The 112,225-nt window shown below is 59.7% G+C and carries 115 protein-coding genes and 2 pseudogenes (2 of these 117 running past the window's edge); 56 read left to right on the top strand and 61 right to left on the bottom strand.

Annotation, left to right across the window (positions count from 1 at the left end; genetic code table 11):
- Positions 1 to 984 carry the 5' portion of a sensor histidine kinase gene (locus P1L40_RS15270; RefSeq protein ID WP_284008255.1) on the bottom strand. 654 nt of this gene lie to the left of the window's left edge, so only the first 984 of its 1,638 coding nucleotides appear in the window; the start codon lies at positions 982 to 984; the stop codon falls past the left edge of the window.
- A gap of 150 nt (positions 985 to 1,134) precedes the next feature.
- Between P1L40_RS15270 and P1L40_RS15265 the strand changes: the two genes are divergently transcribed.
- The 4 genes from P1L40_RS15265 (at position 1,135) to P1L40_RS15250 (ending at position 4,508) form a co-directional block, all read left to right on the top strand.
- Positions 1,135 to 1,773 (top strand): 50S ribosomal protein L1, encoded by a 639-nt coding sequence (locus P1L40_RS15265; protein ID WP_284008253.1) that lies wholly within the window; start codon positions 1,135 to 1,137, stop codon positions 1,771 to 1,773.
- Between the two features lies 1 nt (position 1,774).
- Complete coding sequence (locus P1L40_RS15260; RefSeq protein WP_284008251.1) at positions 1,775 to 2,818, top strand: 50S ribosomal protein L10; 1,044 nt, start codon at positions 1,775 to 1,777, stop codon at positions 2,816 to 2,818.
- Positions 2,819 to 2,833: 15 nt separating this feature from the next.
- Positions 2,834 to 3,178: a 50S ribosomal protein P1 gene (gene rpl12p, locus P1L40_RS15255; RefSeq protein ID WP_284008249.1), complete on the top strand. Its 345-nt coding sequence runs from the start codon at positions 2,834 to 2,836 to the stop codon at positions 3,176 to 3,178.
- 106 nt (positions 3,179 to 3,284) lie between these two features.
- The gene (locus P1L40_RS15250; RefSeq protein WP_419181184.1) at positions 3,285 to 4,508 is read left to right on the top strand and encodes a tripartite tricarboxylate transporter permease; all 1,224 of its coding nucleotides are present in this window, start codon (positions 3,285 to 3,287) and stop codon (positions 4,506 to 4,508) included.
- On the opposite strand, the gene corA is transcribed toward P1L40_RS15250, so the two are convergent.
- The 4 genes from corA to cysS form a co-directional block, all read right to left on the bottom strand.
- Positions 4,503 to 5,480, bottom strand: coding sequence for a magnesium/cobalt transporter CorA (corA, locus tag P1L40_RS15245; protein ID WP_284008248.1), 978 nt, complete (start codon positions 5,478 to 5,480; stop codon positions 4,503 to 4,505). The genes P1L40_RS15250 and corA overlap by 6 nt on opposite strands.
- Positions 5,477 to 5,644 carry a hypothetical protein gene (locus P1L40_RS15240; protein ID WP_284008247.1) on the bottom strand — a complete coding sequence of 56 codons (168 nt, stop codon included), beginning with the start codon at positions 5,642 to 5,644 and terminating at the stop codon, positions 5,477 to 5,479. Before P1L40_RS15240 ends, corA begins: the two co-directional genes overlap by 4 nt.
- A gap of 46 nt (positions 5,645 to 5,690) precedes the next feature.
- Positions 5,691 to 6,188, bottom strand: coding sequence for a hypothetical protein (locus P1L40_RS15235; protein ID WP_284008246.1), 498 nt, complete (start codon positions 6,186 to 6,188; stop codon positions 5,691 to 5,693).
- 83 nt (positions 6,189 to 6,271) lie between these two features.
- Complete coding sequence (gene cysS, locus P1L40_RS15230; protein ID WP_284008243.1) at positions 6,272 to 7,750, bottom strand: cysteine--tRNA ligase; 1,479 nt, start codon at positions 7,748 to 7,750, stop codon at positions 6,272 to 6,274.
- 90 nt (positions 7,751 to 7,840) lie between these two features.
- Here cysS and P1L40_RS15225 point away from each other — a divergent pair, with 90 nt between their 5' ends.
- Positions 7,841 to 8,281 (top strand): type IV pilin domain-containing protein, encoded by a 441-nt coding sequence (locus tag P1L40_RS15225; protein ID WP_284008242.1) that lies wholly within the window; start codon positions 7,841 to 7,843, stop codon positions 8,279 to 8,281.
- Here P1L40_RS15225 and P1L40_RS15220 read toward each other — a convergent pair.
- Positions 8,278 to 8,748 (bottom strand): DUF7523 family protein, encoded by a 471-nt coding sequence (locus P1L40_RS15220; protein WP_284008241.1) that lies wholly within the window; start codon positions 8,746 to 8,748, stop codon positions 8,278 to 8,280. The two genes, P1L40_RS15225 and P1L40_RS15220, sit on opposite strands and share 4 nt — an antisense overlap.
- Positions 8,749 to 8,833: 85 nt before the next feature.
- Between P1L40_RS15220 and P1L40_RS15215 the strand changes: the two genes are divergently transcribed.
- A complete protein-coding gene (locus tag P1L40_RS15215) occupies positions 8,834 to 9,715 on the top strand; it encodes a CbiX/SirB N-terminal domain-containing protein (RefSeq protein ID WP_284008240.1) in 882 nt (293 codons plus the stop codon).
- Between the two features lie 63 nt (positions 9,716 to 9,778).
- The gene (locus P1L40_RS15210) at positions 9,779 to 10,867 is read left to right on the top strand and encodes a DR2241 family protein (protein ID WP_284008239.1); all 1,089 of its coding nucleotides are present in this window, start codon (positions 9,779 to 9,781) and stop codon (positions 10,865 to 10,867) included.
- Here the strand turns inward: P1L40_RS15210 and P1L40_RS15205 are convergent, their stop codons facing one another.
- Both P1L40_RS15205 and P1L40_RS15200 read right to left on the bottom strand, forming a co-directional pair.
- Positions 10,868 to 11,425 (bottom strand): DUF7524 family protein, encoded by a 558-nt coding sequence (locus P1L40_RS15205; protein WP_284008238.1) that lies wholly within the window; start codon positions 11,423 to 11,425, stop codon positions 10,868 to 10,870.
- Between the two features lie 33 nt (positions 11,426 to 11,458).
- On the bottom strand, positions 11,459 to 11,653 hold the full coding sequence (locus tag P1L40_RS15200; protein ID WP_284008237.1) for a methytransferase partner Trm112: 195 nt from the start codon (positions 11,651 to 11,653) through the stop codon (positions 11,459 to 11,461).
- 86 nt (positions 11,654 to 11,739) lie between these two features.
- Here P1L40_RS15200 and P1L40_RS15195 point away from each other — a divergent pair, with 86 nt between their 5' ends.
- A complete protein-coding gene (locus P1L40_RS15195) occupies positions 11,740 to 12,099 on the top strand; it encodes a group I truncated hemoglobin (protein ID WP_284008236.1) in 360 nt (119 codons plus the stop codon).
- Positions 12,100 to 12,124: 25 nt separating this feature from the next.
- Here P1L40_RS15195 and P1L40_RS15190 read toward each other — a convergent pair.
- Positions 12,125 to 13,503, bottom strand: a pseudogene (locus tag P1L40_RS15190) (adenylosuccinate synthase).
- Between the two features lie 197 nt (positions 13,504 to 13,700).
- Here P1L40_RS15190 and P1L40_RS15185 point away from each other — a divergent pair.
- Positions 13,701 to 14,006 carry a hypothetical protein gene (locus P1L40_RS15185; protein WP_135304560.1) on the top strand — a complete coding sequence of 102 codons (306 nt, stop codon included), beginning with the start codon at positions 13,701 to 13,703 and terminating at the stop codon, positions 14,004 to 14,006.
- A gap of 28 nt (positions 14,007 to 14,034) precedes the next feature.
- Here the strand turns inward: P1L40_RS15185 and P1L40_RS15180 are convergent, their stop codons facing one another.
- Positions 14,035 to 16,776, bottom strand: a complete 2,742-nt coding sequence (locus P1L40_RS15180) for a DUF7527 domain-containing protein (protein ID WP_284008234.1) — start codon at positions 16,774 to 16,776, stop codon at positions 14,035 to 14,037.
- A gap of 138 nt (positions 16,777 to 16,914) precedes the next feature.
- Between P1L40_RS15180 and P1L40_RS15175 the strand changes: the two genes are divergently transcribed.
- The 6 genes from P1L40_RS15175 to P1L40_RS15150 all read left to right on the top strand — a co-directional run bounded on the left by P1L40_RS15175 (position 16,915) and on the right by P1L40_RS15150 (position 21,839).
- The gene (locus P1L40_RS15175; RefSeq protein ID WP_284008233.1) at positions 16,915 to 17,310 is read left to right on the top strand and encodes a DUF7541 family protein; all 396 of its coding nucleotides are present in this window, start codon (positions 16,915 to 16,917) and stop codon (positions 17,308 to 17,310) included.
- Positions 17,311 to 17,358: 48 nt separating this feature from the next.
- Entirely contained in the window at positions 17,359 to 17,604 is a 246-nt protein-coding gene (locus P1L40_RS15170) for a DUF6684 family protein (protein WP_284008232.1), read from the top strand.
- A gap of 138 nt (positions 17,605 to 17,742) precedes the next feature.
- Positions 17,743 to 19,536, top strand: a complete 1,794-nt coding sequence (gene ctaD / locus P1L40_RS15165) for a cytochrome c oxidase subunit I (protein WP_284008231.1) — start codon at positions 17,743 to 17,745, stop codon at positions 19,534 to 19,536.
- A 213-nt stretch (positions 19,537 to 19,749) separates the two neighbouring features.
- Positions 19,750 to 20,034: a DUF7520 family protein gene (locus P1L40_RS15160; protein WP_284008230.1), complete on the top strand. Its 285-nt coding sequence runs from the start codon at positions 19,750 to 19,752 to the stop codon at positions 20,032 to 20,034.
- A gap of 45 nt (positions 20,035 to 20,079) precedes the next feature.
- A complete protein-coding gene (locus P1L40_RS15155; protein WP_284008228.1) occupies positions 20,080 to 20,994 on the top strand; it encodes an ABC transporter ATP-binding protein in 915 nt (304 codons plus the stop codon).
- The gene (locus tag P1L40_RS15150; RefSeq protein WP_284008226.1) at positions 20,991 to 21,839 is read left to right on the top strand and encodes an ABC transporter permease subunit; all 849 of its coding nucleotides are present in this window, start codon (positions 20,991 to 20,993) and stop codon (positions 21,837 to 21,839) included. The genes P1L40_RS15155 and P1L40_RS15150 overlap by 4 nt, the downstream gene beginning before the upstream one ends.
- A gap of 13 nt (positions 21,840 to 21,852) precedes the next feature.
- Here the strand turns inward: P1L40_RS15150 and P1L40_RS15145 are convergent, their stop codons facing one another.
- The 9 genes and pseudogenes from P1L40_RS15145 to P1L40_RS15105 all read right to left on the bottom strand — a co-directional run bounded on the left by P1L40_RS15145 (position 21,853) and on the right by P1L40_RS15105 (position 33,183).
- Entirely contained in the window at positions 21,853 to 22,647 is a 795-nt protein-coding gene (locus tag P1L40_RS15145) for a CBS domain-containing protein (RefSeq protein WP_284008225.1), read from the bottom strand.
- Positions 22,648 to 22,685: 38 nt separating this feature from the next.
- Positions 22,686 to 24,230 carry a DHH family phosphoesterase gene (locus tag P1L40_RS15140; RefSeq protein ID WP_284008223.1) on the bottom strand — a complete coding sequence of 515 codons (1,545 nt, stop codon included), beginning with the start codon at positions 24,228 to 24,230 and terminating at the stop codon, positions 22,686 to 22,688.
- Between the two features lie 44 nt (positions 24,231 to 24,274).
- Positions 24,275 to 24,703 (bottom strand): HTH-type transcriptional regulator LrpA1, encoded by a 429-nt coding sequence (gene lrpA1 / locus P1L40_RS15135; RefSeq protein WP_284008221.1) that lies wholly within the window; start codon positions 24,701 to 24,703, stop codon positions 24,275 to 24,277.
- A 72-nt stretch (positions 24,704 to 24,775) separates the two neighbouring features.
- Entirely contained in the window at positions 24,776 to 25,714 is a 939-nt protein-coding gene (locus tag P1L40_RS15130; protein WP_284008220.1) for a thiamine pyrophosphate-dependent enzyme, read from the bottom strand.
- Positions 25,715 to 25,716: 2 nt separating this feature from the next.
- Positions 25,717 to 27,615, bottom strand: coding sequence for a 2-oxoacid:acceptor oxidoreductase subunit alpha (locus P1L40_RS15125; protein WP_284008218.1), 1,899 nt, complete (start codon positions 27,613 to 27,615; stop codon positions 25,717 to 25,719).
- A gap of 191 nt (positions 27,616 to 27,806) precedes the next feature.
- Positions 27,807 to 29,342: a hydantoinase B/oxoprolinase family protein gene (locus P1L40_RS15120; protein ID WP_284008216.1), complete on the bottom strand. Its 1,536-nt coding sequence runs from the start codon at positions 29,340 to 29,342 to the stop codon at positions 27,807 to 27,809.
- Positions 29,339 to 31,320, bottom strand: a pseudogene (locus tag P1L40_RS15115) (hydantoinase/oxoprolinase family protein). The gene P1L40_RS15120 and the pseudogene P1L40_RS15115 overlap by 4 nt, the downstream one beginning before the upstream one ends.
- A gap of 39 nt (positions 31,321 to 31,359) precedes the next feature.
- Complete coding sequence (locus tag P1L40_RS15110; RefSeq protein WP_284008215.1) at positions 31,360 to 31,770, bottom strand: GtrA family protein; 411 nt, start codon at positions 31,768 to 31,770, stop codon at positions 31,360 to 31,362.
- Positions 31,771 to 31,776: 6 nt separating this feature from the next.
- Complete coding sequence (locus P1L40_RS15105; protein WP_284008213.1) at positions 31,777 to 33,183, bottom strand: sulfatase; 1,407 nt, start codon at positions 33,181 to 33,183, stop codon at positions 31,777 to 31,779.
- A gap of 169 nt (positions 33,184 to 33,352) precedes the next feature.
- Between P1L40_RS15105 and P1L40_RS15100 the strand changes: the two genes are divergently transcribed.
- Positions 33,353 to 34,312, top strand: a complete 960-nt coding sequence (locus P1L40_RS15100) for a hypothetical protein (protein WP_284008211.1) — start codon at positions 33,353 to 33,355, stop codon at positions 34,310 to 34,312.
- Between the two features lie 2 nt (positions 34,313 to 34,314).
- Here P1L40_RS15100 and P1L40_RS15095 read toward each other — a convergent pair whose 3' ends face one another.
- A complete protein-coding gene (locus P1L40_RS15095; RefSeq protein WP_284008209.1) occupies positions 34,315 to 34,839 on the bottom strand; it encodes a hypothetical protein in 525 nt (174 codons plus the stop codon).
- Between the two features lie 97 nt (positions 34,840 to 34,936).
- On the opposite strand from P1L40_RS15095, the gene P1L40_RS15090 reads away from it, so the two are divergent.
- The 3 genes from P1L40_RS15090 to P1L40_RS15080 all read left to right on the top strand — a co-directional run bounded on the left by P1L40_RS15090 (position 34,937) and on the right by P1L40_RS15080 (position 36,866).
- Positions 34,937 to 35,734: a hypothetical protein gene (locus P1L40_RS15090; protein ID WP_284008208.1), complete on the top strand. Its 798-nt coding sequence runs from the start codon at positions 34,937 to 34,939 to the stop codon at positions 35,732 to 35,734.
- Between the two features lies 1 nt (position 35,735).
- Positions 35,736 to 36,239, top strand: coding sequence for a PH domain-containing protein (locus P1L40_RS15085; RefSeq protein ID WP_284008207.1), 504 nt, complete (start codon positions 35,736 to 35,738; stop codon positions 36,237 to 36,239).
- A 78-nt stretch (positions 36,240 to 36,317) separates the two neighbouring features.
- Complete coding sequence (locus P1L40_RS15080; protein WP_284008206.1) at positions 36,318 to 36,866, top strand: GNAT family N-acetyltransferase; 549 nt, start codon at positions 36,318 to 36,320, stop codon at positions 36,864 to 36,866.
- Here P1L40_RS15080 and trpB read toward each other — a convergent pair whose 3' ends face one another.
- From trpB to P1L40_RS15065, 3 genes are read right to left on the bottom strand one after another with little or no spacing between them, the layout of a single operon-like run.
- Entirely contained in the window at positions 36,867 to 38,033 is a 1,167-nt protein-coding gene (gene trpB / locus P1L40_RS15075; RefSeq protein WP_284008204.1) for a tryptophan synthase subunit beta, read from the bottom strand.
- 37 nt (positions 38,034 to 38,070) lie between these two features.
- Positions 38,071 to 38,712 (bottom strand): hypothetical protein, encoded by a 642-nt coding sequence (locus P1L40_RS15070; RefSeq protein WP_284008202.1) that lies wholly within the window; start codon positions 38,710 to 38,712, stop codon positions 38,071 to 38,073.
- Positions 38,713 to 38,737: 25 nt separating this feature from the next.
- Positions 38,738 to 39,514 (bottom strand): sensor domain-containing protein, encoded by a 777-nt coding sequence (locus P1L40_RS15065; RefSeq protein ID WP_284008201.1) that lies wholly within the window; start codon positions 39,512 to 39,514, stop codon positions 38,738 to 38,740.
- A gap of 106 nt (positions 39,515 to 39,620) precedes the next feature.
- Here P1L40_RS15065 and P1L40_RS15060 point away from each other — a divergent pair, with 106 nt between their 5' ends.
- The 5 genes from P1L40_RS15060 (at position 39,621) to P1L40_RS15040 (ending at position 41,713) form a co-directional block, all read left to right on the top strand.
- Positions 39,621 to 39,983, top strand: coding sequence for a helix-turn-helix domain-containing protein (locus P1L40_RS15060; RefSeq protein WP_284008200.1), 363 nt, complete (start codon positions 39,621 to 39,623; stop codon positions 39,981 to 39,983).
- Entirely contained in the window at positions 39,980 to 40,330 is a 351-nt protein-coding gene (locus P1L40_RS15055; RefSeq protein WP_284008198.1) for a hypothetical protein, read from the top strand. The genes P1L40_RS15060 and P1L40_RS15055 overlap by 4 nt, the downstream gene beginning before the upstream one ends.
- On the top strand, positions 40,327 to 40,605 hold the full coding sequence (locus P1L40_RS15050; protein WP_284008197.1) for a DUF7521 family protein: 279 nt from the start codon (positions 40,327 to 40,329) through the stop codon (positions 40,603 to 40,605). Before P1L40_RS15055 ends, P1L40_RS15050 begins: the two co-directional genes overlap by 4 nt.
- Positions 40,606 to 40,685: 80 nt before the next feature.
- On the top strand, positions 40,686 to 41,354 hold the full coding sequence (locus P1L40_RS15045; protein ID WP_284008194.1) for a sensor domain-containing protein: 669 nt from the start codon (positions 40,686 to 40,688) through the stop codon (positions 41,352 to 41,354).
- A 5-nt stretch (positions 41,355 to 41,359) separates the two neighbouring features.
- Entirely contained in the window at positions 41,360 to 41,713 is a 354-nt protein-coding gene (locus P1L40_RS15040; RefSeq protein ID WP_284008193.1) for an ArsR/SmtB family transcription factor, read from the top strand.
- A gap of 45 nt (positions 41,714 to 41,758) precedes the next feature.
- On the opposite strand, the gene P1L40_RS15035 is transcribed toward P1L40_RS15040, so the two are convergent.
- From P1L40_RS15035 to P1L40_RS15000, 8 genes are all read right to left on the bottom strand, one after another.
- On the bottom strand, positions 41,759 to 42,580 hold the full coding sequence (locus P1L40_RS15035) for a DUF7847 domain-containing protein (protein ID WP_284008191.1): 822 nt from the start codon (positions 42,578 to 42,580) through the stop codon (positions 41,759 to 41,761).
- Between the two features lie 353 nt (positions 42,581 to 42,933).
- Positions 42,934 to 48,420 carry a DEAD/DEAH box helicase gene (locus tag P1L40_RS15030; RefSeq protein ID WP_284008189.1) on the bottom strand — a complete coding sequence of 1,829 codons (5,487 nt, stop codon included), beginning with the start codon at positions 48,418 to 48,420 and terminating at the stop codon, positions 42,934 to 42,936.
- A 1-nt stretch (position 48,421) separates the two neighbouring features.
- Positions 48,422 to 49,186: a hypothetical protein gene (locus P1L40_RS15025; RefSeq protein WP_284008187.1), complete on the bottom strand. Its 765-nt coding sequence runs from the start codon at positions 49,184 to 49,186 to the stop codon at positions 48,422 to 48,424.
- Positions 49,187 to 49,188: 2 nt separating this feature from the next.
- Positions 49,189 to 52,545, bottom strand: a complete 3,357-nt coding sequence (locus tag P1L40_RS15020; protein ID WP_284008186.1) for an immunoglobulin domain-containing protein — start codon at positions 52,543 to 52,545, stop codon at positions 49,189 to 49,191.
- Positions 52,542 to 53,411: a hypothetical protein gene (locus P1L40_RS15015; RefSeq protein WP_284008184.1), complete on the bottom strand. Its 870-nt coding sequence runs from the start codon at positions 53,409 to 53,411 to the stop codon at positions 52,542 to 52,544. The genes P1L40_RS15020 and P1L40_RS15015 overlap by 4 nt, the downstream gene beginning before the upstream one ends.
- On the bottom strand, positions 53,408 to 54,277 hold the full coding sequence (locus tag P1L40_RS15010) for a hypothetical protein (protein ID WP_284008183.1): 870 nt from the start codon (positions 54,275 to 54,277) through the stop codon (positions 53,408 to 53,410). The genes P1L40_RS15015 and P1L40_RS15010 overlap by 4 nt, the downstream gene beginning before the upstream one ends.
- Positions 54,278 to 54,530: 253 nt before the next feature.
- Positions 54,531 to 55,511 (bottom strand): transcription initiation factor IIB family protein, encoded by a 981-nt coding sequence (locus P1L40_RS15005; RefSeq protein ID WP_284008180.1) that lies wholly within the window; start codon positions 55,509 to 55,511, stop codon positions 54,531 to 54,533.
- Positions 55,512 to 55,754: 243 nt separating this feature from the next.
- Complete coding sequence (locus tag P1L40_RS15000) at positions 55,755 to 56,060, bottom strand: hypothetical protein (RefSeq protein ID WP_284008178.1); 306 nt, start codon at positions 56,058 to 56,060, stop codon at positions 55,755 to 55,757.
- A gap of 122 nt (positions 56,061 to 56,182) precedes the next feature.
- Between P1L40_RS15000 and P1L40_RS14995 the strand changes: the two genes are divergently transcribed.
- From P1L40_RS14995 to P1L40_RS14955, 9 genes are all read left to right on the top strand, one after another.
- Complete coding sequence (locus P1L40_RS14995) at positions 56,183 to 57,643, top strand: hypothetical protein (protein WP_284008176.1); 1,461 nt, start codon at positions 56,183 to 56,185, stop codon at positions 57,641 to 57,643.
- Positions 57,644 to 58,064: 421 nt separating this feature from the next.
- Positions 58,065 to 59,180 carry a hypothetical protein gene (locus P1L40_RS14990; RefSeq protein ID WP_284008174.1) on the top strand — a complete coding sequence of 372 codons (1,116 nt, stop codon included), beginning with the start codon at positions 58,065 to 58,067 and terminating at the stop codon, positions 59,178 to 59,180.
- The gene (locus P1L40_RS14985) at positions 59,180 to 61,897 is read left to right on the top strand and encodes a DEAD/DEAH box helicase (protein WP_284008173.1); all 2,718 of its coding nucleotides are present in this window, start codon (positions 59,180 to 59,182) and stop codon (positions 61,895 to 61,897) included. The genes P1L40_RS14990 and P1L40_RS14985 overlap by 1 nt, the downstream gene beginning before the upstream one ends.
- Positions 61,894 to 63,954, top strand: coding sequence for a hypothetical protein (locus P1L40_RS14980; RefSeq protein WP_284008172.1), 2,061 nt, complete (start codon positions 61,894 to 61,896; stop codon positions 63,952 to 63,954). The genes P1L40_RS14985 and P1L40_RS14980 overlap by 4 nt, the downstream gene beginning before the upstream one ends.
- Before the next feature lie 86 nt (positions 63,955 to 64,040).
- Positions 64,041 to 67,202, top strand: coding sequence for a PD-(D/E)XK nuclease family protein (locus P1L40_RS14975; protein ID WP_284008170.1), 3,162 nt, complete (start codon positions 64,041 to 64,043; stop codon positions 67,200 to 67,202).
- 321 nt (positions 67,203 to 67,523) lie between these two features.
- Positions 67,524 to 68,759, top strand: coding sequence for a hypothetical protein (locus P1L40_RS14970; RefSeq protein WP_284008168.1), 1,236 nt, complete (start codon positions 67,524 to 67,526; stop codon positions 68,757 to 68,759).
- Between the two features lie 134 nt (positions 68,760 to 68,893).
- The gene (locus P1L40_RS14965) at positions 68,894 to 69,520 is read left to right on the top strand and encodes a vWA domain-containing protein (protein ID WP_284008167.1); all 627 of its coding nucleotides are present in this window, start codon (positions 68,894 to 68,896) and stop codon (positions 69,518 to 69,520) included.
- A gap of 272 nt (positions 69,521 to 69,792) precedes the next feature.
- Positions 69,793 to 70,296, top strand: coding sequence for a hypothetical protein (locus tag P1L40_RS14960; RefSeq protein WP_284008166.1), 504 nt, complete (start codon positions 69,793 to 69,795; stop codon positions 70,294 to 70,296).
- A gap of 72 nt (positions 70,297 to 70,368) precedes the next feature.
- The gene (locus tag P1L40_RS14955; protein WP_284008164.1) at positions 70,369 to 73,506 is read left to right on the top strand and encodes a UvrD-helicase domain-containing protein; all 3,138 of its coding nucleotides are present in this window, start codon (positions 70,369 to 70,371) and stop codon (positions 73,504 to 73,506) included.
- 143 nt (positions 73,507 to 73,649) lie between these two features.
- Here the strand turns inward: P1L40_RS14955 and P1L40_RS14950 are convergent, their stop codons facing one another.
- From P1L40_RS14950 to P1L40_RS14930, 5 genes are all read right to left on the bottom strand, one after another.
- Positions 73,650 to 73,856, bottom strand: a complete 207-nt coding sequence (locus P1L40_RS14950; protein WP_284008162.1) for a hypothetical protein — start codon at positions 73,854 to 73,856, stop codon at positions 73,650 to 73,652.
- A gap of 225 nt (positions 73,857 to 74,081) precedes the next feature.
- Positions 74,082 to 74,777: a 7-cyano-7-deazaguanine synthase QueC gene (gene queC / locus P1L40_RS14945; protein WP_284008161.1), complete on the bottom strand. Its 696-nt coding sequence runs from the start codon at positions 74,775 to 74,777 to the stop codon at positions 74,082 to 74,084.
- 1 nt (position 74,778) lies between these two features.
- On the bottom strand, positions 74,779 to 75,387 hold the full coding sequence (gene folE / locus P1L40_RS14940) for a GTP cyclohydrolase I (protein ID WP_284008159.1): 609 nt from the start codon (positions 75,385 to 75,387) through the stop codon (positions 74,779 to 74,781).
- 2 nt (positions 75,388 to 75,389) lie between these two features.
- Positions 75,390 to 76,157: a 7-carboxy-7-deazaguanine synthase QueE gene (locus P1L40_RS14935; protein ID WP_284008157.1), complete on the bottom strand. Its 768-nt coding sequence runs from the start codon at positions 76,155 to 76,157 to the stop codon at positions 75,390 to 75,392.
- Positions 76,158 to 76,163: 6 nt separating this feature from the next.
- The gene (locus tag P1L40_RS14930; RefSeq protein ID WP_284008155.1) at positions 76,164 to 76,625 is read right to left on the bottom strand and encodes a 6-pyruvoyl trahydropterin synthase family protein; all 462 of its coding nucleotides are present in this window, start codon (positions 76,623 to 76,625) and stop codon (positions 76,164 to 76,166) included.
- A 206-nt stretch (positions 76,626 to 76,831) separates the two neighbouring features.
- On the opposite strand from P1L40_RS14930, the gene P1L40_RS14925 reads away from it, so the two are divergent.
- Together P1L40_RS14925 and P1L40_RS14920 are read left to right on the top strand one after the other, a co-directional pair.
- Positions 76,832 to 78,088 (top strand): hypothetical protein, encoded by a 1,257-nt coding sequence (locus P1L40_RS14925; RefSeq protein ID WP_284008153.1) that lies wholly within the window; start codon positions 76,832 to 76,834, stop codon positions 78,086 to 78,088.
- Between the two features lie 235 nt (positions 78,089 to 78,323).
- Entirely contained in the window at positions 78,324 to 81,239 is a 2,916-nt protein-coding gene (locus P1L40_RS14920; RefSeq protein WP_284008152.1) for a queuine tRNA-ribosyltransferase tRNA-guanine transglycosylase, read from the top strand.
- Positions 81,240 to 81,245: 6 nt separating this feature from the next.
- Here P1L40_RS14920 and P1L40_RS23580 read toward each other — a convergent pair whose 3' ends face one another.
- Positions 81,246 to 81,527: a winged helix-turn-helix transcriptional regulator gene (locus tag P1L40_RS23580; RefSeq protein ID WP_379775069.1), complete on the bottom strand. Its 282-nt coding sequence runs from the start codon at positions 81,525 to 81,527 to the stop codon at positions 81,246 to 81,248.
- A gap of 161 nt (positions 81,528 to 81,688) precedes the next feature.
- Between P1L40_RS23580 and P1L40_RS14915 the strand changes: the two genes are divergently transcribed.
- Genes P1L40_RS14915 through P1L40_RS14905 form a run of 3 tightly spaced genes read left to right on the top strand, consistent with a single transcriptional unit; the run spans position 81,689 to position 84,722 of the window.
- The gene (locus tag P1L40_RS14915) at positions 81,689 to 82,669 is read left to right on the top strand and encodes a tRNA-guanine transglycosylase (protein ID WP_284008151.1); all 981 of its coding nucleotides are present in this window, start codon (positions 81,689 to 81,691) and stop codon (positions 82,667 to 82,669) included.
- Entirely contained in the window at positions 82,666 to 83,559 is an 894-nt protein-coding gene (locus tag P1L40_RS14910) for a hypothetical protein (protein ID WP_284008150.1), read from the top strand. The genes P1L40_RS14915 and P1L40_RS14910 overlap by 4 nt, the downstream gene beginning before the upstream one ends.
- Positions 83,556 to 84,722: a BREX system ATP-binding domain-containing protein gene (locus P1L40_RS14905; protein ID WP_284008149.1), complete on the top strand. Its 1,167-nt coding sequence runs from the start codon at positions 83,556 to 83,558 to the stop codon at positions 84,720 to 84,722. The genes P1L40_RS14910 and P1L40_RS14905 overlap by 4 nt, the downstream gene beginning before the upstream one ends.
- Positions 84,723 to 84,872: 150 nt before the next feature.
- On the opposite strand, the gene P1L40_RS14900 is transcribed toward P1L40_RS14905, so the two are convergent.
- From P1L40_RS14900 to P1L40_RS14890, 3 genes are all read right to left on the bottom strand, one after another.
- Positions 84,873 to 85,145: a hypothetical protein gene (locus P1L40_RS14900; RefSeq protein ID WP_284008148.1), complete on the bottom strand. Its 273-nt coding sequence runs from the start codon at positions 85,143 to 85,145 to the stop codon at positions 84,873 to 84,875.
- Positions 85,146 to 85,973: 828 nt separating this feature from the next.
- The gene (locus tag P1L40_RS14895) at positions 85,974 to 88,202 is read right to left on the bottom strand and encodes an AAA domain-containing protein (protein ID WP_284008147.1); all 2,229 of its coding nucleotides are present in this window, start codon (positions 88,200 to 88,202) and stop codon (positions 85,974 to 85,976) included.
- A gap of 99 nt (positions 88,203 to 88,301) precedes the next feature.
- The gene (locus tag P1L40_RS14890; RefSeq protein ID WP_284008145.1) at positions 88,302 to 88,667 is read right to left on the bottom strand and encodes a hypothetical protein; all 366 of its coding nucleotides are present in this window, start codon (positions 88,665 to 88,667) and stop codon (positions 88,302 to 88,304) included.
- 155 nt (positions 88,668 to 88,822) lie between these two features.
- Here P1L40_RS14890 and P1L40_RS14885 point away from each other — a divergent pair, with 155 nt between their 5' ends.
- From P1L40_RS14885 to P1L40_RS14855, 6 genes are all read left to right on the top strand, one after another.
- Positions 88,823 to 89,209, top strand: coding sequence for a hypothetical protein (locus P1L40_RS14885; protein ID WP_284008143.1), 387 nt, complete (start codon positions 88,823 to 88,825; stop codon positions 89,207 to 89,209).
- A gap of 886 nt (positions 89,210 to 90,095) precedes the next feature.
- Positions 90,096 to 91,064 carry a hypothetical protein gene (locus tag P1L40_RS14875; protein ID WP_284008141.1) on the top strand — a complete coding sequence of 323 codons (969 nt, stop codon included), beginning with the start codon at positions 90,096 to 90,098 and terminating at the stop codon, positions 91,062 to 91,064.
- 5 nt (positions 91,065 to 91,069) lie between these two features.
- On the top strand, positions 91,070 to 91,894 hold the full coding sequence (locus P1L40_RS14870) for a DUF8168 family protein (RefSeq protein ID WP_284011076.1): 825 nt from the start codon (positions 91,070 to 91,072) through the stop codon (positions 91,892 to 91,894).
- Between the two features lie 40 nt (positions 91,895 to 91,934).
- Positions 91,935 to 92,861, top strand: coding sequence for a hypothetical protein (locus P1L40_RS14865; RefSeq protein WP_284008139.1), 927 nt, complete (start codon positions 91,935 to 91,937; stop codon positions 92,859 to 92,861).
- Positions 92,861 to 93,529, top strand: coding sequence for a hypothetical protein (locus P1L40_RS14860; RefSeq protein WP_284008137.1), 669 nt, complete (start codon positions 92,861 to 92,863; stop codon positions 93,527 to 93,529). The genes P1L40_RS14865 and P1L40_RS14860 overlap by 1 nt, the downstream gene beginning before the upstream one ends.
- Positions 93,530 to 93,662: 133 nt before the next feature.
- The gene (locus P1L40_RS14855) at positions 93,663 to 94,718 is read left to right on the top strand and encodes an HNH endonuclease (RefSeq protein ID WP_284008135.1); all 1,056 of its coding nucleotides are present in this window, start codon (positions 93,663 to 93,665) and stop codon (positions 94,716 to 94,718) included.
- 312 nt (positions 94,719 to 95,030) lie between these two features.
- Here the strand turns inward: P1L40_RS14855 and P1L40_RS14850 are convergent, their stop codons facing one another.
- The 3 genes from P1L40_RS14850 to P1L40_RS14840 form a co-directional block, all read right to left on the bottom strand.
- The gene (locus P1L40_RS14850; RefSeq protein WP_379775051.1) at positions 95,031 to 96,398 is read right to left on the bottom strand and encodes a site-specific integrase; all 1,368 of its coding nucleotides are present in this window, start codon (positions 96,396 to 96,398) and stop codon (positions 95,031 to 95,033) included.
- Between the two features lie 336 nt (positions 96,399 to 96,734).
- Entirely contained in the window at positions 96,735 to 97,412 is a 678-nt protein-coding gene (locus tag P1L40_RS14845; protein ID WP_284008132.1) for a hypothetical protein, read from the bottom strand.
- Entirely contained in the window at positions 97,409 to 98,032 is a 624-nt protein-coding gene (locus tag P1L40_RS14840; RefSeq protein WP_284008130.1) for a YlcI/YnfO family protein, read from the bottom strand. The genes P1L40_RS14845 and P1L40_RS14840 overlap by 4 nt, the downstream gene beginning before the upstream one ends.
- Positions 98,033 to 98,152: 120 nt before the next feature.
- Here P1L40_RS14840 and P1L40_RS14835 point away from each other — a divergent pair, with 120 nt between their 5' ends.
- A complete protein-coding gene (locus tag P1L40_RS14835; protein ID WP_284008128.1) occupies positions 98,153 to 99,436 on the top strand; it encodes a tyrosine-type recombinase/integrase in 1,284 nt (427 codons plus the stop codon).
- Positions 99,437 to 99,441: 5 nt separating this feature from the next.
- On the opposite strand, the gene P1L40_RS14830 is transcribed toward P1L40_RS14835, so the two are convergent.
- From P1L40_RS14830 to P1L40_RS14780, 11 genes are all read right to left on the bottom strand, one after another.
- The gene (locus P1L40_RS14830; RefSeq protein ID WP_284008126.1) at positions 99,442 to 99,603 is read right to left on the bottom strand and encodes a hypothetical protein; all 162 of its coding nucleotides are present in this window, start codon (positions 99,601 to 99,603) and stop codon (positions 99,442 to 99,444) included.
- A 73-nt stretch (positions 99,604 to 99,676) separates the two neighbouring features.
- Entirely contained in the window at positions 99,677 to 101,080 is a 1,404-nt protein-coding gene (locus P1L40_RS14825; RefSeq protein ID WP_284008125.1) for a ParB N-terminal domain-containing protein, read from the bottom strand.
- Positions 101,044 to 101,292, bottom strand: coding sequence for a hypothetical protein (locus P1L40_RS14820; RefSeq protein ID WP_284008123.1), 249 nt, complete (start codon positions 101,290 to 101,292; stop codon positions 101,044 to 101,046). The genes P1L40_RS14825 and P1L40_RS14820 overlap by 37 nt, the downstream gene beginning before the upstream one ends.
- Complete coding sequence (locus tag P1L40_RS14815) at positions 101,285 to 101,800, bottom strand: hypothetical protein (RefSeq protein ID WP_284008122.1); 516 nt, start codon at positions 101,798 to 101,800, stop codon at positions 101,285 to 101,287. The genes P1L40_RS14820 and P1L40_RS14815 overlap by 8 nt, the downstream gene beginning before the upstream one ends.
- Positions 101,800 to 102,243 (bottom strand): hypothetical protein, encoded by a 444-nt coding sequence (locus tag P1L40_RS14810; RefSeq protein ID WP_284008120.1) that lies wholly within the window; start codon positions 102,241 to 102,243, stop codon positions 101,800 to 101,802. The genes P1L40_RS14815 and P1L40_RS14810 overlap by 1 nt, the downstream gene beginning before the upstream one ends.
- Positions 102,243 to 102,470, bottom strand: coding sequence for a hypothetical protein (locus P1L40_RS14805; protein ID WP_284008118.1), 228 nt, complete (start codon positions 102,468 to 102,470; stop codon positions 102,243 to 102,245). Before P1L40_RS14805 ends, P1L40_RS14810 begins: the two co-directional genes overlap by 1 nt.
- Positions 102,470 to 102,709 (bottom strand): hypothetical protein, encoded by a 240-nt coding sequence (locus P1L40_RS14800; RefSeq protein ID WP_284008116.1) that lies wholly within the window; start codon positions 102,707 to 102,709, stop codon positions 102,470 to 102,472. Before P1L40_RS14800 ends, P1L40_RS14805 begins: the two co-directional genes overlap by 1 nt.
- Complete coding sequence (locus P1L40_RS14795) at positions 102,709 to 103,041, bottom strand: hypothetical protein (RefSeq protein ID WP_284008115.1); 333 nt, start codon at positions 103,039 to 103,041, stop codon at positions 102,709 to 102,711. The genes P1L40_RS14800 and P1L40_RS14795 overlap by 1 nt, the downstream gene beginning before the upstream one ends.
- Entirely contained in the window at positions 103,042 to 103,251 is a 210-nt protein-coding gene (locus P1L40_RS14790; RefSeq protein WP_284008113.1) for a hypothetical protein, read from the bottom strand.
- Positions 103,251 to 103,541, bottom strand: a complete 291-nt coding sequence (locus tag P1L40_RS14785; RefSeq protein ID WP_284008111.1) for a hypothetical protein — start codon at positions 103,539 to 103,541, stop codon at positions 103,251 to 103,253. The genes P1L40_RS14790 and P1L40_RS14785 overlap by 1 nt, the downstream gene beginning before the upstream one ends.
- Positions 103,541 to 103,978: a hypothetical protein gene (locus P1L40_RS14780; RefSeq protein ID WP_284008110.1), complete on the bottom strand. Its 438-nt coding sequence runs from the start codon at positions 103,976 to 103,978 to the stop codon at positions 103,541 to 103,543. Before P1L40_RS14780 ends, P1L40_RS14785 begins: the two co-directional genes overlap by 1 nt.
- Before the next feature lie 353 nt (positions 103,979 to 104,331).
- Between P1L40_RS14780 and P1L40_RS14775 the strand changes: the two genes are divergently transcribed.
- Positions 104,332 to 104,595, top strand: coding sequence for a type IV toxin-antitoxin system AbiEi family antitoxin domain-containing protein (locus P1L40_RS14775; protein ID WP_336402168.1), 264 nt, complete (start codon positions 104,332 to 104,334; stop codon positions 104,593 to 104,595).
- A 7-nt stretch (positions 104,596 to 104,602) separates the two neighbouring features.
- Here the strand turns inward: P1L40_RS14775 and P1L40_RS14770 are convergent, their stop codons facing one another.
- The 4 genes from P1L40_RS14770 to P1L40_RS14755 all read right to left on the bottom strand — a co-directional run bounded on the left by P1L40_RS14770 (position 104,603) and on the right by P1L40_RS14755 (position 107,297).
- Positions 104,603 to 104,851 (bottom strand): hypothetical protein, encoded by a 249-nt coding sequence (locus tag P1L40_RS14770; protein WP_284008109.1) that lies wholly within the window; start codon positions 104,849 to 104,851, stop codon positions 104,603 to 104,605.
- A gap of 178 nt (positions 104,852 to 105,029) precedes the next feature.
- Positions 105,030 to 106,085, bottom strand: a complete 1,056-nt coding sequence (locus P1L40_RS14765; RefSeq protein ID WP_284008107.1) for a Cdc6/Cdc18 family protein — start codon at positions 106,083 to 106,085, stop codon at positions 105,030 to 105,032.
- Between the two features lie 329 nt (positions 106,086 to 106,414).
- Positions 106,415 to 107,053 (bottom strand): hypothetical protein, encoded by a 639-nt coding sequence (locus tag P1L40_RS14760; RefSeq protein ID WP_284008105.1) that lies wholly within the window; start codon positions 107,051 to 107,053, stop codon positions 106,415 to 106,417.
- A 73-nt stretch (positions 107,054 to 107,126) separates the two neighbouring features.
- Positions 107,127 to 107,297 carry a hypothetical protein gene (locus P1L40_RS14755; RefSeq protein WP_284008103.1) on the bottom strand — a complete coding sequence of 57 codons (171 nt, stop codon included), beginning with the start codon at positions 107,295 to 107,297 and terminating at the stop codon, positions 107,127 to 107,129.
- Positions 107,298 to 107,578: 281 nt separating this feature from the next.
- Between P1L40_RS14755 and P1L40_RS14750 the strand changes: the two genes are divergently transcribed.
- Positions 107,579 to 107,869: a hypothetical protein gene (locus P1L40_RS14750; RefSeq protein ID WP_284008102.1), complete on the top strand. Its 291-nt coding sequence runs from the start codon at positions 107,579 to 107,581 to the stop codon at positions 107,867 to 107,869.
- Here the strand turns inward: P1L40_RS14750 and P1L40_RS14745 are convergent.
- The 3 genes from P1L40_RS14745 to P1L40_RS14735 form a co-directional block, all read right to left on the bottom strand.
- Complete coding sequence (locus tag P1L40_RS14745; protein ID WP_284008100.1) at positions 107,862 to 108,026, bottom strand: hypothetical protein; 165 nt, start codon at positions 108,024 to 108,026, stop codon at positions 107,862 to 107,864. The two genes, P1L40_RS14750 and P1L40_RS14745, sit on opposite strands and share 8 nt — an antisense overlap.
- The gene (locus tag P1L40_RS14740) at positions 108,023 to 108,214 is read right to left on the bottom strand and encodes a hypothetical protein (protein ID WP_284008099.1); all 192 of its coding nucleotides are present in this window, start codon (positions 108,212 to 108,214) and stop codon (positions 108,023 to 108,025) included. The genes P1L40_RS14745 and P1L40_RS14740 overlap by 4 nt, the downstream gene beginning before the upstream one ends.
- Positions 108,215 to 108,319: 105 nt before the next feature.
- Positions 108,320 to 108,562 (bottom strand): hypothetical protein, encoded by a 243-nt coding sequence (locus tag P1L40_RS14735; protein ID WP_284008098.1) that lies wholly within the window; start codon positions 108,560 to 108,562, stop codon positions 108,320 to 108,322.
- A 160-nt stretch (positions 108,563 to 108,722) separates the two neighbouring features.
- On the opposite strand from P1L40_RS14735, the gene P1L40_RS14730 reads away from it, so the two are divergent.
- The 9 genes from P1L40_RS14730 to P1L40_RS14690 form a co-directional block, all read left to right on the top strand.
- Positions 108,723 to 108,905, top strand: coding sequence for a DUF8118 domain-containing protein (locus tag P1L40_RS14730; RefSeq protein WP_284008096.1), 183 nt, complete (start codon positions 108,723 to 108,725; stop codon positions 108,903 to 108,905).
- Positions 108,902 to 109,303, top strand: a complete 402-nt coding sequence (locus P1L40_RS14725) for a hypothetical protein (protein WP_284008094.1) — start codon at positions 108,902 to 108,904, stop codon at positions 109,301 to 109,303. Before P1L40_RS14730 ends, P1L40_RS14725 begins: the two co-directional genes overlap by 4 nt.
- Positions 109,303 to 109,656, top strand: a complete 354-nt coding sequence (locus P1L40_RS14720; RefSeq protein ID WP_284008091.1) for a hypothetical protein — start codon at positions 109,303 to 109,305, stop codon at positions 109,654 to 109,656. Before P1L40_RS14725 ends, P1L40_RS14720 begins: the two co-directional genes overlap by 1 nt.
- A complete protein-coding gene (locus tag P1L40_RS14715; RefSeq protein WP_284008089.1) occupies positions 109,653 to 110,408 on the top strand; it encodes a hypothetical protein in 756 nt (251 codons plus the stop codon). The genes P1L40_RS14720 and P1L40_RS14715 overlap by 4 nt, the downstream gene beginning before the upstream one ends.
- A complete protein-coding gene (locus tag P1L40_RS14710) occupies positions 110,405 to 110,542 on the top strand; it encodes a hypothetical protein (RefSeq protein ID WP_284008087.1) in 138 nt (45 codons plus the stop codon). Before P1L40_RS14715 ends, P1L40_RS14710 begins: the two co-directional genes overlap by 4 nt.
- Entirely contained in the window at positions 110,535 to 110,690 is a 156-nt protein-coding gene (locus tag P1L40_RS14705; protein WP_284008086.1) for a hypothetical protein, read from the top strand. Before P1L40_RS14710 ends, P1L40_RS14705 begins: the two co-directional genes overlap by 8 nt.
- Positions 110,683 to 111,060: a hypothetical protein gene (locus P1L40_RS14700; protein WP_284008084.1), complete on the top strand. Its 378-nt coding sequence runs from the start codon at positions 110,683 to 110,685 to the stop codon at positions 111,058 to 111,060. Before P1L40_RS14705 ends, P1L40_RS14700 begins: the two co-directional genes overlap by 8 nt.
- Entirely contained in the window at positions 111,057 to 111,500 is a 444-nt protein-coding gene (locus P1L40_RS14695; protein ID WP_284008083.1) for a hypothetical protein, read from the top strand. The genes P1L40_RS14700 and P1L40_RS14695 overlap by 4 nt, the downstream gene beginning before the upstream one ends.
- A gap of 243 nt (positions 111,501 to 111,743) precedes the next feature.
- A protein-coding gene (locus P1L40_RS14690) for a hypothetical protein (protein ID WP_284008081.1) crosses the window boundary here: on the top strand, positions 111,744 to 112,225 show its start. Its footprint extends 973 nt past the window's final position; only the first 482 of its 1,455 coding nucleotides appear in the window; its start codon is at positions 111,744 to 111,746; its stop codon lies beyond the right edge, outside the window.

The following is a 112,225-nucleotide window of genomic DNA, read 5'->3' as shown; positions in this document are numbered from 1 at the left end:
GTTGAACACGAGCATCTGGGAGGTCCGGCGCTCCAGCGTCGCGGCCAGTTCGGCGAACCGACGCGAGATCCGCTGCCACTCCGTCGTCCCCCCCAACTCGACGGTCGTCCCGTAGTTCCCCGACTCGAGAGCGTCGAAGCCGGCGACGAGTTCGTCGATCTGTCGGATCGTGAGCCGCGAGGCCCAGATACCCAGGACAGCAACGGCGAGCAGCGTCAGGCCGAGCGCACCGAACTGGTAGGTGGTCGCCTGTCTGACCGGCTGTGCGACCGCCGCCCTGTCGACGGCGACAGTGACCGTCCAGCCCGTCTCTCCGACAGTGTCCGTCGCAGTGAGTCGATCACCGTCCGGGAGCGGGTCGGCGTACAGCTGTGTCCCGTCCGTCGACCGAACGATCAACGACTGTTCCGGGTGGAGCAGCGTCGTCGACGACTCGAAGAAGTTCGTCGCAGTGAGGTGAAACGCACTGTTGAGCGTGCCGACGACGGTCCCGTCGCGCCTGATCGGGGCCGAGATGGTGACGATGAAGTTCCCGCTTTCGGCCTCGAAGGGAGCGCTGACGTAGCGCTCACCGTCGAGTGCTGCCTGGACGTACGGCCGGGTGCTGAAGTCCGCTCCGGTCAGCGCCTCGCGCCGATCGGCGGGGAGTCCGGACGCGTTGATCGCGACCATAGTCCCGTTGGCGGCGACGACAGACACCCCCTCGAAGGCCGTCTCGGCGCGGAACGTGGCGAGCGCGTCCCGCTGGGCCCGCGTCCCGTGGGCCGCGGTCGCGTCGTTGCTGGCCCACAGTGCGACGGTCGACTGCTTTTCGGCAAGTCTGGTGTCGAGGTCGTGAGCGACCGTCGTCGTAGACGCGTCGAGTGTGGCACGCTCCTGGCTCGTGATCTCCTGTTTGTGCAGCGAAAAGCCCGCGAAGACGATCCCGGACAGAACGAGCGCGACTGCGGCGAGCGTCACGAGGAACGTCGTCCGCAGGTGCATTGCCGGGTAGTCACACTATCGCGGCATAAATTGACCGGGAGGGGCGGTTCGACGCTTTTAAGTGTCGCATTGGCATCTACTCGGACGAGACAGGCATCCGCCTGTTTCACTGACCCGTAGAAGCCACTTGGCGTACTACGGAGGTGAACAATGGCAGATCAAGAAATAGAGCAAGCAGTCTCTCGCGCACTCGAGGACGCACCGCAGCGGAATTTCCGCGAGACGGTCGACCTCGCGATCAACCTGCGCGACCTAGATCTTAACGACCCGTCGAACCGCGTCGACGAGTCCGTCGTTCTGCCTTCCGGCACCGGTCAGGAGACCACGATCGTGGTCTTCGCCGAGGGTGAGACAGCCCTTCGTGCCGAGGAGGCAGCCGACGACGTACTCGACCACGACGACCTCGAGGAGCTTGGCGACGACGACGACGCCGCCAAGGACCTCGCCGATGACACCGACTTCTTCATCGCGGAGAAGGGACTCATGCAGGACATCGGCCGCTACCTCGGGACCGTCCTGGGCCCGCGCGGGAAGATGCCGGAACCGCTCGACCCCGACGACGATGTCGTCGAGGTCATCAACCGCATGAAAAACACTGTCCAACTGCGCAGCGGGGAGCGACGAACCTTCCACACGCGCGTCGGTGCACAGGACATGTCCGCCGAGGAGATCGCCGACAACATCGACGTGATCCTGCGCCGCCTGCACGCGGACTTAGAGAAGGGGCCGATGAACATCGATACGGTGTTCGTCAAGACCACGATGGGCCCCGCCGTGGAGGTGGCCTGAGATGAGCGCCGAAGGCGAGCGCAAGACCGAGACGATCCCGCAGTGGAAACAGGACGAGGTCGACGACATCGTCGGGATGATCGAGTCCTACGAGAGCGTCGGCGTCGTCAACATCGCCGGGATCCCGTCCCGTCAGCTCCAGGACATGCGCCGTGACCTGCACGGTACCGCGGAGCTTCGAGTCGCCCGGAACACGCTCCTCTCGCGTGCGCTCGAGGAGGTCGACGACGGCCTCGAAGCGCTCACCGACTACGTGGCCGGACAGGTCGGCCTCATCGGGACCAACGACAACCCGTTCTCGCTGTTCAAGTCCCTGGAAGCGTCGAAGACGCCCGCACCGATCGGTGCCGGCGAGATCGCGCCCAACGAGATCGTGATCCCCGAGGGCGACACCGGTGTCGACCCGGGTCCGTTCGTCGGTGAACTCCAGAGTATCGGTGCCGACGCACGCATCCAGGACGGTTCGATCCAGGTCCTCTCGGACTCGGCCGTCCTCGACGCCGGCGAGGAGGTCTCCCAGGATCTGGCGAACGTGCTGAACGAACTCGGTATCGAGCCCAAGGAAGTCGGGCTCGACCTCCGAGCGGTGTTCGCCGACGGCGTCCTGTTCGAACCCGAGGAACTCGAACTGGACGTGGAGGCCTACGAGAGCGATATCAAGGCGGCCGCCGGGCAGGCGTTCAACCTCTCGGTCAACGCCGAGTACCCGACCGCGACGACGGCCCCGACGCTGCTGCAGTCGGCCCGCGCCGACGCCAAGAGCCTCGCGCTCCAGGCAGCCATCGAGGACCCCGAGGTCGTCCCCGACCTCGTGAGCAAGGCCGACGCACAGGTCCGGTCGCTCGCCGCACAGATCGAGGATCCCGAAGCGCTGCCCGAGGAACTCCAGAACGTGGAGGCCGCGGCAGCCACAGAGGAATCGGCTGACGACCAAGACGACACCGCATCCGACGAGTCCGCCGACGAGGACGCCGCGGCCGAGGAGGCCGAAGATGACGATGACGACGACGAAGACGCCGGCGACGCGCTCGGAGCGATGTTCTAACTCACACCAACAACAATGGAATACGTTTACGCTGCACTCATCCTGAACGAATCGGGCGAAGAGATCAACCAGAGCAACCTCACCGACGTGCTCGAAGCCGCCGGTGTCGATGTCGAGGAGTCCCGCGTCAAGGCGCTCATCGCGGCGCTGGAAGATGTCGACATCGAGGAGGCCGTCGAGCAGGCCTCGGCCGCACCGGTCCCGGCAAGCGGGGGCGCCGCGGCACCTGCCAGCGACGACGACGAGTCCGACGACGACGGTGACGACGAGGCCGAGGAAGCCGCCGACGAGGGCGGCGACGACGAGGACGACGAGGACGACGAGGCCAGCGGCGAGGGTCTCGGCGAACTCTTCGGCTAACTCGGCGAGCACACACCTTTCTTTGCGCGCTGTGACCGGTCAGCGACAGCGCCGTATCTGGCCCCGGCCCCGAGGTTCAAATACGAACAGGGGGCCACCCCCGGGCGTGTTCTGGCTCTCGACCGGGCTGTCGATCCCGACGCTGTCACTGCTGGCCGCTATCGGAGCGGGCGTCGGCCTCGGGACCGTCAGCGGCCTCGTCCCGGGGTTACACGCCAACACGTTCGCCCTGTTGCTGGCGGCCGTCGCGGGAGAGATACCGGGTTCGGCAGTCGCCGTCGGCGCCGCGATGCTGGCCGCCGGGGTGACACACACCTTTCTCGATATCGTCCCGGCCCTCGCGCTTGGCGTCCCGGACCCGGCGATGGCGGCCAACGCACTCCCCGGTCATCGGCTGGTGATCCAGGGGCGCGGGCGGGAGGCGCTTCGCCTCTCCGCGCTCGGCAGCGGACTGGCCGTGGTGTTTGCGGTGCCGCTGGCCGTCCCCGTGACGGCCGTGATGGAGCGCGCCTATCCGACGGTCGCGGCCCACCTCCCGCTGTTTCTCGGCGCGATCGCAGCACTGCTCGTCGTCACCGAACGGGACCACCGGGCGGCCGTCGGAGCCTGCTGTTCGCTCGCCGCGAGCGGTGCGCTGGGTGTCTGGCTGCTCGATGCGTCCGTCTCCGCGATGCTCCCGGTCGCCGACGTGCTCGTCCCGCTGTTTGCCGGGCTGTTCGGCGCGCCGGTGTTGCTCGCCGCTGCCGACGGCGACGGCGTTCCGCCACAGTCCGGGACGACGGTGACCGTCCCGCGGACGGCAGTGGCTCGGTTGGCGGTCGTCGGGACGCTCTGTGGCGCCGCCGTCGGCTACCTGCCCGGCGTCTCCAGTGCCGTCGCGGCGACGCTCGCGCTCGGAGTGACGAGCGGTCGGGGTCCGCGGGCGTTCACCGTGACGACCAGCGGCGTCAACACGGCGACCGCGGTGTTCGCGCTGTTCGCGCTCGTCGCACTCGGGACGCCACGGACCGGCGTCCTGGTCGCGCTCGATCGGGTCGGGCCACCGCTGGCGTTACCCTGGTTGCTCGCGGCCGTCGCCGTCGCCGCGCTCGCCGGCGCCGTCCTCGTGCCGCTGGTCGGTGACCGCTATCTGCGGACCGTCGGCCGGCTCGACCCGACGGTGCTCTCGCTGTCGGTGCTGGCCGGCCTGCTGGGTCTGTCGTACGTCTTCGCCGGGGGGATCGGCGTCGGTGCGTTCGGGCTGGCGACGGCTGTCGGCCACCTGCCGCCGTACTTCGGGAATCGTCGGGCGGCGCTCATGGGGGTGTTGCTCGTCCCGCTGGCGCTATAGGTACCCCCGCTGGCGGAAGTGAGCGAGCAGGACGACGACGATGAGCACCATCCCGAGCATCGTCGCCGGATAGCCGAACGTCCAGCCCAGTTCCGGCATGTTGTACGGCCCCCCGGAGAAGTTCATCCCGTAGACGCCGACGACGAACGTCAGCGGAATGAAGATCGTGGCGACCACCGTCAGGACCTTCATCACCTCGTTGGTCGACTGCGAGAGCGTGTTGAGGTAGATGTCACGGGCGCCGGCGACCAGGTCGCGGTACGTCTCGGTGAGATCGACGATCTGGACGAGGTGATCGTAGACATCCCGGAAGTACTTCTCCGTCTCGGGCTGGATCTGATCCGGATCGCCGCGGGCGAGGAGCCCGACGGCCTCCCGGGTCGGCCAGGCCACCTTCCGGAAGGAGAGCAGGTCCCGGCGGACATCGTTGATCTTCTCTAACGTCTCGATGTCGGTCGAGACGGTCACCTCCTCCTCGATCTCCTCGATGTCGGTCTCGATGCCGTCGAGCAGGTCGAAGTAGCCGTCGACGATTACATCGACGACCCGGTAGGCGGTGAAGTCCGGTCCCCGCTGCAGGAGGCGCTCGTCACCCCGTGCCACGGCGTCGAGGACCCGCTGGACGGGGTGGGCCGGCCCCGTCGCGACGGTGACGACCCAATCCGTCCCGACGAACACCCCGACGGGGCTGGTCGCGACCTCCTTCTCGAAGGTCGTCTCGCCGGGCGTGAGCGTCGCGGTCTTCAGTAACACGAAGGTGTAGGTCGGGAACTCCTCGGTCTTCGCCCGGACCTGGCTCTGGACATCGTCGATGGTGAGCGGGTGGAGGTCGAACGCGGCCCGGACGCTGTCGAGTTCCGCCGTCGTCGCCTCGGCGGCGTGGACCCAGGTGGTGCCACTGGCCCGCCGCGCCGCCGTGAGGTCGTCGTATTCGACGGGCTGGCCCTCCGCGTAGACGAGCGCGGAGATCACGCTGCCTCCTGGTCGGCGACCCGTCCGACCGAGAGGACGCTCAGCCCGACCATGACCGCTGTCAGGGAGAACGCGCGACCGGGATAGGGGACAGCCACGCCGACGACGTAGCCGGCGACGCCGACGAGTGTCAGGATCGCGCCGGCGATAGCGGCGGGATGCATGCCCGACAGATTGCGCCGGCCGTAAAAAAGCGTACTCCCGTCTCGGTCAGCGGAGGAGGTCGGCGACGACGTTGATGAGGAACCACTTCACGGCGTTGACCGGGCCGACCCCGTCGATGCTGATGTCACCGTCGGCGACGGCCGTCTGGAACGCCGTCGCCGGCGTCTCCGAATCGAGGATGTCGGTCATCGTCTCCCGGTCGGTCGACAGTTTCAGCGTCGCGTCGCTCCTGTGTTCGGGGCGCTGGTCCTGGATCCGTAACTCGTCGTCGAGCCGGAAGGAGGCGGTCGCCTGTGACCCGTCACCGTCGGTCACCACCATGTTCACGCGCTCGCCACGCAGTTGCCCGGCCAGCGGGCCGTAGTCCTCCGGATCGACCGCGTCGTTGTAGGCGGGCACCATCGCGTCGAACTCGTCGTAGAGGTCACCGGCCCACTCGGCCTGGCCGGACTGTGCGACCGTCGTCCCAGTGCCGCCGGCGACGACGAGTAGTCCAGCGAAGACGAGCGCCGCGATCCGGGTGGTCGTCGGTAATCCGATCATACCGCTGTATTCGACGGATGAGGATATAAAGCGCTACTGTCACAGGGGGGCGCCACGACAAGAGGTGACACGCCACACCCGGCTCACAGCCGGTAGGTCGGTCCGTCGTCGGTGTCCTGAACCTCCACGCCCAGCGCTTCGAGTTCGTCCCGCAGGTCGTCGGCGCGCTCGTAGTTGCCGGCGTCCCGTTCCTGCTCGCGGACATCCAGGACGAGTTCCACGAGGTCCTCGGCGAGCGTGACATCGCTGTCCTGCGCGGCTCCGAAGCCGAGTCCAAGCACGTCACCACCGAAGGTCTCGAAGGCGGCGACGGCTTGCCGGAGCCCCCGGTAGTCGTAGGCGTCGTGTTCGTCGACGTGGGTGTGGACCGCGGCAGTCAGCTCCAGCAGGGCCGTGATCGCCTCCCGGGTGTTGAAGTCGTCGTTCATCGCCGCCGCGAACTCGTCGGTGGCCGCCTCGACGGCCGACCGGAGCGTCTCGTCGGTCGTTTTCGCGTAGGCGTCGACGCTGTCACAGGCCTCGACCGCCCGCTCGTACCCCCGTTCGAGTCGGTCCCAGCGTTCCCGGGCCTCCGCGATGGTGTCGTCGCTGTAGGTGGCTCGGGAGGTGTAGGCCGTCGACAGCAGGAACGTCCGGAGCACGTCGGGCCCGAACTCCGCAACGGCGTCGCTGACGGTGAAGTAGTTCCCCAGCGAGGACGACATCTTCTCGTCGTCGGTCTCCAGCAGGCGGACGTGGAGCCAGTAGTTGGCGAACCGCTCGCCGGTCGCGGCCTCGCTCTGTGCGACCTCGTTCTCGTGGTGGGGGAAGACGAGGTCCTGGCCCCCGACGTGGATGTCGATGGTCTCGTCGAGGTGGGTCATCGACATCGCCGAACACTCGATGTGCCAGCCGGGACGGCCCTCTCCCCAGGGAGAGTCCCAGGTCTGTGCGGTCTGACAGGCCTCCTCTGCCGGCGCCGCGTCGGGATGTTGGTGGTCGGCGATGTCGTCGGGGTCGACGCCGTCGGCCTTCCAGAGCGCGAAGTCGGCCGGATGGCGCTTCTCGGACGCCGCGTCGGTCCCCTGTGACTCGATGTCCTCGACGGTCTGGTTCGAGAGGGCGCCGTACGCCTCGAAACTGGTCACGTCGAAGTACACCGACCCGTCGGCTTCGTAGGCGTAGCCGCCCTCGACGAGGCGTTCGACCAGGTCGACGATCTCCGGGATGTGCTCGGAGACGCGGGGGTAGACATCCGCGCGGTCGAGGTTCAGCGACCGCATGTCCCGGATCACCTGCTGGACGTAGTGGCGTGCGACGGCGGCCTCGCTGTCGCCGTCCTCGCCGACCCGGGCGACGATCTTCTCGTTGACATCGGTGAAGTTCTCGACGTGGCGGACATCGTAGCCCAGGTGGGCCAGCCAGCGACACATCACGTCGACGTGGACCCACCCGCGGGCGTGGCCCAGGTGGGGCGGGTCCGAAGTCGTCAGACCACAGTAGTAGAGCAAGACAGAGTCCGGGTCGGACGGCTCGAAGCGTTCTTTCTCGCCGGTCAGCGTGTTCGTCACGCGGAGCGTCATTACCCGTGTCCACTCTGTCCGCTCGTTTCAACCCGTCGGAACGACTCGGTAGCCACAACCGATATGTAGGCTATCGCCGAACGTCCGGCCGTGAATCGTGGGGGAACCGGGCGAGCGTCCTCGGCCGTGCTTGGGAGCCTTTTGCTCGTCACGGTCGTGGTCGTCTTCGCGGCCGGGCTCTCGGTGTTCGTCTTCGACATCGGCGAGACCGTCGGCGGCAGCGAGCCGGCGGCGTCGGTGACTATCACGGCGGCGGCCGACGCCAGCGCGGGCGCGGACTGTCACCCGACGATGGAGACGACGCTGCTCCGGATCCATCACGAAGCCGGTACCGCGATCCCGACCGACGAACTCCGGGTGGTCGGTGCGACACCGACCGGGGGGACGCTCCCGCTGGCCGACCGGTGTACGAGCCTCGGGAGCCGACTGGGGGCGGGAGAGTCGTTCACCGTCGCGGCGCTGGACGGTGACTCGGTCAGGCTCCAGTGGCGGCGGGCCGAGACGAACGTCACGCTAGCAGCGTGGCCCTAGCCGACGACCGCTTCGACGATCCTGAGTGCGTCCGGGCCGTCCCGTCGCTCGACCGCCACGAGCAACGACGTGTCGTCGGCGGCCGCCACCTCGACGGCGATATCGGCGGCCCTGAGTCGGCCGAGCGCGTCGCCCAGCACCCACGGGGACACCGCGCCGGTCGCGACGATGCCGGTGAGCGATCCCTCGCCCGGAGCGAGCGAGCGGTCCCCGACCGTGACCAGCGGGTCCGCCCCGTCGGCCGGCCCCAGTCCGCTCCGCATCGAGACGCGGGCGTCGCCGGCCGGCGGGTCGTAGTCGTCCAGTTCCTCGGCGAACCGACGGAGCGCCGTCGCGACGGCCTCCGTGTCGCCGTCGACATCGAGCGTGCGCGCGGCGGCCGTGTAGTTGACCACGCCAGCCCGGAGCGCGTCGTAGAGGAACGGGCGCGTCCGGACCGCCTCGCGGGTCTGGGCTGCGAGTGACATACCTGTCCCGCTGTCCCGAGCCACCAAAAGCGTGTCTCGCCGCCGTGGCGAAGCCCCTAAGACCGGTTCGTCCCAACGCCGTGGTATGAAGCCAGCGCTCGTCATCGCGGCTCACGGGTCGCATCTCAACGCCGAGTCGAGCACCCCGACGTTCACCCACGCCGACACCATCCGCGCGACCGGCGCGTTCAGCGAGGTCCGGGAGTCGTTCTGGAAGGAGGAACCGGCCTTCCGCGAGGGACTGCGGACCGTCGACGCCGACGAGGTGTATCTGGTCCCGCTGTTCGTCTCGGAGGGCTACTTCACCGAGCAGGTGATCCCCCGGGAGTTCCGCCTGGACGGGTGGGACCCCGAACTGTGGGACTCAGACGGGACCAGTGCGACCCACGCGACGCTGACGGCCACCGACACTGACCAGACGGTCCACTACTGTGGCCCGGTCGGGACGCACGACTCGATGAGCGACGTGATCGTCCAGCGCGCCAAGTCCGTCACCGGCGACGCCGACGTGGGCGAGGACTTTGGCCTCGCGGTCGTGGGCCACGGCACCGAGCGCAACGAGAACTCCGCGAAGGCCATCGAGTACCACGCCGACCGCATCCGCGAGATGGGTCGCTTCGACGAGGTCCAGGCGCTGTTCATGGACGAGGACCCCGAGGTCGACGACGTGACCGACTTCTTCGAGGTCGAGGACATCGTCGTGGTCCCGCTGTTTATCGCCGACGGCTACCACACCCAGGAGGACATCCCCGAGGACATGGGCCTCTGTGAGGACTACCGCGACGGCTACGACGTACCGACCGCCGTGGACGGCCACGACATCTGGTACGCCGGCGCCGTCGGCACCGAACCGCTGATGGCCGACGTGGTGCTGGAGCGGGCCGCCGACGCCGGCGCGGACGTGTCGGGCGCGATCGATCAGGTCCGCGACCGGACCCGCGGCGTGGACCCCGCCACCGGGGACTGAACCCGTCGACCGCCGGCGGGCGGGAACGGGCGGCTTTTTGCGGTCGACTCCCTACCCGCTGGCATGGACGACACCCGCGTCGCGGCGTTCGCCGACGCCGCCGCCGACGGCGTCGACTTCGACGGCATCGAGGCGCAGGTCGAGGGAGACAGCTACACGCTCTCGACGGCCGACGGGACCACCGCCGAGGGGGCGGTCGCGGACCTCGCGGACGTGGACGCCGCCGTCGAACGCTACGTGACGAACTGGTACTTCTGGCACGCGACGGCGCCGCAGGCCGAACCGCGGTGGGCCTTCCTCCGGTGGCTCGAAGGCGCCGACGAACTGTCGGTCCCCGAGCGGTACGACCGCCTGGACGACGGGGTGACGACCACTTGGGGGGAACTCGCGATCACCGCCGAACTGAGCGCGGACGGCGAGCGAGTGTACGACCTCCGCCACGAGTCCGACACCGGTGTCGACCCCGCCGACCTGGACCGCTCCGACGATCCGGTCGCCGCCCGCGACCTGGCGAAACACGACGACCGCGACCGGTATCGGCCGCTCAAGACGGCGCCGACGCTCCGGTCTGGGTGGGTGTTCCCGGCACTGGACGCCGGCGAACTCGTCGAGGCTGTCCACAGTTTCTACCCGGCGACCGTCCAGAACTGGCACCGCGAGCGGACGGGGGAACTGGACGTGACCCACTGGCACGAGACGACCCAGCGCCAGACCGGGATCTACGGTGTCGTCAAGACCTGGGACCGCGGCGAGGGGTACGAACACGTCAACTGGGTGGCCGAGGCCTGCTGTGACGACTCGCAGTGTCTCAAGCGCCGCGAGTGGGAGTACGACGAGGAGACCGACCTCGATGTCGACGGCGGCGACGGCGAGTTCCCCTGCCGAGAACCCTGTTCGGTCGTCATCACGGCCGCGCGCCAGTGGACGAAGATGGAGTCCGAGCAGTCCCGGACCTACGAGTTCGAGTTGACGCCGAGCGAGAAAGAACAGGTCGAGGAGATCGTCGACGCCGTCGCCGAGGGGCGGGTCGACGACATCCGCGAGGCCGACATCTACGACGGCGCGAACCGCTACCGCGCCCGGTTCCTCCGTGCGAAACTGTTCGACGACGACGGCGACCTCGACGGAGTCCCGACCGAGAGCGAGGAGTGATCAGGCAGCCAGCAGGCTGTACAGCGCGACCGACACGCCGACGACGACGACCGCGGCACCGAGGAGGACAGCGGTGGTCTGGAACAGCGCGACGGCGCCGAGAGCGGTGAGCAACGCGAGTGTCGCCAGGACCATCACCGGAAGCGTGCCCACCGCGTCCGGAAGCCCTCTCGACTGGGGTTCCGGCCTCGGCGAGGGCGTCGAGAGGTCCTCACCGACCTGGACCGTCTCCTCCGTCTCGCGGGGTTCGACCAGGGAGATATCGACGAGCCGGGTCTGGGCGCCGTAGCCGCTGACGACTTTGAGGTTGCCACGCACCGTCCCGTCGCCGGTCACCTCGACGCGAACGAGGCGGTCGGCCTCGCGCTCGACGTAGTGGTTCGTCGCGGCCAGGGAGGCCACCGACGAGAGGTCGCTATCGAGGTGGAGGTGGACGTGGGTGGGTTCGCCGTGGTTGATCAGTCGGATGTCGAACCCCCCTGTCGATTCGTACGCCGTCGGGACCTCCAGCCCGTGGATCTCCTCGCGGTTGATGTGGATCGGCAGCGGGTCGGGCACAGTTACGACTGCGCGCGGACGGAAGAAAAAGGTTCAGGCCGGTGCTTCGTCGCGCATATCCGGCGGCAGCAGGTTCGGGATACCATCCTCGATCGGGAAGCGTTCGCCACACTCGGTACAGACCAGCGTCCCGCTCAGGATCTCCTCGCCGTCGCGCTCGTCGACATCGAGTTCGAGGTCGTGCTTGTCGAGGGGACAGCAGATGATCTCCATCAGGTCCTCTTTCATGACTCCGAGTCGGTCCGGCGGCCCCAAAAGCGTGCCGCTACCCCGACGACCCCGGGCTTTTTGTCGCCGGCGCGGTCCCACAGGGTATGAGCGAGACGTGCTACGAGCGGCTGGGTGGTGCCGAGGGGGTCGACGCCGTCGTCGAGGACTTCTACGACCGGGTGCTCGACGACGAGTCGCTCGTCGGGTACTTCGAGGACACGGACATGGCCGACCTCCGCGAGCACCAGCGGGAGTTCATCACGATGGTGACCGGTGGGCCGACCGAGTACGACGGCGCGGACATGCGGACCGCACACGCCCACCTCGACCTCGACGGGGCGGATTTCGCGGCCGTGGCCGGCCACCTCGACGACGCGCTGGCGGCGGCGGGCGTCGCCGACGACGACAGGGAAGCGGTGCTGTCGGCGGTCGCTGATCTCGAAGACGACGTGTTGAACCGCTAACGACGTACCGAACCGCCAGCGGCCGTCAGAAGGGACGTTCGCGGACGATCGTCTCGCCGCGGCCCGGACCGACGCCGATGGCGTACACCGGCGTGTCGAGTTCGCTCTCGACGTACTCGACGTAGGTCTTGGCGTTCTCGGGCAGTGCGTCGTAGCCGTCCTCGGCGACGCTCGCCCAGTCGACCTCGGGCCAGCCCTCGAAGGTTCGGACGTTCGCCTCACACTCGCCCCACTGTTCGGTGGTCGCAGGCATGGAGAGGGTCTCCTCGCCGTCGAGCGTGTAAGAGTGCCCGACCTTCACCTCGTCCAGGCCGGCCAGCACGTCCAGGTGGTTGATCGCGAGTCCGGTGAAGCCAGACACCTGCTCGGCGTGGCGGAGCATCGGCATGTCGAGCCAGCCGACACGACGCGGCCGCCCGGTGACAGTCCCGTACTCGCCGCCCTCCTCGCGGATGTACTCCGCCAGATCGGCGTCCGGCCCGGGATCGTCCGGGTCGTATCCGGGGGGTGTGTCCCTCGACGCCGCCGAGTTCGGTCGGCAGCGGGCCGGTACCGACGCGCGAGAGGTAGGCTTTGACGATGCCGACGACCTCACCGTCGCCGACGACCGTCGGGCCGAGCCCCGGTGCCGGTACAGGCACCGCCCGCGGTCGGGTTCGAAGAGGTGACGTAGGGGTAGATCCCGTGGTCGATGTCGATAGAGGTCCCCTGTGCACCTTCAAGCATGACGTTCTGTCCGTCGGCCATCGCTCCCGAGAGGAACTGGCCGGCGTTGACCGTCATGTCGCCCGCGTCGAGGCGGTGGCCGAACTCGCGGAACTCCTCGTAGAGCGCGTCCACGTCGAACGCTTCGGGGTCGTCGAGGTCCTCGACGGCGATCCCGTAGACATCCTCCAAGAGCGCGCGCTTCTGGGGGACGACGTATTCGAGTCGCTCGCGCAGGACCGCTCCGTCGAGCAGGTCACCGACGCGAACGCCCCGGCGGCCGGCTTTGTCCTCGTAGGTCGGGCCGATCCCGCGGCCGGTCGTGGCGGCTTCGAGGTCCGTCTCGCTTTTGACATCCTCCTCGATCCCGTCGAGGACGCGGTGGTAGGGGAGGATGACGTGCGCCCGTTCTGCCACGCGGACATCGGGGTCGAGGCCGCGTTCCTGTAGCGTGTCGATCTCGTCGAACAGCGTTCGCGGATTGACGACACACCCGTTGCCGAGCACGCCGACCTTGCCGCGGATGGCTCCACTCGGCACGAGCGAGAGCTTGTACTCCTCGCCCTCGTGGACGACGGTGTGGCCGGCGTTGTCGCCGCCCTGATAGCGCGCGACGACATCCGCGTCGTCGCCGTACAGGTCGACGATGCCGCCCTTTCCCTCGTCGCCGAGTTGCGAGCCGACGATGGTTACGGTCATCGCTCGGACGTTTTAGCCTCCGTGATAAACCGATTACGGTCCCTACCGGTCCGAGCGGACGGGCACTGGAATGGTGTCGTCTGCCATGTGAACCGTTACGACGCTTTTAAGAACGTCCCGCGTGAACCACAAAACCCGGCAAAGCGGGCCGTCCGAGGGTAACTTTTAAATCCTGCTACCACAAGTTAACAATTGCCATGATAGACAGGCTTGAGAAGGAAGTCGACATGCTGGAACGCCACCTGCAGGTGCTCCGCATGGTCATCGAGAACGAGCCTATCGGGATCGTGAAGATGTCCAACGAGACCGGTTACCCCCACCACAAGGTCCGGTACTCGCTGCGGGTCCTCGAAGAGGAGAACCTCATCGAACCCTCCAGTCAGGGCGCGATCACGACCGAACAGACCGGTGAGTTCGTCGACGACCTGGACGAGAAGATCGACGAGATCATCGAGAAGCTCGAAGGAATGAAAATCGAAGACGCGGCCGAGATCGAAGGGTAGTCGCGGTCCGACTCGTTCTACACGGCTCTCAGAGTTCCGGGACGGCCATGTTGAACTCGCCTTCCCGCGCTTCGAGCAGACAGAGGTGGTAGCCGTCCGACCGGGAGAGGTTGACGAAACTCGCGCGCTTGTTCCGGCTGAACAGCCCGCTCGCCGTCGCTTCTTCGGCCGTTTCGAGCGCCGCGGGATCGAAGAAGCTCTCGGTCACGAGAAACGCCGCCGCCAGCGAGGAACTGGTGGTGCCGAGGCGCTCGGTCGTCGTGAGCAACTCGGTCATCTGCTCTTGGGTCGCGGGCTCCTTGCGGTCGTTGATGTTCGCGACGATGAGCGGGTTGCCCATCCGGTCGCGCACGACCACGTCGTATCGCTCCTGTTCGCGGTGTTCGTCGCCGTCCTCGACGTACGTGAGCGACACCTGGCCGTTGAGTTCGACGCGATCGATCTCCGGGAGCGCGTCGTACAGCACCTCCATCTCTGTGCTGTGGCCGGTGTCCCGGATCTCGTAGAGCAGTTTCGTGACGAGCCAGCTGACGAACCGGTACGGGAGACAGCCGGTGAGAAAGTCGTGGAACGGCTGGCCGTCGACGGTCGCCGACTCCGCCTCGAACTGGGTGTGGTACTGGATCCGGAGGTTGGCGTCGACCTCCGTCGGCTCTGCGCTACCGTCACGGGCGTCGGCGAGGGTCGGGTCGCTCTTCGAGTTGTACCGCACGAAGAGGTTCGTCCCGGCGAGTGCCTCCTCCGGGCGGAGCTGTTGGCTCGGGTCGGCCCCGGTCACCTGCTCGGGAAGCTGGTCCCGGAGCGACGACACCCGGTCTTCGAGCCTGGCGATCTCCTCGTTCGCCTCGCGGAGCTGTGTCTCCAGCCGATCCCGTTCGTCCCTGAGTTCCTCGCGTTCCGCCCTGAGATCGTCGTTTTCTCCCCGCAGCTCTCGGTTTGTCGCTTCCAGATCGGCGAGTTCCGTCGATAGCCGCTCGACTTCTGTCGTTCGGTCCTCGAGTTCCTCGCGCAGTTCCGCGACCCGCTCGTCGGTTCGCTCCGCCGGTTCCGAGGCGCGGTTCGGGGCCGACTCCGTGGCCGATTCTGCAGTCTCGGTCCGGTCCGGCGAGTCCACAGCACGGGTTCGGTCGCTGTCGTCTTCCCCTGTCCGCGTCGGCGCCGACCGTTGCTGTGAGGACTGTTCGTGCCGCTCCGGTCGTGTCGACTCCGTACTGGCCGGTTCCGTCTCGGTCTGGGTCCCCGAGTGTCCGGTCGTCTCGGCGCGGCCGTCGCTGGCTCCGGAGTCGGAACCGCCGGAGGCCGCCCCTGACAGCTGCGTGGATCGCTCCGGGTCGAGCGACGGGATCGAACGGGTCTCGAAGTCGGGCATCGCCGCGCTGGCGTCGGACTCCGTCTCGGTCGACTCCGCTGCTGTCTGGTCCGCTCCGAGCGAGACGGGGTCGGGTTCGTCGGCCTGTGACGACTCCGACGCCGGGGAGTGTGTCTCGTCGGCCCGGTGCTGTCGGTCGGGGACGGGGTCGTCGGGTTCGTCTCCGGTATCGGCGGGTTCGCCGTCGGTCGGGTCAGGCGACGAGTTCGACGACGCTACGTCCTCTGTCCGGGCGGTCTCCTCGTCGCTACCAGCCTGCTCGTCGGCCGTCTCCCGGGTGTCCTGTTCCGTGTCCGCCCGTTCCGGCCCAGAACCGCTCGACGCCGTGTCTCGGCCGCCGACGCTTTTCGATCCCGGTGGACCGCCCACGGCAGTGGTGTCACGCTGCTCCGTGGTGGACGACTCCTCGCCGGAACGGGACGGGTCGTCCGTCCCCGGTGTTCGCTCCTCGCTGCTGGACCGAGCCCACTCCTCTGGGGATTGGTCCGACGTGGCCTGTGAGCGCTCCGGCGACTCCGTGTCGGCGGTCGGGGACGACGTTCGACTCGTCGTCGGTTCCTGTCTAGCCTGCTCGGTCGGCGCGTCAGTCGCAGTATCGGTCGGCGCATCAGTCGCAGTATCGGTCGGCGCGTCAGTCGCTGTACCGCCCGGCGCGTCAGTCGCTGTACCGCCCGGCGCGTCAGTCGCTGTACCGCCCGGCGCGTCAGTCGCTGTACCGCCCGGCGCGTCAGTCGCTGTACCGCCCGGCGCGTCGTCTGCCTCGTCACCGCCAGTGTCGCTCGGCGTCCGCCGGTCCTCTGCGTCCCGCGTGGTGTCGCCACCCGGTGTGGGTCCCCCGGCCGGACTGGACTCGCTCGCCGCCGAACCGGGAATCTCGATCGGCTCGATGTCGGCGGGATACACCTCGTAGATCCCGACCTCGTCGTCGGCCTGTTCGAACGCCTCGTCGTCGGTGACCAGCCGCTCGGCCGCTCCGACCCGGGCGACGCTCATCGACCGGCCCTGGTGATAGACGACGTAGTAGTCCCCCGAGAGGACGTTCTCCGAGAGTTCGACGTAGCCGGTGAAGTTCCCGTCCGACAGCGTCGCGTCGACATCGGAGATGGAGGTGTCCTCCGTGTAGTACTGACCCTGTGGCTCTTGATCCTGTGCCTGCATCACGACGAGCAGCGGGAGCGCCTCGTGCGGGGCAGTGCGAGCCGTCCCGTCGGCGTCCTCGAACTGCTCGATGTCGCCCCCGAGAATCCCGACGACCGTCCCGTTCAGCATGAACAGGCGGGCCGGCCCGGCGACGACGGCGCCGGAGAACTCCCGGTCGGCGAGTGTCCGGAGCCCCGCGTATCCCCCGCCGAACGAAACCGGCTCCCACTCGTCGACCTGGTCGACCGTACGGCTACTCATTACCCCTACCAAGCCACATTACCGACAAATAGTTTGTGCCCCGTCGGGCCCTCCCGGTGTGGCGACCGACCCGCCGTCTGTGTGTCGTCCACACGCGCGGTCCGATGCACATATGTCCGGTGAACCGTAACTCGGGGTATGGACGAGGAACCAGGGTTGAGTGACCAGTATCCGACCGCGAGCCCGTGGCCGCTGTTCGTCGCGCTCGGGCTGGCGCTCTCGGAGGTCGGTGTGTTCGTCGGCCTGTTCCCGGTCGCCGTCTTCGGCCTCATCCTCTTTGGCGGGAGCGTCGCGGGCATCCTCACCGAATCGGGCTACGTCGAGCGACCGTGGCCGACGCTCGTGGGCGTCGGAGTCGGGCTGGCGGCTATCGCAGCCGCCATCGCCGTGTTCCAGTTGCCGGCGGCGGAACTCGTCGTCTCGAACATCGGCAAGGGCCCGCTTTTCACGCGACTCGTCGCCGTCGTCATCGCCGGGATCGTGATGGCCGCGATGGGCGGGGTCGGCTCGGTCGTGGAACAGAGCGCCGTCTGAACGAAACCAACAGTCTATTTACCGGGCTTTGCTAACTCTCATCCAGATATGGCACTGTTCGGCTTCGAAAAGGACACGTTACTCGACCTCACGGTCAACGTCATCCCGCTTGGGATCCTCGCGTTTTTCATCGTCGCCTTCGCGGTGGTACCGGCGTTCGGGACCGACCCGGTGTTCTCCGGGCTCCAGTTCGCGCTGATGATCTCGATGTTCTTCCTGCTGGCGGTGCTTACCTACTACGCCGGGAAGGCGGTCGAGGGCGCGGAGCAAGCCGAGGAAGAAGCGGACGCGTAAGCCACCCTTATCCGCTCGCGTTCGGGACGAAAATTCGGAGAGCGATCGGTGTCCCGGCGCCGTCCTGTCCCCGACATATTCGGGTGTCGTTTGAAACGAATCGTCCCTTTCATTAGCACCCAGTCCTGAGGGGTCACCATGGCAGCAGGAGATCTAGTGCTGACGGGGTTGATGGCCGTCCTCCTCGTCGGCATCGCCGCGCTCTTGACGCGCATCGAAAACTGGCGGTCGTACACTCCTCTGGCCGGTGGGACAGCCACCGGGGAGGACATCAGTGTCGTTCGCCGAGAGAAACCGACTGGCGTCATCCGCTGGCTGACGACAGTCGACCACAAGGACATCGGACTGCTGTACGGGCTGTACGCGATCATCGCCTTCGCCGTCGGTGGCATCATGGCGATGCTCATTCGGCTCCAGCTCGTGACGCCGACGGGAGCGTTGCTCGGACCGAGCGCCTACAACTCCATCCTGACGAGTCACGGGATCACGATGCTGTTCCTGTTCGGGACGCCGATCATCGCGGCGTTCGCGAACTACTTCATCCCGCTGTTGATCGGCGCCGACGACATGGCGTTCCCGCGGATCAACGCCATCGCGTTCTGGCTGCTCCCGCCGGCCGCCCTGCTCATCTGGGCCGGCTTCTTCCTCGCACCGGTCACCGAGAACATGATCGAGCCGGCACAGACGGCCTGGACGATGTACACGCCGCTGTCGGTCGAACAGACCAACCCCGGCGTGGACCTGATGCTGCTCGGTCTGCACCTCTCGGGGGTCGCCGCGACGATGGGCGCGATCAACTTCATCGCGACCGTCTTCACCGAACGCGCCGAGGACGTGTCCTGGGCGAACCTGGACATCTTCTCCTGGACGATCCTCACCCAGTCGGCGCTCATCCTGTTCGCGTTCCCGCTGCTGGGCAGCGCGCTGGTGATGCTCCTGCTCGATCGGAACCTCGCGACGACGTTCTTCGCCGTCGAGGGCGGCGGCCCGCTGCTGTGGCAACACCTCTTCTGGTTCTTCGGCCACCCCGAAGTGTACATCCTCGTGCTCCCGCCGATGGGACTGGTGAGCCTGATCCTGCCGAAGTTCGCCGGCCGCAAGCTGTTCGGCTTCAAGTTCGTCGTCTACTCGACGCTGGCGATCGGTGTGCTCTCCTTTGGCGTCTGGGCCCACCACATGTTCTCGACCGGGATGGACCCCCGGCTCCGGGCCTCGTTCATGGCCGTCTCGCTGGCCATCGCGATCCCAAGCGCGGTCAAGACCTTCAACTGGATCACGACGATGTGGAACGGCCGTCTGCGGCTGACCTCGCCGATGCTGTTCTGTATCGGTTTCGTCTCGAACTTCATCATCGGCGGCGTCACCGGCGTCTTCCTCGCCGCGGTGCCGGTCGACCTGATCCTCCACGACACCTACTACGTCGTCGGTCACTTCCACTACGTCGTGATGGGGGCGATCGGTTTCGCCGCCTTCGCCGGCATCTACTACTGGTTCCCGATCTTCACCGGTCGGATGTACCAGCGCACGCTCGGGAAAGCCCACTTCTGGCTCTCGATGGTCGGGACGAACCTGACCTTCTTCGCGATGCTCGCGCTGGGCTACCTCGGGATGCCCCGCCGGTACGCGACGTACGAATTCAACGGTGCCATCGCGCCGCTGGCACAGGTCGAGACGTTCCACCTGCTGGCGACGGTCGGCGCCGTGATCTTGCTCGTCGGCCAGCTCATCTTCGTCTGGAACATCGTCCAATCCTGGCTCGAAGGGCCGCGCGTCACCGACGGCGACCCGTGGAACCTCGAACGTGACGGGATGCTCGACCGCGAGTTCCAGTGGTTCGACGACCAGCTCGAAACCGCGATCATGGACGGCGGGCAGGAACAGGACGAAGTGCGGACCGACGGCGGCGAACCGGCCGACGAGTCCGAGAACTGAGTCCGGCTGCGGTTTGGTTGTCGATTCTTCGCGTGTCGTGTCACCGCTCGATAGCGGCGGGCTATCCGGCGCCGGCGACGAGGACGATCGCAGTCAGGAACATCATCGCCGCGATGCCCGAGAGCACGACGAACAACAGCTCTTTCTGGGACATACCACAGCTACGGGGCCGAAGTGAAAAAGGCTAATCGTCCTGGTTCCTTAGCGACGCCCATGACAGAGGAGCCGGTCGGCCGGTCCGGAGAACGGGTCGTCGTGTGGTTGTACGTCGTCATCGTCGCCCTGGCCGGCGTCATGGGCTTCGTCCTGGGGTCGATCCGCCCGGAGAACCTCGAACCGGAGCTGTTCGGGGTCGTCGCGCTCCCGCCGACGCCGCTTGGAGTCGCCATCTACGGCGTCGTGACGATCGGGATCGGACTCGGTGTCCTGCTGGGACTGGTCGTGTTCGTCTCCCGGCGGACGGGGTCCGAGGCCAGAGATCCGGGCCCGCGTCAGTAGCTTTAATTCGACGGACAGGATAGTTGGACGTACTCCCCCGTCGGTATGACCCTCCTACAGCTACACAATCTGACCAAGCAGTTCGGTGACGTGACTGCCGTCGACGACCTCACCCTGTCGGTCGGCGACGGCGAAGTGTACGGCTTCCTCGGCCCCAACGGTGCGGGGAAGTCCACGACGATCAACATGCTCCTGGGCTTCATGCAGCCGACCAGCGGGAGCGCCTCGGTGTTCGATCTGGACGTACAGGACCGCAGCGTCGCGATCCGCCAGGAGACCGGAACCCTCCTGGAAGGGTACGGCGTCTACGAGCAGCTCACCCCGCTCGAACACCTCGGACAGGCGATCGACACGAAGGAAGCGACGGACGACCCGGAACGCCTGCTCGACCGGGTCGAACTGGAAGCGGACGCTCGCGACCGCCCGGCGGGCGACCTCTCGAAAGGGCTGCGACAGCGCCTCGCGCTGGCGATGGCGCTGGTCGGCGACCCCCGCTTGCTCGTCCTGGACGAACCGACGACTGGCCTCGATCCAAACGGCGCCCGAATGCTCCGCCGAGTCGTCCGCGAGGAGGCCGACCGCGGCGCGACAGTGCTGTTCTCCAGTCACATCATGGCACAGGTCGAAGCCGTCGCCGACCGCGTCGGCATCCTCCAGCAGGGTCGACTCGTCCAGGAAGGGCCGGTCTCACAGCTCCGGCAGGAGCTCGACGCGGACACCACGCTGAGTATCTACGTCGAGGCCACGCCCGAGGAGTTGATCGGTGACCTCCGGGGAATCGACGGCGTCTCGGCGGTGGCCGCCGGCGAGGGCGAACTCACGGTCACCTGTAGCGGGGGCCAGACGAAAGTCTCCGTGCTGGATCGGGTCGCCCGTGGCGGCGTCGGCTTCGACGACTTCGCAATCAGGGAGCCCTCGCTCGGTGACGTGTTCTCCGCGGCCACGGAGGGGTCGGCGTGACCTGGCGCGACGTGGCTCGCGGGGACCTGTTGCACCTGCGGCGTTCGAAGATGGGCTGGACCGTCGCTGGCCTCATGCTGCTGTCGACCGTCGGCGTCGCCGTGACGGCGTTCCTGATGACCCTGGGTGGCGGCTCGGTCCCCGAGGTCAGGCTCGTGTTGCTGTTCGTCGCGGCGATCCAGGTGGTCCTGCTGCCGCTCGTCGCGCTGGTCGGGAGCTACGGCGCCATCGTCACCGAGCGCAAGACCGGGAGCGTCCGGTTCCTGCTGGGGTTGCCCAACTCCCGGTTCGACGCCTACCTCGGGAAACTGCTCAGCCGGACGCTGCTCGTCGCGGCTCCCTTCACTATCTGTCTGACAGTCGCGTGGCTGTTCTCCGTCGCCGTCTTCGACGGCCTGGCCCTCGTCGGGTTCCTCGCGGTGTTGGGCTGGTCGCTGGTCTACACGGTCATCGCGGTCGGCATCGGGCTGACGATCTCCGCGAGCGTCAAGACCGAGACGCGCGCGGTCGCCGGTATCGCCGCGAGCATGCTACTCTTTGGCGTCCTCTGGCCGCTGCTGCAACACTTCGCGCTGATCGTCCACCCGACGGAGTACCTGGAGTACCCCCAGCCCCCGAAGCCGTCGTGGTACTACGCGTTCGGACAGTTGAACCCCGGTGTCGCCTACACGCGGTTGGTGGTCGGGACCTTCGACGGGACCGCGGTCATTCCGCTCGCGGCCCCCAGCGAACCGCTGGGCTACGCGACGGCGACGGCGCCGTTCGCGGTGCTTGCGCTGGTCGGCTGGCTCGTCGTCGCGCCGTGGCTGGGGTACTCGCTGTTCCGGTCGGTCGACCTACCCTGACACACCCGTCGGCTCACTCGTTCTGGAGGCGGCGAGTCGTCTCGACCAGCGGGTGATGGGCGTAGTCGACCACGTCGATGTCGTCGATCTGCTCCAGCCCTGACTCGGCGGCCGTCTCCGCCATCCCCAGCGAGACGGGCTCGTCCAGGACGATGACGTAGGCGTCCATCTCCTCGACCCCGGCCCGCTGGGCGGCTTTGACGCGGTGATGTCCGTCCGCCAGGAGAAGCTGGCCGTCGTTGTCGATGACGACGAGCGGTTCCGCGAGTCCCCGCTCCAGTTCGTACTTCCGGCCCTCGAGTTCGTCGGCGTACACCGTCGTCTGGGTCGGAGTCAGGTCCGCGAGCAGGACCTCGCGGCGCTCCTCGTGGGCGTCGACACCGTGGATGCGTTCGAGCGTCTGCGTGAGGTTGTCGACCTTGTCCGGCGTGGCCCGTTCGATCTGTGACCGGACCACGTCGGCGTTGGAGATGATGCCGACCAGGTGGCCGGCGTCGTCGACGACGGGGAGCTTCTGGAGCCCCGACCGGAGGATCACCCGAGCGGCGTCCTGGATCGCCATGTCGGGGTGTGCGACCACGATGTCCTCGCTCATCACGCGAAACATCGGCTCGTACTCCTCGGCGAGCAGGAGGTCGCGGGCGCTGACAAAGCCCTCGACGCGGCGGCCGTCCGTGACCGGGAACCCGCTGAACCCGTCGCTCTCGGCGATCCGACGGGCGACGGTGGCGACAGTGTCGTCCAGATCGACGGTCGAAACGTCGCGGGTCATGTACTCCCGGACGGTTGGCTGGCCGGAGTCTCCCATTGTTCGAAGAGTCGCCACGCGGAGACTAAAACTCTCGCCTACGCCGAGTCGGCGTCGGAACCGGACCCGCCTTCGTCGGTCGGCTCCTCGTCGGGGGACGGGTCGACTGGGGGGCCGACGACCGCCTCCGGACCGTACGCCGAGTCGCCGTAGACCGTCCCGAGCAGCCGGTGTGAACGGGACTCGACGGCGTCGAGGAACCGATCCGTGACGACCGAGGTGACGATCTCGTGGAGCGACTCCTCGCGGTCGTCGATCGAGTCCAGCACGCCCAGCGTGATCTGTGCGCCGGCCATGTCGGCGTGTCCGCCGGCCGACCCGATCTGGCCGAACGCGTCCCGGAGGACCTCGCCGAGGTCGATGTCGGTGCCCCGAGCGCGCGCCGAGGCGTAGATCGTCCCGTCGAGGACCCCGTAGACCAGCGTCGCCTGCACGTCCTCCATGTCGAGCAGCCGGTCGGCGGCCTGGGCCAGCGCGTCACGGTCGGAGAGTTCCCCGACACAGCTCAACAGGACCGACCCCTCCATCTGGCGGTTGGTGATCGCCCGCGCGATCACCGACAGCGTCTCGCCGCTGACGCTTGGGTCCTCGATCCGCTGGAGGACGGCCATGTCGGCCCGCGGGACGAGGTGGGCGGCCGCCTCGAAGTCCGCGGCCGAGACCTCCCGCTCGAAGTCCTTGGTGTCGACGCGGATGCCAAAGAGCAGTCCGGTGGCGACTGCTTCCGGGATGTCGACTCCGAACTGCCGGAGGTAGTCCACCAGCAGCGTACTGGTCGCGCCGACCCCGCTCCGGAGGTCGACGAAACGACCCTCGACGGGCGCCCGTGGCGGGTGGTGGTCGATCACGATGTCGATGTCGAGTTCGTCCGGAAGCTGATCGTTGACGCCGGGTCGGGAGTGGTCGACGAGTGCGAACCCGTCGAAGCCGTCGAGGTCGCTGGGATCGTCCGGATCGAGTTCGACCAGATCGTACTCCAGCAGGTTCACGAACGCGCGGTTCTCCTGGTGAGAGATCGCGCCGTAGTAACACAGCGTCGCCTCACACCCCGCCCGTTCCGCGAGCAGCCCGAGGGCGACGGCGCTGGCGATCGCGTCCGGATCGGGGTTGTCGTGGGTGACCACCGCCATCGTGTCCAGGTCACGCAGGACCCGCTGGAGCTGGCGAACACGCGTGCTCTCGCCGCCGACGACCTGGCCGAGTCGGTCGGTGATCGCGGTGGCCGGGTCGACGATCCGATCCGCGAGCGCCGACAGCTCCCGAAGCTGTGTTCGCGTCGGATCGGCGCCGGCGTACGCCAGCGTGAACGCGGCCGGGAACGCCTCGACCGCGACGGTCGTCACCGCGAGGTTACGGTCCGGATCGTCACTGGCGACCGCGACGGTGTCGGGATCGATCTCTAGCTCGGCGAGGGCCGTCGGGTCGGTCGGGTCTTTCATCTCGACGGCGACGCCGTCCTCCCGGAGTGCCGATGCCTGGTGCTCGTCGTCGGTGACCACGACAAGCTCGTCGCCGTCCGATCGCATCTCCGCGAGCAGAGTGAGGGCGACCGACCCCGACCCGAGCACCAACCGAGAACGCATACCAGCCAGTCGACGCCGGAGCGTCTAAAAACCCGCTATGTCAGTCACTTCAGTCGTTCCTGAAGGAACGAGGGGTGTGCGGCGGTTACCCCGTCGATACTGAGGATCTCGTCCTCGATGGCGGCAGCCAGCGAGTCCCCGTCGCTCGCCCGGAGTTCCGCCATCAGCATGTGGTCCCCACTCGACGTGTACAGCTCTTCCAGTCCGGGGATCTGTTTGAGTTGCCGTGTCGCCTCGACGTAACAGTCGCTGGCGACATCGATCCCGACCATCGCGATCGACTGGCCGGCGAGTTTCTTCGGGTCGATATCGGCGGAGTAGCCGACGATGACGCCCTCCTCTTCGAGTTTCTTGATGTACTTTCGGACGGTGGGCTTCGAGACTTCTGCTCGTTCGGCGATCTCGGCGTAGGAGGCCTGTGCATCGTCCTCCAGAACCGAGAGGATCCGACGCTCCGTGGACTCGGCGCTCATAGCTGTTTCTTTTGGGTGCGTAAAAAAATATCTTCCGAACCACAAACCCGAGTTCGCCCTGGCGGACAGGGGTTACTTGTGGTGCTGGAGCAGCTTGTCGTAGGTCCGTTCCCACTCGGCGTCCTCGTCGAAGTACCGCTCTGCGAGCGGTTCCTCGGGCATCTCGCCGATCTGGCGCTTCTCCTCGCCGTAGGAGGGACGGGCGTCCTCGACGTACATGCGACCGGTGAGCACCTCGCCCTCGTAGAGCTTCTCCTCGGTCTGGCGCATCATCTCGGCGGCTTCGGCCCGGTCCGAGAGGTCGAAGTCGTAGTCGTCGGACTGCTGAACGTCCGTGTAGGGGACGTAGTGTTTCGCGTCCTTGTTCCAGGTCGGACACTGGGTCAGGAAGTCGATGTGCGCGAAGCCGTCGTGTTCGATGGCTTCGGCGATGATCTCCTTTGCCTGGTTGGGGTTGACCGCCGCGGTCCGGGCGATGTAGGTCGCGCCGGCGTTGAGCGACTGGGAGAGCGGTCGGATCGGCGACTTCGCCGAGCCGTGGGGCTGGGTCTTTGACTTGTGGCCCTTCGGCGAGGTCGGCGAGGTCTGGCCCTTCGTCAGCCCGAAGATCTCGTTGTTGAACACGATGTACGTCATGTCGTGGTTCTCACGAGCGGTGTGGATCAGGTGGTTCCCACCGATCCCGTAGCCGTCACCGTCACCGCCAGCGGCGATGACCTCCAGTTCGGGGTTGGCCAGTTTCGCGGCCCGCGCGACGGGCAGCGACCGGCCGTGGATGGTGTGGAAGCCGTAGCTGTTGAAGTAGCTGTTCAGCTTGCCGGAACAACCGATCCCGGTGAACAGCGCGACTTCGTCGGGGTTGCGCCCGACCTCGGGCATGGCCTGTTTCAGCGCCTTGAGGACGCCGAAGTCGCCACAGCCGGGACACCAGGTCGCCTGGGGTTCGATCCCGGGTGTGAACTCGTCTCGGTCGATCTCGCGGTCGTCACCGATTGCACTGAATGCACTCATGGTTAGTCACCTGCTGCGGGGAGGAACTTCATGTTCGACGCGGCGAGGTCCTCGCCGCTGATGCTCGATTCGAACCCGTCGACGATCTCGGCGGGTTCGAAGGGGTTGCCGTTGTACTTCAGGAGGCTCGACAGTTTGTCCCCGTACTTGCCGATCTCCTTCTGTGTCAGCCCGCGGAACTGTGCCGTGGCGTTCATCTCGACGACGAGCGCCTCGTCGACGGAGTCGAGCCACTCGCTGACTTCCTCGACGGGGTAGGGCATCATATCGGAGACGCCCAGGGCCTTCACCGAGTGCCCGTTCTCGTTGAGCCGATCGACGGCCTCGAAGGCCGTGTCCTGCTGGCTCCCCCAGACGAGGATGCCGTAGTCGGCCTCGTCCGGTCCGTAGTAGGTCTGGTGGCCGGCGTTCTCGTCGAGGTCGGCGCGGATGTCGTCGAGCTTGTTCAGCCGACGCTCCATCTGTGCGATCCGGTTGTCGGGGTCCTCGCTGATGTGACCCGAGGGGTTGTGCTCGTTCCCGGTCGCGAGGTAGCGACCGTCCTTCTGGCCGGGCACCGACCGCGGGCTGACGTTCGAGCCGTCCTCCGGTTCGTGGAGGAACCGCTGGAACTTGCCCGAGGAGTGGTGCGCCGCGTCCTGGATCTCGTCTTCGGTCAGCACGGAACCGGGATCGGCGTTCGGTTCCTCGTCGAAGTGGCTGGCCGGCAGGTTCCGCAGTTCGCCCTGGATCTTCTGGTCGTAGACGACGATCGCCGGGATCTGGTACTCGTAGGCGATCCGGAACGCTGCGCGGGTCTGCGTGTAACACTCGCGGATGTTCGCGGGTGCGAACACGACCCGTGCCGAGTCACCCTGTGAGGTGTACAGGACGTGTTCGAGGTCGGCCTGTTCGGGCTTGGTCGGCATCCCGGTCGAGGGGCCGGCCCGCATCGCTTCGACCAGCACGATCGGCGTCTCGGTCATCTCGGCCAGGCCCAGCGGCTCGGACATCAGCGCGAAGCCACCGCCGGAGGACCCGGACATGGACTTCACGCCGGCGTGGGACGCACCGAGCGCCAGCGCCGCCGCGGCGATCTCGTCCTCGACCTGCTCGGAGATCCCGCCAAACTCCGGGAGGTGCTGGGACATGATCGTGAACACGTCGGTCCAGGGTGTCATCGGGTACCCGGAGATGAACCGACAGCCCTCGTCGAGCGCACCGTATGAGATCGCGTTCGAGCCCGAGAGGATGACCTGCTCCTCCTCGTGGGAGTTCTCGGGGACCTCGATGTCGTGGTCGATGTCCAGTTCCGAGGCCGCATCGTAGGCGTCCTGCAGGACGTTGAGGTTGGCCTCTTGCATGTCCCCGGCCATGTTCTGTTCGATCAGCTGTTCGAACTCCTCGGTCCCGATGTCGAGGATGGCGGCCGTCGCGCCGATCCCCGCGGTGTTGCGCATGATCTCGCGGCCGTGTTCCTTGGCGATGCCGCGCAGGTCCATCGGGACGACGTGCCAGCCGTTCTCCTCGGCGGCTTCTTCGAGTTCGATCTCTTCGACATCCTCCTCGTCGAGCAGTCCCTCGTCGTACAGCAGGACGCCGCCTTCCCGGAGGTCGTCGAAGTTCTCGTACAGCGGTTTCAGCTCTTCTTTGCCGTAGTAGGCCTCTTCCTGTGGGTTCCGCGCGAACGAGTCCCCCAGCGCGAGCAGGAAGTTGTAGCCGTCACCGCGTGACTGTACCGGTTCGTCTTTTGCCCGTACCTCTACGTAGGTGTGGCCGCCCCGGATGCGCGACGGGTAGTGCCGATGTGTGAACACGTGAAGTCCCGATCGCATCAGGGCCTTCGCGAAGTTCTGGCTCGTCGAGTCGATCCCGTCGCCGGAACCCCCCGCGATCCGCCAGATTAGTTCGTTATCTGTCATAGTGAAATCCTCGGCCCCAGCAGTGGTGCCGTACTCTGGCAATTGGGGGGCCGTGACTAAAGATTTTCCACTGTATTAATCCATATAAATCGTTATCGTTGGGCTCGGACCGTTCAGGACCCCGATTTCAGATTTCGGACCAGTCAGGTGAGGAATGATACCACAGCCCTCGGCGTTCGTCGGCGGTTCGGTCACCGCTCGGGGTCGCCATGACCGCCGCCCCCAGGGGTCTCGATACGGACGGTCGTCCCCGCCGCGACCTCGCGTGTGACCTTCGCCGGGACGGACTCACCGTCGATGTAGTTGCGGCCCGGCGCGCCGTCGGCACCGCCGTCGAGTCCCCACGGCGCGTGTCGGCGCCGCTCGGTCAACAGCGAGACGGTCGCGGCAGTCTCGACGGTGAACGCACGGATCAGGCCGTCACCGCCGCGATGTCGGCCGGCGCCGCCGCTGCCGGTACGCAGTCCGTACTCGTCGACGGTGATCGGGTAGGCCGCCTCTAGGGCTTCGACGGGCGTGTTCAGCGTGTTCGTCATCCCGACCTGGACGCCCGACGGCCCGTCGCCCTCGCTGCTTGCACCCATCCCGCCACCGATGGTTTCGTAGTAGCTGAAGTCGGTCGCGCCGACGACGACGTTGTTCATCGTCCCCTGGCCGGCCGCGGGGACGCGGTCGGGGACCGCCTCTGCGAGCGCCCGGAAGACCACGTCCGCGACCCGCTGGCTCGTCTCGACGTTCCCGCCGACGACCGCCGCGGGTGGCTCGGGGTTGACGAGCGACCCCGGCGGCGCGTGGACGCTCACGGGGTCGTAACAGCCCTCGTTCGGCGGCACGTCGGGGTCGGTGACCGACCGGACGACGAAGTAGACGGCGCTCTTTGCGACCGACAGCGGCGCGTTGACGTTGCCGTCGACCTGTGGGGCCGTGCCCGCGAAGTCCACGTCGAGGCGGCTCCCGTCGACAGTGACGGTGACCTCGATCGGGATGTCGGTGTCGGCGACGCCATCGCCTTCCATGACATCGCGGGCGCTGTAGGTACCGTCGGGTATCGCCGCCAGTTCCGCCTCGACGCGCTGGCGGGAGTAGTCCTGCACCGCGTCGAACGCCGCGAGCAGGCGGTCCCCGTGGTCGGCTAGTAGCTCCCCGACCCGCTCTCCGCCCCGCTCGTTGGCACCCCGCTGGGCGCGCAGGTCGGCCCGCCGCTGTTCCGGGTTCCGGACGTTCGCCAGCAACAGGTCGAGCACGCCCGCCCGTTCCGTCCCGCCGTCGACCAACCGGAGCGGCGGGATGCGGACGCCCTCCTGATGGATCTCACGGGCACCGGCCGGCATGCTCCCGGGTGCCATCCCCCCGACATCGGCGTGGTGTGCGCGCGAGACGGTGTAGCCGACGATGTCGCCCTCAGCGGGGATCGGCGAGACCAGTGTCACGTCCGGGAGGTGGGTCCCGCCCTCGAAGGGGTCGTTCAGGACGAACACGTCGCCCGGCCGCGGGTCGTGGGCCAGCACGGCATCGACCGCTTCCGGCATCGCCCCCAGGTGGACCGGGATGTGTTCGGCCTGTGCGACGAGGTCGCCGTCGGCGTCGAACAGCGCCGTCGAGCAGTCCCGCCGCTCGGTGATGTTCGGCGAGAAGGCCCCGCGGATCAACACCTGCCCCATCTCCTCGGCGACGCTCTCCAGTTGGTTCCGGAGGATCTCCAGTTCCACGGCGTCGAGGTCGGTCATCGCTTCGCCTCCAGGGAGAGCGTCCCGCGGTCGTCGACGGTCAGTGTCCAGGCGGGCGGGACGACGACGGTACTCTCGCCGCCCTCGACGATCGCCGGTCCCGCCCTGCGGTAACCGGACCCGAGCGCGTCCCAGTCGAGCACCGGCGTCGTCCGCCGGGACTCGAAGTGGACCGGTCGACGGCCGCTGACGGGGTCGCCCGCCGCGTCGTGTCCCGTGGCCGGGAGCGCGTGGGAGACAGTCGCGGTCGCTCTGAGCGTGACCAGTTCGACCGGTTCCTCGGGCAGTTTGTACCCGCGGGCCTGGTTGTGCGCGGCGTGGAACCGTGCGGCCACGCTCGCCCGGTCGAACTCGCCGACATCGACGCCGAGTTCGTAGCTCTGGCCGGCGTAGCGGCAGTCGGCCTGGAACGTGACCGTCGCGGCGTCCGGGTCGCTCGTGTCCGCGAGCACCGCCCCTTCGAGGTCGTCGAGCACGTCGCGGACCGCGTCCCGCTCGACCGTCGACAGTTCGGCCCGGTACGTTCGAGCGGCGTCGTGGCGCTCGTCGGCGGCCAGCAGGCCCCGGGCGGAGAGGACGCCGCTGGCTCGCGGGACGACCACCGTCGAGAGGTCGAGACCGTCGGCGAGCGCCGCGGCGTGCATCGGTCCCGCGCCGCCGAAGGCGGCCAGCGCGAACTCGCGTGGGTCGTGGCCCCGCTCGACGGTCACGCTCCTGACGGCGCGCGTCATCGCCGCGTTGGCGACATCGTAGACCCCGCTCGCGGCCGCGACGGGGCCGTCGAGTCCGGCCGCGTCGGCCAGGTCGGCGAGGGCGTCGGTCGCCGCCTCGACATCCAGGGTCAGGTCCTCGCCCAAGGTCGTGTCCGCCCCGAGATACCCGAGCACGAGCGCGGCGTCGGTCACGGTCGGGTCGGTCCCGCCGTTCCCGTAGCAGGCCGGGCCGGGATCGGCGCCGGCCGAGCGCGGGCCGACCCTGAGCGCGCCGCCGGCGTCGACCCAGGCGATCGACCCGCCGCCGGCCCCGACGGTCTCGACATCGACCATCGGCACGCGGACCGGTCGGCCGCCAACGTCGGCCTCGGTCGTCCGCTCGACCGCGCCGTCACGGACCAGCGAGACATCGCTCGAAGTCCCGCCCATGTCGAAGGTGATCAGTCCGTCGGCGTCGTCGGGTTCGAAGGCGCTGGCGCCGACGACGCCCGCCGCCGGCCCCGACAGCGCGGTCGTCACGGCGTTGTGCCGGACGGTCTCGGCGTCCGTGATGCCGCCGTTGGACTGCATGATCCGCGGAGCGGGAGGCCGCGTTCGGCCGCGCCCGCGGCCAGCCGCCCCACGTAGTCGTCGATCACCGGCGTCAGGACGGCGTCGGCGACGGTCGTCGCCGTCCGCTCGTACTCGCGGAACTCGCCCAGGACCTCGTGGCTCGCCGAGACGGGACCGTCCAGTTCCGCCCGCAGCGTCTCCGCGGCCGCTCGCTCGTTCTCCGGGTGCGCGTAGGCGTGCAGGAACGCGACCGCGACCGCATCGGCCTCGATGGACTCGGCCAGCGCCCGGACTTCGTCGGTGTCGACCGCCCGCTCGATTCCCTCGACGGTCGCGCGCTCGTCGACCTCGTAGCGCCGCTCTGCCGGGACCAGCGGGTCGGGTCGCCCGACAGACTGCTCGTACAGCGACGGCCGATCCTGACGACCGATCGCCAGCACGTCGGCAAAGCCCTCTGTCGTGACCAGCGCCGTCTCGGCGCCGGTCCCTTCGAGCAACGCGTTCGTCGCGACCGTCGTCGCGTGGCGGAACTGGTCGACCGCAGTCGGGTCGATGTCGGCGGCCGACAGCGCCACGCCGATGCCGTCGAGCACCCCTTCGTGTTGCGGGACGGTCGAGGGGACCTTCGCGGTCGTGAGATCGCGCCCCGTGGCGAGGACGACATCGGTGAAGGTCCCGCCGACATCGACGCCCAGCCGGACCGTCTCGTGCATACCGGCGATCCGGGGCGCTGGCGTATAAAAGGGTCGTGCTCAGCCCCAGGTCCACCGCGCGTCCAAGACGTAGCGGTAGATCCCCGTCAGCGCGATCGCCCCGCCGTTCGCGACGAGCGGGACCGCGCCGCCCCAGTTGACGAAGGCGTACAGGAGCCCGAGCTGGATCGGAATTGCCGAGCCGCGGACGAGGTTCGTCTTCCCCATCCCGACGAGATACTCCCAGCGGGAGGTGTGTCTGGTCTGGCTGAACGTCCAGGCGTTGTTGAGCGCGTACTGGAGGAGGATCGTCGCCTCGATCGCGATGACCGCGCCGACGAGGTAGTTCAGGTCGGCGAACTCCAGGAACAGCCACAGCAACACCGTCTGGATCGACGCGGCGGTCACGCCGACGACGAAGAACCGAACCAGCCGCGGGTTCCAGACGTACGACCGTTCGGCAAACGCCATCGGCGACTATTTATAACCCAACGCTTGTAAGCGTGCCGCTATCTCGTCGCTCTCCTCGGCCTCGTCGGCGGCGACATCGTCGCCGAGCGCCCCGACGTGGTCCGCGACGATCTCGGAGAACCGGTCGGCGACCGCTGTGGTGTCGACCCCGTCGTGGTCGGCCTCGGAGAGGTCGGTCTGTTCGCCCGGGTCCACACGGCGGTCGTACAGTTCGTGATGGCCCGACTCGGTGTGTTCGATGTACGTGAATCGGTCGTCACGGACGCTGACGAGTAGCTCCCCGTCGTCACGCCGGCGCGGGATCGGTTGGCTCGTGATCGACTCGCCGCGCACCGCGACCGAGACGATCGGGCCGTCGTCGATCGATTCGCCTTCGAAGGCAGGGAGCGTCGACTGCCCGGCCCACGCCGGTGCCGGATCGACGCCGAGCAGTTCACACACTGTCGGTGCCACGGTGTCCAGTCCGACCGGTTCGGTCACCTGCCGGCTCGGTCCGTCGGGGACGAACGCGAAGTACGGCACTTCGGCGAGTTCGCGGTACAGTTTCGGGTAGTGCGCGAGGTGGCCGTGTTCGAGGAACTCCTCGCCGTGGTCGCCCGCGACGACGATGGCCGTCTCGTCCGCGACCCCCTCGGCCGCGAGGGCGTCCAGAATCCGGCTGACGCTCTCGTCGACCTGACGGACGGTGCCGTCGTACAGCGTCCGCAGCGTCGCGAGTCGGCTCTCGTCGACATCCCAGCCCAGCCCGGTCCGCAGATGCGACCCCAGCATCCGCGCGACGCCCAGTCGCCTGTCCGAGACCTCGCGGAGGTGTCGCGGCGCCGGGACGTAGGGGGTGTGGGTGTCCATGTAGTGGATCCACAGGAAGAATCGGTCCTCGGTCCGCGCGACGAAGCCCGTCGCGTGGTCCTCGATGTCGGTGAGCCGGGAGACATCGGCGAACGGCCGGTCGTCGTCACCGCCCCGGAGTTTCGTCGCCAGACGGCGGAACGGCGAGAGCCCGAGTTGGACCCACGCCTGGACCGTCGGGTGGGCGGCCAGATACTTGCTGTAGCCGCTACTGTCGACGAACGGCTCGAACTCGTCGAACCCGCGGTCGTACCCCCAGTGGTCGGTGAGAAAGCCGTTAGCGGCGTTGAACCCGGCCGTGGCGATGCCGGCCTCGGAGAGCCGTTCCGCGAGCGTCGGCGTCGACGCGACGCCGATGGCCGGCCCCTCGTCGAACACCGGTCGTGACCCGAGGATGCTCGGGAACGAAAACGGCGTCCAGTTGCCGTGTGCGACGGCGTTCTCGAAGGCGACACCCTCGTCGGCCAGTCGGTCCAGCGTCGGGGAGGCTCCGTCACCCAGCGCGTCCGCTCGCAGCGAGTCGACCGTGATCAGGACGACGTTCGACGCCGACCGGTCGGTCATCTGCCACCGCCCCGGAGCGGCTGCGAGCCGGGCCGGGCCGTCGCCGGACCTCCCGCGACCGCCCCACAGCACCGATCGTTCATACCGGAGCATAGGCGGACACAGTACTGAACGTTCTGGTCGCCTCGTTATCCGAGCCGTTTAACCGCCGGCGCCCCAAGCGTCGGCGATGCCCTCCACATCACGCCGCGCGTTCATCGCAGCGGCGGCCACCGGCGCGCTGGCAGGCTGCAGCGCCTTCCGGGGCGGAACCGACCGCACGACGGAGTTCACCCTGACGCTGCGGTCCATCGACGGCGAACTGAGCGAACACGTCCTCTGGGAACCCCCCGAACGTGACAGTCCGTTCGCAGCCGTCAGGCGCGACGCCTGGCAGGCGGCGGTCGCCGGCGAGCGATACACGAACTACGGCTACCCGGCGGTTCCCGACGGCGAGTACACTGCCCACGACGGCGAGTACTACCAGCTCCACGATGTCGTCACCGGCAGCGAGCGCATCGAGCGGTCCGTCCTCCGACTCACCTGGGTCGGCGACGCCGAGGCGGACGGCACCCCCGAGGCGACCCCGCGCGAGGCGCTCCCGCCGATCGATCGAAACGCCGTCATGCCCGCCTACTTCGCCGCCAGGGCACGCGAACACGACGGGGGCGCACCGTGGGACGCCGTCGAGCGCGGCGGGTTCGTCTATCGCCACCTCGACCGGATCGAGAGCGAACTCGCGCCGACGCCAGCGCACGATCACGTCTCCGTCCACGACACCGTCCTGGCCGTCGACGTGAGCCAGGAGACGCTCGTCGAGCCCGCACACACGGCCGTCGCGACGCGCGTCGCGACGAGCGAGCGCGGGTTCGAGCAGGTCGCCGACGCCGCGCTCGTCGAGGCGCGGGTCTCGCTGTCGACACTCGAGACGGAAGCCCGGGAGCTGTTCGGTCGGGTCCTGACCCGGGAGCGCCACACCGAATCGGTCCCGCTGTCGGACGCCTACGGGACGCTACTGACCGAACTTGGGTTCCGGGACTCGCTGGACTGTGCCCCCGATAGCTGTCGGGACGAACTCGTCGGCCGTCGGTACGTCGCCGTCGACGGGGATCACTACCAGGCCTCGCTGTCGATCGACGCCGACGCCTGAGCTCAGAGGACCGGCCCCGGCCGGAGGAACAGGAAGATGACGACGTTCGTCACGAGACCGGCCAGCATGAGCGTCCCGGCGACGGCCAGCAACAGCGACCCCTGCCGCCGGTGGTACGTCGACCGGACCCGGTAGCCACAGCCCAGCGCGAGCGGCCCCGTCAAGAAGGGGGCCACGACCAGTGAGAGGCCCGCGAAAGCGATCCCCAGGCCGTAACAGCCACCGTGGCCCAGGAGTCCAGTCTCCGAGGCTCTGACCGCTCGGTGACGACCGATCGCGTAGCCCAGCCCCGCGAGGACGTTCACGACCGGGAGTTCCAGCGCGACAATCAGCGGCCAGGACAGCGCGCCCGTCCCCTCTCCGTCCGCGACGACCAGCGGGACGAGCAGGAGAGAGAGCGCCCAGCACGCGACGAGCAGTTGGACGGGCGTCGCGAGGTCGAGCAGGTAGCCGACGGCGAGTCCGTCGAGCCACAGCGTCGACAGCGCGGTCACGGCGACGAGCGGCGTATCTGATCGATCGGCCATGGTGGCGACTGTGGAAGCGTTTGCTGTCGTCCCACTAAAAAGCGTACCACGGTGCCGCGACACAAACGGCTAAATACGTCTTCGAGAACAATCACGTATGGTCGTGAGGGGTGTCGTGCCGGTCGTCCGGTCGGCCTTCGACGCAGTCGTCCGGCCGCGGCGCTTCGTCACGTTCCAGCGGAGCGCCTACGGCGACTCGCTGTCGGCGACCGCCCGGCAACTGCTCTCGCTCGTGATCGTCTACCTCGTCAACCTCGCGCTGTACGCGCTTCCCCTGACCGTCGCCGGTGTCGGCCTCCAGCAGGCCGGCCAACCACCCGCGGGGTTCAGTTCGGTGGCGGCGCCGCTGGTCGGCGACCCGGCGGCCGCCTGGGCAGTGACGGTCGCGTTCGTCCGGAACTGCACGTTCATCACCGTCGCCACGGGGATCACGCTGGTGACATTCCACGTCGGCGTCGTCGCGACCGGGGGTGCACGGGGAGTCGTCCAGAGCGTCCACACGGTCGTCTACACCACCAGCGCGTACCTGGTCGCGCTGTTTTCCGGGGTCTGGTATCTCACGAACACCGACGGGCTGGCCGCGGCGCGGACGCTGGTCCGGAACGCCCAGGCGGCGTTCGTCTACTGGGTCATCGACCTGCTGGGGTCGAGCCTGGAACTGCCCGGCGGTCGGCCCGACTCGCTGGTCGCCGGCCCGCTGACGACACAGGGCCGGTGGGTCCTGGCGCTGCTGTGTGTCACGACGCTGTACTACCTCCTCTCGCTGTATCTCGGCGCGCGGATCAACCACCGGACCGGGCGGACCGACGCGGCGACGACGGTCGTCGCGGTGGCGCTGTCGCCGGTGTTGTACGTCGCTGGGTCGGTCGTCGCGACGACGATAGGGCTGATCTGACATGTCACGGAGCGATCTCAGAACCGACGGCGGGGAACAGAGCGGTGACGGCGAACTACTGCGGACGAACCCGACCACGAAACCGACGCTGCTCAGACTGGCGGTGTTCCTGCTCGTCGGTCTCGCGGTCGTCGTGGTCCTCAGGATGCGACCGGAGCTGCTCGGGGACCCGGAGCTGACCAACACCGTCGGACTCGTCGTCCTGTTGGTGACCGTCCTGGTCGCGCTCAGGCTGTTGGTCCGGACGGTCGTCCTCGTCAAGACGACCTACGTCGTCACGCGGGACCGCGTCGAACGGGAGTACCAGTTCCTCTTTCGCACCCGCACGAAGGGCGTCCGGTTCGACCAGATCCGGAGCCACCGGCTGAACCAGAACCGCTTCCAGAAGGCGCTGGGCTTTGGGACCATCACGATGAACCTCGGCCTGGGGAGTATCCGCCTGGAGAACGTCGAAGAGCCCGAGCGCGTCTACAACATCGTCCGGGAGTGTGTGAGACGGTCGTAAGCGACTGGCGTCCTGGCGGGCCGTGTCGCCGTCGCCGGGTCGACACGCTGAAACGACAGTCGCCCCGACAACAACGTCATGGGAGCCGTTCAGTTCCGCCAGTACGGGAGCGCCGACGCCCAGGCAGTATGGGACCTCCACGAGTGGGCGATGCGGGCCGCCGGGACCGAACCCGCTGACATCCCCGGCACCGACGACCTCAGGGACATCGACGGTCGGTATCTCGACACCGGCGGCGAGTTTCTGGTCGGACTACTCACTGAAGACGGTCCCGCGGACGCAGACGCCGTCGGTTCCGATCTCCCGCGGACGACCGACGGCGCGGTCGCCGCCATCGGCGGCTACCTCCCCAACGAGGTCGGCCACGCCGACGAGCGGACGGTCCCCGGCGCCGCCGAACTCCACCGGATGCGGGTCGCCCCGCCCTGCCAGCGCCGCGGGATCGGGCGGGACCTCCTCCATCGGCTCGAAGCACGGGCCGCCGAGGACGGGTTCGAGTTGCTCTTAGCGACCACGGCACGCCGGCAGGCCGCCGCCGTCGAGTTCTATCGCGACGAGGGCTACGACTGTGTCGGCGAGTCGATGGAAGGCGAGTACGAACTCGTCCACTTCGAGAAGCGGCTCTGATCAGGCCAGATCGAACTGCTCGGCGGCGGTCTGCATGTCCTTGTCGCCCCGGCCACAGAGGTTGACGAGGATCGTGTCGTGGCGGTCTTCCTCGGCGAGTTTGATCGCCAGCGCGATAGCGTGGCTGGGCTCCAGCGCGGGGATGATCCCCTCGGACTCGCTGAGTTCCCGGAACGCGGCCAGGGCCTCCTCGTCGGTGATCCCGTGGTACTCGGCCCGACCGAGTTCCTGCAGGGCGGCGTGTTCGGGGCCGACCGCGGGGTAGTCCAGGCCGGCGCTGACCGAGTGGTTCTCCGTGTCCTCGTCGATGACACGGGTCTTCATCCCCTGGAAGATCTGTGGCTCCTCCTGTTCGGTCGCCGACAGCGGCGCCGAGTGCTGCCCGGAGTTCAGTCCCTTGCCGGCCGGCTCGGCGCCGTAGAAGGCCACGTCGTCGTCTTTGAACGCGTGGAACAGACCGATCGCGTTCGAGCCGCCGCCGACACAGGCCACACAGGCGTCGGGCAGGTCGCCGTGGAGCTCCTGGATCTGCTCGCGGGCCTCGCGGCCGATGACCGACTGGAACTCCCGGACCATCCGGGGGAACGGGTCCGGACCGACGGCGCTACCGACCAGGTAGTGCGTGTCGGCCGTGTTCTCGACGAGGTCCTCCAGCGCGGCGTCGACGGCCTCGGCCAGCCCCTCGTTGCCGCGGGTGACTTCTTCGACCTCGGCGCCCATCAGGCGCATCCTGAAGACGTTCATCTCCTGGCGCCCGATGTCCTTCCGGCCCATGTACACCGTCGTGTCCAGATCCAGCAGCGCGCCGACCATCGCGGTCGCGGTGCCGTGCTGGCCGGCGCCCGTCTCGGCGATGAGCCGGTCCTTGCCGGCCCGTTTCGCCAGCAGCGCCTGGCCCAGCGTGTTGTTGAGTTTGTGCGCGCCCCCGTGGAGCAGGTCCTCGTGCTTGAAGTAGATGTTCGCGTCGTAGCGCTCGCTGAGCGTCTCGGCGTGGAAGACGGGTGTCGGCCGCCCGCCGAAGTGTTCCAGGAGCGAGTCGAGTTCCTCGCGGAACGACTCCTCGTCTTTCAGCTCGTCGAAGGCCGCCGCCAGTTGGCCGAGGGGCTCTTCGAGCGGTTCCGGGACGTGTCGCCCACCGAACTCACCGAACTCGCCAGGTGAAGACATACCACTCACAATCGGCCGCGAGGACAAAAATCCCCCGTCACACCGACAGCGACGGCTCCCACCGGACGGTCGTGTACCCCTGGGCGTCGAGTGCCGCCTCCCGATACCGGGCCGCGAGTAGCGTCTGTGGGAGCCGTCGCAGCCCGAACCGCCGGTCGGCGGCCCACTCGACATCGACGGTCGTCCGGCCGTCGCGCTCGCGGATCGAGACGGTGTAGCTGGCCCAGTCGCGATCGCCCGCCCTGATCGTCAGTTCGAGCGACCCGTCGGCTGTCTCCCGTGCCGCGACGGTCATCGTCACCGATCGGAGTCCGAACAGATAGGAGATCGCGTATTCGGCCCGCCCGTCGGTCGTGCGGACGCTGTCTGCGATCCCCCACTGGAACGGGAGCACCGGCGGCGTGGGCCCGGTGAACGCGTCACGCACCGCTTCCGGAGCCGCGTCGGTCGTGAGCGTGGCCGTCCCCGCGGTCCGGAACACCGGCAACCGGAAGGCCACGAGCAGGACGACGACGGCGACAAGCGCCGGCAACAGCGGCAACACCAGCACTGCGGCGCCGCCGAGAACTCCGACTGACAGCGCCATCGCGCCGCTGAGCAGCCGTTCCACGCTGTGGTACCGGTCGGCGACCGAAGCCGCGTCGCTGGGGACTGTCTCGCTGTCCATGGGAGGGCTCATGGGTCGATGTGTCCGTCCCTGCTACCTATCGGTTCCGCTCCGCTGGCAGGCGACGGCGCAACCGTGCGACCGGCTGGAGGTCGTCCGAGAGCAACAGCCGTGCGTACTGCCCCCAGAGCCAGCCGGCTCCGTCGACGAGGATCAGCGTCACCCAGAGCAGGGCCACCCCGATCAGCGACATGGCTAGCGCGTCCGGCAGCGAGTCGACGGCCCACTCGCTCACCGTGAAACCGAACTCCGCCCCCACGAACAGGTCGCCCCAGGGGACGGACAGCGACTGGGTGAGCCTGACCGGATCGCCGGGGAAGAAGCCGACTCGACCCGGCGCACGGTCGTAGTACAGCGGCGTGGCGACGACGGTCACCGACATCGCGAACGCGGTAAACAGGAAGACGAACGCGCCCGTGCCGAGCGCGAACATGCTGAACAGGTAGCCCAGTTCGGACCAGGTCGTCCAGTCGGCCACCAGTCCGACCACGCGCTCCCGAGCCGACCCCGTCAGAAACCCGTAGTCGGGGTCGGGAACGTCGACGCCCAGCAGTGCCGTGACGAGCCGGCGTTCGACCCATCCGAACCCGCGGGCGAGCAACAGGACGGCCAGGAGCAACGGGACGCCGACGACGAGGATGCTCGTCACCGCCCCGACCGTCACGCCCGCCACGAGCACCACGAAGTACGTGATCCCGAGCGGGAAGGCCAGGAAAAGATACAGCGCGCGGAGGTACGGCCGGGGCCGGAGGGGGACGAGCAGTATCGATCGGAGGGGCGGGCGGGCCTCGTAGAGTGAGTGGGCGATAGACATACCGTCGTGGAAACCGTCGGTCCGGAACCGTCAAAAAAGGTACCGAGAACGGCGGTTCTGAGACGCTGGGCGGGGGTTAATATGCTCCACCCTGCAAACACGGACGATGCCCTCGGTCGCCGGCGATGTCCGCGAGGTCGACGAGGAGCTGCTGGCTCTCCTCGACGACGAGTACGCCCGGACGATACTCGTCGCGACGCGCGAGGAGAGCCGGTCGGCACAGGCGCTGAGCGAGCTCTGTGACGCCGACGACTCGACGATCTATCGCCGGATCGAGCGGTTAGAGGACCGGGATCTGCTCGACGCGCAGCAACAACTCGACCCGAACGGGAACCACTACAAGACCTACTCGGCGCGGCTCGAACGGGTCGAGATCGAGTTCCACGACGACGGCGTCCGGATCGAGGTCGACAGACGCGAACCGCCCGCAGACCGCTTCACCAGACTGTACGAGGAGTTCACGGGATGACCGCACACACGATCACGCTGGGCGGGACCGCCCTCCAGGGACAGATCACCGTCGAGGGCGGTGGGGCCGTCGTCGGCCTGCTCGCGCTCGTGACCTTCCTCGCCGCGACCGGCCTGTCGGTGCTCGTGACCTACCGGTTCGTCCAGGGGTACCGTCGGTCCCGGGCGACGCCGATCCTGCTGTTGGCGGTCGGGATGTTCCTGCTCGCCCCCGCACCGATGTTCGTCCGCTTTATCGCCGGGAACCTCGTCGTGGTGCCCGGTGCGGTGCGGATCCTGACGACCTCACTGCTCGAATCGGCCGGGCTGCTCACCATTCTCGTGGTCGTCTACGGAGGGAGCCGATGAGCTGGCTCGACCTGCTCGCGACGGGGAGTTCGCTCGTGACGGCGGGCCTGGGACTCGTCGTCGCCGGCCTGGCGTTCCGCGGGTACCGGCGCAACGACAGCCCGACGATGCGTGCACTCGCAATCGGCGTCTTCGCTATCGCCGTCGTCCCGTCCCTGCTCGCGTCGGTTATCGGACCGTTCGTGGCCCTCAGCGACGCACAGGCGTTGCTCGGCGTCACACTGTCTCACACGCTCGGGCTGCTCGCGATCTACCGGACGTTCGATACTGGGTGATAAAACTACCGGCCGGCTGGCCGCTCGACAGCCGGTCGACCCCTTATACCGTTCGTCGGGTCCTCGGTGGAACTGTGACAATGATCGCTCGACCGCTCTCCGCGACGCTCGGACAGTTCGTTCGCGTCCCGTTCGAAGGGGCGACGTACAGACGCCTCGTCTACCTCCTGCTGGCCGGCCCGCTCGGGCTGGCGTATTTCGTCGGAACCACGACCGGCGTCTCGACCGGACTGGGACTGTCGGTGACCCTGATCGGCCTCCCGATCCTCGGCCTGACCTTGCTGGCCGTGACCGGCGCGGCCTGGCTGGAGGCACAGCTCTCCCGGGTGCTGTTGGATCAGGAAACCGCGACGCCGACGGCGCTGTCGACGCTTCACGATGCCATAGACGATCCCGACACTGGGGTAGTCGGAGCGTGTACGGCGTTCCTCGTCGACGCGACGGCCTGGACCAGCCTCGCTGTGGTGTTGCTGAAGTCCGTGTTCGGTCTGGTCGCGTTCGTCGCCGTCGTGACCGCCGGGTCGGTCGTCGGCTCGCTGCTCGTCGCGCCGCTGGTGTACGACGCTCCGGGGATGGCCTACCAGACCGGGAGCTACACCGTCACGACACTCTCCGGCGCGCTCGGCCTGGCCGGTCTCGGCGTCGTGCTCGGACTCGTCTCGCTGCACGTCCTGAACGCACTGGCCGATCTGGGCGGGTATCTGACCGACGCACTCCTCTCGATCGAGCGGGGCGAGCCCGCGGAGTGATCTCGATGGCACAGACACACCCACCACAGCGGCCCGACAAGACCAGAGCCGGCCCCGAGGAGACGATCCAGGCGACCGAACTCGTCGCGCTGCTCGACGACGAGCACGCACGCGAGATCATCACCGCGATCAGCGAGGAGGCGAAAGCCGCCCGCGAGATCGTCACGGAGTGTAACAGCTCCCGACCGACGGTCTACCGCCGGCTCAACCGACTCCAGGAGGCCGGCCTGGTGACCACGGCGATGCGCTACGACAGCGACGGTCACCACTGCAAGACGTTCCGACTCCGCTACGACTCCGCGTCGATCCGCCTCGGTGCCGACGGTCTGTGCTGTACCGTCGAAGCCAGTGACAGCTGAGTCAGTCCGCCGTCGGACCGACTCGGTGTCTCGTCCCGACGGTCGTTACAGGTCCTCGCTCTCCTCGAAGAACTCCGAATCCGCCGAGACGGCACCGACGCCGCTCTCCTCGGCGTCCCTGATCTGGAGGAACGCGTCCGTCGCGACCGCGATCCCGAACACCAGCACGGCCGCGTTGACGACGACGCCGACCAGGCTCCCGGCCAGTGGGCTCACGAGAGTGACGACGGTCGACGGGATCGACGCCAGCAGCGAGACGAACCAGACGAGGACCAGAAGCAAGAACAGATCGACGCGGTTCCCCGACGCGAGCTCCCAGGCCCGGGACAGCGCGTCCACCACGCCCACGCCTTCGAGCGCGATGGCCGGCCGGACGAAGTAAAACGAGACTGCCAGAAAGAGCCCGGGGAGTAGCAGCGCGACGGTCCCGATCCCGACGGCGACGTTGACGACGATCGCGGCGAGCACCGCCGTCAGCGTCGTCCTGCCGAGTCGCTCCGTGGCCGCTGCGGGGATCGTCTCCCGTTCGTCGCTCGCGACCACGCGGATCCCGACGATCCGGAGCGCCTCCGAAAGGACGGCGAGGACGAACACGAGCAGCGCACTCACCGAGAGCGGGAGCGGCAACGCGAGCGGTGTCGGCTGGCTTCCGGGCGCGAACGGGAACGGACTCCCGCCCATTCCGGTCCCGGGAGGCATCGACTCGAACGACCCCCGAAGGAACTCGAAATACGCCGTGAGGAGCGACTGGCCGACGACAGTGTTGACGAGTCCGAAGGCGGCGAACACCCCGAACAGGACCAGCCCGTTGCGGTCGGTCACACTGTCGACGCCGTTCGAGATCGCGTCACCGATGTCGAGACTCACCGACACCCACCCCCGGTTCCGCCGGCCGGGGCGGGCCGTGTGTACTCGACTCCCGATACAGTCCGTGTCGGGCCGCGAGAGGGGACCATACACGACGACTGTCACCCGTCGGGCTAATAAATTACCAAGTAGCGGTTCCGGAAGCCAGCGACTGGACGAAGCGACGAACGACAGTGAAGAAGGCTGTCGGAGAGTTACCCGAACATCTGGCGCATCATACATCAAATGGGGCCACATTGGGAACCCAAGGCGGAATACGCTACTACGGAACAACCTTCCCGGACTCAAGAATATGCTCAACCAAGCTGATTCATTTTCATCAAAAGTGGTCTGTTAATAGACCGGTACACGCATCATCTATCTATTTCCCCGCTAATTCCATTGAGTCGTATCCGCTGATTTTCTCCCCCGTCAGTTTCCAGTTCAGCTATTGAAACAGTACGTAACAAGTCAAAGATGGCCTCTCTGTCGAAAGACTGCCCGCTATTATCTCTGTCACACCCGTACTGGTATAGACAGAGTGGGCAGCCGTCTTCGCACTCGCAATGGAAGTGGTCATTCAGTAGTTTGAGAGCCTTCCGTAGACTATGTGTCTCCGAATCTCCCTCGAAGAGGAGTCGAGTCACTCCCCCACCTCCCTCCTGTGCATCGAATAGATAGACGACACCGTCATTTTGTACGACCTCGGATAGATCACGGATACTGACGCCGCCGATGTATTGCAGGGCAACCCGAAGTCCATGAGCAAATGTGTGTGCCTGCTTCGTGTCCGAGAACTCGATCTTGATACCGTCGGTTGAATACGCATACCCCAACCGGACAAGTTCACTACCGTCCTCACCTGCAGGTCGATGGTCTGCGTCGGCACTGCAACGGACTCGGTCTGAGTCATCTTCGTATACGACACCCTGGCAACTCTCAGCACCACAGAGTTCGAACTGGGTGTCTTTGTGATCGACCTCACCGGATTTGTACTTAGCACTGAACCTATCGGTATGGTATAGTACCTCGAGCGAACCGTACCTGAGTTCTCCACGAGCAGTTCCCGCCTCGTCTGTTAGTATACACTGCTGTGAGGCGGTAAAGTCCAGAACCTCAGTCTCCCGCTCGGCGTAGGTACTTTGAATTGTGTTGGACGACTCACGATAGATCGTCCGGCCAGGGTCACCACCAGTATTCATCGGAAGGTCGTGACGATATGCCCGCACAGACTCTGGAGCGACGAGACGGCGTTCCTCTGTATCGGCATCCGCACCACATTCGCATGTTTCTGCAGTATCTGCTCGCCGTCGGCCACAGGCAGTACAGACCGTCTCGTTAGCTAACTCGCTTTTTTCCGTACCTCGGACCCTCTCTCGGAGTTCTGAAGAAGCGAATTCGTCGATTCTAACCTCCGAAACGACGTATACGTCGCCATTGTCGAGATACGCGGCACCCGGATGTAGTTCGCTTATCGCCATCCGCATCGAACGGCCATCGTCATCGCCAGCGTCTCGGGTATATTGGCCGTCTTCTCCGGAGTCGACGAGACTAAGTCCGACATCGTTTGCGATAGTCCGCATGTCGAAAGCATAGCGACTCTGTTTAGACTCCTTGATGAAATCCCGGTAAGACATCGTCTGGATACGTTCGAGTCGCTCCTCAAGAACTTCTTTCCGATCTGCTAGAACCGACTCATCGTCGATAGCACGGCTGGACTCTTCATCTGATGATACCCGACGATTCTCTCTCGAGCGCTGCTTGATTTCGTTTAACTCACCTTGCAACTGGTCGCGGTACTCCCGGTAGTGTTCAAGGAATCGATCAGAAAAGTTATCGAGCGCGTCACTAATTAGGTGTCCAAACTCCGCCTGAGCACTCCGTATTCGCCCAGTACAATCCTCACCTTCACAGTGTTCGCTGGGATACTCTTCAGGGTACTTTCTCCCACATTCGCTGCAGAACCCGTGATCAAGTAGCGATTCGAGATACAATCTGATTTCTTTCCGATGGTCGTGAACAACTGTACCTAACGCAGCGAGCTTCGATCCCCGTGAATCTAGGCCCAGTTCTTCAGTATGGGCACTCATCACATGGGTGAGTTTTGCCGTATCGTCGCTCCTTGTTGGTCGGCGGTTCTCAAATTGGCCTCCACCAGAAACTGCTGTGTAACGACCGTGTTTCTCGGTTTCCCAGGGTATTACGAAATTAGCTGCAATATAGTCAAGCACTCCCCAAGTGAGTGAGACTCGCAACACCTCTTCGTTGTACTCTTTCAGTGGTACGGGTTGGGGATCAGCCGCCATTAGGTCGCTGGGTTGCTCGTAATAATAGTAGTCGATCGGATTCCGCTGACTCACGGAGTGTACGAGTGACGAGTTCGAACTACGCCCTGCCCGACCGATTCGTTGAAGATACGCGTTCATGTTCGGGGGCGTACCGTAGAGCAGTAGTGCATCCAAATCTCCGATGTCGACACCGAGTTCCATGGTCGGCCCCGAAGAGAGAAAATGAGGGTGCTTCCCCTCTCTGAATAGGTACTCAAGCTCTCGTCGCTCCTTTTTTTCAGTCATCCCGTGGTAGACCCGGCTGACGAGTCCATTCGTATCGGAATACAGTGCACGATAGGCTCGAGCGGTAAATCGTGGGTGTGACGCTGAAGCGAGATCTTCGATCGATGCATTCGAATCGACGCTTCCGGATTTCTGCAGTCCAAACTGGTTGTCAAGTGTTTGTCCGACCCGCCCTCCGTCAGGGTTGTACGACAATCCGTCGTTGTCACCCGCAATTGTCACTTCAAGAGCTGATTCGTCGAAGCTAACGATCTCGTCGTCTACTGCCAATATTCCCTTCGTCACCAGCGAGTCGATAACAGATTTGGCCGTAGTTGAGCCACTAAGTGGATCAATCTCCGAGATCGGTGTCCTCGATCCGTATTTCACGAACTCACGGCAGACTGCACGCTCGTCTGCTTCCAGCTTCGAATGAGTTGACGGATCTAGACGAACGTCTACCAGACCGTCACCTGTGAGTGGGCCCTCGAACTCGCCGTATCGGTTGCTGTAGCGGTATGGATATAGCCGCCGAGCAAGTCTGTCTCTGACTGCATCTTCGACCGCCATGTGTCGACGATTCGTATCGACGAGTTCTTCGAAAATATCGAAGGAGATGCTCTGCACATCCCTTGGCGGAGATAGTTCCTCGCCAATCCCTTCGATGGTAGCCATCGCATCGTCGATGACTCTGTCTATGCAGACCCACGATTTTGGTCCACGAATCGCTGCTAGCAGAGCTTGATCGAGTAATGTGGCACTCTCAGGTTCGCTAAAGTCTCGGTCGACCTCCTTCATATCGCGGTGTGAATCCGCAAAGGAGAGGAGTTTCGCGGCATCGTATCCTTCTTGATCTGCGACGCTTCTCAGAAGATATTGGCTCGTCGTGACGGCAAGGTTGCCAGGTCCACGAATCAGTTCGTCGTAACGGCGGTTTGGATCATAGTGGAGACCTTGATGCGTACAGGGAGCAACAGCAGAAATACTGCTTGCAGCCCTAACCGTCCCATCAGGTTGGAGTGTCTGATAGGATTGGTATGGTTCAGATCGCGTACGAGTAGCTTCTGGATCACACTCACAGTCGGGTGCTCCAATCGAACTCGTCTCACACGATCCGCAGTACTGTTCGGAAAAGACCTCGAACAACCCCCTTCGAGCGAACGTATGTGAGCCACAGGGACAGGTGTCTGGAGGGTCACCGAAATGTACCCTCTCACAGGCATCTTTCCTGCAGACCCAGGGAACGAGTCGGGTCTGTGTCAATGAACGACCACACTCACAGTAGTCCGGTATAGTTCCGTCGTAGGATCGACCACAACCGGAACAGTCGACAGTGCCAGTACCGGACAGTGGTTCCTGTTCTCCCCCACACAAACTGCATCCGGCGTCATATGTTACGGTCGTTTCACACGCTGGGTTTGGACAGGTCAACTCGTCTGGGCTGGTATGAACGAGGTCAGCAGGACATGCCGGACAGGACCCTTTCGTCGTCCGAACTGATCGCTCACCGCATGATGTGCACTCCAAGATAGGCTGGAATGTTACCCGGAGTGACTGAACCTCTTTGCCACTGGTAGCGGAACACCGCTGGCAGATATGTTCGTTACTGCGCTCTCGTTCACCACCTTCGTTCGGAACATACTGGTCGAGTTGCTCGCAGGACGGACAATACCACGCGATTAGAGCTTCGTCGTCACACCGGTTGCAGTACGCGCTTCTCGTAACAAACCCGTATCCGCAGGATCGACACTCTTCTTGTGGCGACGTATAAACTGCATCACACCCGGCACAGGCGTAGAATCCATCGATTGGCCACGAGAACAAATGAGTCCGGTTCTCCAGGAGGCCGGAAAACGTACCGAGGAGAGTGAAATTCTCTAACAGACGGCTACTCTCAGCGTCGGTAAGGCCGAACGTCGTCTGGAGATTCTGTTTGAAGTCCGCCGGTGTCTGTGGCTCGGCGGATAATTCTGTGTGTAGATACCGTATTGTCTGTTCGACAGCACCAGGATTGTTCGTGAACGCATCGAACAAAGCATCTTGGAGCAGTTCAAGAAGTCGCTCGTTATCGTGTGCAGTCGGATCAATATCGAATCCGACGCTGTCGAGAGCCGGTGGGGTTCGTGTGCCACGAGCAAATGCCAGCAGGTCTGCTTCCGTGAGTTCTGTTTCGATGAGCGAGTCCGGGACCGATGCCGGTAATTCCTGGTCGATAGTCTGTGGGTTCTCGTCTACGTGGCAGATCTCCTCAGAGTTACTGATACGCCGAAACAGTTCCACGTCGTTTTCGACGGTTGCACTGCTTGCAATCACCTGCAAATCATCGCAATCGCGTTTTGCTCTGAGTGCGCGGAGTCGTTTGGTCAGTGTCGCAGTATAGCTCCCGAAGAGTCCATCATACGTATGGACTTCGTCGAATACCAGGAAATCCGGATCGTAAATGAAGGTTTCGTGCTCGTCAGGTGCGTTGACGTTGACGAGCTTCATATTGATCGTATCCGGATTCGTCAACAAGATGTCGACGCCATCCTGGAGGATCGCCTCTTTTGTAAGTCGGATGAAATCCAGTGGTACGTCGTCTACACACTGTCGCTTTTCTGGCCGTAATTCGTACTGTTGTCCCCCGTGATGGATATGTACGCCTTGACCACAGTGTCGACATTTCTCTAAGTCCTCGTTCGCACCCGGACAGTCAAAGTATTTGAACGACGACTCGAGATATCCGTGCGCACGCGAACCGGTATTAGTCGGTGTATCACCGTCGTAGATACCGATCGTGATCTGCTGTGTCGCCGGCCACTGTTTGTTGATCTGATAGAGATACTGTACTAACCGCTTGAACTGATCCTGTGCGAGCGCTTTCGTCGGATAAATCAGCGTAGCTGTTGTTCCTTCGTCAGTACCCTGGCGTTTCTTCTCGAGAATACGATCCAAAATTGGTAGCAGCCATGCTTCGGTCTTCCCACGACCAGTTGCTGCGGTCACCACGGTGTCGTTACCGTCCTTGATCGCCCTGATACTGCGTTCCTGGAAATCGTATAGTCTTCTAAACCCCAGATCAGAGAACGCTTTCTGGATTAGTGGATGGAGACCTACCTGAGACGAGAACTCCGCCCAGGAATCGTCGCTCCAGTTTGGGATATTAAGCGCCTGTAGGAATGGACCACGAGTGTTGAGAAGATGGTTGTCCCCACCCGGCACCTGCGCCTGTCTGTTTGCGACACTCCGCGCTGCTGGGCCAGCACGGCCGATGAAGTGGTTGCGGTAGGCGCTAACAGCTTCGTTCGCTCTTTGTGCGGGGTTGTCCATCTCAGAGTGTCACCTTGAGCGTCCCCTTCAGAACATTCGCATCAAGGATGTCCTCAGTGACTGAACTGTCGAGTTCGCTAAACGTGATTTTTTCTCCTTCAGCGAGTCGTTTCAATACGTCTATCGTATGTTTGCTTAACTCGTAACGATCCCGGAGCTCTGACCAATCGACAACAACCCCGCTCGTCCATTTTTTATGTAGCGCTCTCCATTCGGTTTTGAGACTACTGGGGCTTTGATCATCGTCCCACATTGTGTCTTGGACGAACGTTTCGACATCAGTGAGCAATGTCTCGGTGTCGCGGGATTCAGACATCAAGCGCTGGATGTGACGAGCGGACTGAACTCGGGTTTCCCATTTTTGTTGTTCGTCGTTCAGTTTGCTCCGCAGTTCCTGGCGGGCGGAATTTATACTCGACCGAGCAGTCTGAATCTCGGCCTCATGTTCGTCAGCCCTGTCTTCGTCGATAAGTTCCCAGTAGTCTTCTTCACTCTTATCCAGAACTCGGCGAGACTGACGCCGCGCTTCGTTGAGGGTCTCAGGTGTTCTATATGATGGTGAGTCGTAGCCGAAAGCCTCGGTATAGATGGTGTTGAATCGCTCGGCCTCCTGCAATCGTGTTTGTAGCCCGTGGAGCGAAGTCTGTAACGAAGACGCATCGTTCTTGTACTCCTGCAATTTTGCTTCGAAATTCACTGCAGTCTGGTAATCATCGGCTTTCGATTCGAGAGAGCTGATGGTATTTTCCAAGGAAGAACCTGGCATTGTTAGTCTCCTCCGATTGCGTCAGTGGCGTTCTTATCAGTTTTCATTAATTTCTGGAACTCATCCGAGTCTTTCACGGCCGATTTCAGTTCTTCGTCCGTCTCAGGAACTTGTGCCTCGCGTGCGGCATCAACCATGTCTTTGATTGCTTCATATATCTCCCACTCAGGGGATTCTTCAAGACTTTTCTCGAAGTCATGCATTACGGAAACGAGTTCAGGGCCTTCTGCAGCCTCAATGCTCTGGAACTGCTCGATATCATCGGCGAATCTTCCCATCTGGAGGCTTTCTTCTGATTGTAGTCGCTTTTGTTGCGTAAGCCACTCCTGTTGTGTATTGATATCTAGATCACCGACGATCTCGAGCAAGCTATCGTACATCTCCCGAAGTTTCGGGACAGAGTGGGTTCTGTCGAAGACCTCGTCAATTTCGTCAATTCTTTCTGAGATATACGTGACGTCTGACTCGCTCAACGCGTTCAATTCCTGCGCGTACTGTCTAACCCTTTCCAAGAGGGGCTTGAGCTTGATTGACGCTTGAGACCGACTCGTACCGATTTTGAACGCGTCTGGAAGATCACTGGTGTCGATTAGCATCGCGTCTTCCAGATAGCTCTCTAGGTCCGATTCGACAGTCTGGTAGGCCTTGTTCAGCCGCTCGGTATCGACGAGGTTCTCTTTGAGTTTGAAAAACCCCTCAGCTAGATCTCTTGGAACGCTACTGTTCTTCGTCAGCTCGCCATACGCCTCACGGTAGGCGTTGGTACTTTCAAGCCGACGGACTGGATGATCATATTTATTTGAGGAGTCATATTCTTCGAAGACGATTCCACGGCTCAACTCTGCCTCCCCCCGCGCGCTATTTATTAGGAGGTACTGAGCGACAACGATGAACTCCTCTATCGTCCAGCCCTCGAAACAATCCTCAATCTGCGAGCGCATTTCGGCTTTGAACCTACCAACCAAGTCGTCTGTCCAGTTTCGCAGATTGGCATAATTCATCTGGTAGCGATCTTCTCTCGGTAATTCACCGTCTTCGCTGATTCCGTACCAGAACAGTGGTTCGTACACTGAATTGTACTTGGATCCAAACGGCAGTTCGACATCGAGCCCATCCCGTTCGTCAACACCCTGAAGTGAGACAGGGAACTGTTGACCACGAGTATAGTATATTCCCTCCACACCCCTGCTCGTTGAGTTCGGATTAGCCAGTCGGCTTGGGTCGTACCACTCTTCGAGTAGTTCCGAGGTTCCATCTCGAAGAACTATCGAACTATCGTACTCTTCACCGTTTGACACCCACTGCTGGTACTGATACCGGTATTCGTCGACAACTTCCGAATCAAGATCAGTTTCGACTGGATAGATCCGATCAGACTTGACCGGAACAGTAAGCTGATCCTCAACGTCTTGATGATTCGCAGTGAGAGTGATTTCCGAGGAATCGTCTACGGTGATCTCTAATTTCCCCTCTTCGTCAGTCTGGCCGGCTATCTGACCATCACGCTGGATTGAAAGATCTGATAACGGCTTCCCATTAAATTTAGCAGTAATTGTAACTGTGTCGCCTTCTTCGGCCGGCGAGGGATCTGCTGCGAGATTGAGTGAATCAGTGCCTACGGAAAGCGTAATTGTGTCTCTATGACTACCTTTAGACGCCGCGATCTCAACCTTCTTTTCTTCACCTGGAAGGTCAACAGCTAACAGACCACCTTGACCTGTATAGCCGACCTGTTCGCCGTCGCACAGAATCTCGGCATCTGGTTCGCTTCGGCTATTCAGTAATGTTTCTACAGTAATGGTTGCTCCTGGTTCGATTTGTCCTCCCGTCTGCTTGACTCTGAAATCTGTCTTAATTGGGCCATCTCCGCTGAAAACCACGCCTGTATCAGAGTGTGTCGCAGCTTCTGGGATGGCAATGTCAAAGACTTCAAACACACCCGATGGTACTCGGAGATCTCCATCGACAGTCGGGATCCCGTACCATTTGACGAGTGACTGGACCTCGGAGGAGTAATCTAATGAGACGGGGGTCGGGAAGCTCTTGACGTATGGATTACCACCAATTGCTTCGAACGGCGGTTTTGTCGAGGTTAGACACTCTCTGATGATACGAATTAGCAGAAGACGTGGCGTCCGACGCTGGTTCCCATCTTGGATTAGATTCTCATAGGCCCGCTTGATGAACTCGGCGTTGAAAGGATACAGTCCGTCGAAGTCGGATTCGGGGATGTCAACTTCGGCTTCAACGTCTGAATCTTCGCGTATGACAGAGAGATATTTTCGGGTGAGTTCAGTGGTCACGTCGTCCGAGAGGAAATACGCCTGGCCGCTATCATCAGTCGTACTCAGGTATCCCTCCGCCCGGTCTTCCATGTATGTACTCGTATTTTCTGTCCCAAGTGCGGTATCGAGATTGTCCTTTTCCCACCCTGACGTCCAGCCGAGGACGACATCGTAGTGCCCGCTGTCCAATTGGAAGATGTGGTCCAGAAGTTGCTCTTTGAGGACGCTGAACGTAGTCAAGTCTTCACAGATCAGGACTGGCCGGAGCCCCTGGTCGATATACTCCTCCGAGATCTCTTTCAACCGCTGCTGGAAATCCCCCACTCCGAGCTTGCTTGACAGTTCTTGATCGATGAACTTCTGGAGAGCAGGGAAAATCGTGTCACGGCCTTTCGCTTTCCCGAACGCAGTAAAGGCGAGTTCCTTGTAGTCATCTTCTGGAAGCAGATCCGGGACTTCTTCCTCATCATCACTTTGGACAGCATCCTGATATTTCTGTACGTTCTTTTCGAGGATACTGCGCAAGTCCGTACTTTGTGGTCGGTCTTCGACGAGGGCCTCGATTTCATCGCTAGTGAAGGCCTCAACCATAGGGTTGTACGCCTCCAAGTTTGCGAGCATGGCGTTTGCGACCTTTTCAGGGTCGAGACCGCCGACGTCCCGGACATTGACATCGATGTCAAGTGGCTCGGTCAAAATATCGACAATATCCTTGATTCGTGTCTCACTCCGAGAAACGTGCAAGGCGACATGGGTATCATCGAACCCTGTTCCAGGTTCGTGTCCGACCTGGTATTCGAGCCACTGACATAATTGACTCTTGCCGCTACCGGTCTCTCCTCTGAGGATGAAAATTCGGTTATCGTCGTCAAGATTAGATCGCAATATTGCGTCTCTGAACTCTTCCTGACTGACGAACTCGTCGTTCGTCGGATGTGGGAACAGGAAATCGGCCTTGATCTTGTCGATGTCGATATGTGTCCGTTCGAACTCTGCTTTCGACTTCTGGTGTGCCTCTGCGGTCAGGTACCGTTTGATCGCTTCGTCGTTCCAGTCAACAGGATAGGCACTCATAGTGCTCCCTCCATGAATCGGTCAAACAGATGGCGCTTGCTCGCAGGTGGGTTGTTTGGCCAACCGTGTAACTCGAACTCGGTTACTGTGGGTTCTTCCTGCCGTGATTGGGTCGACGGTAATTCGATCTCGTGCCGTGCATCCGACATCCCACGGACTGAGAGAAGATCTTCATCTATCAAAACCTGCAGTGTATCCGTGATCCCTTGATGTAGTCGGGGAGTCCCAGGTCTGGTATTCAGCGCTGACATAAAATGGTCTTCAATCCAAGGAATAGCTGCACCGAAGTCAGTCGAGTTCTCTGTATCACGGAACGTTTCGAGGAGTTTGTACAGAAGCACCGGTCTTGGAGAGAGGATAAGTTCCCGAGAGTCCGCAAACGAGAGCACACCGATTCCTTCCATGAGTCGGTACCAGGCGTTGATCTTCGTCCGGTTCCAGTTTATGTAGTCAACTTCTCCCTTGAGATTGGTTTCGAGCAAGTCACGCTGGAGCGTCCGTGAGGCAGTGTCGAAGGCCACATCTTGGGCCTTTCGGAGGTGGTCCTGAGGGTATGGCTGTAGGTTGATATGCAACAGCAAACGGAGCTCAAACGAGATGTCGGGCAGCACATCGCGGTTGACCACACTAACGACCCGGTCTTCAGGTCGATCAATCAAGTCGATCGCTCTGAGGTATTTCAAACACGACTCAAGATGCTGATCATCGTCTGGTGCGAGGGTACTCCGGAGCGTGCTGACGTTATGGCTTCCCCCATCCTCTCCAATTTTCTGATAAATTATTCGTAGTGCTGGTACTCGAACAGTATTGTAGTTCACGAGGTCTTTATCCGCCTTCTGGTCGTTCTCGTCGTAGTTTTTAATCATCTGAATTCAGGGTCCGTAGTTCGGTATGCTTCCAACTTCGATGCGTCGTAATCACAGGTTCTGAGAACTTCGAGAATATGATTAGCAACTCGCTGAGTGTCACCTCTCTCCATCCACGAGCGCAATGCCTCCCGGATGTGGTCAGAGTAGTCCTCCAACACGTTCTCGAGATCGTGTTCTAAGAAGTACCATGCAGAGTCCCACACCGGACTGTCTGGTGGGGCCTGTGTGTAGTCAAAGATTGCTTCGATGCTATCTGCTGGTGCCTCCTGTTCGTCGTGAATTGCCGATGCTGCGTGAAAGAAGACGTTCCGTGTCTCGACGACTGGGATTCGTGACCGTGACTGCAAGGTATCCTCCAGAAACCGGTTCGCAATAGATGGGTAAGAGCGGACAGCAATCGCTGGGAAGTCATCAACTATTGACCGGCCCGGTTTCTTTGTGTATGTCGGTGTCTTAGGTGCTATCGTATCAGTTACAAGAATATATCTGCCGCCTTCTTCTAATGAGCGTTCCGTGAGTTTCCGGACGAGATCCTCTTCGCCATACTCAGTGATTCCAGACTGCGTGACGACGTGGACAAGCGGGAACTCTATGTCGGCAGCAGATGCCTCTTCTGACCTGATATACTCGTACTCGATCGGACTGTATTCGTTATCCAGTAACTCCGTGTGAACCACTCGATCAAAGCCGAGTGCCTGAAGCAAGGGCAAGGACCGAAGTTGTGCTCTCGCCTGCTTGTCCCGCTTCTCAAGTTGTGGGTCCTTGATAACGACAGTCGATAGTTCTGTGTGGATTATATCCGCCAAACTCGTCGAATCAACATTCTCGAACCGTTCATGCCAATCCAGGGATTCCATATCCATACTATTCAACACCCCTTCTCTGCCAGTCCTGCTGCTCCTGAATCCTGGAAAGTGGGGTATTCCTGCTGATGATAAGAATTTGCCTTGGGTTCAGAGCCACTACGCAGGCGCGTGCGACTGATAGTACGGAATAATTTCTGTGATGGCGTCACTTCTACTGTACCCGTCAAACTACTCCGCATTTTAATTAATCTTCCCCCGAATATCAGGATACGATAATCCGCTATCTCACCGACGGCAAACCTTTCGAGCATTAATTACCACCTCCATAACAATCTAATAATTCACTCTTTTGTGAACTGATTGTAGTTTCGTTAACGTCGAATATCTCAGATAATTCCGAGAGTGTCGGGCGATCATCGCATTCCTCCATGTCGTAGGCCGCATGAACTGCTGCTGCGGCTGCTGTTCGGGGAGAAATTCCGCAAAAATCCTGTTCGTCACTACTGTTGAAGCCATCCAGCAGATCCCGAACACGCTGTTCCACACGCCATGGTGTGGAGAGGACAGAGAACGCTTTCGGGACGAAAGCACTGGGATCGATCGGGGGAATCTTCACCCCGAGTTCAAGTTCCATCGCACCGCGAGCGGTCTTGATTTGCGTGGTGCTGGCTCTGGCAACAGGTTCCAGTTCACGAATAGACACCGGCACGGGTCGGGAACTCTGACGGATGGCGATCAAAAGACAGGCCGTCGAGAACCCTTCGACAGAACGGCCAGTGATCAGTCCCTCACGGTGTGCCTGCTGGTACAACTGTCCAGCGTGTTCCAGTTCGGCACTCGAAATATTGAACTCGGCGCCCATCCGGCGGATCTCACCGAGTGCATAGTCCAGTCGCACTTCGGTAGTGGATCGATGCTTGGTCCATCCCTTCGATTCAGTAATCCGCCGCTGTTCGGACGATAGCACACCACCGTTGCCATCTGTAGTTGCGTTTTCGGTGATTCCAGCGCCCAATCCCTTGTCGGCATAGAGAGACGTCTGTCTGCTTCCAGTACGGTTGTACTGACTACCGATGGAATCGAAGTCTATCTCCGTCGAAAGAGGCCGATCCGTGAGAACGAAATCACAACGAGGGCAGACGGCCTCCGAACCGGGAACTGGGTGGATATCACAGTTACAGTTCGGGCACGAAACTGCACCGCCGGTGGTGGCCGTGGGTTGCTCCGTATTCGATTCGCCAGCCTGGTCGGTGGCCGATTTCTCGGCCGTGCTACGGACGTGTGCGTGCATGGGTGTACGGTGATAACCGTGGTACCGCCACGGTGGCCGGAAACCATCCAGCGCTCGGCGGACGCGGATTTTGGTCCGCGATACCTGCTCAATGCATTTCGCCACAGATGTGTTAAATCTATGGGATGTGATACTGACCGGTTTCTAACCGAGCGAACTACACCGTCGTATATAAACTAGAAACTAAAACCTGAGTAGTATCCGATACATTTCTGAATCTCAAGTAGCGCTATCAAATCCGAATCATATCCAATCATCAGGTAAAGTATCACTCTCGGTCTGAATAACTGCGAGTAACGTCTCCACTTCGCTAAATCGTTCTCCTCGGCCAATCGTTCCCGAGTTACGATCCCAGACGATGAAATCGTTTTCAGCTAATTTGGGTAAGTGAATGTGCACCCACTCTGTCTGTGAGATCTCCGTAGCAATCTCCTCCGAGAGTTGGTCGCCGCATATTTCCTCCTTTGCTGCCAGAGCTGTCAAGATACGTCGGCGCGGCTTGGCCCGCAGACAATCGAAAAGCGTTGTCCAAGAGTTCTCAGCTGTCATGCACAGTTCGAAGAATCACATACTGTTATATAAACAAGAAATACACATTCGAAATATGTCCGTTGGAGATAATACGAGAAGAAAGTATTCTATCAATGAGTCTGTTGATCTGACACTAATCAATGAGTGATAGAGCACTCGCCCCAAACGAACTGGCAGATCTCTACGACGGGTTGATCGTCTTAATCGAGTGTTTGCCCGAACAGACGTACCCGGCATGGGAGTTCGCTCTGGAGTCGGTTCTGTTCGGTGGCGATGGGTTAACAGAAGACGCAGTTTCCTATGGTGAGCAACAAGCTATCAGAAACGAATTCAAGATTACTACATATCGTGAGCAGTATGGTGACGGGAATCAAGTAACAGAGTTTCCGTATATAGAAACCAAGTCGCCACGCCCAGCTGATGAGGAATTGATCCCTGACAATCTTGAACTGCCGGTCGCTCCCGAATCAAATCGTGTCCTCCCGGTGAAAGTCGATAAGGACTCGTTTGCAGGCGCCATCGAGCTCCTAGCTGAGTTTCCCAACGAACCACAGGCTCAGAAACCAAGAAACGGGACATCTCATCTCTTGGACCCCGACCGGTTCCCTGGCGTCACCCAACAATCGAATACAAACCTTGGAAAGATAGAATCTGAATCTCAGTCTTCGACTCCCGACGATTCAAGTACGGACAGTGTACCCCAACCGAACCGATTGGCAGATCTCTATGCTGGATTCCAGCAACATCTCAATTATGTCCCTGAGGAGGGCCATCCGTTATGGCGCCGTGTTCTCGAATCAGTTGTTTATGGAGGCGATTTTCTCGGAGAAGATGCCATACCCTATGGTGAACAACAATCGGTTCGGAACGACTTTGGAATGCCCGCCTATCGGACTGCCTATGGAAATGGCAATCATGTTACAGAGTTCCCCTCAGTCAAGACTGGACCACCCCTAGAGCAGGACAGAAAACACGTCGACGGAGCAACCGAAATTCTGGTTGCACCAGAGTCTGATCAAACACTACCTGTCGCTCCATCTGTAGACGAACTCCCGAGAGCACTCTCGCTTCTCGGTGAGTTCCCAGAGACTCCCGCTACAGAGGCAACCCCAGATACGGAGACCCACCGACTTCGTGAGTGCTTGGTCGAGATCCCAATAGACCGTTCAACGACCGATACAGGTGCTGAATCTGGATTAAAGACAAAGGACGGACAGGGTACGAGCTCTGGGGAAAATGAGGAGATGCTGTTAGAATCAGGCCCAGGAGAAGTCTCTGAATCGCTCACAGGCAAAGGGCAAAGTGACTCGACCGACGACTGGAAGTATGATGATCCACGAGCGGAGCGGGCCCACAGACGCGCACAAGAACGGGACCCATCAGACGTAGTTGAACTCGGCGAACAGATCACGCTCGTGCTGAAAGAAGTCGACTACAGTTCACGCCCGCCGACAATAATGGGTACGAAGGAGAAACTCGTTATCTTCGTTACTGAAGCCCCACAAGATCTCTCCGAAAACGATAGTATCAGAGCTAAGGTGGTTGACTTCGGGGGGCGACGAACCAGCGCAGAAGCCGTCTTCCTTGGCTACAACGACTAATTTCAGCCCATCAGCCCCCCGGACGAACACCAGAGTTAGATTCTGCTTACACTGTTCGTATCCGGGCGCGATTTATTCAGCAGAAACAGCTCTAGCCCTTTCTATTCTACTTCGGCTCTATACGTCAAAACCCTCACTGTCAGAGCGATTAATAGCCAATCTATGCCGATCGAACCAGTCCGAATGGACTGGTAGACCTTGGGTGGTTACGCCAAGGTCACCGTCGACCACTTGTCCACGGTTTAGAACCAACCGAGGATAGCCCGATCGACGGAGGTTGTTTCGGTTATCACCGTAGGCGCGTATAGCGCCAAATAAAGATAGTCCAGAGACACGTATTAAGTTTGTGAGTGGGTGAGATACCAGTTGATCCCCCTGGTGAGTCAACAAAATTTCGGGGACATCGTCGGTTTCGGTTCTGGTGACCAGCGGCACCAGTTTTAATATTCTTGTATCAGATGATGATACCATTCGAGTTTCACAAATGGGTTCGACTACGACGGAATTCGAGAATGTGCTCGATAATGCACGCGCGTCATTGGACGAAGCGCGGGATGAATATCGGGCACTAGAACAGAGTCACACAGTCCCAGAAGCTATCGTTGAGTCGATTGCTGAGTTGGAGCATGAACTTGAGGAACTGGACGCAAAACTCGAAATCAGTGAGGACGACATTGAGTTAGTCCAACAGACAGAAACTCGCGTGCAAGTCCTTTCTTCTGTCCTGTCTGCGCTTCGAGATCGACAACGGATCGGTGTAGAAGCAGATACTGAACGCTTAGGCTATGAAATAGATAGGATTGAACAGGTCCAGACAGACCTCGACCTACAACTTGGGGATATCAAGAAGAAGTATTCCATGCTGCAACAACTTGTCGAGACAGAGCGCCATCACAAAGCCATAACTAGCGAACGTCTTTCGATCGGTACGCTTGAGGCTGAGATCTCGGATATCTACGACACCCTTGTTGACCAGTTATCGCCGGAGGATGCTGTGCCAGTCTATTCTGATATAGCCCGGCTATTACTGGACGATATTCACGAATATCTGAGTGGACTAGGGGAGCAGAACGACAGGCGAACTGCATTCGCCAGTGACCTGGCGAAAGTGAAACAACTCCTCGACGAAGCTGAGAGCAAGAGCAACAGTGCAGGGAAGAGAAGCAATGACGCATACACCGCTTTGGAGGGGTGTCGAATGCTCCACAGATCCATCTCGAGAGCCTATGCGGAGCAGAGTGTAGCCGAAAGCCTCGTCGATACCGTTCGCAGACGGAATTTAGCTGTCCAGTGTGACCTGGAAGAATGCGTCGAAGCGGGGGATGCCGAAACACTCATCGAACAGATCTCGTCAGCACTTACGACTGAAGTTAGACAATCGGCTACTGAACGATTAAAACAATTGCTCATAGAGCATGACGGTAGCGTAATCCGAACTGCTGACGCGACAGATCTCGACAGGTCGACGATCCTTGACTCCCTCGCGGAGTTACTTGACGACGATGAAGTAGCGGATATCACGGTCGAATTCAACTAATGAACTCACAACAGACTTCCAAGAGCCTCGATGTCATCGATCGAGCGTGGGCGACGTTTTGTGATCACGAGGAGATCTACAAACAGGTTACAGACGACATCACCGAGGCAGTGACCGATATTTGCCAGCGACAGATCAATGCGGGCAACTACGATGCAACCGCTCCTCTCAATGAGGTCTATAACGATTTCGAACAAAGACACTGCGAGCCTGACAGTCCGTTCGTTACCGAAGTTCTCCAGTCTGATGATCTCATCATCGACACGATGGAACTCGGTGAGGAGACCGTCACAAGAGAGCTTTTTCAGCGATCAGTTGAACATCTCGTCGAGACCGAACAACTTCTCTACGTCTACAACCGTCAGCAAGTCCGGAGTCATGTGGCAGAGATGGCACGGTACTTTGCGCTCATGCGGCAGCGCCTGACAGACGAAGCACATTACAAATTCACGCCGAATCTGGTGAAGATGGTGAAACTAGATTCGGCGGACCGGAAGCAACCTATCATGGGACGTGACAGGGAAGAAGCTGCTCGCTTCCGGCGACCGATTCGCCAGATTAACGAACACATCAACGACCAAGCGACCGAACCTGCTTGGGAACTCGAGGACTCTGTCGGCAGTGACTGGCGTGAGACCATCAGAGAGACGATGACGACGATGAGTCGGTTCTTCAACGAGGGACTGCCAGAAGAATTCGATTCCCTTGCAGCGTATCAAGCGCGCGCGTTCAAGGAATTATATCTCGATGCGGTTACCAAACAAGGAATAGAGGATTCGAAATCTCATGTGGTCACCGCCAGTACTGGCGGTGGGAAGACAGAGGCGTTCCTGTTTCCAACCTTAGCCTACGCACTCACAGCGCACAAAGCACACATCAGCGGGAACAAGGCGGTACTGACCTACCCACGGAAGGACCTCTGTGATAACCAGTTCGAACGTGCCTTCGAATATATAACCGAAATAAATCGGCTAGAAAGTTCGCTCAATGCTTCTTTCGAGGAAGCCCCACTAACGATCAGTCTTCAGCACAGCAGTCGTGAAGAGGTCACACTTGATTGTCCGCATGAAGATTGCGATGGTACTCTCGAAGTACCTGATAGTTTTAGTGAGACGCATTTCGAGTGTACCACAACCAGAACCCATAGGATAGAGTACGCGACCGTCGACAGAGGTGAGCCGGCAGACCTGATCGTTACTACACAGAACTCACTTCACCGGCGGATAATGGATAAATACGGGCACGACGCTTTCTGGGAAGCGCCATACCCGACCAAGTTCCTCGTACTCGACGAAGTTCACATCTATACGGATCAGGCGGGGATGAACGTAGCTAACGTCGTTCGACGATTCAAGCAGGGAATGCGTAAACAATCCCGCCAACAATCGCCGATGCTGGTCGCGTCTAGTGCGACAATCAACAACGCCGAGGACTTCACGAGTCGTATCTTCGCCACGAAGAACGCACAACGAATCTCACCGAGAGAAAACGAGCAGGATACGTTGAGTCGAGAACACTTTATCTTCGTCAAAGCCACCGATCCCCGGGATGTCCGAGTTCCGTTGGGGGACTCGATGTACAAACCACGTGAAGAGTGGAGTGACGTCAGCCAGACCACAGCGACGAACCTCTCGTGTATGATCCAGATCGCCTTTGGGTTCTTCCACACGATGAGAAAACAGCGGGCTGGAGACAGACCTGGCCTCGACGTAAACAAAGACCGGGTTCTCGGATTCGTCGATTCTATCGATTCTGTCAGTAGGCTCGGTGGGTACGTTCAAGAAGCCGAAGAGAACGGCCTCTATAAGTACCGGTTTCCGGATGCACTCCTCGGCGAGCGTGACAATAACCCCGATTGCCCGCGGGAGTTGTTCCGTGGAGCCACCGACGATGAATACGACGAGGACGCTGTTTGTGAGTCGCTCCCCCCGAATCCGAACATCAATCCTTGCCCAGTCTACCAGGATGGTGAGTGCTGGTGGACGATGCAGGATCGAGAACTCGATCTTGAGGAGATGAACGTAGCAATCCACAAGAGTGGAAACACGAAACGAGCAGGATCAGATCAACCGGCAGGTAATAATTGGGATCAATTGATTTCGACGAGTGCACTGGAGGTTGGGTTCGATCACGCAAGCATCATCGGGACCTTCCAGTATCGTGCCCCCAGAAACGTTCCTGGATTCCTTCAGCGGAAAGGCCGGGGTGGCCGCGATGCTGAAGACGAACCGGTAACTGTGGTTGTACTCGGGTCGACGCCAACTGATTCCTACTATTTCCACCACTCGAACTATCTTAGCAACCCGCGTGACGAGCATCTCGAAATCCCGTTAGACGAGAATAACAGATTCATCCGGGCTGAACATATGACTGCGTCAATCATCGACTTCTTCAACGTCACAGACGGTGTTAATGCGGAGCGTCTATTTCGTGGAAGGGGAGTAGCAGGTCCAGATATTGATTATCTCCGGACCAAATTCAATGCGAATCAACTTGCGCTTCGTGACTGGCTTTCGCAGACATACGATATTGACAACGATGAAATGAATCGCGTAATCAACAAATTTGACGAGTATCTGAGCCGCCTCGACGATCATATCGCTCCCGGACGGGATATCCCCTATTGGAAGTTCTTCGGAAGAATGGTTGAGGAGGGGGGCGAGAGTGCGTTGTCGCAGATAGATGACTACATCGACGAACTGGAGGAAGATCGATGACTGACAAAGGTGCTGACGAAGCAGGTCGTCGAACCGAACAGTTAGCGAGACTACAAGGAATACGGAGCTACGTCGAGGACGACGACTACAACTATTTGGATTTGACCGGGATCTACAGCTCTGATCCGGTGGCGAAAACGCCCTTCATAGTTGCTGGAACCTTTATTCCGGAAGAGATCGGCGGGACCGTTGGCGTCGTCAACGCCGATGAAGACCCCGAAGAAACACTTGCTCGTGAAAATCTGAACCAGATGTTGAACAACTTCCTCCCCGGAGGATATAAACAGCGATGGGGGAATTTCGATCTCTGGCGGGGTAACTGGAATCACGAATCGGCCATGGGCCATGCTGATATCGGGCCGATGTTTGACTGGGCAGAATCGTATCCACTCACCGATCTTCTCGGCGACGTCTCCGAGGTTGAATACACAGAACTCCCATTCGAGCCAGAAGATGTCCGCGTATATGTTCCACTAACGATACGAGTGACAGAAGAAAACAAAAGCGATCCAAACTACGTCTGGATTCCGGAGAAGGGAATCGTTTGGACTGGGGACCCACCCATGACTACAGAACCTCTCTCGTCTGATCCCACAACGAATTACCTCTGGTTCAAGCATATTGCGGGTGAATTCGAAGGGGAGCGAGAACCGGTAGACAGTGCGGGGATTATCAGCAGCTATTCGTTCGAGGACGACTGTGAGTTCGTTCGCTGTTACTACGGATCCCTGCTTACGCTATACCCTGCGGACTCGACCGAGACGCGATCTGAGATAATGCGCTATCGTTGTGAGAGCGATGAGAAGACAGCTTTCGTCGCAAGCAACGAGCAAAGTCAGTTGTTGACGTTCGAACTTGATCGACAGGATTTGCGGAGTCGATTACAATCGACACTAGACTCTAACCCACGACTCAGACGGGATCTTCAGTTCGCACTCCTCGAATCGAATATTTGGCAGCGATTGTTCTTTGACGAACGGGCGCTCAACCACGTCTACGCCGTCCGTCCACTCGTCGAACATCTACTCGGAATCGATTACCAGTCACGCGTTGTCGATGAGACTGAATTAGGAGTGTTCGAATTGTCTGGGACTAAGGTAGCCGACGAGGTCAAGCGGCTACTCCCGGACGAGTCGGATCGTCATCTTAGACTACTCGGACACGAACGTCGGGATGTCTCTGATGTTTTCACAACGATTGACGAACACCCCGGCCCCATAGCAGAACTGCTGGCTCGGTGCCGTAACGATAATCTCGTTATGGACTTTGCCGAGAGGGCTCTCGTTCATTCCGCTGAACACGCGCTGTCTACGTGGGCCAACAATCTGATGGGGTCGGGTACTTCGTTCGAACTCTGGTACGACGTAAACTTCCAAGAGACGGGAGACGATACGGCGCGGATTGCAGTCTACGATCCAATCCAGGGCGGTGCGGGAATAGCCAAGGAAGTCTACCAACAACTCCAAGCCAACGATCTCGATATCGAGCGAGGGCTGGCAGCTCAGGGGCGGTGCCACTCGGCTACCGCCGACAGGGCAGCGATCGAACTGCTCGCAAACTATCCCGACGGCTCTCTCTACGATGTCTATCGGAACGACCACGACGAATTCGTCGAAATGGCGACCGATGTGGTCAAGTCCAAAGTCGACGATCCAGACGCATACTCGATGGATGATTTGGTCGCACACGTAGAGCAGCGGACGCGGAATCTGTTCGAGACACGTGAGTTAGCTACCTTCTATTCGTACGTTGCCGACGAATACACGCGGGTCGAAACTGCGATCGGACGGACTCCACGAGTAGTCGATTTGGCGCTCCACCTGAACCGCCACGTGTTCACTGATCCTGAGATCAAGGCGACGTACGATCGGTTTGCCGACGATTCGGGCAGACGTGATATCGCAGAATTAGGTGAGCGATTAGGTGAACTCGTGGTCCAGTGTGTCACTGCGTGTCCAGATTGCCTGAAGACCGAGACAGGTCTCTGTCTCCATGGGACAGGACAGCAAGAATCGAGACTCAACCGACGACTACTCTCTGAGGTGTTCAGCCAATGATTCGCTCATTAGCGACCGTTGTTGAGGAGTTGGACGGATCAACCGGTGAAGAAACGACCATTCGATGTCGGGTCCGTAGTAACCCGATGCCCGGAAAAACGGGTGGAGATAAGACAGTCTATCACGTCGACGATCCATATAACGATCTAAGCGAAGAGGCCCTCCTCTCGTTCTGGTCAGAGGAGCCGACCAAACACGAGGGACTGAGACAAACGGCTCCGTACGTTCGATCGACACTCGAGATTCCGACAAAAGAGACACTCGAGACGGGAGAGTACGACGCCCCATCATTACAGCGCGGGGAAGTGTTACATGTTCGTGCGATCCCGAATCGCCACGACGATAGCGGATCGGTCTATCTCAATGTGACTTCCTTTGTTATCCGGGAACCCGATACGCTCATCAGCAAATCGAAGCTCCGGACTGGTGATCGGTGCCCCCGAGAGTACTATCTTCGGTACGTCAAGCGTGCATATCCTGGTGATAAGTACAACAGCGAACCATACCAACAATCGAACAAGTTCCGGGGAGATGCGATTCACAAGATCACAGAAAAAGCCCTCGTAGATCACGAGGAGAGATTCTACCAAGAGACGTGGGACCAGGATACTATTGACGAGTATTGTGAAGACGTATTTGAGTCCGAGTTCGGATTCAAGCAGGCATTGCTAGTCCTTTCGGGTGCGGGGCTCGACGGGCGAGAACACGTCAAAAGTGCCGTAGGGCAACTGTTCACAGATTCGGAGTTCCTTGACCGGATACAGGCAACAACCGATATCGAGACGGAACGGTTTCTCACGAGCGAATTCGGGTATGCTGGCCGAGTAGACATCATTCTCGATGGAGTCCCATACGACATCAAGACAACACGCAACCCAGGAGAGGATCTCGTCGAAACCCATAGTAAACAGGTTAAATTGTACCTCTTCGGGCTCCTCTTAGAACAGGTGAGGGAGGGGCAGTCTTTCCAAGACGTAGTAGAGGACGGTCAGACTGGATATCTTATCTATCCAAACACAGATGACGAGTCAGTTAGATTTGAATCGGTGGAGCTTACGATGGCCGACGTTCGTGAGTTCTTGGAGATTCGAAATGAGATAATCGAGACTGGAGAAGCTTACGCACCCCCATCCACGTATAATCGAAACTGTGAGGGCTGTAGCTTCGCGGTCGAAGAATGGATAAACGGACCAGAGGATGCACTCCCGCCTGCGTGTACATACCACTGTCAAAACGAGCGTCGATGGCCGTGTTATGAAACTGACGGGGGTGAACTGACCACCGACTGCTCGCTCTTTGACCGGTGTGATCAGCGGACAGAATACCGAGATACCGACGTAATCGACTACTACGAGAGTGTCAGGGAGGCTTTCAGAAAAGAGCGAAAGACACGACAAACCGCGAAGCAGGTTGTGGGTTCGCTTGATGAGACACTCCTGGCTGAGGCCGGCTATCGGATTCCAAACATGGAGTTTTCCGGAATAAGTGGTGCTGGATCGATCCTCCATTTCGAAACCGACACGCCAGTCGTTCCGAACTTCAAACCGGGAGAGGTAGTTAGACTCCGAGCACAGACTGAGTCTCAAGCAGACAAAGCGGTATACTACGGTGAAGACGATGGCGAATATCGGTTCGCTCCACTTGCTTCTGATGTCGATTACGAATCGTATCTGACCCTCGCTGAACCCGTCGATGCCCTCTATTTATTCAGTACCGAATCTGTCGAGGAGGATTATCTTCCGTATCTGGATTTCTCTCAGCGACGAAACGAAGGCGATCCTCTAGACACGGCGAATGAGACGACAGATCACGAAATCCCAGACACCATCTCTCTAAGTGAGATTGTCGAGTATTTGGACCGCAGCGAACTCTTTGTCGACCTGCCCGTGGGTACGACCCGGAACCAGGATATCGCTGCTATCGTCCGTGAACTCGTGAGCACATCGTATCCCCATCCCGACAAGGACTCCGTCATACCAGCAGAGCAGTGCCGAGCCCTGGTACTTGCTGCGACTCCTTCACAGGTCGAAACGGCTGTCAGCGCTCAACCTGACGGGGATCATTTCAGGCTTGATGGGACCAGTGGACCGAATTGTATCGAAAACAGCGATGGGTACCATGCCATCCAGTCACGTCTCCTGGACTCACGTTCCATTGTCTCATCTGTTCAGCAGGCCACCAGTGACTCATGGCCGGGCGGACTGAGAGAATTTTTCCATCAACTCCAAGAGGGGGAGTTTACTGAGAGAGATCACTCCGAGAACTTCTTCGACCTGCTGGTTTTACTCGGTGCGGAACAGTTGACGCAGCCTGAGTACGATTTCCTCGCAGATGTCGCTGACCGAGTTATCGCTGTTGGAGATGTTCGTAAATCTGGACCGCGCTTACTCAGTACCACTGCAACCAATGCGGGTCTGGACACACACTTCCGAACCCAGTTCGAACGATACCGATCGTTTCCTACGGAGAATCGTGCGAGTCTGCAACTCACAGGAGAGGGAACGCCTGCCCTCTGTGAATTCTATAAAGACGAACCATGGGAGGAAATCGCAGGTGATCTCACCTTCCTGAACATCCAAGGCGATGAAGCAACTCCTGTGGAAACTCTCGAACTCGAATCGACTGTTCCCGCAGCTGAGGGCACCGGAAAGCGTCTGGTGTTCGACGTTACTGACACGCCCTTGTCAGCGATGGCTGCCCACGAACTCTTCGAGAATCGCATCGAACTCGATGCGACCGCGCTCCGTGAAGAGTCGGTCGTAGTGCTCGACAGTGAAAGCCTGTATCTTGCCTCGAAAGGCCCGTTGGAAGGGGAGAGGGCGAGTCACCATCAGGTTGTGGTGCAAACTGTAGCGGCTGAACTCCCAGAATTCAACCGTGCACTCCTGGCGAACGATATTGCCGGGCAAATAGTCACACAGGTTGTCGAGAGTAAAGATCCCGATGTAGTCGTCACACCCTTCGAACGACACGGCACCCATATCAAGAGGCGGCTTGCCGAGAAGGAACTGGATGTCCCCGTCCGGCGGCCAGAAGACCTAGACGGTGAGATTGCCGATCACGCTGTAGTAAGTCTTGCAACCTCAAATGAAGATAACATCGTCCGCCCCCCGCTCAATGATCCAACAACGCTCTATTCGCTGTTTGGCAGCGGTCGTGACCTCACTTTGGTAGGTAACAAATCTACTCTACGAAGTAAGGATATATTCAGACGCTTGATAGATAGTGCTCAAACATACTCCGACTGAAATTTCAATATCACCTCTACTGAACCTTCCGTATCCAACACAGACAGGCGCCATTCAGGAGTTGTAACAGCAGTCCTCTAGACTGAGACTAGAAAACCATGCTGTCCGTATTATAACAGCTTCATAGATGTGTTACCCTTCGGTGGCTCTTGCATATCAAGAGATTACGCAGGCAAACATTCATTTGAACGTGGAGTATAGCAGAGTATCACGAAGTGAGTAATAGTGCGCCGGCGAGCATTTCTGACCTCTATCGCTCCAGGATCTATCCTGTTGAGCGGCTGTTCGACATCATTGTCTGAGCCATCCACGCCGGCTACAATGACAGGAGATCGATATCCTAGTTTTTCTGGAACAGTGGAGTTGACTGCAAAGGATGATTTTTGGGTGTTAAAAATGCCAGGGGATTATCCTGCTGAGGCAGTCTATCGGTACACAATCGAGAATCTTGGTGCAGAGCAGTCCGCGTTCGATGTGCTATTTTTTAATTACGGAAACTACCGAGAGTACATCGACCGAGAAGGACCTACCTGGTACACACCGCTCTCCGTGGGGGGTGTCGAAACCTTGGTCGAACGGTCCGCAAATGTGGGTACATATACTAGCGGTATTGTCAACGATTCGTTTTATCTTGTCATCGACAATACAGAATCCTCCGCGTCCCCCCGGATTGATTCGGGGACTCTTCGTGCGAGTGTCGAGGCCGAAGTTTACCCCAATGGAGTTGGTCCGAAACCGGATATCGGGGACATCCGATTTGAACGAGTGCCCGATTCCGCCGGTTATGAGGTGATTGGCGATGGCCCAGATTGGAGTATTCGAATCGACATCGCTGAAGAATATCGAGAGGGAACACTCAAAATCGACGACTGTAGTGGGTACCGGCCCACCGAGTGCACCGCTGGAAACGCGGGAAATATCGACGATAGACGCTCATTAGTAGATACTTCGGGGGTAGAACGGTTCCGGTTCAATAACGATACAGAGTTCTATTTTCCGGGGACAGAATATCTCTTCTTCATCGATTCTGAGGAGGAAGTGCTGGCAGAGACAATATTCGAAATTGATCGGTCACTGATAATTTCTGAACCGCAGTTTGAGTCGGTTCACGAGGGAGATATTTCTGATAAAAGTGGGTTCAGTTTCGAAGTCACGAACACAGGTGCGGCCCCATTATGGGTAGATGCACTATATCTTCGAGGCGATATTTATAATACGGGCCCGGATGGGCCAAATGTTCCCTTCGTTCCAGAGGCCGATGCCGATACTGCCGAATTTCTGGAATCTAGAGGATACTACCAACTTGAACCCGATACAACTGAGCGCTTCGGTGCCGCGGGTGTGAACAACCCAGAACTCAATGATGTCGAAAAAGTGTGTGACGGCAGTACTAGAACAGCAATGCTTCACTTAGACACGTTATCCGGGCACAACATCAAGTACACGATGGATTATATACTCCAAGAACCCGCCCGCAAAGTCACGAACGGTCGTGATAGCTATTATCTCTGTGAGGGCGGTGAAATACAATCGTTCGAGCGAATCAAGACCAACTAACTCTACTTAGCTATTGGTGGCACTGTCTAATTCCGGACGTCTTAGGATGGGTTCGACCATCAAGTGCCCAGTTCGGCCATTCGTGTTTGTAGATTTCTTGTTTTTAACCACCGCTGCAGAAGATGGGATGAGTCATGCAAACGCACGTAACATTTGTTCTCGATTCGTCCGGTTCCATGTCCTCGATCAGGGAGGACACCATTGGTGGATTTAATACGTTTTTAGATGAGCAGCATGGTGAACCAGGCTCTGCCACGGTCTCCCTGTATAATTTCGACACCAACGTCGACCTCGTGTTCGACGATTATCCGATCGTAGAGGCGCCAAAATTGACTGAAGATAACTACCGCCCTGGAGGTCGAACCGCACTTCACGATGCCATATCAACTGCTGTGACCGAAACGGCGGATTTGGTACGCTCTAAAGGCCAATCCGAGCGTCCCGACAACGTCATCATCGTGACTCTGACTGACGGGAAAGAAAACGCTTCCGAGACTCCACACGATCGTCTCAGGGAACAAGTTAGGGAATACCGTGAGGAATATGACTGGGAGTTCCTGTTTATCGGTGCTAATCAGGAAGCTGCGCTGACAGCATCGAGTATGGGGATGGATGAGGACAACTCATTGGATATGGCTCACAGCGGAGAGGGTGCGCAAGCGGCATACGATTCGACCTCAGAACAGGTCAGTCAGGTCCGGCGAGAGGGTGAGACGCATGGATTTGACGAAATTGATCGGAATCGACAGGAAGACGCATAGAGGCTCATCCCTATACCCGTTCCAGACCGGCAGCAAGTGTTCGATGACTCCAACAAGGTAACAGAAGGAGGAATGGGCAAAAGCCACAGCGATATCAACTCCTGTCGAATGTTGGAGTTGATATCGGCGGCTACAGGTCACTAGAATAGACGATGGAGACCTCTCTTGTCTGATTGAGTCCTGAGGGGAGCATTTCCTGTTTATATTTGTTGATGTTATCCCTTGGAATTGGGACGTGTCGGAGTCGTTCCGCCACGACCAGGAAAGCACCCATGACCTCACAGGCACCATCGCAAACGGTTGACGCTGACGAGTTGTTGCGACACCTCGATAACGAGTCCAATGAGGGGGGTATCACACTTCCAGTTTCCATCAACTCAGATAATATCTTCCTGGAGATAGATGGAGTTCGAGGGGAAACAGTCGTTTTGGGTCTCGACCGTGTGTCACGGAAGCGACTGGATGTCGACGAAAGCTACATTCTCACCGCGGAAATCGGTAAGTTTGCCATCGGCTCTGGCGGGAACAGGAACTATCTCATCTGTAATTGCGTGCACGACGTGACTTGCATGGACCAATCTCCCAGGGACGACAGTTCTGGGGACCAAGGAGTCAATGACGAAACTGAGAACAAATCGCGTTCTACTCGGGCCAATCCGTTTAGTGGGGGCAAAAAAATCCGGACTGATCGGGAGGGTGAAAGAGTGTCAGGTAAGAATCCGTTCGCCGACCCCGACCGCCTCAAGGAAACAGGCATCCACCAGGGAGGCATCTGAAAGTGGTCTTCAATTCCAGTCAAAGCCACGCTGCAACCAGTGTTAAGTGACAGTAAAATGTATTTAATTGGCATGACCGAATTACCACTCACGGCCGACGAATTTATCGACCGGTTAGAGCGAGCCAACCGCAGCCGGTTCGATGATCCGGAGTGGTCGTTCAACAGCGCCCAGGAGCGAGCAATCAGACACGGTGACGGACCATTACACGTCACGGCTGGCCCTGGAAGTGGGAAGACGGAAGTCTTGATTTGCCGAGCACTCAAGCTGCTGCTTGTAGACGAAGTCCCGCCACAGGGTATACTGCTGACGACATTCACAGAGAAGGCGGCCCAGAATCTCGAGGAGCGCATCGTCGACCGCCTCTCCAGACTGGGATTCCAGGATGTAGTCGACGCGAATGAGATTCGAACCGGAACCCTCCACTCACTAGCGAAAGACATCATGCAGGAGTACCGGTACGAGGATTACGCCAGTGTGGAACTCCTCGACGAGGACGCACAGCAACTCTTTATGTACGACAACTGTGATTTCGTTTCGGTCCTCCGTGGGTCCGGGTCAGCCGATAACTGGGAGACAATCTCTGACAGCGATATCGACGATGTGTGGCAGTTCTTCGGGGAGTTGCGTGGGTGGAAACAGAACTTCTCGCCCAACAAGTGGGAGGCGACAGAGTTGGCCTCCAAGCTGTTCAACCGAATTTCTCAGTATCGAGCTGATACGACGGAGTTGCGAACTGCGGACGAGTCGGCATGGCGTGTCTGTGCTGAAGGACTCGAACGATATCGCCAGACACTCCGCGATAACAGTCGCTCAGACTTCGCCAGACTTCTCGAACAGTTCATAGAGTTCCTCGACAGCGAAGCGGGGCAGCGGTTCATCGATGGAGAACCAGAACGTGAACGGCCCCAACTCGAGCACGTACTCGTCGACGAATATCAGGATACCAACCCCCTTCAGCAGGAACTATATTTCAGACTCACGGAGAAACTCGACTCGCCGAACATCACCGTCGTCGGTGACGACGACCAGGCACTCTATCGGTTTCGCGGTGGGACTGTCGAGTGCCTCATCCAGTTTCCCGAACGTGCACGCCAGCGGTTTAGTGCACCTGTCAAGGAAGTCCAACTTCGGGCGAACTACCGATCGACGGACGACGTCGTCTCTTGGTGCAATCGATACATCGATGACTATCCGCTGATGCAGCGTCCTGGTGCTCGGGCACCCGGGAAGGAACCGATGCTGGTCGACCGGACAGATACTGACGGTCGGACTAGCGTCCGGGCGTTACTGTCTGAGGACACTGGAACCGCAGCTGAACGTGCGGCGGAGTTGGTCGAGCGTCTCCACGAAGACGGATACATCGAGGACTACAGCCAGGTCGCATTCCTGTTTAAGAGCACAAAGGAGAGTGATGATTGGGCGGGTCAGTACGTACAGGCACTGCGGGACCGGGATATCCCAGTCCACAATCCACGGAACAAAGCGTTCCTCGAGCAGGACGAGATACGGTTCGCGCTCGGAGCAGTTATTCGCGTCATCGACCCAGAATTCGATGGCGCATCTGTCCCCTGGGTCAACCTGCAAGGTGGGGTCGAGGACCAGGTCGAGGAATGGGCGACCGCGTTCGACGGATACGTCGAAGAATACAACGCCTGGCAGTTGGACGACTTCGTTAGAAGAAAACAACGCGAGATCGCACTCGCTGATGACGGAGAGTCGCTTGGATTCACGATACTCGAACTGCTCTACCGTATCCTGTCGTTCGATCCATTCCGGGAGTGGATCGAAGGAAGCGACCGACCGGACCGTGGGGAACGCCTCGGTCGTCTCACTAACCTCTTCGATGCGTTTCTCAGTGTGGCTGGCGCTGGTTATCTCGAGAAATCGTCGAATTCGAACAGTGTGTCGACGAGCTTCCTCGGATCGTTCTACTGGACGTTCTGTGGCTACCTCCAAGCACAGGATTTCGACGAACCGGAAGATCCCCACGATCAACTACCTGCAGGGTTCGTTCAGGTCATGACCACCCACCAGGCCAAGGGCCTCGAATTTCCCGTGGTCTTCACAGGGAACCTCGATTCGGAGCCTTGGACGAGTGGGACTTACTGGCTTGAGGACCAACTGGAACCTTACGCAGACATCGAACCGGTTGGAGACGTCGACGATCGAGCAGAACGAGACGAAGTACGACGATTCTACGTCTCCTATTCGCGCGCCGAGGAGGACCTGTTCCTTCTGGGGACCGAAGGAGGGACCAGTGGCCTCTCCCTCGGGTACGAAGCCAACGGCAACCAACTCGACGAAGACTGGTTCTCGGGCGAGCGATCGGTGGAGGATCCGGACGACTTCCTAGAGAGCGTCGAGGACAGCGTAGGTCCTCTCGACGATATCGATCTCAAACGCCGGTATAGCATCACGGGTGACGTACTATCGTACCGTCGCTGCAAGCGCCAGTATGGCTATTACAAAGAGCTCGGGTTCACGCCGAACCACGTGACCCAACTGTTCTTTGGTCGCGTTGTCCACGAGACGCTCGATAGAGCACACCGGCATTACTCGGGCGATTTGGGAGACATTGAGGGAGACGAACCACCATCCGCAACTGAACTGCGAGACTACTTCGATGAGGTAGCGGAAGCGCTGAAGGCTAGGAACATCTATCCGATGAGCGAGGAGGCTGAAGAGACCGCGTTCGAGTACATCAAGCGGTTCAACGAGACAGAAGGCGACTGGCTCTATCCACGCGTTGTCGACACCGAACACCGTCTTCAGAGCAACCGCGATGACTTCGTACTCGAAGGAGTCGTGGACGTTCTCATGGGTGACGACGATGGTGACGAGATCTGGGATTACAAGGCCGGACAACGTCCGGATGGTGGTGCGGAACTAACGGATTATCAGGCCCAACTGTACACCTACGCAGAACTCTACCGATATCAGAACGGGGAGTACCCTGATCGGGGTGTGATCTACTTCCTCGGTGAGGGCGACCGTGATGAAGCGATGTTCGAGGTCGACTTCTCCGGTGATGACGTCGAGGGATCGATCAAGGAGTTCGAGCGGACTGTCGACGATATCAAGCAAGACCGCGAGGAGGGTGGTTGGTTTGATATCACAGAGAAGGAACTCCCCTCGGAGGGAACGTGTGCCGAGTGCGATGTCAGGTTCAGCTGTTCAGCACGACCGGAGTATACGTTGGAAGAGTAACCGGCGATTAGACGTATAGCACCGATAACTAGCTTCATATAAGATTGGATAATACAGACTCTGCTGAAATCGTTAAAACCTGATGGAAAGGCATAAGATGCAAGGGATCGGTCGGGTGAAGAAATTAAAGAGATTTGCAGATGTTATAAGTGTCCTCCAAGGAGGTCGTTATCTGATCCAGTCCGATCACCCCACTCTTGAACAACAGCTACTGGTTTTCCTTTTGATGGTATCTCAACAATTTTCAGTTTCCGTACTCCTGCTGAATTCTGGTCAGCATTCTTTATATCAAACCGATTCAAATTCACGGTTGACGCATCAACGATGTCTCCAACGGCGTAGTTGCCCATAGGCCCAGTTCTAGTTTAGTTCTATTTAGTTCTGGTGTGGGTGTTTTCGACGCCTTTCCCGGATCTATTAAATCAATTGGGCAGGCTTCAAAAATCTTCAGTAAAAGGTACGCGATCTCTATTCACCACGGTCCAAACTAATGGTCATCAACTGAGGATCCCAATCGAGCCGTAATTGTATTCACTTGGGAGAGTTTCTCTATTTTCGGCGTGAGGAGATTTTATTTATGTTCGATAGTCTGGCCGCTCGGCATACTCGATTGGATCCCTCTCGTTGATATTCTGGAATGCTTGGAGGCGGAATGCGCAGGCATCACAGGTTCCACATGCGGGTTCGTCGTCACGGTAGCAACTCCACGTCAATTGATAGGGGACGTCCAGTTCTACACCTCGTTTGGCGATATCGGTCTTCGACCATTCAGTGAATGGAGCGCTGATAGTTATCTCGGTATCGTCTTTCGTGCCAACCTCAACGACCTGCTGGAACGCGTCGAAGAATGCGGGACGGCAGTCGGGATAGCCCGAGAAGTCTTCAGAATGGGCACCGATATACACTGCATCACATTCGTTAGCTTCGGCGTATGATACCGCCATCGAGAGCAAATTGGCGTTCCTGAATGGAACATACGAGCTTGGGACTTCGTCGCTGTCGAGATCAGCATCTTCAACGGCGACCTCGTCGTCCGTCAGACTCGAATTACCGATCTTCGAGAGATGGTCAGTGGTTAGATGAAGAAAGTCTGCAGCGTCGTAGTAATCGGCCTGGGCCTCTGCACACTCCAGTTCTTTCGACTCCGTCCGCTGCCCGTACGACGTATGCAGCATATAAAGCTCGTGACCGGATTCTTTTGCGACCGCCGCTGCGGTTGCACTGTCCATTCCACCTGATGCGAGTACGACCGCTCGGGAGTTTGATGACATATTATCTGGTTGCCTCGTTGAATCGCCGTCGTTCGTGCTCAGTCGGTTCGCCGACAACCGCTCTACTCGATGTCTCGGTCTTCGTCTCGACACCGCGCATCGCTTCACAGAGATGTGTCGCCGATATCTCGACCATCACCGCAGAGGCTCCAATCTCGTCGGCGAGTCCATGAGCGATATCCTGTGTGAGTTGTTCCTGCATCGTGAGTTGGCGTGACTGCCACCGCACGTAACGCGCGAGTTTCGATAACCCTACGACCTCACTGTCTGGACGATATGCGACCGTTGCAGTACCGAAAAACGGTAGCAAATGGTGCTCGCAGAGGCTGTAGACTGGGATATCTTCTTTAACCACGAAACTCTCACCAGACGCCTCGAACGTTCGCATCTCAGGTTTCGCCTCGATCCGTGTTCCCTGAGTCAGCGTCTCGAAGGCACTTGGAACCCGGCGCTGCCAGGTCTCCTGGAGTTTCGCTGAATCCGGTTCTTCGCCGACGGCCTCCAGCAACAATCGAACGCCCTCTTGAGCTTTCGACCAGTCGATTGCGTGCGTCTCGCCGTCGATATCGTCGACGCTCTCTACCGTGTCAGTTTGAATATCGTCGGTCATGTTCAGGTTCCTGGTGCGTCGTTCCACAGATCCACGTGCAGCCTCGGCGTGTATCTGTACCCGTATTCCATCGCCAATTCGGCTGTGAGTTCGCGCGTCTCTTCCAACCGGTCCCGCGTCGCCCCTTCGGGCATGAGTAGGATATCATCACCGGCGATGGACTCAGAGGTGACATTCCGCAACCGTTCAAGGAGAGATTCGATCTCCACCATATCGTCGGTGCTGGTGACGACAAATTTCAGTTGGAACGCGTAGTCCTCTACGAGTGCGGACAGTGACTCGAGGTCCAGTCGACGCTCATCGTGTTTGTCCGCCCATTCTCCCTCACCCTTCGGATCTTTCTCTGCTGTGGGCGTACTCGACTGAAGTTTTGGGCTAATGCTAGCCAAATCAACCGGAGCATCACGATGGATGGTACCGTTCGTTTCGACTGTCGTGTGGTACCCCCTTGCTGAGAGTTTATCCAGTAGGTCTGTCACCGCAGAGTGAATCATTGGTTCGCCGCCGGTGAGGACGACGTGTTCGCATTCCTGGTGAGACTCGACCTCTGAGATCATTTCCTCTATGTCCATCCATGCGTGTGTGGGTTCCCAGGACGTGTGATACGAATCACAGAACCAGCAGCGAAGATTACAGCCGCTGGTTCGGACGAAGACCGATGGAACACCCGAAAGCTTCCCCTCCCCCTGTAACGAATAGAAGAGTTCGTTGATCGGGAGGTCGCCCTCGGCTTCTGCATCCTCAATTTCCGCGTCAGCATTCACAGGCATCGATAGCTACGGTGCTGCACACAGCTCGCCTGTTTCTCTAACTGAGACGGAGACATCTGAAACGGTGTCTGGAAATTCCTCCATCATGCGTTCTTCCAGCAGCACCGCCATTACCTCTGCCGTCGGTGGATGATCGATAACGACGAGAGCGCCACTATCACCGCTTTGTTCGAAAGCTTCAATGAGTGGATCGCCACGCTCGAGTATGAAGCGATGGTCCCACTCAGAAATTATCGAAGTGATCTCACCTTTGTCGACGACCCACCCTTCTTTGGTTAGCTCGCCGGTAACACTGACAGAAATCTCGTAATTGTGTCCATGTGGGCGACTACACTTCCCATCGTGGTGCTGTATGCGATGGCCAGAGCTAATCCGAATTGGTTGGTCCTCACCAATTAGCAATTCTCTCTCCCCTGCTTCAGAGAGCCGTGTCCGGTCAGACTGATCCTTCGATATTCCCTCAACCATACTGGGAGAATACTCCGGGAGCATTTATAGACATGCCCCGGAGTGGAACTGAAATATGGGCCTCAGTTGAGGTCTCCACTACTCGGTGGGGAATCACATTCAACATACAGTCTCCATGGTAAGTGACCGTTCTCTATCAAATTTTGTGAATCTCGACAGCGCGAATATTGTATTAGGTTTTTGGATAGTCAGATTAAAACAGTAATATGGTCTCTCCTATCGAACCCGGTGAAATTAATTTACCCATAAAAGCTGGCGACTTTATCCGCACAAAAATACTGTCTGTGGATATTCATGAAGTCAAGGCACAAGCCCCCCCATGGGCCGCTATCAACACTCTTGAGGTAACTGAAGCAGCGGGTTCCAGTTCTATGACTCCAGGTATGGGAATCTACGCGACAGTAATTAATGTCAGTGATGGCCATGCCGAACTCCGTCAAGAGCGGGCCGCATACAAGCGTCATGACCAACCCCAGGATGAAATTGACATACAAACCGATGGGATGGTCGGAAATGGAGTGGCACGAGCACCAGCAGCGAACTCTAGCAATCTTGAAGCAGTTTATGTGTACCGGGTTGGCCCGAAATTCAGTGGTACTGTTAAAATCATGAAGACCCGTGATGAAACGGCCTACGCACTCCCCATCGCAATTAGAGAAGAAGGTATCACTACAGGGACAGAAATAAATGGTCAGACAATCGCTGATTCTAGATCAGCAAGGACCGGCTCTGGTTGCAAAATAAAGCTGGACCGCTGGGTTCCTGTATCTGTAGAAGTTCCTGTCGAAATCACTAAACTTGATTCACCATTACAAGGAGAATTGTGTGATACACAACAGATACCATCTGAGGGAGACACTGTTATCGGGCATCTGAAACAGGGTAGCACCGAAGTTAGGGTCTCAGAATTCGGTGTGTCCATCGAACTCAACGAACCCGCACCGGCAACTGGCCCTGCAGAAGTTTCCCTCTCAAATCTAGCGCCAATGAATATCCGTGGCCAGATTGCTGATGATGAAGTTTCTGCACCTAGTGTCGGGGACAAAGTCACTTTAGAAACCAGTCGGAAGCAGTCGGAGGCAACGCTCGAGGCAGGTAATCAAAGGTGTCTCATTGAACTCGAAAACGAAGCGATTCTTTCGGGACAAGCAACTGTTTCTATCGTAACTGCCTCAGGTGGCAACTTTACAGGAAGAGTAAAAAGATATGAATCACCCTCGATAGAGATTGGTGAAAGATACGAAGCTAAGGTCTCAAAACGACGGGATACGGCAAATCTGGTCCGTGATGATATCGAGGCACCTGTCGTTCTTGAAAAGGGTGTGTCAGACACAGGTATTGCATATGTTCAGATTACCGAAATTAGCGATTACTTCTATGGTGAAGTTGTTAGTTCGGTCGAAACAGCATCGCTTGATACAGACGGGCATAATGTTGACATGACTAATCTGAGTAAATTCTAATCAGAGAGATTATTTGAATTCCCGTATTAATAAGCCGAAACAACCGCTACTGAGTCTAGTAAATATGCCGGTTCTGGATAACTGTCTGAATCCAAGCTAAATAGACGGCTTCATTCAAGAGATCTGTAACATTCAAAAGTCGAAGGGCCAAATTGAGATGGTCAGACGGGCCTCTGGTGATGAGTCACTTCTATAAGCGAGAGAGCGATACACAGGTACAGGTGACTATCTAACTGTGAGGTTCTATGTTCCCGAGTGGGACGACGCTGTGGATGCGGGCTATGATTTCGAACACGACGAGTTATCGAACCTCCACCGCCAAGAGCGGAATCTGGACTATATCTGGGATATCTTCGCCAAAGAGTCGACGCCGATTGATGGGGTCTTGATCTCACGCGAGCAGGTCGAATCGACAGCCAACAAGGCAGAGCGACTCTCGAAGCATGGGGTCTACGACGACCCGATCCTTTCCGTTCCTGGGTGGCTTCCTACGATCAGCGACTGTGGCGCATGGGGGTACAAATCGTACCCGTTCCCTCCGTATGGCAACGAGGATATGTTGGAGTTCTACGAGACGCTGGACGTCTCGGTCGGAGTGACGATCGACCACCTTGTCTTGGGCTCAGGAAAGGAGAGGGGGCGACTCTACCTTGATGAACGGGCGCTTGGCGGCGATTTTAATAAATCAGATATCCCTTCGAAGATCACAGATGCAGTCGATCTGATGATCGACGAGTGGCCCGAAGAATGGCCCGAGTATGTCGAAAAGCACGACTCGTCGATCTGCATCGATCGCAGCGATGGTGTCCGGCCGCTCACCCAGTCTGATTTTGAGGGTGATGTCGACAAGGTGCTGAATCGTCTTGATGACGATCCGAGAGCGGTTTATCGAGAGGACGACAAGCGATTCAGATACGAGCTGACGCTCCAGAACGCCCGCGAAATGTGGAAGCAGTATCAGAGGGGAGACTATCCGTTCCGGTTGATGGTTGCGGTCCAGGGATGGACAGCCGAATCGTATGTCCGGGCGGTCGAAGAGGTACTCGATATCGGCTACGATTACATAGGAATTGGTGGCGTAGCAGGGAGTCCGGTTCACGACGTTAGAAAGATCGTCAAGGAAGTCGGTAAATCGGTTAAAGACTACGAGCGGACCAATCGGACCCGGGTCGACACACACGTCTTCGGATTCGCCAAGTCAGATGCGTTCGAGACGATTGGACGGTCCGGTATGTCCAGTTTCGACAGCGCAAGCATGCTACGGTCTGCGTGGACTGGTGGACAGAACTACCGGCTAGACAGCGACGATCGATATGATGCTATTCGTGTCCAGTATCCCAAGCACGGTGCCGAGATAGCGGATGCTGTCGAAACTGCTCTTCGAGGTCAAGAAACCCTCATCGCGCTCCGAGCTTACGCAGACAACGAATCGATTGCGGAGGCTCTCCGAGAGTGGGAAGAGAAGGCCAGCAAGACGCTCACAGAGACAAAGCGGTACCTCCGGAATCACCGTCATGACGAGAAATTCAATGCTTCACGACTCCGGGACATCGAATCCGTATTGCGTGATGATTTCGAATACGCTCGGAAGCTACAAGCATACTTCAGTGACGACCTCCGGACCCAGATCGTCAAATTCCTGCGCTCTGACAGCGAAACCGATCCGCTTCCGTTCGAGAAGTATCAGAATATACTGCAGACGGCTTCGGAATCGTTCGAGCGTTTCCCTCGGATGGCGTCCATCCTTGAACGTGAAGAAGCAAAGACATCAGGAATGAGTGCATTCCAGCGTCTCTGGTTCGTCGTTCAGGATTACGCTATCTGGATCGGAAACGAGGATTTGCTCGAGGCATACCAGCAGACGCTTGCAGACCGCCCGTGGGAACATTGTGATTGTCCGATCTGTATTGACCTCGGTGTCGAGGTATGCATTTTCCGTGGAAACGACCGCAACCGCCGACGTGGGTTCCACAATACGGATCGCTTCTACGAGGAGTTCTCGGAGTCCCTACCAAAAATCCTGATCCTCACGAAAGGATCGGCTTCCTTCAGCAATTATCGCACTGTCGAAGACTACCTCAGAGAGGAACGGAGCGGGTTCTGGGAACAGACACACGACCTCCCTGTCGCGGAAGTCGGGGCATTCGATGCGAACGGCGTTCATGAGTGGTGGGACGAGACTCCACGAACGGTTTCGTTTGCCCCAACAGGCACAGAGAATCGGTTCACTGAAGCGCTCAGTCGGTACGATCAGGTCTACGTCTATGGTATCGATCAGAACACGGAATCGATACTAAACCGGGCTGCCGATGGATCTGACTGTAAAGTATCCGTCTTTGAGCAACCGGATCGCCTTCGGGAAACAGTCCTCTCTGACCTTGGCGAAGAGTATTCAGCAGGTGAAGACTTTGCACCACATAAACCGGCCTTCGATACTGGTTCGGATCTCGACATCTTAGTTATCGATCAATGCTCGGGTTCGAAGTACGTTCCAGACGGAGAACGCATCTTTGACGTTGACGAGATAGATGGGTCGTCGAAGGAAGAACTACTCAATCACGATGATTCCCTCGGTATCAAAGCCAAGGACCTGTACACTGGCCGCCAGCAGGAGTCGATCAGCAATGCTGTGAGGAGGCTCAGGGACGACGGCCACAACGTGGAGCGGTTCTTTATCAGTGCTGGGTTCGGCTTGGTGGGTGAAGAGGAAGAGTTGCCACCGTATGAAGTCACGTTCAGCGGTATGAACGTCAGTCAAATCAGAGAACGGTCGGAGCGACTGGGAATCAAGAAGGATCTGTGGAGAGTACTAAATCAAACTGACTACGATATCGTCTTCTTTACACTGGGCAAAGATTACTACACCAGTATCGACATCGACGAGACCGTCCAAACGGTACGCTCGGATCGCATTGGTGTCGTTTTCAACCGAGATCTGGTTGATCAACAGTACGAGAATATCGTCTCCGTCCCTGCGCGAACAGAAGATGCCAAGCGCCACGAGACGATCGTGATCGGTCTCAAAGGGCTCTATTTAGAGAACTTCGCCAAGAACTTGCCCGATACCAGTGAGGTGGACCCAGAAACTGTGAGCCTCCTCTGTCGATATATCGAAGAAGAACCAAGCCAAGCCGCTATCGAAAAGTTCTGAGAGGACTCAGGCATCTTGGGCCAATACCGATTCGATTCTCTCTAGGGCCTCCAGCAGGTCAGTACCTTTCTGAGTGATTTTGTACTGAACATCCCGGGAACTTCGCTCGTGACGCTCGACTAGACTATATTCACCCAACAGCGCAAGCGACTGGCTGATTGTATCGCTCGATGATTCGATGCTAGTCTCGATCTCTGAATAGTTCAATCTGCCCTGGTCAGACAAGAGCTGTAGGACTTCGATGGTGCGCTTTCGACCGAATAGTCTGCGCACATCGTCTGACGCCATCTACCAAGCATTTACTGACAGAATCTAAAGTCGCTATGGTTTACCGAAGATTGCTTTGCTCGAGCAAAGCTTTATACCCCAGCCCAGCTTACCACAGCGCGTCGCATATGTTGTACAGACAACGTACACTCGATACACCACACGGGGAGTTACGGACTCCAGTGCTCTTTCCGGTAAGCAATATCGGGAAACGGTCGAGCGATAACACGCCAGAATACACTGACAGTATACCAGATCTGTCGACAGCGATGGTCAACGCGCGTGCAATCCGAAACAGGGACCCACAGTGGAACCGCCTCGTCGAAGGGAGTTCACTTCGTGACGAGATGGGGGTCACCTCGGATACAATCGTCTTCGCGGATAGCGGGGGGTTCGATTTTCAGACGAGCGAGGTCGACACCACCCCAGAAAAGACCCTGGAGACACAGCGCCGGATGGATGCTGATATATTTGGGACCGTTGACGTTCCCCTCTCCCGGGATAACCGACAAGCGAAAAATCAGCGCCGAATCAGTCGGAGTATCGATCTTGCACTTGAAGCGAGTGATCGACACGACGGCGAGGAGATCTTATTGGGGAGTGTCCACGGGTATGACCCGGAGACTGTCCGAAATACAATTCGATATCTGGAACGCGAGGGTTCCTTCGATGGATATGCAGTGGGGAGTTTGGTCCCAATCAGAACTGACTACGAAAAGGTAACAAAAATTATACTATCGGCACGTCGTGCCACAGAGAAGCACCTCCATGTCTATGGATTAGGTGGGGTTACGTACCAACCACTACTTCTGTATATGGGAGTTGATAGTTTCGATTCGTCAGCCTTCATCCGTAGTGCGGGGAACAGGAACTACCTCATTCCTGGGTTCGGGGGAGAACCGATGAAAAACGTCGAGAATCTCTCACTGCTTCCTTGTGCTTGTCCTGTTTGCAGTACCCGTGATTTCGAGGAAGTCCGAGGCGATCGTGACCTCCTTGTTCAACACAACCTCTGGGCGCTTGCTCTTGAGTTGCGAAGATTCAGGTACATGGTCGCTGCCGGTGAGGACCTAGAATCGTACCTCGATCTTCGTTTCCAGGGTAACGAAGTCACGAAACGAGCGTTCCGAATGGCAAAGCAGCAGGTCCGGAGGCTCACATGAGCGACGAACGTCCGACAGTTCGGCCAGTTACGATGGCACGGTTGGTCGAGACGGCATTCCTCTGTCAGGAACCGATGTCGACCGAAGATATCGAAGAGGAACTCGACGTTAGTCATCGAAGAGCCCGTGAAACGCTACTTGAGGCACTACGCATCGATCTCATCGAAGAAGATAGCAAACACGAAGAAGACAACCAGCAATACAGAACGACACCAGTTGGAGAATCGTTCGTAAGTAGTGTGCGCGCAGAGGATTGGTCGCAAGTCAGTTCCATCCTTGCGACCAGAAGTCCACACTACCGTAGCTTTCTGGAGGTCGTCACAGACGAAGGTCCTGCGCAGTTAGATACTGTCCTTGATCAATTAGAAGAGCAAGCGGAATTCACGCCGTATGCATACAATCAGACTGGAATCGAAGTAGTCGGTGACTGGGGCGAACGACTCGGGACAGTTCAGCGGAACGCGTTTACCGGCGAGTACTATCAACCACGAAGTGAGGAACCGCCAGCAAACTTCCACTATGCCCTGCTGGAGATATATGACGACCTCGAGGAAACTGCTGGTGTCGGTCTCAGGCAGCGGTACCTCTCTATCCCGGAGGTGCGAGAATCACTTTGTGCATCTCTTGAACTGACGCGTGAGTCGTTCGATGCGGCGCTCTCACACTTAGCGGCGGAGAACGTGGGGAAACTCGAGTTGTCTGGTGCGCCGATGGATACCGGAGCCAAGGATGCAAGCTACGGGATTAAAGAGATCGAGTTAGCCGCTGACGACAGTTTGGTTTCGACTTCACAGTCGACCGACAGGGTGATGCGAGGAATCGAACAGTACGGCAAACGATACTATTACCTCACGGTCCACGACCGGAATCTGAACTACACTCAACCATGAGCGATAATTTCACCATCACGGACGAACAGCGCGATTACTCGGAGTTCGGACTCACGGAGAACCCCTTCCCGTATAGTCCTGTACCAGATGATGAGCCAGCAGTCTACTGCGGGCAGGAGCAAGTAACCGAACGCATCAGTAACACCGTTTCGTCAGTTCTCGGCACTGGCAAATCGAAACATCTTGTCGTCACCGGTAAGTACGGCAACGGCAAGTCACACACACTCAAATACACGAGATCACTCGTCAGAGACCGCGACGATGTTCTCGTAGGATATGTTGCGCAACCGGGGGATGGTTTCCTCGATATCTATCACGAATTCGTTTACGACATTGGATTCGACCGGATGCAGGCATTGAGCTACGAGTTCCTCGCTTCAGTAGCACGAGAACAGACGGACGCAAATCCAACCAGCGCCAGTTCGATGGAACGACTCATCGATGATGGTGAAGTATTGTTATCGGATATCGTCCCAGAAACGATACAGCGACTGAGCGATGTGACTAAGTTCGCCGATTTTGCCCGAGCAATAGTCCACCTCGTCTACGAAGATACGAACCTCTATGCTTGGCAATGGTTGACCGCTGAGGGCCTCAGGTACGAACAACGAAAAGAGATGGAGATCCATAGTGCAATCGACGATGATACCAGTGCGGTTCGGGCGTTTACGGCGCTGAAGAACATGCTGCTCGAACTCGACTATACTGGGATATTTACCTTCATTGATGAATTCGAGCGAATTGCCCAACTGACGCCGAAAGATGAGCAGGCAACGCTGAACAGTATCAGGCATTTGATGGACCAGAATAGCCGTGGCTTGTGTATCCTCTTTGGCTGCGCACCAGAAGTCTGGCAAGATGTGATGAGTGAATATCATGCATTCTCAGAGAGAATTGGACAGGAGGTCGCACTTCGACCGCTCACTGAAGAGAAGGTATACAACCTCGTTGAGGACTATCTCGATACGGCTAGAACCAACGGGGAAGCAGGAATTGAACCATTCACAGAACAGGGTCTCAACGTTGTTCTTCAGCGTTCACAGGGGAATATTCGTCAGGTACTGAGTATCTGCAGTCGGGTCCTCGATACTGCCACAAATTCAGAGACGATTACCAATACTATTGGGCGTGACACTGTTGTCGAGACAATCGAATCAATGTGAGATGTAGTGATTTAGCCAACCAGAGATAGTACAGTAGATAATGGTACATTTGCGATTCTCAATCAGTGATATTTTCTCGGAGCCGTGCTGAATAGAGGGCGCACATTCAGCAAAATCTAAGCGTGAGCTACGAGCTATTATTGAAACAAATCAATCATTTCGCTCTCGTCTTTGCTTGTCTTTACACCAATCAAAGAGTCTCTGACGTAGGTCGTCATCTGTCTCACCGAATATGCTCCCGAGGCGATACCCAAGATTGTCCCACGTCAGTTCCTCTGGTGGTGGCCCCTCGGAATACTTCGACGATTCTCCGTCATCGAGATCCTTGACAGCAGCCGTCCAACCTCGCTTGAAAGCACCTTGCCGGTCGCTATCCGGGTCTTGCCGTACGTCTCCCATCGGAATCGTTGGATCATCAGCCATATCGACAATTTGATCACTCGGATTCAAAAATCTACGTGGGCCCAAACTCGGTAGATAGATGCTCTATATCTTGCACTACTTACTGTAGCTATCCTTATTCCAACACTTTCTACCTCAAGTTGCACCGCAGTAAATTTACTGTGAATATTTCAATGATACGCTGACATGGCTCTGTTGAAATCCTATTCTTCAGACATTTTCTCGTCTGAAACAGCCGGTCGCTGAAGAGTGCATATGTATCATCAGTTGACGATCAGCGCGAGAGAAATCTCATCCTATTCATCTACTGATTTCGTACTGGAGGTAGCCACGTCGGTTGTACAGCTATCTGTGGCTTGTGCTGGCCCGAAAAATGACACCGATCGGTTGTTGATCTCAACAATCAGGCTTTGGCAACCACCATCTGGAACAAGTTCTATCGACTCCGGATTACTCTGTCCTGAGAGGGCTACGACGACGCTGTATTGACCAGGATCTGTCGGCCATCCCTCAGTTATAGTCGTCGTAGACGATTTTGACATTGGGATATCGTAAGAAGCCATGAACACAGGGTCGCTCTCTCGATGGACTGAAAGAACAACAGTGTGTACCGACTCGTCTTTATTTACAAACTGGAGATCTCCAAGTTGGGCTGTTGATTCTTGCTGTTCAGAACAGCCAGCAAGACTCATCCCAATTAAGATACCAGCAGAACGGAGAGCTTGGCGGCGTGTGTGGGACATAATGTTTGATGTGGAGACTATCGTGATAAGTGGTTCCTCTGTACTGAACACGAGAGCTCAGAATGTATCAGCTGTTGAGGATTTCAACAGAGCCGCTGACATCGGACTATTGAGACGGTTTGGCAGCTATATCGAGCATTTTTCCGCTGGTTCGAATCCGTTCCTCTAATTGGGCATACAAGTCAGCACAACTTTCTTCCGGCTCGCGGTAATCAGCAAGTTTCCCGAGTGTGTTCCAGTCTCCGATGATGACAACTCGTTTGCGCCCACGGGTGAGTGCAACATTAAGCCGGCGCGGTCCTTCATTTGGCATCGTCAAAAACCCGCTTGAATTCTCGTCATTACTTCTCACTAGTGAGACAATGATGGCCTCCCGTTCACTTCCCTGGAAACCGTCAATAGTTTGGATGGTTACTTTTTCCGGGTGACCGATACCGAGTTGACGCACCTGTTGTTTTATTTCGTCCACCTGCCCGCTATATGCTGCTATAACACCGATATCTCCAGGAGCAAGGCCACTATTCGTGAGTAACTTTACTTGCTTTGCAGCGGCTTCAGCCTCTTCGGAGTTGTAGTACGAATGGCTCCCTGTTCTTTTTTGTTCAGACCCATTGATATGGATACCCATAAGCGGGGAAAGGTCAGCGACAGTCCAGTCACTGTTCCGGTCAGCAGTCTTCACTTTTCCATCGTAGAACGCGTTGTTCGGATAGGCTGCGATCGATTCGTTCATCCGGTACTGCGTCCGGAGCATGACTGATAGATCCTCGTGGAACCGATCTATCAATACTTCAAATAATGAAAGACGTTGCTCATCTCCAAGAGCGTCCTCAGAGGCTGCAAATGGAGGCAGTTGTTTATGATCTCCCGCCAAAACAAGCTTTTCAGAGACGTTAAAAGCGATAGCAGTCGAGGCGCAGCTAGCTTGCGTTGCTTCATCAACGATTCCCACATCAAAACTGTCAGTCGAGAAGCGCGCAGCCCCACTTGTTGTCGCCGCAACAATATCTGCATTAGCTGATGGCACGCCCTGATAGTATCGGTTAACAACTCGGTCCTCAGAATTCGTTCCGGAACGAGAAATGGTGATGTCTGTTTCGTCGTCTTGTGCTATAGCGTGCAGCGTCCCTTCTTCTGGCTCATCAACAGTACTATCACCAACAAGCAAATTATCAACAGCCTGATTTGAGTGTGCAGTGACAAGGACGCGCTGTTCACGGGCGACAGCATCACGGATATAGGCAGTAAGCGTCCGCGTTTTCCCGGTACCGGGCGGGCCATGGATGCAGAAGCAATCCTCAGCAGCCTCTGCCCACACAAGCGCCTTCTGCTGCGAAATATTAAGTTCAAGACCTGAATCTGGAATTGCATGCTGTCCCGACGAGAACACTGCATTCTGATTGCCAGTGAGAAGTTGTCGTTTGTTGCGGCTACGTTTCACGTTGTGGATCGCGTCGCGGCGTCGATTGTACGGGAGTGGATTAACTAAATCATGTACCCAAACCGTTGCTTCGTCATCCGTTAGTACGTTACTCTTTGGTGAATTCTTAGCGATTGACTTGTTCAGCGGCCGAAGCCAAAGGTCTGTATCCCCAACATAGACGGCTTCCATTTCAATAGGAGAGATACTCTCATGCCCACGGACTCCCACTAGATACTCATTGTCAGGGAAAATCTCAGCATCATCACGGAGATTAGGATCCGTATCATCATCGGACTCTTCAGAAGTGAGTTGAAATTTGAAGGCCCGACCCCCTTCGTATGGTGCTGTCCCAAGTGGGATGAGTGGGCCCGCCATCACCCCTCGGTGAATGGCTTTATTCAGCCCAAGAGCCTCATACTGTTCTCTATTAGCCTGCTTATCAGCAATCCGCTCCTGTTGGACCAGTTCCAGCATCTCATCAAAAAACTCAGACGACTCAGACTTGCTGAGATTGGTAACTGGACTGACTGATTCGGGTGGCACATGCTCCTCACTGAGTGTTTCAAAATCTTGCTCATCAGGTGGTAGCCACCATTTGAGGCGCTGACCAAGCTCCGTAGTCGACACTTCACCTGGCGGAAGCCAAGCAATGCTGTGATTCCCTGAATCGTAGATTTTCACCTTCTGTGACTCAGGCTTGTAATAAACATACTCTTGAGTGGGTTTCGGAGCATCTGGCTCAAACAGCGGAATTACGTACTGGTCTGATGTAGTATCTATACTATGAATAGTTTCAACGGCATTTTCATATGCCTTAGCAACTGAAACTGGAGAATATCGTTCCTGCGTCAGATCCGTTTTTAATAACCGAGCGTTATCCTGCGACCAGTCTTGGAAAGGATTATGACTCATTCTTTCAATCCTGCGAGTAAGCGACAATCGGTTTATTCAAAAAGCGTCCAAAGACAGTCCAATACCGGGCGAAGGATGTTCTCCTTAACAAAATCTCACTCACTCAGTAAGCCTCCAACCCATATCCTTCGCAGACACATCATGCTCTTCAAGGAACCTGCGTTGGCGCTCAACAGGCCATGACTCACCATACTTTTTTGCGTACTTCATACGCTTACTTTGTTTCGTTGACTCCTCAGTGTTAGTTTCTCCTGTTGAAGTGTCCTTATTCGTCTGTTTCTGGCTATCGGTGTGTTCGTGCTGTTGATTAGACTGCGTGTTATTTTCGCCTGGTACCTCGACGTCCTCTGGATCAAACGATGGCCCCCCTTGTCGGTCATGGATTGTCCCCTTACTGTCACCAACTGTTCCGGGCATTGAATCGCCAACATCGTGTGCTGTATCTTTCCGACGTTTATTACTCATACACGAAAGTTGTTCTTTATGGCACATAAATTTTTGCCTATTTATAATCATATACGTATTCGGGAAGGTCAAACTACGCCAGTCCGATATGGAAAATACCGAATGAAATTAGGTTTAGAATAAAGATATTTATTGGCGCATTATCAATCGGGATCATGGACAATTCTGAGGATGTAGGACGGATGCCGGACGATTGGGAAACAATCCCTGACGAGGAACAAACACCTCATCCAGAAGATAAGTATCCTATCGAATCGGAGTTCACTGACGGAAGCGAACGGGTGAGAGCCGATAGCGGTGAGTATATGTCTGTCTCAATGGCTATCGTGGAATCTTTTTCCACTTATAATGACCTGACTGCGAAAAAGATTGCTAAGAAATTTAATATTTCCCAAAATGTTGCAAGAGAGCATCTCAGCCACGTTCGTGAGGTCTACGGACCTGGAGACTCCGATTCAGCAGAGACAATTCAAGAACACTCCGAAAAGGAGCAAATCAAAAATCGAGCGGATCAGGATCTAGACGGCGACAGGAGTTATTGAGGATACGATAGAGTACTCCTCGGGCTCGACCACAGCAGAAACAGACAGCGACTCAGGAGACCGAAGACGTACAGACCTATTTGCGAGATACATCCTCTGTATGTTGCACTCCGTGCGTATCAAATTATGAGGGTTTCAGCGGAGGCCAGATAATATATTTCAACGTCTCAAGTACTATGCCTCAACTGTCCAAACTAACGAATTACCTACTTTTCGACTGCTAACACGGTTGTCTGCCTCAAGAGACTGGAGCCGAGTATACGCTGTACGTCGGGTACAGCCAACTTCTTCGGCTATTTCTGAAGTACCAGCCATTCCGTCGTGGCGACGGATCGCATCTAAAAACTCGGAATCCGGGTAACTGGTTGTATACTTTCCAGATTCTTCCTCACGGTCCTTCCCCGGCACAACCTGGATTTTGTGGACCTTACCTATGTAGATGGCGGGACGTGGTCATCCATCTCCTATTTAGGTGATGGAAAAGCTTTTACCATTACACAGTGTAGGAGATGGTGAGGAGACCCAGTCTCACGAGGCAAACAGTCAATCAGAAATGCCCGGGTGCTTTGGACACCCAGACTGGGTTTCCCACGAGCCGTGAGATACCCATGGAAAACTCAACGTCGTCAAAACAAGAGGCTGACGGTGCACAGTTGGTTGAAGAATTATCAAGATTAATATATTTTGAGGTCAGTGAAAGGGTCGCAGGTTGCGAAGCCTACCGACAAGAACTCCGGGAAATCGACCCGATGACCGCGTTTACCTCCCGTTCAGCCGACAACCCCACCTACCGGACCAGGAATGTGAAATTCACTGGTTGTCTGCACGTACCAGCCAAAACCCCACCGTATGCACCCGGCACCAGCAAGGGAGGTGCGCACTGACGATGCACGACGAGAACACCCAGACCTTCGACACCGCCCATCTGGATATGGAACTCAACCTTCCACACACCGTCGACGAGATGGCACTCCCGGACATCTACGTCGGGCTGGAGATCGACCTGCTGGCACCGGGCGACGGTATCGTGACGGATCGCCCCCACGCCTCGGCTGACCGCTACGAAGCGGATGACCCACAGAACCAGATCACTGGCCAGATCTCGCCGTTCACGCTCTCGGGCTGGCTGCGCCATGGCTGTGAACGGATCGTCCAGACGGCGGGCGCAACAGCCTGCCACCCCGGCGAACCGAACGCCGACTACATGCTCGAAGACGTCTACGACCGCGATCTCGACAGCGGCTATCACGAGAAAGGCAGCTGTGTCGATGCCGACACCGACGTGGATACGGGCTGTGTGATCTACGACCTGTTCGGCGGGTTCGGCGACCGCGCTGGCCGGGTGGTCCGCCGGCCGATCCGCTTTTCGCCCATCCGCCGCCAGGTCGATGTCACGAAGGGCCAAGCGGAAGCCCACTACCGGCAACTGAACACACAGGTCCGCTCGCGCAACGCCGACGACGAGGGGCAACCTCTCAGACAGGCCACCCGGGACGTCGTTGGCAATCTCGTGGGGACGTGGCGTCTCACGCTCCGCGATCTGAAACCCGAGTACGTGGGCCTACTCGTTGAGGCGGTCGACTACCTGAATACCCACAGTGACGAGTACGCGATGCAACTGGGCGGCGCCCGAAACTTCGGGGCAGGCATCGTCGATACCGAAGTGGTGAACCCACTGTATACCGCCGAAGAACTCCGCCGGGTGTACAATCGCGCCCAGGCCCCCACACAGGCGATGGAGGCCAAAGACGAGGTGTGGGCCACGGAGTGCCGTGACGAGTTCGTGCGCGCCCTGCAGGCCCGCACGGCCGCCCGTGACGGTGACCTACCGGTGCCCGGTGGTGATGCGGCGTGAGCGAGATGCCGTTCGACTCGCTGGCGGAGACGGCGGACTCCGCTGTCGAGCCACTGGTCGCAGCGTTCCGCCATGACGTCCACAAGTTGCGCAGCCGTGGACACAAGGCGGCGGCCGAGACGTATGCGGGCGTCCGGGTGAACGAGACAGTGCCCCACGGAGCCGACCAAGATGCGGCACTGCTCTCTCGACCGTCGGGCGCCCCCGGACAGACGGTGGCAGCCCACCAGTCACCCTACCGCCTCTCACTCGTCACGGGTACCCCGGCACGAGAGGCCCGACAACTCCCGGCGACAGACGGCGAGTTCGAGGCACTCGTCACGCCGGAGGACCCAGCCACACTCCATGCGGCGTGGCTGACGAGTCCTGTCGCTGCTGGGTTCAACGAATCGGTGTACTATCCCTACACATCGCTGCGAGCACACGTCCTGCTCGTGGCGGCGCTGCTGGACAACTACCAGTCTGGTCACGCGTTCGATGACTTCTCGCTAGTGGCGACGGAACCAGGGGCCACCGAGCAGCAGAACCTGACGACCGAGGCAGCACTCGCCAGCGACGTCGTCAAGCCATGCCGGACGGTGCTCTGGTCGCCCGTGCTCGCGTTGCATCTCACGGGCGATCCAGGCGACCGGCCGGCAGCGACGCTTGGGGATGTGCCGGCCCAGTCGTTCGCTGACGTGTGGTCGCGGCTGTCAGCCCATCCGATCGACCAGGACAGCACACGCCGATGGCGCCGGTTGGATGCACAACTACGCCGCATCCGGTCGTGGTCGACGGCACTGGCCTATCTCAATGATTACGTCGCCGTCTATGGCGGTGATCGACAGTGAGACACCAACACTCGAGTGGAAACGGAGGGGGTGTGCTGGCGTGACCCACATCCAGCAGGCTCTCTTCGAACTGGAGACGGACTACGCCGGCCACCCGTATTTCGTGACGGGGCATGCGTTGTGTAACGCTCTCGGCCGGCGAGTAGATGGTCGGACTCGCCAGGCCCTACAGGCGAGTCACGGCGTGTTCGTCCCGGGCGAATACGGCGAGTATCCACCGGAACACTCGGCGACGGGCCGCGCCGGAACGCTCGGGTCGTCGCTCCCACGGGTTGAGACATACGCTGATCTGTTCCTGTACCGTGATGTGGCCCAGCGCTGGTTGCTGGAGTCGCCCCCACGGGACGCCCACAACGTGCATGATATCCAGCGCTACGGTGACCGACTGGCGTTCGCGTCCACCTGTCGGTCCGGGCGCCCACCGGAGATGCAAAAGTCCCAGCGAACCGCGCGGTGGTTTTTGCACTGCTATCTGCACGCCGAATCCGACGCGGGGGTCCTCCCGGTCGACGAGACTACCCTTGAGACCCTGCGCGTCGGCGGGGCGCGAAACTACGGCTTCGGCGAACTCTCGCTCGTCGATTCACAATTGGTCGACCTGGACCAGGTGTCCTACAGTCGGCTCAGAGACACGGAACTGCAGTTGGAACTGCTCACTCCGTACGTACTGGCGAGTGACTATCCTGGTGCTGACGACCAGGACGTGCCGTGGTGGTGGGACCCCGAGAGGCCGTTGCGGCGCCGGGAGACGCGACTGCAGGACGGCGGAGACGCCTACGCTCTCGAGACGGTCGACCACGGACAGGTGGTCAGTTTCGCCGGGGCGGACCCGGTTCGGACGGCGAAAAACGGGATCAAACGGGTTGGCACGCACGCGAAATACGGATTCGGTGAGTTCCGGTTGCGGCCGACGAGTGCGGATCGAGTGCCAGCACGTAGCGATAGTGCCCGGGGAGGTGAGGCCTGATGAGTGACCCACTGGACCTCGTCGCGTTCGATATCGAGACGACGGGCTTCGACCGGACGGATGAAGTGACAGTCGTCGGCTTCTGTTTCCCCGTCGGTATGCGGGTGTTCTGCCAGACGGGCGTCCGCGACTGGGGAGACGTCGAAGAGACAGTCCAGGCAAAGACCGACGAGCACGTCGACCTGACAATGCACACCTCGGAGGCGAAGTTATTCCGCGCGTTCTCGTCGTACGTCAGAGACCGGCTTCAGGGTGCTAACGTGTTGCTCACGGCCTACAACGGGGAGACGTGGAACGGCGGGTTCGATCTGCCCTTCCTCCGAACGCGGTTTGCATCGTGTGGCCTGACCTGGCCGTTCGTCGACGTGCCATACGCTGATCTATACCCGGTCATCGACGATCTGTTCAACACGCAGGTCGATGGGCAGGACCACGCCGATCTCGAGACAGCGTATGCCGTCCTCTGTGATGGTGAGGCCAACGAGCTTGACCCCTTCGAGGAGAGCGGGGAAGCTGTCGAGGCGTTCGACGACGCGGAGTTCACGTCGCTCGTCCTGCACAACGTGGCGGATATACTGCGGACGGCGGCGCTTGGCCGTATAGCCGAGCGCTACTGTGCGAAATCGGACTTCCAGGTAAAGTCGCTGTCACCGATACGGACGCCATGAGCGGTGGCTGAGAGGCAGCAACTTGCTGACTGGATCCGGGACGAACTACCCGATGGCGGCTGCGGAGTGAAGCGATACACCACAGAGAGCAGCGATGGGCCGACGACCAACTGCGGCGATAGAATATCCAGAGATGGCACAGACGAAACCACAACCATCTGACGACGAGAACAGTCCAGTCACCCAGAGTGACGAGCGAACAGACCAGCAGGATCCCCAGACGTGCAACGAGACCGTTGCACCGGAGACCCGCAGAGAGATCCTCAGCACCTATAACCACCGGTGTCAGTCCTGTGGCCGATACGGCCCGGAAGGAGGCGGGCTGGCGACACTCCATGTTCATCACCTCGACCGCGATGTCGAGGGGATGGACGAGCACGACCCCGAGAACCTCTCCCTGTTGTGCCGGTCCTGTCACAGTTGGCTCCACCAGCAGTCGACGCCGGCCGACTCGCCGGTCGACCTGACCGATGCCGACCAGAGTGTCTTGCTGCCCCAGGATATCGAGATCCTGCAGTACCTGGAGCGGAACGGCCCCCAGCGCACCGGCGATATCACTGCCGGCCTGCCGACGGAGTTGTCGGTTTCGGCGGTTCGGGAACGGCTGTGGGTGCTGATGGGGCTCGACAATCGCGTCGATGACCGTGACGAACAGGTCGTCGACAAGGACGTCGAAACCGGGGAGTGGGGCCTGACCAGCCAGATCGAAAACTCCGTCCGTGGGGACATCCCCGATGACCCACAGCTCCTCCTCCAGCGCATGGAAGACGAGTTGGTGAGACAGGCACTCGATCGTGACTGCGATCGGAGTGCGGTCGAAGCCGTCCTGGGCGTGTCCCGGCGGACGACGTTCAACAAGGCCAAGCGAGCCTACGCCTACGACTTCCCGCTGGACGCGTTCAGCCGTGGCGGGCGGCCGTCAAAAGACGCGTCACAGGAAGGAGAGCCCTCGCTTACAGACGCTCACGTTGAGACCGACGAGCAACAGCGTCTCGATACCGTGTGTGAGTCGGACGAGACAGCAGAATCCGATGGAAGTGACGATGCCGACTCGGCAGAATCATCACGGAATGGTGAAGAGTCCGGTGACGAGAGGACGTCACTGACTGACGAGAGTCAGGAATCGAACATTCAAACCAAACTCGAGATACTGATCCAAGCGATGGAGGAAATCCGAACAGACCTATAAAACGCACCTCAACACGTCTCTCCAGTCGCTCCCTGCCGTTCGGAGCGCGTGTGTCGCCGGATAGAACTCTTCAGACCCTCTTTGTGCTGCGGCCCACACGTCGGTACAGACAGTATGGATCTCCTCCAGAACAGCACCTGACTTCCTACCCTCCAAATCAGTAATCATAGCGGCTCTTTCTAATTTAGTGATCGTTTCTGCTGTCGGCTGAAGTCGTGCGGACCGTCTCGGGGTTAACCTCTTAAAATTCTCTCAAAATTATATAAAATTTATGTTGCAACACCATTTTGACAGAGTTGCGTTGCGAAAGCGTCAGTTGAATATCTCACTCATCGACTCAAAGTCGGGGAGTTTGTAGGCCGTATACAGAGCAATGGCAAGTGAAACGAGTATCAGCGGGCGGAACTGAAACGACATTGTCTGCAAGTTTAGGATTCCCACCTGACTGAAAATAATCACGAGCATAGAAACAATGGCTCCCATTCCCATGATCCCCAAAAGTGGTTTTGACTCGGTATCTACTGGTCCAGAAGTGTGTCCACTGAGCAGAGTCGACAGACGATCACCAAAATACTCAACAAACTTAAGATACGTGATGAGAATCGTTGAGGCTGCTCCTCGGATCGGTAAACGGTTTTCGTCTTCTTCTCCGTGGTTTTCAAATAATTCACTCTGCCAAATATGCTTTTCCTCCCACTCTTGTTTCGATTCATACCGACGATTTGAACGGTCTGATACAGTGGATCCTGACAGCCGTTCGTGGTCCTCGTAAAATTCCGCCAGCGTTGGTGCTTCAAACATAGTTAACCCACCGCGATCGAGAATGTCATCTTCATAATCTTCGTGAGTGAGCAGTTGATGATTGTCCGGGTCGTAATCAAGTTCATCAGGATGATTTTGTGCTCTCGGGTGAATGAGCTGCCGGACTGAAGACTCTGTGAGAGAGCGCCCAGTCTCTTGCCGCCTCTCTTTGGGATACATCATGGGGTCGTACGGTTCGTTTTGATACGGCAGCGGGTTATCGAGAATCGGATACCGATACTTGGGTTCTCCTGGGAACATGGCCGGCGCGAGGTCCCCTTCGTCAAACGCGTGGTAAACTACGTCGGTGGTAAATGCGCCTGCACGACGAAGGTACCGGACAGCCGTTTCGATTCGGGTCCAGCCCAGTAAATCTTGAAGCGCCTTGGGGTTTCGGATAAAAGTCGCATAGTGTGTGGCTGCTGTGGCCCGAAGGCCCCGAATCGTAATGTTTTCCGGATCTACCCCCTCAGCGTTTTCCGCTGCCTCCTCTACGAGATTATTCATCGCTACCTGAGTGATTTCCATATACCCATAGTTTGAAATAAACTGTATGACAACGGCTGTTAGTCGTCGGGAATGACCGAACGGAACTCGACGGGCACTCCGTTCGTATTTTGGCTGCCACCGCTCCTCGTACAGAATCTCTTCTGGTGTCCTGTCGTCATCCGCGTTTTCCTCGTCATCTGCGTCTTCCTCGTCATCTTCGTCGGAAACTTCCTCGGGTAGCTCATCATCCTGCAACATTTTCTCAGCAACTTCCTCCGTGTCTCTGTCCGAGTCCTCGAGCATTTTCCGCTCAACTAACTCTTCAAGTTCATCCCTAAAGTCCTCATCTTCACCAGCGGCTTTCTGCTTCGCACGGATCCAACAGTTCATACAGGTACACGGGTCGTGCCGAGGAATCGCTATTTCTCCGCGATCCCAATCGATCCACTCCTTTCGAACGTGCTGAATCTCACCAGTACGGAGACCTAACCTCCCACCAAGTAGAATAATATAACAGGCTTTCAATCGTCTTTCGGAGTTTTCGATCTCCAGAGCACCGAGATAAAGTCGGCGGTACGTCGGTTCCCGCAGTGCTTCATCCGATGAACGCTCCGTTTCTAACATCTGCGATACCCCGATTATTATTGGACCGTGCTTAAGAGTCCCAGGGTGTCTCAGAGCGCGCGTGCCCACTCAAACACCACACCATTTATATACCATATCCTATCAGAGCTTTGCCCATTGGACGTCGATACTACACTCGTCCCAGTCGATGTTGTCGATACTCAGCCGTGACAATTCAACGCTCCGGCAGCCCGTATACCAGTTTAATCTCACAGCGACTTCATTCCGGAGTTTTGATCCAGGCGTCTTTCCCGGGACGTTATCGAAAAGGGACTCTACCTGTTGTGGTTTGAGAGCAAGTATGTCACTGGATCCTTCTCTGACACCGTCGATATCCTGCGCTACTAAATCATGCTGTAGCTTGTATTCCGCCTTGTCTTCGTGGATGTCGTAATCTTCCTTCAGATTAATCGTGTGTCGGTCTTTGCAGGGATGGCCGTTAGCAAGTTCGAGCCGATCCTCTGCGGCGTCGTTCTCGACGATACTATAGAACGACTGAACTGAACGATAATACGAACCGATTGTCGTGTCAGCAAGGTGAGTGTTGACCTGGATGTAGCCTTTGACATCGTCGGTAGTCGCTGCAAGTGGGTCAATATCGTTCGACTCACAGAATGCCAACCAATATCGCACCTCACGGCGACGGGTTTCAAGTGTGGACTCTTTGGTTCTTGATTTCTGTTGTTGGAGGCTGGTGAGATAAAGACCCAGTAGTTCTTCCATCTCTGATGAGATTTGCTTGTCCTCCGGGCTGGAATACTGGCCTTTTTCGTTTCTCATAGTCCTTTCATCCAGTGCCGAACACCGTCAACGATGGCGCTCTCGACGTTCTCAGTCGTATCTGTTTCGAGGTAAATGAGTGCTTCACGGACCTTCGGAGTGGGTTCTCTCATCTCCCGCGCAAGCCGTTGTGCTGTCCCTTCGATCAGGGGAAAGTCTTCGTCTTTCCGGGAGGCCGGAATGATGTAACTGATATACTCTTTCGGATCCATGTCGCCAGTCCCCTCCACACTACGTAGAACATGCTCCGGGATGTCCTGAGGATACGTTGGAATCCGTGGGAGAAGATCCATAGCGAGATTTTCAATGTCTCCGTCAGCTTCTTCCGTACTTGACGCCGACAGTGTGTCGAGTTTGCTCTCAAAAGCTTCTACGGTCTGTTGCATTTCCTCGAGCCGATCCGTCAGAGATGAAAGATCGATATCTGACTGATCAGTGGGTGTTACTAATTCGTCAATAGCGCCCTTCGAGACATATTCGTCGCGGATCTCGTGATCAACTGCTCGTCGAACAAGGGACGAAAGCGTCTCTCCCTCCTCCAAGGAATCCTTCCACTCCTGCTTCTTGTTGGGAGGTACTCGGACATTGAGTTTGACTTTGTCGTGAGCCCCATCTGGCATGCCGTCGGCTACGCGGAATTGCTAAATAAAATCTGGGGGTACGTTGTGTCCCCAATCAGCCGAACATCTGGCGCATGTCCGGTCAGTTAATCCTAACATATGTGCCTCTGAACGGTGAGTATGGTCAACGTCAACGAGCCCACCCGACTCCAGCAAAAACTGGACCGGCGCTGGGAGCAGCTCGATGCCGCCGACATCGACGATCGCGATCGGGAGGCCATCCGTGCCTTCGTCGAGTATCGTCGCGATGTCGAAGACAGAGCGCGATCCACACTCACGAATGACCTGAGTCAACTGCGCTGTGCATCCGAACGGGCCGAGACCTGGCTGGTCGACATGTCCTTCGGGGACCTCCGGCGGCTCCTGAGCACGCTCGTCACACCAAAACCCGACGGGTACGGGCTGGATCCCGACGGCACCGGGATGTACGGGTACAAGCGAGCCCTCCGTGTTTTCTTCCGGTTCCTCGACGAGAGCGACGACTGGGGTGACTACCCGTGGCACGAAGATGTCGAACTGCCCACGCTGGAGATGTCCGGCGCCGGGTCCCGTGAGGAGATGCTGTCGGGCGAAGACATCGAGGCACTGAAAGACGCTGCCACCTGCCCCCGTGACCGGGCCCTGATCGCGTTGCTTGCCGACATCGGCGGCCGGATCGGCATGGTCCTCTCGCTCCGGCGCAAAGACATGCACCTCGACGGCGACGAACCCTACTTCGAACCGAATGCCGAGGTTGTCGACGGGCTGAAAGACCTCGACAGCACGCAGATCCCCGTCCTGTACTCGCGCGCGGAGGTCCGCACGTACCTCCGGCACCACCACCCCGACAAGGGCAACCCCAGCGCGCCGGTGTGGGCGCTCGAACGCGGGTACGATCACGATAACCCCCAGCAGAGCGCCGTCGGGGACGATCGCGTCCGTGATGTCCTCCAAGGCTGTGCTGACCGAGCGGGCATCGCGAAGCCGGTCAACCCCCACAACTTCCGCCGCACGGGGGCGACGCGGATGTCGAACTCTGACCGGCTCACACCACAAGAGATCATCCAGATCCTCGGCTGGTCGGACGACCGACCGCTGGAAGCCTACGACCAGACCACCGAGTCCGAGCGCAACAGCGCCATCCACGAGGCGCTGGGCTTCAGCCAGGGCAACGGCGGGAGCGACGAGGACGAACTCGCCTTCGAACACATCGTCTGCGGGAACTGTCGCGAGGAGATCGAGTCGACCGCGCAGTTCTGTCCCAATTGCGGGCACGAAACCGACGACGCCGCCCGCCAACTGAAAGAGGACGCCAAAGACGATGTCTCTGGAGATGCCATCAACGAACCCGACAGTGACCGCCGGGAACTGAAAGGGGTCGTCCGCGAGGTGCTCGCCGAGAACCCCAGCCTCCTGGAGGACTGACGGCATCAGTTCTCTCCCTCCCGTTCGCGGAGATTCTCGTAAACGCGTTCGTACACCCAGGCCGCGTCACCATCACGCCCCCGCTCGTGAGCGACCAGTTCTTCGAGTTCGTCGAGGCGGTCGAGAAGCCGTTCTTCAGCCGACCGTTCTTCTGTGGTTGCGCTCATGGTATCACCAGCCAGACAAACAGCAGACTCACGACGCCGATCGCGAGCACCAGGACCCCAGTCTGTTGGGGTGTCACGCCTCCTCACCTCCGAGCTTCGGCCCGCTGGCGTCCAGCACGTCAGCATACCGGCCGAGCTTGTGCAGCACCGTCCGCGTCGGGCCCTCGCCCATCCCGAGGTCCTCGGCGATCTCGCCGAGATACCCGTTGGGGGCGTGGTCGTCGACGGCATCGTGAACATCATCCTCGGACACATCGTCGGGCAGTCGCTCCTGGACGGCCGTGTCGTCGCCACTCGCCGGGTCAGCAAGCTCCGAGTCGTCGGGGTCGTGGTCGAGTGGCACCGGATCCTCTGCGTCGTGAGCCATGCTGTGATGCTTGCCGAGATCGGGGGGCTGGTCGAACGGCCCCTTGCCACAGACGCCACACCAGACCGGGTCGACGCCCTCGTCGGGCTCCTCGAGCGGGTCGCCGACGCGATGCTCGTCGTCGTCGGTATCGGGCGCGTCGTCGCCCTCGTCGATGTCGTGGCCGGCTAGCCGGTAGAGGCTCCGGCGCTTGTCGTCCGGATCCTTGCGGGACTCCACACGACCGTCGCGTTGCATCTTCGAGAGGACGTTCCGGTAGTGTCCCGACGACGTTTCGAGCAACAGCTCGATCTCACTGCTCGGCAGCTCGCCGTGTTCCTCCAGGAGGGCAGCGATGTCAGCTTCCATTCCGGACCCCCCCTCGTCGGAGGTGGCGTCATGGTGTTTCTGCCCTTTGTGGATCGCGAGCCCCCGCTTGGAGTCGGTCGTGAAGGGGCAGCCCTCGACATCGCAGGTCAGTTCGTCGCTGGCTTCGGCTTCGTCGGCGGGATCTTCGTCGACGGTCTCTTCCTGCTCGTCGGTTGGCTCAGTCACGTCGCCACTGCCGGCCTCCGCGTCGTCGTCGCTCGCGAGCGCTGCCTCCTCGAGCTCGGTGCCGCGGTGCGCGAGCGCGAACAGTTCGTCGGCCTGGTCGTCGGTCACGTCGACGACCTCGACCGGGTGCTCGTCTAGACCGGACAGCTGGGCGGCGGCGATCCGCTTGTGACCGTTGATGATCGTCCCGTCCTCGCGAACGACGGGGTAGCCGCCGGCGAACTGGTTGCGATAGCAGCGCCGAACAACGGCGTCCCTGGGCTCGAAGTCGTCGGGGTGAGCCGGATGTGCGTCCAGCTCGTCGACGGCGCGGAACTCGATGCGCTTCTTCGGTTTCAGGACCGTGACGATCTGGGCGGTTCGGATGAACGCCGAGCCGATCTCGGCGTCGCGCTCCTCGTCGTAGCAGTCATGCAGGACGAGACTCCCGCGGCCGTGATGGATCCGATCGACCCATCCCTCGAAGACGCCGTGATCGGTGTGGACACGGACGCGCTTGCCCTGCAGGGCCCAGTCCAGCGCGTCGTTGAACGGGTTGCTCATGCTGACCGCCCCCTCGCCGGCACGGTCTCCCACCAGGCGCGGATGACAGTGGCGTGCTCGGCATCTTCGGCGCCTTTAGGGTAGTGGTGGGGGTCGTAGGCGCAGATATCGCCGTCGGCGTCGACGACGAGCCACACCCCAACAGTCTCGGTCTCCCGGAGCCGGTCGGCGGCCTCTTCAAAACTCTCGCCCTCGGCCTTCGCGACGCCGGGGTCGTCGACGCTGTAGGTGTCGCCTTCAGACATCGCCCTCGCCCCCCAGAAAACAGTCCGAGCACGGCAACCCGCGCTCGTCGGGGCAGTCCCGCGAGCCGTTGGGGCACAGTCCCTGATCGCCGACGCCACGAAGCTGCTGGACGGCGTGGACATCGCGACCGCCGTCGGTCTGTTCTCGCTGGCTCGCTGCGTCGCCGAGCGTGTCTGAAAAGAGCCGGAGCTTGTCGCGGCGGCCGTCGGGCAGCCGGTCGAACACCTCGTCGACGCGAAGGCCGGCGTTGATCGCCCGGACGAGGTGGCGCGATGTGGTGACGCCGAAGCCGAAGTCGGTCGAACCGCCCTCCCCGTCTGCAATATGAATCGAGAGGATCACGCCGTCCTCGTCGAGGCGCGTCTCGCCGCTGCCGTCGGTCGCGACGCGCTCGACACGCACGTCGTGCATCTCCTTGCGCTCGTGGCGGTCGGCGGCGTCACTCGCTGCGACGAGATCCGCGGCGTCCTCGCTCCAGGGACAGTCCTGGCAGTCGGCGCGGGGCACTATCGCTCACCCCCGAGCCGGTCGGACTCCTCGCGATGGATCAGCTGCGGGGCGCCGCCGAGGAGATCCCGAGCCTTGCTCGCGGATGCGGACTCGGCGAAACGGGCGTCGTTGCCCATCGTCTCCGCGAGGGCCGACCATCCCACGACTTCGTAGGATTCGTCCTCAGGATCGTAGCCGACCTCCGTGACGCCTGTGCTCGACCACGTCGTCGCGACCAGCTCCCCGTCGGCGTGGGCGAGGGTGCGCGTCCAGTCGGTCGCGCCGGCAGCGCTGGCGGGGGCGTCCTCCTGGCAGACCTCGCGAACGCGATGGACGGTCGCGCGGTTGGCGGCGATCTCGTCGAGGACCGCAAGCGCTCGGTCGCTGGCGGGCTGACCGAGCGGGAGTGGGAGCCGCTCGGCGTCGAAGGGGAGGTCCTCGGCGGCGGGGTGGGCTGCCATCAGGCCTCACCCCCCAGGTCGTCGGGATCCATCCGCTCTAGCCGGCGCGTCATGTCGCTCCCGCCGGAGTCGGCCTTGGCCTCCCGATGCGCCGGCTCGTCGAACGCCTCCCCACACTGCCGGCAGCGGTAGTCGTGATCGGTGCCGGCGTCGCCGACAGGGGAGCCGACGATCCCGTAGAACTCGGGGCTGTCACACTCGGGACAGGCGTCGACCAGGCGATCCATCAGGCGTCACCTCCAGCGGCGTCGGGATCCATCGCGAGGAGCGCCGCGGTCCGGGCGCTCTCCGCGCCGCCCTGCGTGTTCGTCTCCGGCGGGCGGACTGTGGGCTGGTCGAACGTGTGCCCACAGTCCTCGCAGTGGTACTGGCGGCTGTCGGTGGCGTGTTGCCCGCGGGCGCTCAACGAGCGCTTGCGGATCGTCGCGCTGTCGCAGTCGGGACAGACCTCGACTGTCTCGGCCATTAGGCGTCACCTCCCGCGTGGCGCTTGTCCCACTCGAACTCGTAGTCGACATCGTCGGTGGTGTGTCGGAGTGACGCCTGCTGTGGCCCCTTGTTGCGGTCGTCGGCGTCGTCCAAGACACAGAGACGACAGGCGGGCCACAGCCGACGGTGGGCCTCGGCGCGCGTCACGGTCTCGATGCTGTCGGCCCGCAGCAGGTTGTGGCAGTCCTCGTCGTCGTGATAGCAGATATCGCCACGGCTGGTCGTGGCACTGTGATGAACGTCGTCGTCGAGGGCGCCGTCGTCGCGCTCGATGCGCGCCCGGCGCTCCTCGCGCGTGAGGTTCGCCATCTACCGCACCTCCTCGGCGTCGACAACGACGGTACTCGCGAGCCACTTCCCGCCGGTAAAGGCCTGTGGCGTCCCGTCGTCGGACCGGAGGATACCCCGCTCGGGGGCGAGGATGGTCTCGGCGCCGTGCTCGATGGCCGTGACCTCCTGGTCGCGCAGGAGCGGGTGTTCGGTCCGCCGGCGGGCCTCGGCCCGATCGGCGATGTCCATTAGAGCACCTCCACGTCGTCGCGGTCCATGTCGACGACCTCGATGTCGTGGTCGTTCCACACGTCGATGTGCCACGTGCTTTGGAGCAGACGGGCCACCCGCGCGGTGACGGCCTCGGGCTCAGGCCCGTGCCCCATGTCGCCGGCCGCGATGTCGGCCTCGAACGTCTCGTAGCCGTAGACGCTGTTGACGTAGTGGTGCGTCGAGATGCTGACGTGGTCGAACACTTCGAGTTCGTCGCCGTCGACACGAACCGTCGCACGTTCGCCGTGTTGAAGTCCGTCGGCCATCACTCGTCACCTCCCGTCGGCTGCTGGCGCGGCTCCGCGTGGGCCAACCGATGCCGGTCTTCAGTGTGGATCGCCCGGACCAGCTCCAGGCGCGAGCGCGGGAAGCTGTACTCGGTCTGGCTGCCCAGTGACACGTCGGTGCGCTGGGGGTAACAGACCTGAATCACCCAGTCGCTCGCGGGGTAGTCCTCGTTGTAGTCGGCGACCGTCTCCGACCCGCTGCCGACGGGATGGTCCTCGGCGCGGTTGCCGGGGATCCCCGTGACGAGCATCGTCGCCTGGTCGTCGCTGTCGTCGGTCAGGACGGCCACGGCGCGGCCGACGATCCCGCCGGCGCCGTCGGCGATCGGACGGCAACTGTTATCCGCCGCCGGGTCGGACTGTGCGACTGGGCGGCGCTTGTCGCCTGCACAACCCCCTGACGTATCTGGGCCCACGCCCCCGCGTGGGTTCGGTTTCGTGTTCTGCGAGTCGGTGCTTTCACGACCCTGCGTAGGGTCGACTGCGCGATTAGTGGGCGTACTCTTAAGGCGCCCGTGTTCTGATAGTCTCATGGCTTCGAATCTCCCTTGGTAGGGACGGAAGCCAGCGGCCCCGAGGTGCTGGTACACCATTCGAGGGGCCGTTTTTGTGCGAGTGTATGGCTTCCATCCAGACAGTATGGCGCAAGTTACTTAGTCGTTACTCACCAACTATGTGTGAACGCACACGCTAATAGCGTGGTGAAACATAATAAATGAGTAACTGTCAGACCGGTGAGTCTAAGAGTGCGGAATCGGACAGAGATGATGTGCCGCGCAAGGACGCCGAGTGGATGAATCCCATCGACGACCGGATACTTGAGCTGTTCCGTGCAGAGGGGAACCTCAATCCGGCCGCGGTCGAAAAGTTCGGCGTCACGTCCGCTAACCATGCCAGCCGTCGGTGTTCGAAGCTCGCAAAGTATGGGCTTCTTACCCGTATCGCGCCCGGTCTTTACGCGATTACTGACGACGGAGAGGCATACCTCGACGAGGACCTCGACGCCTCGACGCTCGATCCGGTCGACGACTGACATCATTCTACGCCGCCGCCCGCCCGATCCTCGCCAGCAGGTCGTTTAGCCACTCGGGCTCGTCCAGATCGGCGAGCTCCCCGTCGCGCCAGGAGGTCACGACTTCGTACTTTCCTCCTCGGGTGATGTCGAGGCGCCACTTCCGGCCGTCGTCGGTCTCGACATCGACGCGGGCGCCGCGTTCGCCGCGGGGCTCCAGGTGTTCGACCTCAACGTCCAGTCCCTTGCGGATCTCGATAGTTGTCGTGTCGGGCATACAGGGACGACCGACGGGGGATAGCACACTTAAAGTTCGCTTCAATTCCGGAAAGCGCCGGCGCCGCGACGGGCTTAACCAACACTCGCCCGGTGTGGTTAACCAACACCGCCCCCACGTCGCGCTTAACCAACAACGCCCCACCTATATCGGCGAAGTGTAGGTTAAACGGCCGGCGTCACTGCCCCGGCGGCACGGCCACTTCGTACGGCGACCGAATCGAGGCATCACACACCCGATACTCGGCGCCGCGTCCGGATCCCTCGCACTCGATCAAATCGTACTCGCGGAGCTTCGCCAGCTGATCGCGACGCGCTCGGCGCTGGACCGGCGTCCGAGCCCTGCCAGCATAGGCGTCGTCGGCGATCTCGTCGTAGCGGCGGTGCAACGCCCCACCTCGCAGCGGGCCATCGCGACGGATGAGCTCGTACAGCAGCTGGTGATGGAAGGGCAGCGACTCCAGATTGCTCTCGCGGATCCACGCTTGCGCGCGGGGCCAGCCGTCCTCGATGTCGGCGTCCCGGATGCGGGAGTGCTGGCGCTCGTCGGCGATCTCCGCCGCAGCGAGCAGCGTCTGGATCCCGGCTCTCGCGACGCCGGCGACGGTGTCGGCGATCCGCTCCAGTTGGTCGCGACCGACGGGATCACCACGCAGCCCCTGACGAACCCTGGGTTCGAGGATGTCCGCAAGCTCGTCGACAGAGTAGCGGTCGAGGACGACCTCGCGGCCGACGACGCGGTGACGAACACGATCGTCGACGCGGGCCAGCCAGTCGGTTGGCTCGTGGCAGATCGCGACCCACGAGCACAGCGGAACGTCGTCCAGCCGGGCGAGGGCATCCGAACGCGGGAGTTCGCTCGCTTCGTCCAGGACGACGACGGTCGGCCGGTCGACGCGCTCGTCGAGGGCGAGACAGAGGTCTTCGAGTGGGGTGTTCATCGCTGGGTCGGCGCCGAGCTCCTGGAGGACATTGCGAACGATCCCGGCGGCGGACTGGTCCAGCGCGCGGACGTAGGCGGTGTGGATGTCGGCTCGCTGCTGGAGCCGCCCCAGTGTGTGGGTCGCGAGGACGGTCTTCCCGACGCCGCTGGGGCCGGCGATCAGCACGTCGTCGGCGCGATCACCGTGGGTGGCGGGCTCGAAGGCGCGCGTCAGGGCGGCCACGGCAGGCTCGCGGTGGAGAAGCTCTTGGGGCGGGTGGTCGTCTCCAAACACCGACCTGTCAGCGATCATGCTGGCCGGTAGTGATGAGAGACTGGCATATAAACGGGTGCGTCAATTCCGGAAGTGCTGCTCTGGCGGGCGCAAGTCTAACCAGTGGGGAGTTTGACCACCAGCACGCAGCGAAACACGGCAAGCGCGAAAAACAACTAGTCCTCTTTGGTGCGGCGACGGCGGCGGATTACTTTCCTGACCGCCCGAATTGGACCGTACCGAGGGCTGTTCGAGATACGGGTACCCTCAAACCCGTCACTGTCGTTGTCATTTCGCTTGCCCATCACATCCCAACATAGGCACCGCCTGTTATAATGTTTTGGCATTAAAATACCATGGTGTATCGGTCAATCCGCTTCACGTGTGTCGAAATACCAGACGATTATCGCCTCGGATTTATACACAAGTATATCAACACCCACAAGGAATATCACAAGCGCGGCGAATACAACCGTCGATGCCGGGCTAAACGCTACCTGAAGTACCCCAACGATGGCTCCAGCAGTGAGGAACGTAATCGCATTGATTACGAAAATGATGGTCAGTGCAAGGATGATTGCGTTGTACTGCAGAACGTACTGGTTGAACTGAATCCAGTTTGAGTATCCCTTTGCGAGCTCTGTGTGGAACTTGACCTCGGTGTATCCTTCGTCGATAGCTTCAGTAAGATCCCTGCGACCGATACCGGCTTCGAACGAGGATGCGATGTATGTGATCGCGGCGGAGATCGAAGACAAGACGAGGGCCAGCCCGCCCGCAATAGTGAACAGGTTGACAAACTGTGTGATTTGTATCGAGCTGGACCGGACGGAAACGGAGAGGGCGGTTAGTAGAAGGCCAATCAACACGAGAACTGCCCGGAGGATTTTCACCGCCTTTGTATCCATTTGTTGAAGCCAGTTCATTTGATGATTGACCGTCTCTTTTGCTTCCTCACAGGCTCCCTGGAGGGCAGCAAGATTGGCTTCATCATCTCCGTCAGACATTATATACGAACTGTCATGCGGATGTTCCCGGGATAAAGGTTAACTTTTGAAGAGGGGTAAGTTAGGAGACCCGCTACGGCAGCGACTCCAGGCTGGAGGCTGCCGCGTCCAGGAGGTTAATCAGTGCCTCCAGTGTGAGGGTCCCGGTCAGTAGTCCCGCACTGAGTGCGAAGCACACCAGACTGAGTGCGATTAGGGCGGTGCTATCGTCGATGCGCTCGCGGGTTTTCTGTGACAGGCTCATAGTGGTCTGTCAGGGTTTACATCCCGACAGAGGACTGTCTCGATGGGTGATACTTAGTTCCCACCGACGAGTCAGGTCTGGCGAGAGTCGTGTTCGGTTACGACCACCGATCGAGCAGTACGCGCTTGCAGGGGTGGCAGCGTCGTTGTCGAAAACACCGTCGGAGATAAATAACAAATCCAGTATGCTAAAATCGGATGGAGCCATTACAGCGCCTAAGCCATGGCGAACCATGGTTTTTGGTACCAAAGAATTATATCCATTCTCCGATATGAACGGATATGGGAGCACCATCTTATGTTGAAAGGGTTATAGCTGCCCTCGAGATCGCATCGAGAATTGCAATCGTCTGTCGTTTTGGTATCGACATGTATCATCGTGCGAAAGATAATCGCGATGACGAGGAAGGGTTGGAGCCCGGTGGCGTGATGTTGGACTTAGGTGATGTTCGCGAACACGACGAGTACCACCCAGAACGCGCCTCTGGTGGAAGGGAACGGTACCCGACAACGCCCCAGCCAGCTCCGAAGCGCGGCTACCAGTCAACGGGGAACAGGAGGCGATTCAGGTAGCATCGAACGTCCGACAGTCGAGCACGTGCGCGTAGCGGTAGGGATCCGACAGCGCCCGTATCACGTCACGGTGGGGGTCGGGCCCGTCGCCGAGCCCAGTCAGGACGGCCTCGGCGAACTCGGAACACGGCGCCGTGATGAATTGGCTGTCAGTCACAGCGAGCACCCCTCGCAGGCGAGCAGGTTCGGGCCGTCGGGGTGGCTGTCCGAGGTCAGCGTCGCCGCCTGCCGCTGTCCACAGATCTCACAGACTGCGTCGACCGTCGGCGCCGTCTGCAGCCCCATGTTGACGATCGTCTGGAGGTTGCCCCACGGATCCCGGCGGAGCCCCCACTCAGGAATCATCGCGATCGTCCTCCGCGCCGGTAGTGAGTCGTGCCCAGGCCAGCCGGAGCAGTTCGAGCGGGCCGTGGCGCGGGCCGTTGTGCATCCGCATGGTTCGGGTCGGTCTTACTCGGCATCGTTCTCCCGTGGGTCGTCGACGAGCTCGTAGAGCCCGTCGTGGACCTTCTCCACGTGACCGTGTTTGAGCAGGTCGGTCAGTTGTTCTCGGACGTACTGTAGGCTATACCCCGTCTGTTCGGCGACGAACGGTGCCGTCACCCGGCCTTCGCGAAGCATCTCTAAGGCCTCGCTCTGCGCCGGCGACAGGTCGTCATCGGTCAGCGCCATACCGCTGGTTGCTCCGCTCACACCATAAGCCACGTGTGTGTATAACTTATGCCTTGTCCCACATACCATAGACCCCAAGGTATATGGTTGTGGCACTGTTACACCTATACGTGAGCGGGAGTCCGGTCCAGAAAGGCCGGCACGTGCGCCAACACGTCCGACCGCTTGCCGCCAAGCAAGCATGTCTACGTACCAGACCCCAACCCAAGAACGTACCGACACTGACGACCGCATTGAGGGCCCGATCCCGGAGTTCGACAAGTTCGGACAGCACACCGGCGAGCACTTCTACCGGTGTACCGACTGCCGCGCCGAAGCGATGCGCGAGCGGGATCTCGCCGACTGCTGCGGAGGGGCGGCATGAACGGCGAGCACCCGATGGCCGACACGCGCCGGCGTGAGGCCATCGATCGCGTCGCCGACCGCTTCGAGAGCCAGCTCCTGGGCGACATCATCCGCGACCAGCTGTACTACGACGACGGGCCGGTCCTCCGGCTCGCCAACGTCATGGAGCGGGCCTACTCGCTCGCCGACGCCGGTGATGTCGAGTCCGAGGCCGCCAAGGACGGCGCCTTCGCCGCCGGCGAAGAGATTCACGACGTCCTCGATGCGGAGGCCAAGGCCCAGGTCCTCGCGCGGCTGGACGATGTCGTCGCCGACCGGGTCGACATCATCGACCACCATGGCGCCGACGGCCGCCGCGCCGTCGACGAGGCCAGCAAGTGCCAGCGGCTCGGGGAGATCCCCGGTGGTGATGCGTGATGGCGTCGAAGCGCGCCGAACTCCGCCCCGCGACGGACCCACTGGACCTCGACGAACGCGACGCCCGGGCGTTAACTCAGACCATGACGGTGCTGGACGATATCGCGCCAGCGCCAGCCGACGCGCCCGGTCTGTTTCACGTCACGTCCGGGTCCGGTCGCAGTTACGTTGTTGACCTGGATCTTGGGACGTGCGAGTGCTTGGACTATCAGGTGCGAAACCCACCCGGCGGATGTCTGCATATCCGCCGAGTTCAGTTCGAGACTGGACGGCGAGAAGTGCCGGGTTGGGCAGACATCAGCGCGATCGACGAGCAGTTCCGCCAGTACGTGTCCGCGGAGGGTGAGGAATGAGCGAACACGTGCTGCCAGCGAACGTGTGCCCACACTGCGGTGGTGTGTTCGAGCAACTGGCGAACCACTGGGCGCAGTCGGCGACGTGTGTCCACCCCACCCTCACCCAAGAGCAGCGTGAGCTGCTGAAGGGGTTGGTGATGGGCGACGGATCGATCTCGAATCCCAAACGCGGGAGCGGTGATTCTCGGATGCGAGTGACCAGCACGAACGAACGCTGGCTCCGCTGGTTACGCGCACAGTTCGGGCCGCTCGCGACCGAGCCGACGCTTGACCAGACTGGCGAAGAGCTCGGTCGGAAGGCACGGAGCAACCCATCGTTCGACGACTCCGGTGGGGATTGGGAATACAGCGACATCTACCGGATGTCGGTTCGGTCGCACCCCTACCTCACGATGATGCGCAAGCGATGGTATCCGGACGGCGAAATTCGGTATCCGGATGATCTCCATCTGACCCCGCTTGCCGCGAAGGCATGGTACTGCTCGGACGGCGGGATCTCGTGGACGGACAGTGCTGTCTTCGCGGCCTTCGGAACGCATAACGAGGCCGATCGTCCCGGGTTCCTGTGCGATCTGTTCCGAGAGCACGGCTTCACCGCCCGATACAGCGAACCGCTCGTGCGTGTGTCTTCGACGCAAACAGAGGACCTGCTTGAGTGGATGGGGACGGCGCCGGCAGGATTCGCGTATAAGTGGGAGAGCCAGTCACGCCAACGCTATGACCGACTGAAGATGGAGGTGACCGGATGATCGCCTTCGCGACCGGGCGGCGGCCGATCCCCAGCTGGGCCGACCGCGCGGCGATCGACGACCAGCTGGGGCTGCACGTCGCCGGCGAGCCCGACTACCAACACTTCGATACCGGGGTGTCCGACGATGGATAACGGCCCGAGCTACGAACCCCAAGACCTCGACCTGCCGGACGGGGTCGTGTACTGCGTCGACTGCGGGAACGTGTTCGTCTACCACAACCGCAGGGGCTGCCCGACGTGTCACGCCTGGGAGACGGCGCAGGAGGCCGTCAATGACTGACCACCCCACGGGCTCTCCCCAGCAGCGCCTCGCGGAGATCCGCAAGCAAGCTGGCCTCGTCCTGGAAGCGATCGACGAGGACGCCGACGCGGCGGTCGACGTGGCGACCATCGCGATGGCCGCCGACATGGCGCTGGACGAGCTGGGCGACGGCGGGGAAGATGGCGACCCGGTCCGCGCCGACGGCGGGGGTGGCGTTGTGGTCGAGCACACGCTCCCGACGGGCCACCGCCGCCGCTATCGGTGGGTGCCCGACGGCGACGAGTGGACCCGCCACGTCGAGGAGCGCGACGGCGACGACTGGCGGCCGGTCGGCGACGAAGTCGTTGAAGACGTGACGATCACGCACCTCACGGAGGCGTCGCGATGAAAGTCGAACTGGAACCTCTGGAGGGGCTGCCAGTCCACCGGCTGACCGTCACCGACCCGCAGGAGGCTGATGTCCACGCCGGGGAGTGCGTCGGCTACCGCTGCGCGGAGTGCCACCAGGCCGACGAGACGCTCGACCAGATCTGGCACGACGCTGGTTGCTCGCTCGCCGGCGAGCACGGTCGCGCCCACTACGACGACTTGGAGCCCGACGTCGACGTGGAGACGCCCACGCCGGAGTTCGAGCCCCACCACGAGATCACGGTCGTCATCGCGGCGGTCGGCAAAGCCGGCGTCGCGACGAACGAGCCGCTGGCGTTTCGCTGTGCCTGTGGGAACCTCGACGAGCACCTCTTCGAGGTCGTCCACGACGAGGCCTGCGAGCTGTCGGGGCCGGTCCAGGCGCCCGACGGCGACATCGTCCAGCTGGTCCCCGAGTAAAATCCCGGAGGCGCCGATGAGGGAATAACTGGGTTTATGTTGTTTCCCCTAGCGTTATGACGAGATAGTATTTCTGTATGTATAGACTGTATGAGTTATAGGAATAAAATAGACACTCGGTTCTCAAAGACAGACAAAGAGACCTTTTCAGCGTTTCTCGTCTCACTTCCGGTGCTGGGCCTTCTGCTGCCATCATTGATGACAGAGGGGTATCCCGTTGGGAACGAAATCTTTGTCCACCTGATGCCAGCACTCCACGCGCGGTTTTCACTGCTGGCTGGCGAGTTACCGATATACACTGATCTCTTCTTTTCCGGCCGTTACCAGTTCGCGAATCCACTCTGGTTCGGCTGGTATCCGTTTGCCTGGCCGCTGTACGTCCCCGGGTTGCCACTTAAAACCGCGATTTACATTGTAGTCGCGCCGCACCTACTTGCGGCACCCGCCATCGCATATTACTACAGCCAAAAGACGTTGCCGTACTATTTCGCTGTCCCATTTGCCTATCTCTGGCTGATGCCGATCACTGTTCAAGCCTTCGGCGGGCACTTGGAGAAACTGTTCGCGTGGCCGTGGCTGGTATTGTTGGTCTGGCAGCTTCGACCCTCAAATCTGACCGAGCGCCCTCGCCGAGCAGGGTATATAATGGGTTTCTGTGGTGGGATGATGTTTCTCGCCGCTGGGAACTATTATTTCATTTACGGGCTGCTAATCGCGGTGCCGTT

Source organism: Haloarcula pelagica, assembly GCF_030127105.1.
In the GTDB taxonomy this organism is placed as follows: Archaea; Halobacteriota; Halobacteria; order Halobacteriales; family Haloarculaceae; genus Haloarcula; species Haloarcula pelagica.
This window is presented reverse-complemented; position numbering and strand designations above follow the sequence as displayed.

Coding starts and splice junctions, on each gene's coding strand:
- P1L40_RS14860 (WP_284008137.1), top strand. CDS start 92,861: ATGAGTGACCCACTGGACCTCGTCGCGTTCGATATCGAGACGACGGGC.
- P1L40_RS15105 (WP_284008213.1), bottom strand. CDS start 33,183: ATGACCGACCGGTCGGCGTCGAACGTCGTCCTGATCACGGTCGACTCG.
- P1L40_RS15210 (WP_284008239.1), top strand. CDS start 9,779: ATGGACGACACCCGCGTCGCGGCGTTCGCCGACGCCGCCGCCGACGGC.
- P1L40_RS15065 (WP_284008201.1), bottom strand. CDS start 39,514: ATGTCTATCGCCCACTCACTCTACGAGGCCCGCCCGCCCCTCCGATCG.
- P1L40_RS14785 (WP_284008111.1), bottom strand. CDS start 103,541: ATGGCCGACGGACTTCAACACGGCGAACGTGCGACGGTTCGTGTCGAC.
- P1L40_RS15130 (WP_284008220.1), bottom strand. CDS start 25,714: ATGAGTGCATTCAGTGCAATCGGTGACGACCGCGAGATCGACCGAGAC.
- P1L40_RS15060 (WP_284008200.1), top strand. CDS start 39,621: ATGCCCTCGGTCGCCGGCGATGTCCGCGAGGTCGACGAGGAGCTGCTG.
- P1L40_RS14820 (WP_284008123.1), bottom strand. CDS start 101,292: ATGTCTGAAGGCGACACCTACAGCGTCGACGACCCCGGCGTCGCGAAG.
- P1L40_RS14980 (WP_284008172.1), top strand. CDS start 61,894: ATGACTGACAAAGGTGCTGACGAAGCAGGTCGTCGAACCGAACAGTTA.
- P1L40_RS14905 (WP_284008149.1), top strand. CDS start 83,556: ATGAGCGATAATTTCACCATCACGGACGAACAGCGCGATTACTCGGAG.
- P1L40_RS14950 (WP_284008162.1), bottom strand. CDS start 73,856: ATGGGCAACTACGCCGTTGGAGACATCGTTGATGCGTCAACCGTGAAT.
- P1L40_RS14800 (WP_284008116.1), bottom strand. CDS start 102,709: ATGGCCGAGACAGTCGAGGTCTGTCCCGACTGCGACAGCGCGACGATC.
- P1L40_RS15215 (WP_284008240.1), top strand. CDS start 8,834: ATGAAGCCAGCGCTCGTCATCGCGGCTCACGGGTCGCATCTCAACGCC.
- P1L40_RS14925 (WP_284008153.1), top strand. CDS start 76,832: ATGGTCTCTCCTATCGAACCCGGTGAAATTAATTTACCCATAAAAGCT.
- P1L40_RS15185 (WP_135304560.1), top strand. CDS start 13,701: ATGATAGACAGGCTTGAGAAGGAAGTCGACATGCTGGAACGCCACCTG.
- P1L40_RS15265 (WP_284008253.1), top strand. CDS start 1,135: ATGGCAGATCAAGAAATAGAGCAAGCAGTCTCTCGCGCACTCGAGGAC.
- P1L40_RS14695 (WP_284008083.1), top strand. CDS start 111,057: ATGAAAGTCGAACTGGAACCTCTGGAGGGGCTGCCAGTCCACCGGCTG.
- P1L40_RS14835 (WP_284008128.1), top strand. CDS start 98,153: ATGGTCAACGTCAACGAGCCCACCCGACTCCAGCAAAAACTGGACCGG.
- P1L40_RS15050 (WP_284008197.1), top strand. CDS start 40,327: ATGAGCTGGCTCGACCTGCTCGCGACGGGGAGTTCGCTCGTGACGGCG.
- P1L40_RS15080 (WP_284008206.1), top strand. CDS start 36,318: ATGGGAGCCGTTCAGTTCCGCCAGTACGGGAGCGCCGACGCCCAGGCA.
- P1L40_RS14740 (WP_284008099.1), bottom strand. CDS start 108,214: ATGATTCCTGAGTGGGGGCTCCGCCGGGATCCGTGGGGCAACCTCCAG.
- P1L40_RS14855 (WP_284008135.1), top strand. CDS start 93,663: ATGGCACAGACGAAACCACAACCATCTGACGACGAGAACAGTCCAGTC.
- P1L40_RS15110 (WP_284008215.1), bottom strand. CDS start 31,770: ATGGCGTTTGCCGAACGGTCGTACGTCTGGAACCCGCGGCTGGTTCGG.
- P1L40_RS14770 (WP_284008109.1), bottom strand. CDS start 104,851: ATGCCCGACACGACAACTATCGAGATCCGCAAGGGACTGGACGTTGAG.
- P1L40_RS15195 (WP_284008236.1), top strand. CDS start 11,740: ATGAGCGAGACGTGCTACGAGCGGCTGGGTGGTGCCGAGGGGGTCGAC.
- P1L40_RS15070 (WP_284008202.1), bottom strand. CDS start 38,712: ATGAGCCCTCCCATGGACAGCGAGACAGTCCCCAGCGACGCGGCTTCG.
- P1L40_RS15090 (WP_284008208.1), top strand. CDS start 34,937: ATGGTCGTGAGGGGTGTCGTGCCGGTCGTCCGGTCGGCCTTCGACGCA.
- P1L40_RS14930 (WP_284008155.1), bottom strand. CDS start 76,625: ATGGTTGAGGGAATATCGAAGGATCAGTCTGACCGGACACGGCTCTCT.
- P1L40_RS14710 (WP_284008087.1), top strand. CDS start 110,405: ATGATCGCCTTCGCGACCGGGCGGCGGCCGATCCCCAGCTGGGCCGAC.
- folE (WP_284008159.1), bottom strand. CDS start 75,387: ATGACCGACGATATTCAAACTGACACGGTAGAGAGCGTCGACGATATC.
- P1L40_RS15145 (WP_284008225.1), bottom strand. CDS start 22,647: ATGGGAGACTCCGGCCAGCCAACCGTCCGGGAGTACATGACCCGCGAC.
- P1L40_RS14960 (WP_284008166.1), top strand. CDS start 69,793: ATGACCTCACAGGCACCATCGCAAACGGTTGACGCTGACGAGTTGTTG.
- P1L40_RS14870 (WP_284011076.1), top strand. CDS start 91,070: ATGCCGTTCGACTCGCTGGCGGAGACGGCGGACTCCGCTGTCGAGCCA.
- P1L40_RS15180 (WP_284008234.1), bottom strand. CDS start 16,776: ATGAGTAGCCGTACGGTCGACCAGGTCGACGAGTGGGAGCCGGTTTCG.
- P1L40_RS14755 (WP_284008103.1), bottom strand. CDS start 107,297: ATGAGCCTGTCACAGAAAACCCGCGAGCGCATCGACGATAGCACCGCC.
- P1L40_RS23580 (WP_379775069.1), bottom strand. CDS start 81,527: ATGGCGTCAGACGATGTGCGCAGACTATTCGGTCGAAAGCGCACCATC.
- P1L40_RS14965 (WP_284008167.1), top strand. CDS start 68,894: ATGCAAACGCACGTAACATTTGTTCTCGATTCGTCCGGTTCCATGTCC.
- ctaD (WP_284008231.1), top strand. CDS start 17,743: ATGGCAGCAGGAGATCTAGTGCTGACGGGGTTGATGGCCGTCCTCCTC.
- P1L40_RS15095 (WP_284008209.1), bottom strand. CDS start 34,839: ATGGCCGATCGATCAGATACGCCGCTCGTCGCCGTGACCGCGCTGTCG.
- P1L40_RS15200 (WP_284008237.1), bottom strand. CDS start 11,653: ATGAAAGAGGACCTGATGGAGATCATCTGCTGTCCCCTCGACAAGCAC.
- P1L40_RS15175 (WP_284008233.1), top strand. CDS start 16,915: ATGGACGAGGAACCAGGGTTGAGTGACCAGTATCCGACCGCGAGCCCG.
- P1L40_RS14975 (WP_284008170.1), top strand. CDS start 64,041: ATGCCCGGAAAAACGGGTGGAGATAAGACAGTCTATCACGTCGACGAT.
- P1L40_RS15170 (WP_284008232.1), top strand. CDS start 17,359: ATGGCACTGTTCGGCTTCGAAAAGGACACGTTACTCGACCTCACGGTC.
- P1L40_RS15020 (WP_284008186.1), bottom strand. CDS start 52,545: ATGAGTGCCTATCCTGTTGACTGGAACGACGAAGCGATCAAACGGTAC.
- P1L40_RS14845 (WP_284008132.1), bottom strand. CDS start 97,412: ATGAGAAACGAAAAAGGCCAGTATTCCAGCCCGGAGGACAAGCAAATC.
- P1L40_RS14875 (WP_284008141.1), top strand. CDS start 90,096: ATGCACGACGAGAACACCCAGACCTTCGACACCGCCCATCTGGATATG.
- P1L40_RS14995 (WP_284008176.1), top strand. CDS start 56,183: ATGAGTGATAGAGCACTCGCCCCAAACGAACTGGCAGATCTCTACGAC.
- P1L40_RS15260 (WP_284008251.1), top strand. CDS start 1,775: ATGAGCGCCGAAGGCGAGCGCAAGACCGAGACGATCCCGCAGTGGAAA.
- P1L40_RS14970 (WP_284008168.1), top strand. CDS start 67,524: ATGACAGGAGATCGATATCCTAGTTTTTCTGGAACAGTGGAGTTGACT.
- P1L40_RS15235 (WP_284008246.1), bottom strand. CDS start 6,188: ATGATCGGATTACCGACGACCACCCGGATCGCGGCGCTCGTCTTCGCT.
- P1L40_RS15240 (WP_284008247.1), bottom strand. CDS start 5,644: ATGCATCCCGCCGCTATCGCCGGCGCGATCCTGACACTCGTCGGCGTC.
- P1L40_RS14885 (WP_284008143.1), top strand. CDS start 88,823: ATGGACAATTCTGAGGATGTAGGACGGATGCCGGACGATTGGGAAACA.
- P1L40_RS15160 (WP_284008230.1), top strand. CDS start 19,750: ATGACAGAGGAGCCGGTCGGCCGGTCCGGAGAACGGGTCGTCGTGTGG.
- P1L40_RS14840 (WP_284008130.1), bottom strand. CDS start 98,032: ATGCCAGATGGGGCTCACGACAAAGTCAAACTCAATGTCCGAGTACCT.
- P1L40_RS14850 (WP_379775051.1), bottom strand. CDS start 96,398: ATGAACTGTTGGATCCGTGCGAAGCAGAAAGCCGCTGGTGAAGATGAG.
- trpB (WP_284008204.1), bottom strand. CDS start 38,033: ATGTCTTCACCTGGCGAGTTCGGTGAGTTCGGTGGGCGACACGTCCCG.
- P1L40_RS14790 (WP_284008113.1), bottom strand. CDS start 103,251: ATGGACATCGCCGATCGGGCCGAGGCCCGCCGGCGGACCGAACACCCG.
- cysS (WP_284008243.1), bottom strand. CDS start 7,750: ATGACGCTCCGCGTGACGAACACGCTGACCGGCGAGAAAGAACGCTTC.
- P1L40_RS14730 (WP_284008096.1), top strand. CDS start 108,723: ATGTCTACGTACCAGACCCCAACCCAAGAACGTACCGACACTGACGAC.
- P1L40_RS14705 (WP_284008086.1), top strand. CDS start 110,535: ATGGATAACGGCCCGAGCTACGAACCCCAAGACCTCGACCTGCCGGAC.
- P1L40_RS14760 (WP_284008105.1), bottom strand. CDS start 107,053: ATGTCTGACGGAGATGATGAAGCCAATCTTGCTGCCCTCCAGGGAGCC.
- lrpA1 (WP_284008221.1), bottom strand. CDS start 24,703: ATGAGCGCCGAGTCCACGGAGCGTCGGATCCTCTCGGTTCTGGAGGAC.
- P1L40_RS14750 (WP_284008102.1), top strand. CDS start 107,579: ATGGGAGCACCATCTTATGTTGAAAGGGTTATAGCTGCCCTCGAGATC.
- P1L40_RS14890 (WP_284008145.1), bottom strand. CDS start 88,667: ATGAGTAATAAACGTCGGAAAGATACAGCACACGATGTTGGCGATTCA.
- P1L40_RS15015 (WP_284008184.1), bottom strand. CDS start 53,411: ATGATTAAAAACTACGACGAGAACGACCAGAAGGCGGATAAAGACCTC.
- P1L40_RS14985 (WP_284008173.1), top strand. CDS start 59,180: ATGAACTCACAACAGACTTCCAAGAGCCTCGATGTCATCGATCGAGCG.
- P1L40_RS15030 (WP_284008189.1), bottom strand. CDS start 48,420: ATGGACAACCCCGCACAAAGAGCGAACGAAGCTGTTAGCGCCTACCGC.
- P1L40_RS14935 (WP_284008157.1), bottom strand. CDS start 76,157: ATGCCTGTGAATGCTGACGCGGAAATTGAGGATGCAGAAGCCGAGGGC.
- P1L40_RS15140 (WP_284008223.1), bottom strand. CDS start 24,230: ATGCGTTCTCGGTTGGTGCTCGGGTCGGGGTCGGTCGCCCTCACTCTG.
- queC (WP_284008161.1), bottom strand. CDS start 74,777: ATGTCATCAAACTCCCGAGCGGTCGTACTCGCATCAGGTGGAATGGAC.
- P1L40_RS14955 (WP_284008164.1), top strand. CDS start 70,369: ATGACCGAATTACCACTCACGGCCGACGAATTTATCGACCGGTTAGAG.
- P1L40_RS14765 (WP_284008107.1), bottom strand. CDS start 106,085: ATGATCGCTGACAGGTCGGTGTTTGGAGACGACCACCCGCCCCAAGAG.
- P1L40_RS15025 (WP_284008187.1), bottom strand. CDS start 49,186: ATGCCAGGTTCTTCCTTGGAAAATACCATCAGCTCTCTCGAATCGAAA.
- P1L40_RS14810 (WP_284008120.1), bottom strand. CDS start 102,243: ATGGCAGCCCACCCCGCCGCCGAGGACCTCCCCTTCGACGCCGAGCGG.
- P1L40_RS15220 (WP_284008241.1), bottom strand. CDS start 8,748: ATGTCACTCGCAGCCCAGACCCGCGAGGCGGTCCGGACGCGCCCGTTC.
- P1L40_RS15125 (WP_284008218.1), bottom strand. CDS start 27,615: ATGACAGATAACGAACTAATCTGGCGGATCGCGGGGGGTTCCGGCGAC.
- P1L40_RS14900 (WP_284008148.1), bottom strand. CDS start 85,145: ATGGCTGATGATCCAACGATTCCGATGGGAGACGTACGGCAAGACCCG.
- P1L40_RS14805 (WP_284008118.1), bottom strand. CDS start 102,470: ATGGATCGCCTGGTCGACGCCTGTCCCGAGTGTGACAGCCCCGAGTTC.
- P1L40_RS15040 (WP_284008193.1), top strand. CDS start 41,360: ATGGCACAGACACACCCACCACAGCGGCCCGACAAGACCAGAGCCGGC.
- P1L40_RS15120 (WP_284008216.1), bottom strand. CDS start 29,342: ATGACCGACCTCGACGCCGTGGAACTGGAGATCCTCCGGAACCAACTG.
- P1L40_RS14895 (WP_284008147.1), bottom strand. CDS start 88,202: ATGAGTCATAATCCTTTCCAAGACTGGTCGCAGGATAACGCTCGGTTA.
- P1L40_RS14715 (WP_284008089.1), top strand. CDS start 109,653: ATGAGCGAACACGTGCTGCCAGCGAACGTGTGCCCACACTGCGGTGGT.
- P1L40_RS14795 (WP_284008115.1), bottom strand. CDS start 103,041: ATGGCGAACCTCACGCGCGAGGAGCGCCGGGCGCGCATCGAGCGCGAC.
- P1L40_RS15000 (WP_284008178.1), bottom strand. CDS start 56,060: ATGACAGCTGAGAACTCTTGGACAACGCTTTTCGATTGTCTGCGGGCC.
- P1L40_RS15155 (WP_284008228.1), top strand. CDS start 20,080: ATGACCCTCCTACAGCTACACAATCTGACCAAGCAGTTCGGTGACGTG.
- P1L40_RS14720 (WP_284008091.1), top strand. CDS start 109,303: ATGGCGTCGAAGCGCGCCGAACTCCGCCCCGCGACGGACCCACTGGAC.
- P1L40_RS15010 (WP_284008183.1), bottom strand. CDS start 54,277: ATGGATATGGAATCCCTGGATTGGCATGAACGGTTCGAGAATGTTGAT.
- P1L40_RS15085 (WP_284008207.1), top strand. CDS start 35,736: ATGTCACGGAGCGATCTCAGAACCGACGGCGGGGAACAGAGCGGTGAC.
- P1L40_RS15045 (WP_284008194.1), top strand. CDS start 40,686: ATGATCGCTCGACCGCTCTCCGCGACGCTCGGACAGTTCGTTCGCGTC.
- P1L40_RS15100 (WP_284008211.1), top strand. CDS start 33,353: ATGCCCTCCACATCACGCCGCGCGTTCATCGCAGCGGCGGCCACCGGC.
- P1L40_RS14830 (WP_284008126.1), bottom strand. CDS start 99,603: ATGAGCGCAACCACAGAAGAACGGTCGGCTGAAGAACGGCTTCTCGAC.
- P1L40_RS15005 (WP_284008180.1), bottom strand. CDS start 55,511: ATGCACGCACACGTCCGTAGCACGGCCGAGAAATCGGCCACCGACCAG.
- P1L40_RS14725 (WP_284008094.1), top strand. CDS start 108,902: ATGAACGGCGAGCACCCGATGGCCGACACGCGCCGGCGTGAGGCCATC.
- P1L40_RS14700 (WP_284008084.1), top strand. CDS start 110,683: ATGACTGACCACCCCACGGGCTCTCCCCAGCAGCGCCTCGCGGAGATC.
- P1L40_RS15055 (WP_284008198.1), top strand. CDS start 39,980: ATGACCGCACACACGATCACGCTGGGCGGGACCGCCCTCCAGGGACAG.
- P1L40_RS14910 (WP_284008150.1), top strand. CDS start 82,666: ATGAGCGACGAACGTCCGACAGTTCGGCCAGTTACGATGGCACGGTTG.
- rpl12p (WP_284008249.1), top strand. CDS start 2,834: ATGGAATACGTTTACGCTGCACTCATCCTGAACGAATCGGGCGAAGAG.